General features: G+C 55.7%; 99 protein-coding genes and 2 pseudogenes (1 of these 101 running past the window's edge). 37 read left to right on the top strand and 64 right to left on the bottom strand.

Features of this window, described 5'->3' with window-relative positions:
• The 7 genes from AC2FFB_RS08015 to AC2FFB_RS07985 form a co-directional block, all read right to left on the bottom strand.
• A protein-coding gene (locus tag AC2FFB_RS08015) for a class I SAM-dependent methyltransferase (RefSeq protein ID WP_271948813.1) crosses the window boundary here: on the bottom strand, nt 1–144 show its 5' end (the start). Its footprint begins 1,101 nt before the window's first position; the window shows 144 of its 1,245 coding nt (coding positions 1–144); the start codon lies at nt 142–144; the stop codon falls past the left edge of the window.
• The gene (locus AC2FFB_RS08010) at nt 144–1,346 is read right to left on the bottom strand and encodes a DegT/DnrJ/EryC1/StrS family aminotransferase (RefSeq protein WP_142636227.1); all 1,203 of its coding nucleotides are present in this window, start codon (nt 1,344–1,346) and stop codon (nt 144–146) included. Before AC2FFB_RS08010 ends, AC2FFB_RS08015 begins: the two co-directional genes overlap by 1 nt.
• Before the next feature lie 24 nt (nt 1,347–1,370).
• Nucleotides 1,371–2,504: a CDP-glucose 4,6-dehydratase gene (gene rfbG, locus AC2FFB_RS08005; protein ID WP_281995076.1), complete on the bottom strand. Its 1,134-nt coding sequence runs from the start codon at nt 2,502–2,504 to the stop codon at nt 1,371–1,373.
• Nucleotides 2,505–2,512: 8 nt separating this feature from the next.
• A complete protein-coding gene (gene rfbF, locus AC2FFB_RS08000) occupies nt 2,513–3,322 on the bottom strand; it encodes a glucose-1-phosphate cytidylyltransferase (RefSeq protein ID WP_142636222.1) in 810 nt (269 codons plus the stop codon).
• Nucleotides 3,323–3,418: 96 nt separating this feature from the next.
• Nucleotides 3,419–5,053 (bottom strand): hypothetical protein, encoded by a 1,635-nt coding sequence (locus AC2FFB_RS07995; RefSeq protein ID WP_496713812.1) that lies wholly within the window; start codon nt 5,051–5,053, stop codon nt 3,419–3,421.
• Nucleotide 5,054: 1 nt separating this feature from the next.
• Nucleotides 5,055–5,477 carry a GtrA family protein gene (locus AC2FFB_RS07990; RefSeq protein WP_142636218.1) on the bottom strand — a complete coding sequence of 141 codons (423 nt, stop codon included), beginning with the start codon at nt 5,475–5,477 and terminating at the stop codon, nt 5,055–5,057.
• Nucleotides 5,478–5,559: 82 nt separating this feature from the next.
• Nucleotides 5,560–7,494 (bottom strand): polysaccharide biosynthesis protein, encoded by a 1,935-nt coding sequence (locus AC2FFB_RS07985; protein ID WP_185956665.1) that lies wholly within the window; start codon nt 7,492–7,494, stop codon nt 5,560–5,562.
• Nucleotides 7,495–8,514: 1,020 nt separating this feature from the next.
• Between AC2FFB_RS07985 and AC2FFB_RS07980 the strand changes: the two genes are divergently transcribed.
• From AC2FFB_RS07980 to AC2FFB_RS07970, 3 genes are read left to right on the top strand one after another with little or no spacing between them, the layout of a single operon-like run.
• Nucleotides 8,515–9,120 (top strand): sugar transferase, encoded by a 606-nt coding sequence (locus AC2FFB_RS07980; protein WP_142636214.1) that lies wholly within the window; start codon nt 8,515–8,517, stop codon nt 9,118–9,120.
• Complete coding sequence (locus AC2FFB_RS07975) at nt 9,117–10,031, top strand: methionyl-tRNA formyltransferase (protein ID WP_281995073.1); 915 nt, start codon at nt 9,117–9,119, stop codon at nt 10,029–10,031. The genes AC2FFB_RS07980 and AC2FFB_RS07975 overlap by 4 nt, the downstream gene beginning before the upstream one ends.
• Complete coding sequence (locus AC2FFB_RS07970; protein WP_142636210.1) at nt 10,028–10,723, top strand: PIG-L deacetylase family protein; 696 nt, start codon at nt 10,028–10,030, stop codon at nt 10,721–10,723. Before AC2FFB_RS07975 ends, AC2FFB_RS07970 begins: the two co-directional genes overlap by 4 nt.
• A 31-nt stretch (nt 10,724–10,754) precedes the next feature.
• Here the strand turns inward: AC2FFB_RS07970 and asnB are convergent, their stop codons facing one another.
• The 3 genes from asnB to AC2FFB_RS07955 form a co-directional block, all read right to left on the bottom strand.
• Nucleotides 10,755–12,704 (bottom strand): asparagine synthase (glutamine-hydrolyzing), encoded by a 1,950-nt coding sequence (gene asnB, locus AC2FFB_RS07965; protein WP_281995071.1) that lies wholly within the window; start codon nt 12,702–12,704, stop codon nt 10,755–10,757.
• 3 nt (nt 12,705–12,707) lie between these two features.
• Nucleotides 12,708–13,838 carry a glycosyltransferase gene (locus AC2FFB_RS07960; RefSeq protein WP_496874761.1) on the bottom strand — a complete coding sequence of 377 codons (1,131 nt, stop codon included), beginning with the start codon at nt 13,836–13,838 and terminating at the stop codon, nt 12,708–12,710.
• A gap of 94 nt (nt 13,839–13,932) precedes the next feature.
• On the bottom strand, nt 13,933–15,096 hold the full coding sequence (locus AC2FFB_RS07955) for a DegT/DnrJ/EryC1/StrS family aminotransferase (RefSeq protein WP_496874760.1): 1,164 nt from the start codon (nt 15,094–15,096) through the stop codon (nt 13,933–13,935).
• 424 nt (nt 15,097–15,520) lie between these two features.
• On the opposite strand from AC2FFB_RS07955, the gene AC2FFB_RS07950 reads away from it, so the two are divergent.
• Entirely contained in the window at nt 15,521–16,753 is a 1,233-nt protein-coding gene (locus AC2FFB_RS07950) for a glycosyltransferase family 4 protein (protein WP_496874759.1), read from the top strand.
• A 24-nt stretch (nt 16,754–16,777) separates the two neighbouring features.
• On the opposite strand, the gene AC2FFB_RS07945 is transcribed toward AC2FFB_RS07950, so the two are convergent.
• The 15 genes from AC2FFB_RS07945 to AC2FFB_RS07875 all read right to left on the bottom strand — a co-directional run bounded on the left by AC2FFB_RS07945 (nt 16,778) and on the right by AC2FFB_RS07875 (nt 37,195).
• Complete coding sequence (locus AC2FFB_RS07945; protein WP_496874758.1) at nt 16,778–17,614, bottom strand: sulfotransferase family protein; 837 nt, start codon at nt 17,612–17,614, stop codon at nt 16,778–16,780.
• A 33-nt stretch (nt 17,615–17,647) separates the two neighbouring features.
• Nucleotides 17,648–18,811 carry a glycosyltransferase family 4 protein gene (locus AC2FFB_RS07940; RefSeq protein ID WP_496693736.1) on the bottom strand — a complete coding sequence of 388 codons (1,164 nt, stop codon included), beginning with the start codon at nt 18,809–18,811 and terminating at the stop codon, nt 17,648–17,650.
• A gap of 75 nt (nt 18,812–18,886) precedes the next feature.
• A complete protein-coding gene (locus AC2FFB_RS07935; protein ID WP_496693735.1) occupies nt 18,887–20,098 on the bottom strand; it encodes a polysaccharide biosynthesis/export family protein in 1,212 nt (403 codons plus the stop codon).
• Nucleotides 20,095–21,297 carry an O-antigen ligase family protein gene (locus tag AC2FFB_RS07930; protein ID WP_496713809.1) on the bottom strand — a complete coding sequence of 401 codons (1,203 nt, stop codon included), beginning with the start codon at nt 21,295–21,297 and terminating at the stop codon, nt 20,095–20,097. The genes AC2FFB_RS07935 and AC2FFB_RS07930 overlap by 4 nt, the downstream gene beginning before the upstream one ends.
• Nucleotides 21,298–21,368: 71 nt before the next feature.
• A complete protein-coding gene (locus tag AC2FFB_RS07925) occupies nt 21,369–22,715 on the bottom strand; it encodes a lipopolysaccharide biosynthesis protein (RefSeq protein WP_496689392.1) in 1,347 nt (448 codons plus the stop codon).
• 173 nt (nt 22,716–22,888) lie between these two features.
• Nucleotides 22,889–24,745: a GumC family protein gene (locus AC2FFB_RS07920; RefSeq protein ID WP_496689394.1), complete on the bottom strand. Its 1,857-nt coding sequence runs from the start codon at nt 24,743–24,745 to the stop codon at nt 22,889–22,891.
• Nucleotides 24,746–25,035: 290 nt separating this feature from the next.
• Nucleotides 25,036–26,601 carry a carbamoyltransferase C-terminal domain-containing protein gene (locus AC2FFB_RS07915; protein ID WP_496874757.1) on the bottom strand — a complete coding sequence of 522 codons (1,566 nt, stop codon included), beginning with the start codon at nt 26,599–26,601 and terminating at the stop codon, nt 25,036–25,038.
• A gap of 54 nt (nt 26,602–26,655) precedes the next feature.
• Nucleotides 26,656–27,978 (bottom strand): alginate O-acetyltransferase AlgX-related protein, encoded by a 1,323-nt coding sequence (locus AC2FFB_RS07910; RefSeq protein ID WP_271948774.1) that lies wholly within the window; start codon nt 27,976–27,978, stop codon nt 26,656–26,658.
• 604 nt (nt 27,979–28,582) lie between these two features.
• Nucleotides 28,583–30,799, bottom strand: coding sequence for an NADP-dependent isocitrate dehydrogenase (locus AC2FFB_RS07905; protein ID WP_496874756.1), 2,217 nt, complete (start codon nt 30,797–30,799; stop codon nt 28,583–28,585).
• Nucleotides 30,800–31,019: 220 nt separating this feature from the next.
• Complete coding sequence (locus AC2FFB_RS07900) at nt 31,020–32,045, bottom strand: trans-3-hydroxy-L-proline dehydratase (protein ID WP_496689402.1); 1,026 nt, start codon at nt 32,043–32,045, stop codon at nt 31,020–31,022.
• An 11-nt stretch (nt 32,046–32,056) separates the two neighbouring features.
• A complete protein-coding gene (locus tag AC2FFB_RS07895; RefSeq protein ID WP_496874755.1) occupies nt 32,057–33,295 on the bottom strand; it encodes an NAD(P)/FAD-dependent oxidoreductase in 1,239 nt (412 codons plus the stop codon).
• The gene (locus tag AC2FFB_RS07890) at nt 33,292–34,224 is read right to left on the bottom strand and encodes a 4-hydroxyproline epimerase (RefSeq protein WP_496874754.1); all 933 of its coding nucleotides are present in this window, start codon (nt 34,222–34,224) and stop codon (nt 33,292–33,294) included. Before AC2FFB_RS07890 ends, AC2FFB_RS07895 begins: the two co-directional genes overlap by 4 nt.
• Entirely contained in the window at nt 34,215–35,174 is a 960-nt protein-coding gene (locus tag AC2FFB_RS07885; protein WP_496874753.1) for a dihydrodipicolinate synthase family protein, read from the bottom strand. The genes AC2FFB_RS07890 and AC2FFB_RS07885 overlap by 10 nt, the downstream gene beginning before the upstream one ends.
• 159 nt (nt 35,175–35,333) lie before the next feature.
• Nucleotides 35,334–36,392: an ABC transporter ATP-binding protein gene (locus AC2FFB_RS07880; RefSeq protein ID WP_271948765.1), complete on the bottom strand. Its 1,059-nt coding sequence runs from the start codon at nt 36,390–36,392 to the stop codon at nt 35,334–35,336.
• Nucleotides 36,389–37,195 (bottom strand): IclR family transcriptional regulator, encoded by an 807-nt coding sequence (locus AC2FFB_RS07875; RefSeq protein WP_496693729.1) that lies wholly within the window; start codon nt 37,193–37,195, stop codon nt 36,389–36,391. The genes AC2FFB_RS07880 and AC2FFB_RS07875 overlap by 4 nt, the downstream gene beginning before the upstream one ends.
• Before the next feature lie 140 nt (nt 37,196–37,335).
• Between AC2FFB_RS07875 and AC2FFB_RS07870 the strand changes: the two genes are divergently transcribed.
• From AC2FFB_RS07870 to AC2FFB_RS07825, 10 genes are all read left to right on the top strand, one after another.
• The gene (locus AC2FFB_RS07870) at nt 37,336–38,595 is read left to right on the top strand and encodes an ABC transporter substrate-binding protein (protein ID WP_142636170.1); all 1,260 of its coding nucleotides are present in this window, start codon (nt 37,336–37,338) and stop codon (nt 38,593–38,595) included.
• A 94-nt stretch (nt 38,596–38,689) separates the two neighbouring features.
• Entirely contained in the window at nt 38,690–39,613 is a 924-nt protein-coding gene (locus tag AC2FFB_RS07865; RefSeq protein ID WP_142636168.1) for a carbohydrate ABC transporter permease, read from the top strand.
• A gap of 1 nt (nt 39,614) precedes the next feature.
• Nucleotides 39,615–40,463: a carbohydrate ABC transporter permease gene (locus AC2FFB_RS07860; RefSeq protein ID WP_142636166.1), complete on the top strand. Its 849-nt coding sequence runs from the start codon at nt 39,615–39,617 to the stop codon at nt 40,461–40,463.
• A gap of 22 nt (nt 40,464–40,485) precedes the next feature.
• Nucleotides 40,486–41,826: an alpha-glucosidase/alpha-galactosidase gene (locus AC2FFB_RS07855; protein ID WP_496874752.1), complete on the top strand. Its 1,341-nt coding sequence runs from the start codon at nt 40,486–40,488 to the stop codon at nt 41,824–41,826.
• A 24-nt stretch (nt 41,827–41,850) separates the two neighbouring features.
• Entirely contained in the window at nt 41,851–43,560 is a 1,710-nt protein-coding gene (locus AC2FFB_RS07850; RefSeq protein ID WP_496713803.1) for an IlvD/Edd family dehydratase, read from the top strand.
• Entirely contained in the window at nt 43,560–44,327 is a 768-nt protein-coding gene (locus tag AC2FFB_RS07845; RefSeq protein WP_142636160.1) for an SDR family NAD(P)-dependent oxidoreductase, read from the top strand. The genes AC2FFB_RS07850 and AC2FFB_RS07845 overlap by 1 nt, the downstream gene beginning before the upstream one ends.
• Nucleotides 44,328–44,331: 4 nt before the next feature.
• Nucleotides 44,332–45,225, top strand: coding sequence for a 2-dehydro-3-deoxygalactonokinase (locus tag AC2FFB_RS07840; protein ID WP_142636158.1), 894 nt, complete (start codon nt 44,332–44,334; stop codon nt 45,223–45,225).
• Nucleotides 45,222–45,827 carry a 2-dehydro-3-deoxy-6-phosphogalactonate aldolase gene (locus tag AC2FFB_RS07835; protein ID WP_142636156.1) on the top strand — a complete coding sequence of 202 codons (606 nt, stop codon included), beginning with the start codon at nt 45,222–45,224 and terminating at the stop codon, nt 45,825–45,827. The genes AC2FFB_RS07840 and AC2FFB_RS07835 overlap by 4 nt, the downstream gene beginning before the upstream one ends.
• A complete protein-coding gene (locus tag AC2FFB_RS07830; RefSeq protein ID WP_142636154.1) occupies nt 45,824–46,684 on the top strand; it encodes an SMP-30/gluconolactonase/LRE family protein in 861 nt (286 codons plus the stop codon). The genes AC2FFB_RS07835 and AC2FFB_RS07830 overlap by 4 nt, the downstream gene beginning before the upstream one ends.
• Entirely contained in the window at nt 46,681–48,600 is a 1,920-nt protein-coding gene (locus AC2FFB_RS07825; protein ID WP_496874751.1) for a beta-galactosidase, read from the top strand. The genes AC2FFB_RS07830 and AC2FFB_RS07825 overlap by 4 nt, the downstream gene beginning before the upstream one ends.
• A 27-nt stretch (nt 48,601–48,627) precedes the next feature.
• Here the strand turns inward: AC2FFB_RS07825 and AC2FFB_RS07820 are convergent, their stop codons facing one another.
• From AC2FFB_RS07820 to AC2FFB_RS07755, 14 genes are all read right to left on the bottom strand, one after another.
• The gene (locus AC2FFB_RS07820) at nt 48,628–49,878 is read right to left on the bottom strand and encodes an ABC transporter permease (protein WP_496677216.1); all 1,251 of its coding nucleotides are present in this window, start codon (nt 49,876–49,878) and stop codon (nt 48,628–48,630) included.
• Complete coding sequence (locus tag AC2FFB_RS07815; protein ID WP_142636148.1) at nt 49,875–50,795, bottom strand: ABC transporter permease; 921 nt, start codon at nt 50,793–50,795, stop codon at nt 49,875–49,877. Before AC2FFB_RS07815 ends, AC2FFB_RS07820 begins: the two co-directional genes overlap by 4 nt.
• A 12-nt stretch (nt 50,796–50,807) precedes the next feature.
• Nucleotides 50,808–51,920, bottom strand: a complete 1,113-nt coding sequence (locus AC2FFB_RS07810) for an ABC transporter ATP-binding protein (protein WP_142636146.1) — start codon at nt 51,918–51,920, stop codon at nt 50,808–50,810.
• Nucleotides 51,921–52,036: 116 nt separating this feature from the next.
• Entirely contained in the window at nt 52,037–53,161 is a 1,125-nt protein-coding gene (locus AC2FFB_RS07805; protein WP_142636144.1) for an extracellular solute-binding protein, read from the bottom strand.
• Nucleotides 53,162–53,302: 141 nt separating this feature from the next.
• Nucleotides 53,303–55,267 (bottom strand): beta-galactosidase, encoded by a 1,965-nt coding sequence (locus AC2FFB_RS07800; protein ID WP_496874750.1) that lies wholly within the window; start codon nt 55,265–55,267, stop codon nt 53,303–53,305.
• Nucleotides 55,264–56,910 carry an amino acid ABC transporter permease gene (locus tag AC2FFB_RS07795; RefSeq protein ID WP_281995053.1) on the bottom strand — a complete coding sequence of 549 codons (1,647 nt, stop codon included), beginning with the start codon at nt 56,908–56,910 and terminating at the stop codon, nt 55,264–55,266. The genes AC2FFB_RS07800 and AC2FFB_RS07795 overlap by 4 nt, the downstream gene beginning before the upstream one ends.
• Before the next feature lie 65 nt (nt 56,911–56,975).
• Nucleotides 56,976–57,725: a basic amino acid ABC transporter substrate-binding protein gene (locus AC2FFB_RS07790; protein WP_142636138.1), complete on the bottom strand. Its 750-nt coding sequence runs from the start codon at nt 57,723–57,725 to the stop codon at nt 56,976–56,978.
• A gap of 22 nt (nt 57,726–57,747) precedes the next feature.
• Nucleotides 57,748–58,794 (bottom strand): LacI family DNA-binding transcriptional regulator, encoded by a 1,047-nt coding sequence (locus tag AC2FFB_RS07785; protein WP_281972971.1) that lies wholly within the window; start codon nt 58,792–58,794, stop codon nt 57,748–57,750.
• Nucleotides 58,794–59,546, bottom strand: coding sequence for a sugar phosphate isomerase/epimerase family protein (locus AC2FFB_RS07780; protein ID WP_271948738.1), 753 nt, complete (start codon nt 59,544–59,546; stop codon nt 58,794–58,796). The genes AC2FFB_RS07785 and AC2FFB_RS07780 overlap by 1 nt, the downstream gene beginning before the upstream one ends.
• An 84-nt stretch (nt 59,547–59,630) precedes the next feature.
• Nucleotides 59,631–60,713, bottom strand: coding sequence for an ABC transporter ATP-binding protein (locus AC2FFB_RS07775; RefSeq protein ID WP_496874749.1), 1,083 nt, complete (start codon nt 60,711–60,713; stop codon nt 59,631–59,633).
• Nucleotides 60,714–60,716: 3 nt separating this feature from the next.
• On the bottom strand, nt 60,717–62,372 hold the full coding sequence (locus tag AC2FFB_RS07770) for an alpha-amylase family glycosyl hydrolase (protein ID WP_496874748.1): 1,656 nt from the start codon (nt 62,370–62,372) through the stop codon (nt 60,717–60,719).
• Between the two features lie 9 nt (nt 62,373–62,381).
• Complete coding sequence (locus AC2FFB_RS07765) at nt 62,382–63,530, bottom strand: carbohydrate ABC transporter permease (RefSeq protein WP_496689429.1); 1,149 nt, start codon at nt 63,528–63,530, stop codon at nt 62,382–62,384.
• Nucleotides 63,531–63,533: 3 nt separating this feature from the next.
• Nucleotides 63,534–64,541, bottom strand: a complete 1,008-nt coding sequence (locus tag AC2FFB_RS07760) for a carbohydrate ABC transporter permease (RefSeq protein WP_496874747.1) — start codon at nt 64,539–64,541, stop codon at nt 63,534–63,536.
• 66 nt (nt 64,542–64,607) lie between these two features.
• Nucleotides 64,608–65,876, bottom strand: coding sequence for an ABC transporter substrate-binding protein (locus AC2FFB_RS07755; protein ID WP_142636126.1), 1,269 nt, complete (start codon nt 65,874–65,876; stop codon nt 64,608–64,610).
• Between the two features lie 223 nt (nt 65,877–66,099).
• On the opposite strand from AC2FFB_RS07755, the gene AC2FFB_RS07750 reads away from it, so the two are divergent.
• The 7 genes and pseudogenes from AC2FFB_RS07750 (at nt 66,100) to AC2FFB_RS07720 (ending at nt 71,983) form a co-directional block, all read left to right on the top strand.
• Entirely contained in the window at nt 66,100–67,131 is a 1,032-nt protein-coding gene (locus tag AC2FFB_RS07750; RefSeq protein WP_271948730.1) for a LacI family DNA-binding transcriptional regulator, read from the top strand.
• Between the two features lie 2 nt (nt 67,132–67,133).
• A pseudogene (locus tag AC2FFB_RS07745) lies at nt 67,134–68,438 on the top strand (GH1 family beta-glucosidase); the annotation flags it as partial.
• A 39-nt stretch (nt 68,439–68,477) separates the two neighbouring features.
• On the top strand, nt 68,478–69,458 hold the full coding sequence (locus AC2FFB_RS07740; RefSeq protein WP_496689483.1) for a glucokinase: 981 nt from the start codon (nt 68,478–68,480) through the stop codon (nt 69,456–69,458).
• A gap of 36 nt (nt 69,459–69,494) precedes the next feature.
• A complete protein-coding gene (locus AC2FFB_RS07735) occupies nt 69,495–70,421 on the top strand; it encodes a carbohydrate kinase family protein (RefSeq protein WP_142636120.1) in 927 nt (308 codons plus the stop codon).
• Nucleotides 70,422–70,437: 16 nt separating this feature from the next.
• Nucleotides 70,438–71,103, top strand: coding sequence for a D-lyxose/D-mannose family sugar isomerase (locus AC2FFB_RS07730; protein ID WP_496874746.1), 666 nt, complete (start codon nt 70,438–70,440; stop codon nt 71,101–71,103).
• Nucleotides 71,104–71,230: 127 nt separating this feature from the next.
• The gene (locus tag AC2FFB_RS07725; protein WP_496868563.1) at nt 71,231–71,500 is read left to right on the top strand and encodes a hypothetical protein; all 270 of its coding nucleotides are present in this window, start codon (nt 71,231–71,233) and stop codon (nt 71,498–71,500) included.
• Between the two features lie 9 nt (nt 71,501–71,509).
• Nucleotides 71,510–71,983, top strand: coding sequence for a hypothetical protein (locus tag AC2FFB_RS07720; RefSeq protein ID WP_496874745.1), 474 nt, complete (start codon nt 71,510–71,512; stop codon nt 71,981–71,983).
• A 3-nt stretch (nt 71,984–71,986) separates the two neighbouring features.
• Here the strand turns inward: AC2FFB_RS07720 and AC2FFB_RS07715 are convergent, their stop codons facing one another.
• From AC2FFB_RS07715 to AC2FFB_RS07695, 5 genes are all read right to left on the bottom strand, one after another.
• Nucleotides 71,987–73,159 (bottom strand): acetate/propionate family kinase, encoded by a 1,173-nt coding sequence (locus tag AC2FFB_RS07715; RefSeq protein WP_496874744.1) that lies wholly within the window; start codon nt 73,157–73,159, stop codon nt 71,987–71,989.
• Nucleotides 73,152–74,546 carry a bifunctional enoyl-CoA hydratase/phosphate acetyltransferase gene (locus AC2FFB_RS07710; protein ID WP_281972984.1) on the bottom strand — a complete coding sequence of 465 codons (1,395 nt, stop codon included), beginning with the start codon at nt 74,544–74,546 and terminating at the stop codon, nt 73,152–73,154. The genes AC2FFB_RS07715 and AC2FFB_RS07710 overlap by 8 nt, the downstream gene beginning before the upstream one ends.
• 522 nt (nt 74,547–75,068) lie before the next feature.
• Nucleotides 75,069–76,145: a helix-turn-helix domain-containing protein gene (locus tag AC2FFB_RS07705; protein WP_142636109.1), complete on the bottom strand. Its 1,077-nt coding sequence runs from the start codon at nt 76,143–76,145 to the stop codon at nt 75,069–75,071.
• Between the two features lie 54 nt (nt 76,146–76,199).
• Nucleotides 76,200–76,940 (bottom strand): hypothetical protein, encoded by a 741-nt coding sequence (locus tag AC2FFB_RS07700; RefSeq protein WP_282027170.1) that lies wholly within the window; start codon nt 76,938–76,940, stop codon nt 76,200–76,202.
• Nucleotides 76,937–77,485 carry an RNA polymerase sigma factor gene (locus AC2FFB_RS07695; protein ID WP_282021723.1) on the bottom strand — a complete coding sequence of 183 codons (549 nt, stop codon included), beginning with the start codon at nt 77,483–77,485 and terminating at the stop codon, nt 76,937–76,939. Before AC2FFB_RS07695 ends, AC2FFB_RS07700 begins: the two co-directional genes overlap by 4 nt.
• Before the next feature lie 285 nt (nt 77,486–77,770).
• Here AC2FFB_RS07695 and AC2FFB_RS07690 point away from each other — a divergent pair, with 285 nt between their 5' ends.
• Nucleotides 77,771–77,914 (top strand): hypothetical protein, encoded by a 144-nt coding sequence (locus AC2FFB_RS07690; protein WP_282027169.1) that lies wholly within the window; start codon nt 77,771–77,773, stop codon nt 77,912–77,914.
• A gap of 151 nt (nt 77,915–78,065) precedes the next feature.
• Here the strand turns inward: AC2FFB_RS07690 and AC2FFB_RS07685 are convergent, their stop codons facing one another.
• The 8 genes from AC2FFB_RS07685 to AC2FFB_RS07650 form a co-directional block, all read right to left on the bottom strand.
• The gene (locus tag AC2FFB_RS07685) at nt 78,066–79,580 is read right to left on the bottom strand and encodes a M81 family metallopeptidase (protein WP_496874743.1); all 1,515 of its coding nucleotides are present in this window, start codon (nt 79,578–79,580) and stop codon (nt 78,066–78,068) included.
• Nucleotides 79,577–81,223, bottom strand: a complete 1,647-nt coding sequence (locus AC2FFB_RS07680) for an amidohydrolase (protein ID WP_496874742.1) — start codon at nt 81,221–81,223, stop codon at nt 79,577–79,579. The genes AC2FFB_RS07685 and AC2FFB_RS07680 overlap by 4 nt, the downstream gene beginning before the upstream one ends.
• An 11-nt stretch (nt 81,224–81,234) precedes the next feature.
• The gene (locus tag AC2FFB_RS07675) at nt 81,235–82,158 is read right to left on the bottom strand and encodes an oligopeptide/dipeptide ABC transporter ATP-binding protein (RefSeq protein WP_142636099.1); all 924 of its coding nucleotides are present in this window, start codon (nt 82,156–82,158) and stop codon (nt 81,235–81,237) included.
• Nucleotides 82,155–83,135: an ABC transporter ATP-binding protein gene (locus AC2FFB_RS07670; protein ID WP_142636097.1), complete on the bottom strand. Its 981-nt coding sequence runs from the start codon at nt 83,133–83,135 to the stop codon at nt 82,155–82,157. Before AC2FFB_RS07670 ends, AC2FFB_RS07675 begins: the two co-directional genes overlap by 4 nt.
• Nucleotides 83,132–83,989, bottom strand: coding sequence for an ABC transporter permease (locus AC2FFB_RS07665; protein WP_271948708.1), 858 nt, complete (start codon nt 83,987–83,989; stop codon nt 83,132–83,134). Before AC2FFB_RS07665 ends, AC2FFB_RS07670 begins: the two co-directional genes overlap by 4 nt.
• Before the next feature lie 12 nt (nt 83,990–84,001).
• A complete protein-coding gene (locus tag AC2FFB_RS07660) occupies nt 84,002–84,940 on the bottom strand; it encodes an ABC transporter permease (protein WP_496693714.1) in 939 nt (312 codons plus the stop codon).
• A gap of 86 nt (nt 84,941–85,026) precedes the next feature.
• On the bottom strand, nt 85,027–86,592 hold the full coding sequence (locus tag AC2FFB_RS07655) for an ABC transporter substrate-binding protein (protein WP_496874741.1): 1,566 nt from the start codon (nt 86,590–86,592) through the stop codon (nt 85,027–85,029).
• Nucleotides 86,593–86,613: 21 nt separating this feature from the next.
• Nucleotides 86,614–88,590, bottom strand: coding sequence for a CocE/NonD family hydrolase (locus AC2FFB_RS07650; protein ID WP_496713786.1), 1,977 nt, complete (start codon nt 88,588–88,590; stop codon nt 86,614–86,616).
• A gap of 128 nt (nt 88,591–88,718) precedes the next feature.
• On the opposite strand from AC2FFB_RS07650, the gene AC2FFB_RS07645 reads away from it, so the two are divergent.
• Nucleotides 88,719–89,480, top strand: a complete 762-nt coding sequence (locus tag AC2FFB_RS07645; RefSeq protein ID WP_496689447.1) for a helix-turn-helix transcriptional regulator — start codon at nt 88,719–88,721, stop codon at nt 89,478–89,480.
• Nucleotides 89,481–89,850: 370 nt separating this feature from the next.
• Here AC2FFB_RS07645 and AC2FFB_RS07640 read toward each other — a convergent pair whose 3' ends face one another.
• Nucleotides 89,851–91,677 carry a BCCT family transporter gene (locus tag AC2FFB_RS07640; RefSeq protein WP_496874740.1) on the bottom strand — a complete coding sequence of 609 codons (1,827 nt, stop codon included), beginning with the start codon at nt 91,675–91,677 and terminating at the stop codon, nt 89,851–89,853.
• A gap of 485 nt (nt 91,678–92,162) precedes the next feature.
• Nucleotides 92,163–92,303: a hypothetical protein gene (locus AC2FFB_RS07635; protein WP_496792305.1), complete on the bottom strand. Its 141-nt coding sequence runs from the start codon at nt 92,301–92,303 to the stop codon at nt 92,163–92,165.
• A 102-nt stretch (nt 92,304–92,405) separates the two neighbouring features.
• Between AC2FFB_RS07635 and AC2FFB_RS07630 the strand changes: the two genes are divergently transcribed.
• The 4 genes from AC2FFB_RS07630 to AC2FFB_RS07615 all read left to right on the top strand — a co-directional run bounded on the left by AC2FFB_RS07630 (nt 92,406) and on the right by AC2FFB_RS07615 (nt 95,914).
• A complete protein-coding gene (locus tag AC2FFB_RS07630) occupies nt 92,406–93,164 on the top strand; it encodes an IclR family transcriptional regulator (RefSeq protein ID WP_142636084.1) in 759 nt (252 codons plus the stop codon).
• A gap of 81 nt (nt 93,165–93,245) precedes the next feature.
• Nucleotides 93,246–94,646, top strand: a complete 1,401-nt coding sequence (locus AC2FFB_RS07625) for a selenium-binding protein SBP56-related protein (protein ID WP_142636082.1) — start codon at nt 93,246–93,248, stop codon at nt 94,644–94,646.
• A 21-nt stretch (nt 94,647–94,667) separates the two neighbouring features.
• On the top strand, nt 94,668–95,318 hold the full coding sequence (locus tag AC2FFB_RS07620) for a hypothetical protein (RefSeq protein WP_496874739.1): 651 nt from the start codon (nt 94,668–94,670) through the stop codon (nt 95,316–95,318).
• A 287-nt stretch (nt 95,319–95,605) separates the two neighbouring features.
• Nucleotides 95,606–95,914 (top strand): DDE-type integrase/transposase/recombinase, encoded by a 309-nt coding sequence (locus AC2FFB_RS07615; RefSeq protein WP_496787426.1) that lies wholly within the window; start codon nt 95,606–95,608, stop codon nt 95,912–95,914.
• On the opposite strand, the gene AC2FFB_RS07610 is transcribed toward AC2FFB_RS07615, so the two are convergent.
• Entirely contained in the window at nt 95,825–96,712 is an 888-nt protein-coding gene (locus AC2FFB_RS07610; protein WP_496874738.1) for a LysR family transcriptional regulator, read from the bottom strand. The two genes, AC2FFB_RS07615 and AC2FFB_RS07610, sit on opposite strands and share 90 nt — an antisense overlap.
• Nucleotides 96,713–96,929: 217 nt before the next feature.
• On the opposite strand from AC2FFB_RS07610, the gene AC2FFB_RS07605 reads away from it, so the two are divergent.
• The 3 genes from AC2FFB_RS07605 (at nt 96,930) to AC2FFB_RS07595 (ending at nt 98,869) form a co-directional block, all read left to right on the top strand.
• Nucleotides 96,930–97,613, top strand: coding sequence for an IS6 family transposase (locus AC2FFB_RS07605; RefSeq protein WP_281995032.1), 684 nt, complete (start codon nt 96,930–96,932; stop codon nt 97,611–97,613).
• Between the two features lie 218 nt (nt 97,614–97,831).
• Nucleotides 97,832–98,629 carry a GNAT family N-acetyltransferase gene (locus AC2FFB_RS07600; protein WP_496689456.1) on the top strand — a complete coding sequence of 266 codons (798 nt, stop codon included), beginning with the start codon at nt 97,832–97,834 and terminating at the stop codon, nt 98,627–98,629.
• Nucleotides 98,630–98,719: 90 nt separating this feature from the next.
• Nucleotides 98,720–98,869 (top strand): DUF1214 domain-containing protein, encoded by a 150-nt coding sequence (locus AC2FFB_RS07595; protein ID WP_281972998.1) that lies wholly within the window; start codon nt 98,720–98,722, stop codon nt 98,867–98,869.
• Between the two features lie 157 nt (nt 98,870–99,026).
• On the opposite strand, the gene AC2FFB_RS07590 is transcribed toward AC2FFB_RS07595, so the two are convergent.
• Nucleotides 99,027–101,675, bottom strand: coding sequence for an AsmA family protein (locus tag AC2FFB_RS07590; RefSeq protein ID WP_496874737.1), 2,649 nt, complete (start codon nt 101,673–101,675; stop codon nt 99,027–99,029).
• A gap of 422 nt (nt 101,676–102,097) precedes the next feature.
• Between AC2FFB_RS07590 and AC2FFB_RS07585 the strand changes: the two genes are divergently transcribed.
• From AC2FFB_RS07585 to AC2FFB_RS07570, 4 genes are all read left to right on the top strand, one after another.
• Nucleotides 102,098–102,364, top strand: a complete 267-nt coding sequence (locus tag AC2FFB_RS07585) for a potassium channel family protein (protein ID WP_246097203.1) — start codon at nt 102,098–102,100, stop codon at nt 102,362–102,364.
• Nucleotides 102,365–102,543: 179 nt separating this feature from the next.
• Nucleotides 102,544–103,623 carry an AI-2E family transporter gene (locus tag AC2FFB_RS07580; RefSeq protein ID WP_142636066.1) on the top strand — a complete coding sequence of 360 codons (1,080 nt, stop codon included), beginning with the start codon at nt 102,544–102,546 and terminating at the stop codon, nt 103,621–103,623.
• Complete coding sequence (locus AC2FFB_RS07575) at nt 103,620–104,684, top strand: HlyD family secretion protein (protein WP_281973001.1); 1,065 nt, start codon at nt 103,620–103,622, stop codon at nt 104,682–104,684. The genes AC2FFB_RS07580 and AC2FFB_RS07575 overlap by 4 nt, the downstream gene beginning before the upstream one ends.
• The gene (locus AC2FFB_RS07570; protein WP_496689462.1) at nt 104,674–105,684 is read left to right on the top strand and encodes a DUF2955 domain-containing protein; all 1,011 of its coding nucleotides are present in this window, start codon (nt 104,674–104,676) and stop codon (nt 105,682–105,684) included. Before AC2FFB_RS07575 ends, AC2FFB_RS07570 begins: the two co-directional genes overlap by 11 nt.
• A gap of 74 nt (nt 105,685–105,758) precedes the next feature.
• Here AC2FFB_RS07570 and AC2FFB_RS07565 read toward each other — a convergent pair.
• Together AC2FFB_RS07565 and AC2FFB_RS07560 are read right to left on the bottom strand one after the other, a co-directional pair.
• Nucleotides 105,759–106,514 (bottom strand): annotated as a pseudogene (locus tag AC2FFB_RS07565) (IS5 family transposase).
• Nucleotides 106,515–106,980: 466 nt separating this feature from the next.
• The gene (locus AC2FFB_RS07560) at nt 106,981–107,562 is read right to left on the bottom strand and encodes a TetR/AcrR family transcriptional regulator (protein ID WP_496689464.1); all 582 of its coding nucleotides are present in this window, start codon (nt 107,560–107,562) and stop codon (nt 106,981–106,983) included.
• A 111-nt stretch (nt 107,563–107,673) separates the two neighbouring features.
• Between AC2FFB_RS07560 and AC2FFB_RS07555 the strand changes: the two genes are divergently transcribed.
• Nucleotides 107,674–108,264 (top strand): YceI family protein, encoded by a 591-nt coding sequence (locus AC2FFB_RS07555; RefSeq protein WP_496713776.1) that lies wholly within the window; start codon nt 107,674–107,676, stop codon nt 108,262–108,264.
• Nucleotides 108,265–108,317: 53 nt separating this feature from the next.
• On the top strand, nt 108,318–108,869 hold the full coding sequence (locus AC2FFB_RS07550; RefSeq protein ID WP_496874736.1) for a luciferase domain-containing protein: 552 nt from the start codon (nt 108,318–108,320) through the stop codon (nt 108,867–108,869).
• A gap of 306 nt (nt 108,870–109,175) precedes the next feature.
• Here AC2FFB_RS07550 and AC2FFB_RS07545 read toward each other — a convergent pair whose 3' ends face one another.
• The 4 genes from AC2FFB_RS07545 to AC2FFB_RS07530 all read right to left on the bottom strand — a co-directional run bounded on the left by AC2FFB_RS07545 (nt 109,176) and on the right by AC2FFB_RS07530 (nt 112,993).
• A complete protein-coding gene (locus AC2FFB_RS07545; protein WP_496874735.1) occupies nt 109,176–110,123 on the bottom strand; it encodes an ornithine cyclodeaminase family protein in 948 nt (315 codons plus the stop codon).
• 316 nt (nt 110,124–110,439) lie between these two features.
• Nucleotides 110,440–111,717, bottom strand: coding sequence for a sensor histidine kinase (locus AC2FFB_RS07540; protein WP_496874734.1), 1,278 nt, complete (start codon nt 111,715–111,717; stop codon nt 110,440–110,442).
• 50 nt (nt 111,718–111,767) lie between these two features.
• Entirely contained in the window at nt 111,768–112,427 is a 660-nt protein-coding gene (locus AC2FFB_RS07535) for a response regulator transcription factor (RefSeq protein ID WP_142636050.1), read from the bottom strand.
• A gap of 38 nt (nt 112,428–112,465) precedes the next feature.
• Complete coding sequence (locus AC2FFB_RS07530; RefSeq protein ID WP_142636048.1) at nt 112,466–112,993, bottom strand: PepSY domain-containing protein; 528 nt, start codon at nt 112,991–112,993, stop codon at nt 112,466–112,468.
• A 205-nt stretch (nt 112,994–113,198) separates the two neighbouring features.
• On the opposite strand from AC2FFB_RS07530, the gene AC2FFB_RS07525 reads away from it, so the two are divergent.
• Nucleotides 113,199–114,197 carry a hypothetical protein gene (locus tag AC2FFB_RS07525; protein WP_496874733.1) on the top strand — a complete coding sequence of 333 codons (999 nt, stop codon included), beginning with the start codon at nt 113,199–113,201 and terminating at the stop codon, nt 114,195–114,197.
• 158 nt (nt 114,198–114,355) lie between these two features.
• Here the strand turns inward: AC2FFB_RS07525 and AC2FFB_RS07520 are convergent, their stop codons facing one another.
• Together AC2FFB_RS07520 and AC2FFB_RS07515 are read right to left on the bottom strand one after the other, a co-directional pair.
• Complete coding sequence (locus AC2FFB_RS07520) at nt 114,356–114,541, bottom strand: hypothetical protein (RefSeq protein WP_142636042.1); 186 nt, start codon at nt 114,539–114,541, stop codon at nt 114,356–114,358.
• A gap of 508 nt (nt 114,542–115,049) precedes the next feature.
• The coding region (locus AC2FFB_RS07515) for an integrase core domain-containing protein (protein ID WP_496874732.1) at nt 115,050–115,343 on the bottom strand (294 nt) is incomplete at its 5' end.

The raw sequence follows: 115,343 nt of genomic DNA, 5'->3' as shown, positions 1-115,343 counted from the left end.
CGGTTGCGGAACATCCTTTTGCTCGGGCCGTGCGAACATATTGGCGGGCGGGTGATCGCCCATCGGCAGCACAAGCATAAGGTTGGTAGACCGGCAGGTACGGCAGGTCGTGCGAACAGACGTATTGATGCTTTGATCGTTCATCAGACCAGGGCTCCTTGGAATTTCAATGCAAATTCTTCAAATTTTGCATGCATATAATCGATTTGCGCTTGTATCAGGCCATGGTGACAAGCCAGCAGAATACCCCCGCGCATAACCGCATCGGAATTGGGATAGCCCGCTGGATCTGCTCGGTATTCTACTTGCTTCATGGCAGGCTGACGCAGAATGTTTCCGGTAAAGACGGGCCGAGTTTGGATGTCTGAAGTCTCAAGGAATATCTGCATCTCGCGCCGCGTGAATGGGGCACCTTCGCGCAATGTCAGCGGGAAGGCCAGCCACCCGGTGCGCGAGTTCGGCAGTTGTTCAGGCAGGATGAACCAGTCTTCATAGCGGGCAAAAAAGGCGCGATGAGCAGCGAAGGCCTCTTCGCGCACGCGGATGTTGTTGTCCAGTTTGCTCAGCTGCACCAACCCGAATGCCGCGCTGATTTCCGAAGGTTCAACGTTATAGCCAAGATCCTCGAACAGAAATTTGGCATCATACTCGATCCCGTCCAGTTTGACGTTGAACCGGTTCTCGATGGCCTCGGATTCCACAAACAGCGAGGACGACCGCCCCCAGGACCTCAGCAAAAGCGCCTTGCGGCCAAGCTCTTCGTCATTCACGCACAACATGCCGCCATTCCCGGCGCCATTGATGACGTGGCTGCCGTAAAAGCTGGTGGTAGAGACGTCGGAATAGACGCCCGTGCTTGTACCGTCGATGGTCGCGCCCAGCGTGTCAGCGCTGTCTTCAATCACCTTCAGGCCATGCGCATCGGCCAGCTCGCGGATACGGCGCCAATCTGGCAGGTTTCCGATAAGTGACGGAATCATGACGGCAGATGTATTTGGCGTGATCATGCGTTCGATCGCGTCTACGTCGATATTATAGGTCCCGACCGCGGCATCCACAAATGTCGGGATCAGGCCCTGACGGACAAGCGGAGCAACCGTCGTGGCAAAAGTCAGGGCCGGAGTGATAACTTCGCTGCCCTTTGGCAAGTCCAGAATCTCGACCGCGAGATAGTTCGCCGATGACCCCGAGTTCACCATGATGCCGTGGCGTTTGGAAAACAAAGCAGCCACTTTTTCCTGCATCTCGCGCACTTTGGGGCCCATCTGGGTGGACGTTTTCAGAACTTCGACAACCGCGTCGATCTCTTCCTGGCCATGCACGGTTTGACCGTAATTCACTCGCATTATTCTTTTCTCCTCAATAACCCGCTATTGCGCGGCGACCGGAGCCCGGTCGAAATCCCGTGAAGACATCAGGTCACTGTAGAACCCGATCTGATTGTTTGTGATCCCACCCATCTCCGCACCGGCGGCATGGGCCTTGTACCAGTCTACTGTCAGGCGAACGGCTTCGGGCAATGTCAGTTGCGGACGCCAACCCAATCCCGTTTGCGCCTTAGTGCTGTCCAGTCGAAGAATACCTGCCTCATGCGGCGCAGCAGAGGTCTGTTCCGCCGACGCCATCGAAAACTGCGGGGCCTCTTCGCCCCAGGCATCCTGCATCAAGGTTGCCAACTGCCGGACATCCACCGTCCCCGACACATCAGGGCCAAAATTCCAGGCGCCAGCAAAGCTTTGCCCATCCCGATACATTCGCGCGGCCAAGGCCAGATAGCCCGACAGCGGTTCAAGAACATGCTGCCAGGGGCGCACGCTGAGCGGGTTGCGGATCACCACCGGTTCGCCCGCCTCGGATGCGCGGATCACGTCGGGGATAAGCCGATCTTCGCCCCAGTCGCCCCCTCCGAACACATTCCCGGCCCGGACTGTTGCCAGTTGCGGCCCATCCGCTGATGAAAAGAAGGAATGACCATAAGATTGCGCCACAAGTTCGGTACAGCCTTTCGAGGCGCTATACGGGTCCCTGCCGCCCATCGGATCGTTTTCGCGATAACCCCAGGTCCATTCCTTGTTGTCGTAACACTTGTCACTGGTGACAACGACCACCGCCTTCAGTGAGCGCATCCCCAAAGCGGCATCCAGAACATGGGCCGTTCCAGATACATTGGTCGCAAAGGTTTCGGCAGGATCCCTGTAAGACCGGCGCACCAAGGGTTGGGCGGCCATGTGGAACACGATTTCAGCGTCCACCCCTGACAGTGTATCCAGCACCGCCTGACGATTGCGGATATCCGCAATCCGGCTGTCGGTCAGCCCGTCAACAGAACAGGCATCAAAGAATGAATGCCCCTGTTCGGGAGGCAATGACAAGCCTGTCACCTCTGCCCCCAGACGCCTCAGCCATGCACAAATCCACCCGCCCTTGAATCCGGTATGCCCGGTCACAAGAACACGGCGGCCGGCAAAAACGCCATCAAACTGAGAATTGACCTGCCCGCTCACAGTTCACCTCATATCGCCAGAGCAGGGTAGCTCTTGCCCGAACCTTCGTTGAAATTAAGCCAGGGCGGCGTTTCACCTTCGCACAGACCGTCCAGCGTATTCCTGTCGCGCAGAGTGTCCATCGGATGCCAAAACCCATCGTGGCGATAGGCCATCAGCTCTCCGTCGCGGGCCATCTGGGTCAGCGGGGTCTGTTCCAGCGGCTCATTGTCATCAACCATATAGTCCAAGACGCCCGGCTCGAAGACGAAGAAGCCGCCATTGATCCAGGTTTCGCGATTGCGGACCTTTTCGGTGAAGGCGTCAACCCTGTCGCCCTTGAGCTCGATGTTACCAAACCGCGCCGGGGGCTGAACCGCAGTTACGGTCGCCAGCTTGCCGTGTGATTTGTGGAAATCAATCAGTGCATTGATGTCGATATTTCCTACGCCGTCCGAATAGGTGCACATGAACGGCTCATCAGGAGTCAGCCAATCCTTGAGCCGACGGATACGACCACTGGTCATGGTATGCGCACCGGTGTCTACCACTGACACATTCCACCCGCCCGGAGCAGAAGGGACCAGTTGCAATTCCCCAGTGTCCAGCGATACCGATATATTGTTGGCGATCAGGTGATAATTGGCAAAGAACTGCTTCAGCAGCAATGCTTTGTACCCGGCAGCCACAACAAAATCACGATGCCCGAAATGGCTGTAGATATCCATCACGCGTGCGATGATCGGACGCCCGCCCACTTCAACCATGGGCTTGGGAATGGAAACCGTTTCTTCGGCCAGACGCGAGCCTAGTCCACCAGCCAGAAGTACCGTTTTCATTGTCTATCCTTCCTTTATTCGATCAATAGAATTGATGGTCATGTGAATGGGCCCGCCCAGGAAAAATATAGGCAGGTTGAGTCGCGCAGGCACTGGTCATTGTTCAGCCCCTGCAGCTTTCAAGTATACCACACCTTGGCCGTAGCGGTTGTTCAGACCTGATAATTCGACCGGGCGGTAGTTGTTTGCCCGCGCATAGCTCAACAATGGGGCTTCCAGAACGGAATCGTATCCAAGCAGGAAAGCCGAAGGCGGGTTATCTGCAAACAGAGCCGGTAAGTCTTCGGCGCCTGCCATCACGTATTTGCCGGCAAGTTCCGGGTCCGTGAAGGGTGCAATTCGGTAAGCGAATGGCCCCGTTGCAAATTCTGGATAAACGCTCAGGCCCGCCTCAAGCGGATAGATCGGCAGCAAAGTCGCGACCGGACCATCAGGCAGTGCACTGCCTGCCACCGCATCCCGAAGGACAGCACCGGAACCGGCAAAACGGGCCGAGGTGAACTTCGAAGGTTCTGTCAGCGAGACCAGGCCCATCCCGATACGCGGGAGTCCCAGGATGACCATCAAGACAATACCTGCCGCAAGCACAGGCACTGCCTCGTGCCGCCGTGGCGGGTCAAGCCGACGAAACAGAACCGCGAGCAGCAGAGGCAGACAGACCAGAGGCTGGATATAATATTGCGGAAAACCGGGCGTTGGAACAAAAGCCATTGAGGCAGTCAGGATAATGATCGCCAGAACAACACCACCATGCCGCAGTTGCGAGGGCTGCATTTCGTCGACACGCGCACCACCACGCAGGATAATCCAAAGCACGGACAGAATGGCCATAACCATCACCAGGCCCACTCCGGCCACCCATGCCGAATGGGCCAGCATCAACTTGCCCGACAATCTCAGGGCCAGCCCCGGTTCTGTTGCGGCGTTGGCCTCCCAATAGGCGACATGTGGTCCGGTGTGAAACCCCAAGACATGCGCCAGAAAGACGCCCGGATCAGCGAGCAGGAAGGCAAACAGGGGCAAGGCCCCGCTCAGCCCTCCGATCAGCAGCGGCAGAACCACGGCTTTCAGTCGTCGTGCCATCGAAACATCCGCAGGCAACAAGAATGCGGCAAGAGCAATCGGCGGAATAAACAGTACCGCACTGACCTTCATCCCCGCCGCAATAGACAATGCGACACCGGATAGGACCAGCGTCAAAAATCGCGGCGCGGGCTTTGACGTCTCGATCAAAAACAGGCCAAGCCCGATGACCGCAAATGGCAGTGGCAACAGATTGTTGGTTGCGGCCATACCGGCACCGGTCAGAAACAGCTCGCATGTCACAATGCCGATAATTGAAAAGACAGCGAGAACCGGTGATCCCGACAAGCGCAGCGTTACCCAGCCAGTCGCCGCGATCAATCCAAGCCAGGCCAGAAACAGGCCGATCCGAGCGGACCCCAACAGGCCGAACTCATCGAACAGAATGCCGGACCCAAGGTAATACCACGCCGAATAAGGGACGTGATTGTAGAAGAAGTCCGAATAAAGCTCCCACTCTCCGAGCAAACGCGCCGGAGGGACGAACATCAGCTCATCCCGGCGCAGATCATAGGTCATCAGGCGGCCGAACAAACCGGCAATCAGCAACACAAGCCCCAGACCAGCGGTCACGACCCCAAGCATAGCACCCATGCGCGTACTTGACGGGGTGGCGCCCTTAAAGCTTGATATTCTCGCATCGCTCATCTCAGCCCCTCCGATCCATCGCCTGACCCCGGCCAAGCGCACGCGAAATCATGAGGTAAGACAATATGACAACGGGCCCCAATGCGACCGCCTGTGCCAGATAGGGATCAAGCCCAACCTGCATCAAACCGCGCAAAAGCAGCGCATTCACAAAATACAGCACGACATAAGACATCGCATAAAGCGGGAAACGGCGGTATCCCTGCACGCCAAAGACAAACCGGGCGTGGATACAAAAATTCCAGATCACACCCAAGATAAACTGAAGCAGAAGCGCAAGCTGTGGATGCATGCCCGCAAAAATCAAAAGGGCAAACACGCTATAGCCAAACGCCGTGTTGATCAGGCCGGCCCAGAGAAACCGTACCACCTGCGCACGTTCTTCTGACGGCGCGAAAGCCGAGCGTATATTAAGCCTCGCCATCAAATGTTGGCCCTTTCGGCGGAAATATTAAACACAGAAACCAAATTCGGCAAAATAACCGACACTAGAAAACAATTCTTAATCAGCTGCCAGCGGGCAACAGTTCCGGGTTTTCTCCTTCAGACTGACTGACTGCATTTGCTGCGTTTGTGCCAGCGCTTTTGAAAATGGGCTTGGACGAGAATTCCGAGATCGGAACTGGACGCAGGCCATTTGCACCATACCCTGGCACGAGCTCTTTCAGAAGGCGTTTGGCAGCCAGTTCGTCACCTTCTGCCGCAGCCTGTTCCAGTTTCCGGATCATGGCGCGCAGGCGGGCAACAGGAATGCCCTCGGGCCGTGCGGACCCGACGCCCGGAATGCCACATTCGTGGCGCTTCTCAGACGCATCAAACAATTCCTCGAACAGCTTTTCGCCTGGACGAATTCCAATGAATTCGATGTCGATATCCTCATAAGGCTTTAGCCCGGCAAGGCGGATCATCCGTTCGGCCAAATCCACGATCTTGACCGGCCGACCCATATCCAGAACGAATATCTCTCCGTGGCTGCTTTCCATTTTCAACCCGCTTGCGGCCGCAACCAGAGTCAGTTGCACGGCCTCACGGATGGTCATGAAGTACCGTTCCATCCGGGGATCGGTCACGGTCAGCGGACCACCGTTCGAGATTTGACGTTGAAACAGCGGGATCAGTGAGCCCGACGACCCCAAAACATTGCCAAACCGCACTGAGAAGAAACGGGTTTCTTCCTCGGTTCCGTTGGTTACACGGTCCTGCGCCTGAACGTAGAACTCAGCAACGCGCTTGGTTGCACCCATCACATTGGTGGTGTTTACAGCCTTGTCCGTGGAAACCTGTACCATCGCGATGGCACCATAGTTCCGGGCCGCATCCGCGACGTTACGGGTTCCGATCACATTGGTCAAAACGCCCTCGCAGGGATTCATCTCAACCATCGGAACATGCTTCAGGGCGGCGGCATTGAACACCAGCTCGGGGCGATGACGTTCAAAGATGTCATTCACACGCGACGCATTGCGAATGCTTGCGATATACATCCGCCGGGGAACATCTGGAAAGTTCTGCGACAAATCCATGTCGATGGAATAGGCGTTGAACTCGCAATGGTCGATCATCACCAGTTCCGCCGGATCGAAAGAGGCTATCTGACGTGCCAGTTCGCTACCGATCGAACCACCGGCACCGGTCACCAATACGCGGCGCCCACGGAACATCTCGCGCAACATCGAGCGTTCGACAGCTTTTTGTGGCCGCTCGAGAATTTCTTCCGGGTTGATAATACAACCGTTGGCCGCATCCTGGCCTTCTTCCCCAAGACCCGGCACGCGTGAGACAGCGATACCGTTGGATTCACACCAGCTGGTCAGCTTGCGGATGCCGTCACTTTCAAAATGCGTGATCGGTTCGGTCAGGAACAAGCGTCTGGGCAAATGATCCCAGGCTTTAAGCCGCTCGACCACGCGATCGGCATCCAGAAGAGATCCGATAATCTGAACATCGTGGAAATACAGCCCCATGGTATTGCGCGCATCGTCAATAATGCCCACCGGCTGATACTTGGAATGCGTATTCCTCAAAGACCTGACAAACAGATCACAACTTGCACCCGTGCCAACCAAAAGCACCGGAACCTTGTCCTGATGTTCGGCCATCAACCGCGCATTCTGGCGATTCAGCTCACGGCTACGGGCAACTACACGCAGGGCACTGAGCAGAAGGATCATCAAGCCAAGCTGAATAATGAAGGCCGCGAAGGGTACAGCCTTGGTCACTTCGAAAACTGCACTGGCAGCCATGAGGCACAGGACCAACATCGTCGATCCCCGCAGGATCAGACGAATGTCTCGCAATGACGTCGAGCGTGTGTGGCGCCGGTACATGCCCGCAAGCGGGAAAACCGCAAGTCCAATTAGGCTGGACAAGAGCATCAGCGGGAACATGGCTGGCGCCATCTGTTGCGCTACCGTTCCACCATTCGCAAGATTGATTGCCACTACGGCTGAGAAAGACGAAGCGACAATGTCTCCAAAGACTAATCGATGATTGGCACGCAACTCACTAACAATCTGCGTTTGCCAGCAATGAAAACCCGAAACCATTTACCTCACCCCTTTATCTCATCACCGGCTCAATTCCGGTCGAGAATTACTCGTACATCGTTACCCAACAGGATCCTGCAGCATCAAAACATTGCCACAGCTCCCAACTGATCACACACAGACCGCTTGCAGCTGTCCTATATAAACCAAAGGCTCGCGATCAAATGATCAACCGAAAGCCTTGTACCCGTATCTTTGTTTTGCCCCCTTCACTTGAGCTTGTCTCAATCGCCCAAGTTGAACACACTCACTTCACTCGTTAATAATAATAATTCGCGCAAGTAACAAAATTGTTCCTCTGGTTCGCCGGTTAGCGCAATTTCTTCAATCTCCTTCAACGCTAACATACGTTTCCGCGCCCTCAAAAGTAATTTCTTCACACTTCATTAACGAATTGCAGCGTTTCCTGAAGTACTCTTTGACAGATATTTTGCTGAGGGTTGCAGAATTTCCTCCCTGTTTCGGCTGACTTGAGCGCCGATTGACCTAGCGTAAACAAGAGAAATGCTAATCTCACGGGGAAAATTACAGTCATTTTCTCAATCCGATGAAATCTTCGGGGGCCGCTGTCCGGGTCTCAATATTGTCCAATCGATCCACAATAAGCCCCTATCGGGGCATTGTGAACCAAGACGCAACAAAGATGACAACTCCTTTCGGCCAATCCTCTAATGAGTCGCAGGCCGGTTTTCCTGACAAAGGCTTTGTGAACTTGGCGCATGCTTGGAAAAATTTCCGCATAGTCAGGGTGCCGGTCAGCTCTGCCGCTTGAATCGAGAATCAATTTGGGATCAACTCAGCCCAGACTTCGGATCAGTGCGCCGGAACTTGGATCCGGCCAGCAGGATGATCCGGAGAGATGTTGGTTCTTGGTTTGATATTCGTAGTTTTCAGCTACAGTTCTTGGGTTTGAATATGAACAGATTTCTCGAAATACTGTGTTGCCTGATCGCGGGCACGATCGCGCTGCCCTTTTTTCTGGCGGGTTGTGTGATTGTGCTGTTTTCGGTCGGGCGACCTTTGTTTTTTGGCCAACGGCGGGCAGGCTGCAACGGGCGCGTCTTTCGCATCTGGAAGCTGAGAACAATGTCCGACACACGCGATCAAAGCGGGGCTTTGCTGCCAGATTCGGAACGTCAGACAAAAACCACCAAGCTTCTGCGCCGCGTGAGGCTGGATGAGATGCCCCAGCTTGTGATCATCTTGCGCGGAGATATGGCCCTTGTTGGCCCCCGTCCCCTGCTTCCCGAAACCATCGAAGAGTTTGGAGACAATGGGCGGGTGCGCTGCACGGTTCGGCCCGGCCTGACAGGGTGGGCTCAGGTCAGCGGCAATACCGCGCTTTCAAATGACGAGAAGCTAAAGCTGGATCTATGGTATGTCGCGCACCGGTCACTGTCGCTTGATCTGAAGATATTGTTCGAAACCATTATGGTAGCCTTGGCCGGAGAGCATAAACGCCCTGACCGAATTCAGGCCGCAGACAACTGGCTGGACAGCCGAAAGGAGACACCTGCATGAAGACGGTATTTGTGGGGGCGGTCGAAGGATCGCATGTCGCCTTATCCGCCATATGTGCCCGAGGGTTTGTACCGGATTTGGTGGTGACACTACCGCCGGACTTGTCCCACCGGCACTCTGATTTTGCAGATCTCAAACCCACTGCAGATCGGTATGATATTCCTGTCCACTATACCGCCAAAAGTGACTCGGCCGGAACAATCAAAACCATTCAAGCCGTAAAACCTGATCTGATACTGGTCATCGGGTGGTCTCAGATTTGCGGGCCGGAATTTCGGGCCCAGGCAAAGATCGGATGCGTCGGGTTTCACCCATCCGCCCTGCCCCGTCTGCGCGGGCGCGGTGTGATCCCCTGGACTGTCATATTGGGCGAAACCGATGTAGGCGCGTCATTGTTCTGGCTGGGTGAAGGGGCCGATGACGGCCCGATTGCGGCGCAAGCTCGATATGCGGTCGATCCCAACACGGTAACAGCACGCGAGCTGTATGACCGGGCGCTTCAGGCCCTGACGCAGCTGCTGCCTCAGCTTCTGACGCAAATCTCTGAAGGCGATATCCCGGCGGCTCCGCAGCCAGAAACCGGGATCAGCCTTTGTGCGCGGCGGCGGCCCGAGGACGGGCTGATCGACTGGACCAGACCCGCGGCAGAGATTAACCGGTTGATACGCGCAGCCGGACCGCCCTATCCCGGCGCTTTCACCTACACTGCCTCCGGTGAGAAGCTGGTCCTGCTGGGTGTACAGAACACCGCCCTGCAGGGCTACTATATCGGCCTGCCTGGTCAGATACAGGCCATCGAAGGAAACCGGTTTACGGTCGCCTGTGGGGATGGGAAATGTCTGGACATCATAAACTGGACCGGCGCCGATGCGCCGCCCGAACTGCACTCAAAGCTCAGGAATTCCGAATGACAGCGCTGACACCTTTTGACGGACAGGACGGACCGGTACTTGTGGTTGCTCCGCACCCGGATGATGAAGTCCTTGGGGCTGGCGGCACCATCGCACGACTGGCAGATGCAGGTCGCGCAGTCCATATTGCGATTGTCACAACGGGTCGGTCGCCCCGGTTCAGCACGGAACAGATCGCCAATGTACAGGCCGAAGCCAGGGCCGCACATGAGCATCTTGGTGTGACGCATACGCATTGGTTGGATTTCCCTGCCGCTGAACTGGCTGAGCACCCCCATGGTGACCTGAACGCAGGTCTGGGAACACTGATCCGCGATCTCGACCCAAGTGTCATCCTGGCGCCGCATCCCGGCGACATCCATCTGGACCACCAGTTGAGTTTCCTTTCGACTTTGGTAGCAAGCCGACCTTATCAGGACAAATACCCGACGACGATCGCGGCCTATGAGACGCTGTCCGAGACAAATTGGAACGCGCCATATCTGACGCCGCCATTCGTACCGAACATGTTTGTGGACATTTCGGATACATTGGAGCGTAAACTGGAAGCATTCCAGTTATTTGCAAGCCAGGTCAAACAGCCGCCGCACGAGCGTTCGGTTCAGAGCTTGAAAGCGTTGGCAACTTTGCGTGGCGCGACGGTTCACCGGGCCGCGGCTGAGGGCTTTGTCTTGGTCAGGTCAGTTATCTGACTGACCTGGTCGCAAAATCGCCAAGCTGTGATCAGCGCATCCACGCTTCGGACCATAGTTGGAACATAAAGACCGTCCACAGCTGAGCACCCCAGTTGCGTTTGCCTGATTGGTGCTCGGCCCAGCATTTTTCCAGCGCTGCCTTGTCCACGAAACCCTCAAGCCCGTTCCCATCCAGAAGAATGCTGGAAACACGGGACTTTAGGGGCCCGCGCAACCAAGCGTTGAGTGGGATACCGAACCCGCGCTTTGGCCGGTCGTACAGCGATTGCGGAACCCGCTTTTTCAAAAGCTCCTGCAACGCCACCTTGCCAACCTTCCCGTCGCACCGAAGCGATGCCGAAGAGCGCCAGGCGGCGGTGACAACGCGGTAGTCCAACAACGGCGCGCGCATCTCAAGGCCCACCGACATCGAAGTGCGGTCGGCCTTCACCAGAATATCATCCGGCAAATAATAGAGCGAATCCAACAACATCATGCTGTCCAACTGGCTCAACCCTGCGGGCAAATCATGCGTTCCGATCTCATTGCCCAGCGGGATGCCGGACTTTCCAAGCATACCGGAGGACCAGATCGAAAACTGGGCCTGATAGCGGCACTGGAACTCTCGTCCCTGCAGAACCGGCGCAAGCTTGGCCAGACGGTCGGCGCTCAGATCATCGCGCATGCTGCGCGGGGCAAATGGCCTTAGGACTGGCAACAGAGCGGCAAGAACCGATTGCGGCGCCTGCGACAGGGCTTGAATTGCCAGGTCGGGCATCTTGCCCTTCAGGCGCTCAAAGGCCTGCATCCGAACATATCGGGCATAGCCACCAAACGACTCGTCACCGCCGTCGCCGGACATGACGACCTTAAGCTGCTGGCGCGCCAGTTGCGAAACCAGCAGGGTTGGTAGTTGCGACGGGTCGGCGAAAGGTTCGTCAAACACCTGCGGCAAGCCTTCGATGGCTTGAAACGCCATTTCCGGCGTCGCCGTCACCTCGTGGTAATCCGTCCCAAGATACTCGGCGATGGCTTTTGCATGGTCGGCTTCGTTGGTGTCTTCGTCCTCAAAGCGTACGGTAAAGCTGGGAACCTTCCTGCTGGATTGCTCTTGCATCATTGCAGTTATCAGCGACGAGTCGACGCCTCCGGACAGAAATGTCCCAACCGGCACATCCGCAACCATCCGTTCGCCCACCGCGCGCAGCAGTTCGGATTCGATTTCAGCTATGGCCGTTTCATCGTCAGGATAGGGGTTTGCGCGCGCCTCGGTGACTACGGCCTCGATATCCCAAAACCGCTCGATCCCTTGCAGAAGCGCATCCAACGAGGCCGGTGGGGTGTCAAGTTTGATCTCGACCATAGAGCCCGCAGGTAGTTTCAGGACATTTGGGTAAATCGTGCGCGGCGCAGGAATATATCCCAACCGAAGAAACGATCCCAAGGCTGCGCGGTCCACCTCTGCCGGTCCAAATTCCGGATGCGCGCGCAGTGACTTCAATTCGGACCCAAACAGAACGGTTTTCCCGGCCAGGCCCAGATAGAGAGGTTTTTTGCCAATCCGGTCGCGCGCCAATGTCACGCTCTGGGTTTTCCGGTCAAACACGGCAATGGCAAACATCCCGTGGACGCGGTCCAGTGTCTTGCGGATACCCCAAAGCTGCATCGCCGCCAGCAAAACTTCGGTATCGGACGTGCCCCTGAAGCTTATGCCCAGATCCTGCAATTCCTGACGCAGTTCCAGATAGCCATAGATCTCACCATTGAACACAATGGTGAACCGACCGTCTGCGGAATCCATCGGCTGGACCCCGGTTTCCGACAGATCAATAATGGCCAGACGCAGATGCCCCAGGGCCACACCCTGATCCGGGTCCACAAACAACCCGGTTCCATCCGGGCCACGGTGTTCAATCGATTGACACATCCTGCCAAGGACGGATGAGGCCTGAGACCGATCAACGGTGCCAAAGTTGATAAATCCGGTAATGCCACACATCGCTCAGATCCCCTTCTGTTCTGGCTGAGAGGCAATCTTATCGGGATCAAGACTGCCGCTCTCCAAAATGTTCCGATACTGCGCGGCAATGCGGTCAAGCTGGTAGGTACTGGCCACAATCGCCCGGGCTTTTTCTCTTTTTTCCAGATACTCTGGGGCCGACCAATTTGCGGCATGGACCAAAGCGTCTGCCAGCAATTCCGCGTTGCGGGGCGGTACGATCAATCCGCAGTTGCGAATGATCACCACTGCATCACCCACATCCGTCGACACAACGGGGTGGCCATAGCTCATCGCTTCGACAATGACATTCGGAAACCCTTCGGTTCGGGATGAAAGCACCAGCGCATCAATCCGTTTGTAGAATGCAGCCATATCATGCAGGTCGCCGCACAGCTCTACATTGTCGGCAGTCAGGTTATAGCGCGCCAGCAATGATTGTACTTCGGAGTTTTCAGGCGACATATTCTCTCCGGCCGCGATGATGAGCAGATCGGGGACTGACCGCAGCGCCAGGGACAGAGCCTGGAAAAGGGTTTCGTGATCCTTCTGTGGATGAAACCGCGCCGCAATCCCGAAAACCCTGGGCGGATCGTTCCGCACCAATTTCACTTGCGGCATGACCAGACCGTTCGGAATGACGCAAGACCGCGCAGCAGCAAACCCGTTCTTCGCGTGCTGATCCAATGCGCGTTGCGAGTTATAAATGATCCCTGCACACCTGCCCGACAAACGCCGACACAGGTTCACCGCAATCCGTGTGCTGCGCGTGAATGAGCTGGTATCGTCCAAAGCCTGCCGCACCGTCCAGTAAATTGGCACCTTACGACCTGATATCCAGCTGGCAATCAGCCCGATGACCATCGCATGATACATCCAGCACAGAACCGCCTGCGGTTTATACTGACGGATAAGACGCGATATCTGCAATATCGCGCGGGGCATGGACGACAGTGATCTGGCATTCAATCCGATCAGAACGGCGTTTGGATTTGCACATTGGCTTTTGATCCTGTCCGAAACCTCCGTCAGCGACACCACCAATACCCGATCCCCGGATTTGGCAACCAGCCGCGCCAGCATCGCCTGGGCCCCGCCCTGACCGGAAAAATCGGTGATGACATGCATGATCATCCGTTCAACACCCGAAACTCACTAACCTGATCCGGCGGCACATGCCGGGTCGGAACCTTCAGACACGCGCCCTAGATGCGGCGGTGTGAACTGCCTATGCACGCGCCTGATCTCCGATTTCGCGTACAAATTCGGCCAGACCGACAATGTCTTGATGCGACCAGGTCGGATCAACCAGAAAAGCAAGGCTGGTTTCACCAAGCTCTTTCGCCACCGGTAAGGGATCAACCGGGCCAACACCAAGGCGTGCGAACATCTCTTCTCTATATATTTCAGAACAACTGCCCGAGAACACGGGGAAACCCGCCGCAGAAATCTCAGCTATGATGCGATCCCTGCTCCAACCCGAGGCCAGATTCTCAGGTCTTATGAACGCATAAAACCGGTAATAGGCGTGTGTCAGCCCGGCAGGTGGAACAGGTACCCGAAACGCAGCGCATCCGGATAGAGCTTCCGCCAAAATCTCGGCATTTCTGGTTCTATGGGCGCGCCACCCGTCCAGTTTCGCCAGCTGAATGCGCCCGATGGCGGCCGAAAGCCCGGTCATCCGCAGATTGGTACCCGGCTGGCCACTATGTAGCCAGCGAAACCCCGGAGGGTGGCTCTTGTTAAACACGTGTTCATAGCTTTTACCGTGATCCTTATAGCTCCAGACCTTGGACCACAGCTCATCATCATTGGTGATCAGCATTCCGCCTTCGCCGCCGGTTGTGATGATTTTATCCTGACAGAAAGAATACGAGCCGCAGGTGCCAAAGGTTCCCACGTGCTGGTCACCGATCATGGCACCATGCGCCTGCGCACAGTCCTCGATCACCCAGAGGTCGCGGCTGCGCGCCAGATCCATGAGACCCGCCATATCCGATGGCCACCCGGCCAGATGGACCGCGATAATCCCCACGGTTCTGTCGGTCAGAACCGGTGCAATCGTTTCTGCGGTGATGTTCTGGCTGTCACGATCCACATCTGCAAATACCGGCTTGCCACCGGCCAGAAGGATCGAACTGGCAGACGCGATAAAGCTACGCGGTGTGACGATAACCTCGTCTCCGGGTCGGATGTTCAACGCCAGCAGCGCGGCGTCCAGAGTGACCGTGCCATTTGCCATGGCGATCGCATGCTGCGCGCCGGTATAGGCGCTGTATTCACGTTCGAACTCTTTGACATCGGGGCCGGTCCAGGCATTCACGCAACCGGATCTTAGCACTGCGCTGACAGCATCAATTTCATCTTCTTCGAAGAATGGCCATTTGGGCATCAGCTGTTTCCCTTCAGATAAGCGGCCAGAGGATAGCCGATGGAAGATGGGCCAAGCCTATAATTGCTCAAATTTAGACAGCAGGATTTCCGGATCATTTCTTTACCTCGCGCCAAACCATCCGAGGAGGTCAGACAAGCTCAACAATTAACAAATTTTTGGCGCTCAGCGCCTGAATTGGAAACAAACTCCGCAGGTTCGGAAATATCTTTTTGTGCCGCGGCAGGCGAAACCTGACCTGAATCGATTGCTTATGCAAGGTTCCAGGTCACTTAACAGCGTGATTTTTCAACAATCAGGCCGCAGACAGTCAGAGGTGAAAAATAGGCAACAATCGGCTTTGGTGACAGCGCCGTTGACAGCTTCGGCGACATGGATCAGCATCGCCTCAACCTTGGTTTTTAAAGTTTGAAATGTTTCTTTGATGAGTGATTTTCCCGACACCGCTTCCGGTGCCCAAGCCGTACCTGCCGAACGAGGTTCGACAACTGGCGGACGTCCAAAAGTTCTGTTTGTCGGCAATCTTACGACCTCTTTGACCAATTTTCGTTATGACCTGCTGAAAGAGCTTGCTGAACGCGCAGACGTACTTGCTTGCGCACCAGAAAACGATGCGGCTACCGAAGCAGCCCTTGCCGAGATCGGCGTGACATTTCGGCAAATCCCCATGGCGCGCGCGGGGTTAAATCCATTTCAGGATATGTCCACCCTGTTCACGCTGATCGGGATCTGCCGGGAAATACGGCCCGATATCGTCTTTGCCTATACGATGAAGCCGATCATCTTCAGCGGCCTTGCGGCGCGGTTGACCGGCGTTCGACGGCGGTTCGCGATGTGTACCGGGTTAGGTTATGTATTTGCGGATGCCGAACTGACCCTGCGCCGAAAAGTGCTGAGAGCGGTGGCGACAGGCCTTTACCGCATCGGATTGAAAGGTGCCGACGAAGTTCTGGTTTACAACTCGGTCGACGCCGAGGAGTTTCGCAGCAGACGTTTGCTGGCACCTCAGGCCGCGCTGTCGATTGTGCCCGGTTCCGGTGTCAATCTCGCCAGATACGCAAAATCCCATCAGCCTACGGATCCACCCGTGTTCCTGATGATCGCACGTTTGCTGCGTGACAAGGGCGTGTTCGAATATGCCGAGGCCGCCCGGCAGCTTAGGGAACAATTCCCTGATGTGCGCTGTCAGCTTTTGGGCCCGCTGGACGACAACCCGGACTCGGTAAACGCACAGCAGCTCGAAGAATGGGGCCAGCAGGGGCATATCGAGTATCTAGGCGAAACCAAGGATGTTCGGCCATTTCTCAAGGAATGTTCGGTCTTCGTATTGCCCACCGTCTATCGTGAGGGCATCCCCCGCGCCATTCTTGAGGCGATGTCGACAGGGCGCGCCGTCATTACGACCGATGCCCCGGGATGCGCCGATGCGGTCAGCGACGGGGAAAACGGGTTTATCGTCCCCAAACGCAATCCAGAGGGGCTGGCGGATGCGATGAGAAGATTCGTTGAAGACCGGAGCCTGATCGAATCCATGGGTCAGGCCGCGCGGGCGCGTGCCGAGCAAGAGTTTGACGTCGCGCGGATCAACACGATCCTGCTACGGAAAATGGGGCTGATCCACAGCGATACCACGCTGCCCTCGACTGCCACCGACTGATCCACACCCATTCTAAGCTGACGTCTAATCCGAGAAACTGCGCCACCCGCGGCTGAGACCCGGATCAATCGCATCAAGCTCGGCAACGTCTGGCCTGTAGAAATCGGCCATTTTCTGCGCCAAAGCATCGGGCAATTCAGGGTATTCCACCTGCCGCGCCACCGCTCTGCGAATGGCCTTTAACGGCCCCGTATGCCGGATCGGGTCAAGCAACGGTCGAAGCGGCGCCAGAACCCGCCTCAGAGGCAAGGGCACGATTGGCGTATTTTTGTTTTTGACCCGCTCTTCTAGTGGCGGCTCCACGACGCCGGAATAACCGATGTGATCGGCAACACGGCGCAAGGTTTCCACCGGTTGCGAGACGGTATTTTCATAGGCCAGTAACAAAATCTGATCGGTCGGAAACAGATCGTAAAAGCGGCGCAGGTGATAGCCATATCTGCCGTTGTGCAAGAACCTTTCATCACCGGCTTTGTCGGGGTCCAGATACCGATGAATGTCGTCCCCGACAGTGCCCCGGCGATACAGCATACAGTAATCGGAATAAGCCCTGCGAACCGGATCGCGCATCTGCAGGATCAACCTGACATCAGGATGATCCTGGGCGATCCTTTTGGCGGCCTCTGGATGTGTCAGGTAGGTATTGCACTTTTCACCCACGATACTCTGGCCCGAATATCCTTCGTATTGATCGCGATACCAGACCGCCCCCCGGTCATAATGATCCGAGAAATAGTGCAGCTCGGGATCCGGCATGAAAATTTGCGGTGTTGCCGTCAATGAATTCTGCAACCAAGTGGTCGCACATTTCGCAGCACCAAAAATCAGGAAATCTATTTTTCGCTCGTTCGCCAAACCCATTTTACCCTCTAAACCCTACAATTCGCATCGGGATCACGATACCAATTCCCGGTACACGTCGGACACTTCGGCCACGTGTTTATCCAACCCAAAATTATCCTGCACATATTGGTAAGCCGCCTGTGTTACCTGCTGTCTCAGGCTCGGGTCCTCAATCAGAGAGACGACCGGCTCAACAAAGGCCTCGGGGTCCTGCGGATCTACCAGAAAACCGGTTTTGCCATGATCGATTGCCTCGACATTGCCGCCGTGCCGTGTGGCCACAACGGGCAGCCCAAGGTGCATGGCCTCGATCAAGGTGCGTCCAAATGGCTCGTTCAAGGCCGGCACAAGGGTGGCATCCATGGCGACCATGCACTTTTCAACATCCTGCCGAAAACCCATCATATGAATCTGCGCGCCCATCCCCTGTTCTCGGGCCACGTCCATGGAGCCTGAGTCCAACCCGTCATCGGGATTGAGTACTTTGCCAAACAGCAGGCCATGTACCGGCCTGTCCCCAAACTGTTTCTGAATGGCCACAAGGCTTTGGACAAAATGAACCGGCCGTTTTCGCGGTTCCAGATGGCCAAAATATCCCAGAAGAACTGCATTTTCCGGCGCACCGATTTCGTTCAGGATCATCCGACGCGCCGCGTCTGGATCCGGGCGCTGAATGCTCAGGTCGAAGGGGCTGCGGATGACTTGAAACTTTTTGTCAACCGAGCGTATCGGACGCGAGGGTTTCGAAAAATACGACACGCTTAGGATACGGTTCGAAAACACCGGCGCGACATAGTTAACGCCTACCGCGCGCGGATCCTGCCTGTGGTGCCAGATATGCTTGATCCCCAACCGTCTGGCCGGAAACACCCAATTCACATGCAATCGGCCCTCATTTGTGTGGACGATATCTGGCTTTTTGTCCCGCAAAAACCGGACGAGCTGGCCGTAGGTCCGGGTCCAGTATTCCGGAAAGCCAACATCTGCATCCGTTTTGTTGTTTGGAGGGCCCATAAGCCTGGGGCCCTGCAAAACTTCGACATTCAGACCCAGCGATTGTGCATACTGCCCGACTGACCCCGCTTCGTTGTGGCAAAGGACCAATGGTTCAAACTGATCCCGGTCCAGACAGGACGCAAGTTTGAGCGCGGAAACATGACTGCCGCCCAGATCTGCCCAACCTGCAAAGGGAAATAAAACGCGTATCTTTTTCATTCTGGCCTGCCGCCTTTTTGGCTCAGCGCCGGACATCAGGACCGCGCGCTGAACCATAAATCATTGAACTGAAATCTATTGTGTTTGCGTGACGAAGGTTCGAGAAACCGAAAGCGTATCCCCGGGGGACAAGACAGTGTCACCCGAAATCGCCGTTGCGGCTCCTCCGGCCGCGCGGGTGACTGAGTATTCGATCACGATCTCTTCGACCGCATCAACCTCTTCAACAACGCCAAGCGCTGCCAGCTCGGCCTGCAGGATTTTCGCGGTGCCCAGCCGGGTCTGCAAATCCTCGAGTTCGATCTGCACCAGATTCAGCCGCACCAGCGCATTCGAGCGCGCGGTATCAAGCAACTCCAGCTCATCGCGTTGCGCGCGGTTCAGCTGTTGCCGGGCCAAGCCCAGAGCGATCTCGATATCCACACTTTTGCTTTCCAGATCGTTCAACGAGTTGGACAGAGATGACACGCGCGAACTGACCGTAAGGCCCTTTTTCTGTAGTGCCAGAGCATCATCCAGATCATTGCGCGTGATCGCGATCTGATTTGCCCGCAATTCCAGCTGCCGTTCGAGGCTATCGATCTGATCTTTGAGGGTTTCCTGTAATTGGATGATGCGTTCACCCTGCCCTTCCCGGGCCTGTTGATCCGCTTGCAGAATCTCCCCCTGCAGACCTTGTGGGGGTTCAATTTTGGCATCACCGCCGTCCGGAGACAGTGTTGACAGATCAGCCAGCAGTCGGCGTTGTTCGGCTTGCAAAGCTTCAATCTGTTCATTGTACAACTGAACTTCACCCTGAACCCGCAATCCGGTAAAGTTCGTTCCTACGTCATTTTGCAAAGGCAACCGGTATTCCCCGCCCGCAAGCGCCATCGCCTGCTGCGCGGTCAGTTGTGGCCGATAAGGGTACGAGCCTGGAATCTGGACATCCCCCAATATGTATACAGGCAGATGGCCGATGACTTCGATCGCCAGATGAGGCGGTTCTGCCATCCCCACGCGAGTGCGCATCTGAGTTTCCAGCAGCAGTACCAGTTCTTCGGTCGTTCGCCCTTCAGCATGAACCTGACCGGCCAGAGGCACCATCAGCATCCCTCCCGAAGAAAGCGCATATTCACCGGAAACGCCTTGCCAGTTCACAAAAGACGCAACCACCGGATCCCAACGCATCGCACGCAAATTGATCTTGTCCTGCGGGGCCAGAACATATTCCTCGGCCTGAAGCGCACCGATAAAACAAGCCGAAGCCGCGATCACAGAAAGCATCAGTTTTTGCAATAATTTCACGACAATCTCCTAAGTGTATTCGTTGGTCCTAACACCGGCAGGCGCGACACGCTAAGCGCAATGGCAAGGACAAAGGGTACGTTCCAGAACCGGGCATAAAAGGTCGTCGCCCCGGCAAGCAGCACGACATACATCAGCATGGCAACGATGGTCAGTGCCCCGACCGATGGCGAGCGGCCGACAGAAATGGCCATCCAGGCCAAGTATATGCTGGCCAAAATAAAGCCGACCATACCGAGCAGAGAAATCAAGCCACCTTCGGACAGAGTCAGCAAATAGGCCGAATGAACCACGATTCCCTGTTCGCTGGCCAGGCTGTACTGGTTTGCACCCAGCCCGATCAACAAAGTGCCACGGGATACCTCGAAGGCCTCTTGCAGCAGGAATAGCCGGTCAGAGAACGTGCCCGCCTGGCTAATGTCACCTGCAAGAACGGCATTCAGAACTCGTTCGCGAAAGACCTCTGGCAAGAAAAGCTCACCAAAGTTCAGGACCACCAAAACCGCAATCAACGTGCTGGCGATCAGGATCACAACATGACGCGGGGACCCGCTGCTGAGGATAATGGCGACAGTCCCCACTATGGTCACGATCAGACCAGAATTCGAACCGGTCAGAATGACGCCGTAAAACAGGATTGGCAGCACGATCAGCCCCCAGATGCGGCTGCTTTGCTTCTGCAGGATCAGGCTAAGCAGGAAAACGATGGCCATCGCCAGCATGAGCGCGCATTCATTTGCCCGCTCGACCAGCGAAAGCATGCGACCATTGGCGGATACAAACCGGTGTGTCGGGTCTTCCATGAAGTTGATTGCATAGATGCCAAACAGCACAACAATGCCCATTCCAATAATAAATGCCTTCATCAGCAGGACGATCTGATCAAAGCTTCGATTGCCGATCAGGATTGGCAGCACGATCAACGAAAAGAAGTACTGAACAAACACAGTCAGCAGCTCGGTCGGATCTCCGTTGATCAACGAACCTACGGTCAGGCCCCCTGTGAAAAACAGGAACGAACTGTACCAGAACCCGCTTGCGGGACCGAATATCTTAACCGGCAGCTGGCCAGTTGCCAGCATGACAAACCCAGCCAGCACAAAGAAGAAATCCGAGAGGGTGAAATAGACGAAATCCACTCTGAGATAGTTCATCGGCGCCAGGGCTACAGCCGCCATCAGGAAATAGAGAGCTGCCATGTCTACGCTTGGCAAATAGCCGATTCCATTGGTCGGCTTGCCAAAGGAAACTGATTGGACCGATGCAGGTCTCATGGGCGCACCTGCTCCTTTCCGTGTAATGCAGGGTTCAGCAATGTACGCCGCAAGTGTAACACACACAGCCCTAACCAAACGGAATTACACAGCATATGCGCCACTGCGGCACCGACCACGCCCAAAACAGAAACCATCGGTGCAATGAGGATCAGAAACAAAATAGTGTTCAACAAACCGATCCGAACCAAGGCCCGGTCTTGCCCCAGACTCAGCAGTGCAGGGTTCAGCAGTATCCCACCAAGATAAATACCTACCGCGATTGCCTGCACGCGCACGACCGGTACTGCAGGGGCATAATCCACACCAAAAATCGCAGTAACGATCGGTTCCAGCATCAAGATCACTGGAATCAAGACAAGGGCAATTACCCCCCAGAACCCGGCGCTGAGACCCGTTAGCATTTTTTGCAAACGGTCAAATTCATTTCGGGCGGCAAACCGGGTGAACTCGGGATAGATCGCCTGGCTTAGCGGTCGTCCAAGACGCAGTGCAGCTTCGCCGCACCGTTTCGCGATATGGTAATATCCCACCATCGTCGGTGAAATCAGAACACCCAATATGATCACGTCCAGGCGCTGCGTGGTCTGACGCAAGATGACAGAGAGATTGCTGTTCCAAACAAAGCGCAGAAACCCGGAATTTTCACCCAGAGTTTGTTTTATTCCAAGCATCGGACGGCCATAGCCATTCCGCGACATTTCTCGCAGCCCCGCGGCAAAGGCCAGAACGCCGTCTAAAAGGCTGACAGCAACAAATATCGCGACAAAGCCAGGCAGCCCAAACCCCAGTTGCCAGGCAATCACCCCCAGCACCATCCGCACAGACGCTGCGAAAATATCCAGTTTGGCCAACAGATCGAACCGGTCGAAGGACCGCAACAAAGCCAACCCGGTTGGCCTCAGCGAAACCAGAATTCCCAGCGATGCGACCGGCAGCACCCATGCAAGATCCTGATCCAGCCCCAGCCATCCGGCGATGATCGGTGCGAATGCGATCGCAGCGCCGGCGGCCAATACGCCCCCAACCACGTCAATCAGGACCGACAGCCCGACAAGTCGGCGAAATCGTTCGCGGTCTTCTTCCTCCAGCGCAGTGCTTCCATATCTAATCACCGCCTGCCAGGGCTCAAGATGAAGGAATCGGGAAACGATCCGCGCATAGGCCTCGCCTATTGCCATTACCCCCAAGCCTGCGGCCCCAAGTGCGCGGGCGGCCACCGGCAGAAACACAAGGCCCAGCAAAGCGACTGCTATCTGAGAGGAAAAGATCCATTTCAGATTGCGCAGTAAACGCCGAAGCACAGCAGTCGGGATTGAGGTTGCGCCGGGCTGAGAGGTCATGTCTGACCCACCCGCCCGCCGCACAAACGACCGGCCAATTCCACCCCTTGGCGGCTGCCGGTCATTGGACCACGCCGCAAAAGCGTCGCGGGCGCTGTGCCCTCATATTCGCAAATAAAAACCAATACCCAATCACCAATCTAACAAATCCTACAAGGGTCTGCGAACCGTAATCAGCTGCTTTTCCCAGGCTCATCCGAGTAATGATATGTATAGGCACCATACCCATATTGCCTTTGCTTCCGCATGTTCACACCATTCATGATCGTACCGGAAATCTTGATATTGCTCATCCGCAGCTTTTCGATTGCATCCTTGAGAATTTTTTCGGTGGTCTGCCCCCAGCGCACCACCAAGAACGTACCGTCGACAAGCGGCCCAAGTCGGATCGTGTCATCAATGACCAATGTCGGCGGCGTATCGACCAACACAAGATCGTACTGATTGCGCAACATGCGCCCGTATTCGCCAAGTTGCTGCATCAACTGTTTGCGGGATATTTTTGGACGCAGGTTCAGACTGATCGACGAAACCCCCGGTACCCGTTCGCCATCGACATAAATCTGGCTGGGTTGCACGGCACCGCTCAGCGCGTCCTCGATTTCGACCGGGGCCGCCCCGTTAAGACCCAGTGTTTTTGAGGCACGGCAACGGTGGTTATCCATATCCAACAATAGAACGCGCATACCATCTGTACCCGCCACTAGGGCCAGCGAAACCGCAACCACGGTCTTGCCTTCTCCAGGAACACCAGAGGTAACCATGACGATGCTGCCGTCATCATTTGTGTTAAACCACATCGTCAAAACACTACGCAGCGCCTCTACATACGGCGAGCGGCCCTGATCACGGATAAAGCGCAACAACTCCTGCTGACCATCCGTGTCCGAATCCATCACCGTATCCGGCAGGAAACCCAGATTGGTCAGATCGGTTTGCTGTTCGATCTGGTTTTCGTTGACGATCCGCGTGTTGCTGCCCTCCATCAACAGGGCGATCACAAATGCCAGAGAGAACCCGACAATCGCGCTGACTGCGACGGCGACTTTGGTATTCGGCCAGAATGCCGAAGTCGGCGCATGAGCAACCGAAACCTGCTGAACCGCCTGGCCAAGAAACTGTTGCTGGGTTTCGAAATCATTCAGCTTTTCAATCGTCGTCTGATACCGGATCCGAAGAAGCTCCAGCGCGCGTTCCATCCGCAGCAATGCAATTTCCGAACCGGTCCGGCTGCGCAATGCCTGTTCAACAACGGCAATCTGGTCAGCAATTTTGTCGACCTCTTCGCTGCTGGCTCCGTTGATCTCATGCACATCTTTTTGCGAGTTCAGCCGCGCAAGTTCCGACCGAAGCCTACCCGGCACGGATTCATCCGCCAGATTTTCTTCAAGAATAAAGGCCGCCATCTGAAGTTCGTCACGGGTCAGTTCGTCACCCAGCTCATTTACGCGGTCCTTAAGAAAAGAAATGGAAGATGAAAGTCCCTGCTGCCGCCGCTGCTGCAGGCGAAGGATAAAGGTCTCTGCAACTGTATTGGCAATATCGGCTGCCAGCTGCGGGTCTTCGGCTGTTGAGATGATCTCAATCGCAAGGCTCTCTCCTTGCCGAAGTACGTTATATGTCGACAGTGTATTGTCGATTACACGATTGCGGATAACGGATGTGGATTGCGGGTTTGCGGGATTTTGTGCCCCGGCAAAAGCCTCATTCTCGAACAGGTCCAGCGCTAGGGCGACCTCTGCCGCAAACTCCCGTGACCGCAGGATGTCGATCTCGGTTTCAATTAGGGTGCGGGTCAGTTCATAGGATTCAAGTTCGACACTGTCGGCGCGGACGCGCATATCCAGAGATGTGAGAACGATTTCGGCGCGGGATTTGTATCTTGGGTCCAGTTGATTGACGACCATAAACGTGCCGACGATCACAGCTGCGGTCACTCCGAGGATCAACTTCAGATGACGGTAAATCATCCGCCATATGCCATCCAGACGCTGCTGGCCAAATTGGTTTGCGATATGGTTTTGATCCATTCTCTATCGTCCCTTGTAGCGACCAAGATCACCGTCGCCTGAAATACAAATCTTTGATGCTGCGCCCATGTTCGAACGAATTCTTATCCTATTGATTGGACAGCTTGGCCATTTTTCCGAGTTTTCTTGTCGTTATTTGCTCAATGTTTCCACACAAGAGACAATAGGCCGGAATCCTTGCTGTTGCAGAAGCTAAGAGGCGGCGTCTTTCAAAGTTTTGCAGACCTGATTCATACGACAAAGTACTTAACCTCCAAAAGTGCGGCGACACCGCAAGCGCGCCAATATTACTAGTTAAACCTGTAAAACGTGTTTCCTGCGACAAAGCCGTCCAGCTTTGCCGATCTTGCATAGTGATGCAGATCACTGGTTTTGTTTATGAACCCCGCTCCGCGAAAGTTCAGTGACGTATTGCACAATACACCCGTGCCCGAAGCCGACTTGAATGCGTTCAGCAGGTCGTAAAAGAAAGCATTCTGATCCCGGCGGACTGTTTGGACCCTTGCTGTCCCGTCTACATGCGTGATCGCGGCCAGGTTCTGATTGGTCACCTTCTGCAGATGCAACATATAAGGCGCGGAGTTTTCCCACTCAAAATGTTGGCTGACATCTTCCTCAAGGCAGGATGGGGCCACGGGGCTTGTATCCGGCCGGTTTTTAGCCCTGTTCAGGCGCACGCGGGTTTCGGCCCGGAACGGGGCCGCCAGAATCGAGCGGTTGCCCAATGCGCGCGGACCGATTTCACAGTTCCCTCTGGCCCAACCGATGATCTCACCGGACATCAACGCATCCGCGACATCGTTCAGACGTAGCTCGCTGACCCGCATGCCGCTACTGTCGATTTTATCATCCACAAAGGACTGTCCCGAATAAACCGTCCAATCCAGCTTTGCCTGGCCCGTATAGTGGCGCATGGCATCAACCGCAGTTCCTATGGCGCAGCCGGAATCACTGCTGCAAGGTGGTACAAATACATCTCGGAACAAGCCGCAATTCTGCCACTTGGTGTTCCAATCGCAGTTCAATCCACATCCGCCGGCAATCACCAGCGGATAACCCTCTGTCAGGTTCTGTTCGGCAAAGGCAAGGAACCGTGAAAAAATCGCATCCGAGAGTTTCTGTGCAAGATTACTGAACTGCTGGCTGTGCATTCCGACATTGAAAAACGGGGAATCGGTCAACCGATCCTTGCGCAGAATTTCGGCCAATGGTTGATCTGACAAAAGATAATCTATCAGCGCATGTTCATCCGCGTCATGTGAACCGGGCTCTGCATAGGCACATGCCGCCATCATCCTCCCGGGATCCTCACGCCGTTGTTCACGCGAAAGCACGGGATAATCGGGATCAACCAGTGCGCTCAGGAATGAATATCGGGCACCTGGCCCGGTCATCACCCGACCAACATGAGACAGCTTTAGATCTTCATCAATCTTGTAGAAATCGCCAAGCGTGTCTTCCCAAACCAACACATAACAAGGTTCACCCTGACGAAACGGAGACATCCCATAAGCGCCCCAGATATGTGCCCTTTCATGGGTCGATGAGAAATAGTCGATCTCTTTGCCAAAAAACGTTCGTTTCCCCACGGTCTGAGCACCTTCGCCAATGCCGAAATATCCTGCCCCCGAGGTCGTCACATGTTGTGTTCCGGTCGTTGACCAGCCGCTAAGGGCCAGGATATCAGGCAAGTCCCGGAACCACAGGCCAGAGTCGATAAATGTATCCGGTGTGACTGACGTGTTGCGGGGAAAACTGTCTTTCTCGGATTCATAGGAAAACAGCAGGTTACCGTTTTGGGCATCAATACCCGCAACCGTACCGTCGTGACCCGACTTGAATGACAAAATCTTCATTTCACACCTCAATACCGCGCCTGTTGCGCGGCCCTGGCAAAACACACCAATTCGTTACTGTTCTATCAAATTGCGTTGGCGCAGCCCCTCTGTAATTGCCCGAGCGGCCAGTTCTGCACCTGCTTCGTTGAAATGAGAATCCGGCGCATAATACGATGCCGGATCCTCTTGCATTTCGATAACATCCGTTAAGTCTATCACGTCCAGCCCGGCCTGCGCAGCCGCATCTTTCACCAATACTCGCAGCGGGTCGTGGATAAAGGGCTGGGCGACCAGACCCATATAGCGACTGACCGTCGGCACATACACGATGACGATCTCACCATCCCATTGTGATGTTATCTGCTTTGCCCGGATCAGAACATCCGCAAATACCGGGTTCTCATCGGTCGCTTTGGGATAGTGAATCCCAAGAATCTCGGCCGTTTTCTGCAATGCCAGAAAGTTCCTGAACACCCGTTGCGCCCGCAGGTAGTCGCCCCAGGATAAAGTGGTCTCTGCCCACCATCCGGATATCACCGGAGCGGTTAATTCCGACTGGTCCGGATGCTCGATTGGGCCAAAATCTACAGCCGGGTCTAGTGCTGCGCTCAACCATGGCTTCTCAAGCTCTCGTTCCAGATTGCGCCAGTCATTGCCCGCAAAGAAAGAGAACAGCGTGAGGTCGGGCTGGAACTCTGGCCCGTACCGGCCCAAAATCGCCAGTTGATACAGCGGGCCAATGCCCCTGTGGCCGGTGTTAAGCAGGTCCGGCATGCCCTGACGCAGCTTAGCCGCCAGATGCTCACCCTCTCTCAGGCAGAACCCCTCGGAAAACGAGTCACCCAGCAGCATCACACTCACATCGTTTTCATAGACTGAAGGTGGATTGCGAAACCCCAGACGATCCGGCGTGTAGGTCACCGGCTCGCCCAACACCGAGCACAATAGCATCTTGTCACCCGGCATGGGGGCCAGATACGCAGATTCGAGCAGTTGTGTATCCAGCGCATCGTTTACATGTTTCATTGTCCTGCCCGGAGGCAAGTTTTCCTTGTATTCTTCGACGCTTACCTCATCGCCGACAAACCCGACTAGCCCTAGGCGTCCGGGGATTATTTTGATGGTCAGATAGGCCTCGAATGCGAACAGAGCCGCCAAAAGCGATACCGCGCTCAAACCAACAGTCAGCCTGGCTTCGTTCGACAAGAAGGCCGCGCACAAGGCCAGGGCCAGCCCAATCGCGCCCGGAGCCAGTATGTATCGGATCAACCGCGCTGTTCCATTGGCAAATTCCGCTGAATTTACCAGTGCATATGCGACGACCCCAAAGAAATAGAGAGCGGCGACCAGACATAGGATTGACCCGAAACGCGAACTGCGGGTTTTTTCAGTCATTCCATCTGGTCCCTTTCGACCGATATCGACATTTGCCGTCATTAACGGCGAAACCGGGCGAATTCAGTTGAACCGATTTGCGTATCATCGGCAAGCTTTTCTGCGGCGGCCTGAAAAGCGCAGGAAGCAGACGCATCGCCTGACCCTCTGGAATATGAAAAACGCTCAAAAACAACAGGATAAATACACACAGCACACAACACTCGAATACAAAACAAAAACCAGATTTTTTTACCACCGTTATGCCGAAAAGCAAATCACCCGCTCTTTCAACGCCTAGTGGGCGCACGGCGCTATCACATTGCGCGCATAATCCGTCCTTGTACGGCCTATTGTTCTCGAATTCAGTACGGCGACATAGTCCTTTCCGTCGCCGGAGGACAATGATTTTGGCAGGTGTATCGTCAGCGGCACAGCAGACGGATGAATATACGGGAAACCCCTAATATCCAGCCAGCAGGGTTTTGTTACAGTTAACGCAACTACACCGGAGAGGTTTCGGCCTCCCCACTCGCTCAAAAAGGGACTGACTTTGGGGGTCGGTCCCTTTTTAATTTTCACGCCAGGTTCAGAACCCTGCCCAAATCAGGACAGGGCACCTGGATTACCCGTCAATGATACCATTGAGTGTCGCGCTCGGGCGCATGACTGCTGCAGTCTTGGTCGGGTTGGTGTGATAGTAACCACCCAGATCTGCCGCTGCCCCTTGTGCATTGGCCAGTTCGGATAGGATCTGCTGTTCTTTCGCGGCCAACTCTGCAGCAATCGGCGCGAACTCGGCGGCCAGATCAGCATCATCGGATTGCGCGGCCAGCGCCTCGGCCCAATAGCGCGCGAACCAGTAGTGGCTGTCTCGGTTATCCGGCTGCCCGACTTTGCGGCTGGGCGACTTGTTGTTGTCCAGAATACCCTGCGTTGCGGCCTCGGCAGCGGCGCCAAGAACTCCGGCTTTGGCGTTGCCTTTGCTGTCGGCCAGGAAATTCAAAGACTCGCCAAGCGCGCAGAACTCACCCATCGAGTCCCAGCGCAGGTGGTTTTCCTCGACCAGTTGCTGCACGTGTTTCGGGGCAGACCCACCCGCACCGGTTTCGAACAATCCACCGCCCTGCATCAGCTTGACGATCGACAGCATCTTGGCCGAGGTACCCAACTCAAGGATCGGGAACAGGTCGGTCAGATAGTCACGCAGCACGTTGCCGGTGATGGCGATGCTGTCGTTACCGGCCGTGATGGTCTCCAACGACTGGCGGGTCGCCTCACGCGGTGCCAGGATTTGGAATTTGTCCGCCACGCCAGCAGCTTCCAGTGCGGGTTGGACGGATTTGATCAGTTCGGCATCATGGGCACGGTTTGCGTCCAGCCAGAAGATCGCCTCGGATCTGGTCAGACGCTGACGGTCCATCGCCAGTTGAATCCAATTCTCGATCGGAGCCTTCTTCACGGTGCAGGCACGCCAGATGTCACCTTTTTCAACCGCGTGTTCGTGCAGTGTCTCGCCATTTGCCAGAACGATACGAATGGTTCCATTCGCAGGCGCCTGGAATGTTGTCGGGTGGCTGCCGTATTCTTCGGCTTTCTGTGCCATCAGACCCACATTGGCCACAGCTCCGACGGTGGCTGGGTTCAGCGCGCCATTGGCTTTGAAGAATTTGACGGATTCATCATAAATAGACGCATAACAACGGTCCGGGATCACGCAGTTAGTGTCACCTTTCGACCCTGTTTCGTCCCAACCCTTGCCACCAGCACGGATCACGGCAGGCATCGAGGCGTCGATGATCACATCGGACGGCACGTGCAGGTTGGTGATACCCTTGTCGCTGTCAACCATATACATGGACGGGCGGTCGCCCTTGATCGCGTCAATGGCTGCCATGATGTCGGCGTTGCCTGCAACCCGCTCCAGCAGATCGCCCAGACCCGAGTTCGGGTTCACACCCAGCGCATCCAATTCAGCGCCATAGGCCTCGAATACCGGGGCAAGCCACGCCTTGACCGCATAGCCGAAGATGATCGGGTCGCTGACCTTCATCATTGTGGCCTTCAGGTGAAGCGAGAACATGGTGCCGTCTTTTTTGGTGTCTTCGATGGCCTCGGCCAGGAAAGACGACAGCGCATTGACGGACATGAAGGTCGCATCGGCAACGGTGCCCTCGGCCAGCGGCCAGCCGTCTTTCAGAACCGTAGTACTGCCGTCTTGTCCGACAAATTCGATTTTGGCGTCACCGGCTTGCGCCGCAGTAATGGTGGCCGATTTCTCGTTCGCGTAGAAATCATTGCCGGACATGGACGAGACTTTAGTCTTGCTGTCAGCGGCCCATGTACCCATCGAATGCGGGTTCTTCTGGGCATAATTCTTGACGGCGCGCGCGGCGCGACGGTCGCTGTTACCTTCGCGCAGAACCGGGTTCACAGCCGAACCCTTGATGGCATCATACCGCGCGCGGATCGCTTTTTCTTCGTCAGTCGCAGGTTCTTCGGGATAGCTCGGGATGTCATAACCCTGTGCTTGCAGCTCTTCGACGGCGGCCACCAGCTGCGGCACCGAGGCCGAGATGTTGGGCAGCTTGATCACATTGGCATCGGGTGTCTTCACCAACTCACCCAATGCGGCCAGATCATCGGTGATGCGCTGCGCATCTGTCAGCTTTTCGGGGAAGGTCGAAATAATCCGCCCAGCAAGTGAAATATCCTTGGTTCCGACGCTGACACCGGCGGCGGATGCAAACTTTCGAATGATGGGCAGGAATGAGGCGCTGGCCAGCTCGGGCGCTTCGTCTACAATGGTATACAATATGTCGAAGTTCGATTTATCTGCCATATTCTTTTACCTTTTTTAAGCCTTTCGGGGCGTGCGATCCAAGAGTTGGGGCCACATCGGCGTGGCGCGTAAGGGACGTAACAAGACTGCCGTCCCGGGATGACTCTGTATTGACAGGGCCTCCCTTAAATGACGTTTGGCTTGGGATCAATCGCCAGAGACCGCGCATTTTGACACGGTTTGCGGAAAATCATCAAAACTGCTTGCCAATGGGCAAAATTCAGACGCCCCAGGTATCGCTGAGCTTATATCCGCCCGGCCAGGGATCGTCCGGGTCAAGCATGTGTTGATGTGTACCGGTAATCCATCCGCGGCCACTGATCTCGGGAATGATCGCGGCACGCCCCCCGATCGTTGTGGCCTCGACGATCTGTCCGGTGAAAGACGAGCCGATGATCGAAACCGCCTGGAAAGATTGCCCGACTGCCATTTCTCCCTTGGCGGCCATCAAGGCCATGCGGGCAGAAACTGCGGTACCGGTAGGGGACCGATCAACTTTGCCCGGCTGGATCGCCACGGCGGATTTTCCGCGCAGGCCATTTGCTACCCGCTCGGTCGGGCCACAAAAAGCGCAGAATGAAATGTGATTCCAGTCCGGGTTTTCGGGATGCGTAAACCCAATTTGTTCGTTGGCCGCATTGGTGATCGCTACACCCAGCCGCGCAATGTCACGCGCCTCGTCCTGCACGATGTCAAACCCAAGCGCCGCCGCATCGACCACCACGAAACTGTCGCCCCCATAGGCCGTATCCACGGTCAGTGTGCCAAGGCCCGGCACTTCAAGCGGAACGGCGAGCCGGTCTACAAAACTGGGCAGGTTCTGCACAAATATGCGCTCGGCCTTGCCATTCCGGCATTCGGCGCGCACCGGGACCAGCCCGCCCGGTGCCTCAAGCGTCAGATGTGTAACCGGTTCCTGCATCGGAATGATCCCGCTATCCAGCAGCACGGTGGCCACGCAGATCGAGTTTGAACCAGACATTGGCGGTGTGTCTTCGGGCTCCATGATAATGAAGCCTGCATCTGCTTGCGGATGTTTGGGCGGCACCAACAGGTTTACATGACGAAATACACCCCCGCGCGGTTCATTCAGGACAAAGTTGCGCAAGGACTGGTCGCGCGCGATGAACGACCGCTGCTCCCATAAGGTATCACCGGGTGGCGGAAGAACACCGCCAACGATGACATCTCCGACCTCGCCTTCGGCATGGGCGGAGATCACGTGGAGAGTTTTGATACTGCGCACGACCCCCTCCCTCAGAACCGGCCAGCAGCAAAGGGGGCTGGCGAAATCGGGGGGGCCTGACGGTCAACCATGGCCCCAACAAGCTCGGCCGTGCCTGCGGATTGGGTCAGCCCAAGATGCCCATGGCCGAACGCATAGAACACGCAAGACGCATTTGGAGAAACACCGATGACCGGGATGCTGTCAGGCATCGACGGCCGGAACCCCATCCATTGCGTGCCTCCTTCGGTCTTGAGGCCGGGTAGAAACTCTTCGGCTTTGTGCAATAACGTGTCGGCTCGTTTGAAATTGGGGGCGAGGTTCAGACCGCCCAACTCGACCGCGCCGCCGATCCTGACGCCATTGTTGATCCGGCTGGCAACGAACCCATGCCGCGAGAAGGACAGGTGCATCCGCAGATCAAATGCACCTTCGGGCAGGGTCGTGTTGTATCCACGCTCGGTTTCAAGCGGGAATCGGTCACCAAGAGTTCGGGCGATATGATGCGACCATGCGCCGGCAGCCACGACCACTTTCGTCGCGTCCACGGGCCCTTCCGCCGTTTCAAGGCGCATGCCACTTTGCTGTGGCACCAACGCCTGAATATCGCGCCGCTCGATCCGGCCTTGCCGGTTTTGAAAGGTCTGGGCAAGGCGCTCGACCCATTTCTTGGGATCAACAGTATTCAACCAGTTGGGCGTAAATCCCGCATGAGTGAACCGAGGACTGAGACCCGGCTGTTTTTCGGCAATCGCCTCGGGGCTTTCCAGCAGTTCAAAGTCGATACCATGCTGGCGGCGCACCTCCCAGGCGGGCAGGCTTGCACGGTATTCGGCCTCGGATTCGTACAGCTGCATCTGACCGTCGCGCTGCATCATCGCCTCGCCGTCAACCGCTGGGATCAACCGTTCAAGCGCGGCACTGGACAGTTGCATGAGGCTGGCCTGAGCGGCCAACAGCTCGGCATAGCGACCGGGCTGGCTGGCCTGCCAGAAACGGCACATCCAGGGTGCAATCTGGACTGCATAGGCAGGCGGGATAGACAGGGGACCCAACGGGTCCAGCAGCCACTTTGGTGCCTTTTTCATGATGCCGGGCGTTGCCAGAGGCTCAACCTCGGAAAAAGCAAAGGCCCCGGCATTTCCGGCTGATGTCTGCGCCGCAACGCCTTCCTTGTCCAGAACCAGCACGGCATGACCCCGGCGCTGTAATTCCAGCGCAATGGTCATGCCAATCACGCCAGCTCCGATGACGACGATCTGCTGGGTCATACCTCAATCCCCGAACGGAATGGATCAGCCTCGGCAAACATCAACCGCGATTCCGCCATGACATAGGCCTGCCCGGTGATCGAGGGGATGACACCGCCGTTGGGCCCAGCCTGATAGGACAGGCGATAGGTGCTGCCAATGACACTTTGCTGGACGATTTCCTGCCCCGGGGCCAATAGACCCTCAGCGGCCAGACAGGCCAGCCGAGCAGAGCTGCCGGTGCCACAGGGCGACCGGTCGTAATTGTCATCCGGGCACAGAACAAAGTTGCGGCTGTGAATCGCTTGCTCGGGCGATGCGTCCTGAAAGATTACATGATCAATCGGTTCACCCTGCTCGCCGCCAACCCCCTGCGCGATCGAGGCTTTGCGGATAGCAACGGCCCTATCGGTCAGCTCCCGAATATTGGCCGGAATGACGGGAAGCGGGCTTGGATCGACGATAAAGAACCAGTTTCCACCATAGGCCACATCCCCTGCAACCTCTCCGAAACCGGGCACATGAAGTGAAATGTCGCTGTGAACGCGGCGGCTTTCGATATTCGTGACCGTGACAGTATTGGCATCGTGCAGCTCGACCGTGACAACTCCGGATGGCGTTTCGATCCGATGTATTCCAACATCGATCCGACCAAGATGCGCCAGTGTCACGGTCAGGCCAATGGTTCCGTGGCCGCACATTCCCAAAACAGCATCGACATCAAAATAGATCACGCCGGTGACACAGGTTGGATCAACCGGTTCCACCAACAAGGCCGCGACCATGGCCGGTTGTCCGCGCGGTTCAAGCATGACCGAACGATAGAAATCCCTGTATTCGGTGTCCAGCCGCCGGGCGCGTTCAGCCAGAGGGCCAGAGCCCAGATCTGGAGCGCCATCGAGGATGACCCGGGTCGGTTCTCCTCCGGTGTGGCTGTCGATCACATGCATTCTGCGATCACCCCACCTTGTTTCAACCAATCGGCGAACCAAGCCCCAAACAACGCGTATTGCTGTTCGCAATAATTCCGCTGTGCATCTGTCAGGGCATCAGTTTCATTGAAATGCAGGCGGTATTCCTCTTCCCCGTTCAACACCAGAAGATGCTTGTAATACAGCACAAGATCCGGACCCTCATCAAAACTGGACAGCACCTGAATGGCCTCGGTCAGTTCTTGCGCCCGTAACCGGGCTTCGGCATCGCCCCGCGCGGCCTTTTGAGAAAGCGCAGCCAACAGCAACGCCTCACGTGGGAGGGCCGTTCCGATCCCGGTGATCGACCCGGTTGCCCCACAGTTGACGAAACCGTGGTAAACCTCGGTGTCCACACCCACCATCAACGTCACATCATCATCCTGACTGGTGATGTTTTCCGCAGCATAGCGCAGATCGTCCTTGCCCCCGAATTCCTTGAACCCAATGAGGTTAGGGTGTTCGGCGCGCAGGGCAAAGAACAGATCAGCCTTTGTTGCGAAACCATAATATGGGCTGTTGTAGATAATTGCCGGCACGTCCGGCGCAGCGGACAGGATTGCCTTGAAATGGTTCTTTTGCGCAGTTGATGAGCTCCCGCGGGACAGAACCCGGGGAATGACCATCAACCCGACAGCGCCGACCTTTTGCGCATGTGCAGCGTGGGCCTCGGCGGATTTGGTGTTGATTGCCCCGGTTCCGACCACAACCGGCAGCCCGGCATCCACCAGACGTTCCACCCCTTCCATGCGCTGCGCATCCGTCAAAAGCGGCCAGTCGCCCATGGATCCGCAATAGACAACCGCAGACATGCCTGCGTCGATCATTTGCTTGCCCTTCCGAACAAGTGCGTTGAAATCCGGCTGGCTATCCGCCGAGCAAGGGGTCATGAGCGCGGGCATCGTACCGCTAAATACATTGGTCGACATACGGTGCTATCCTCTAGTTACAGGGGTCCAGATAGGCGTCAGGCGCCCGTTTTCACGCGATAACGGATATTGGATACAAAATCCATATATAATTCGACGCAAAAAGCCCGCGTTGGACCTTTCGTCTGACGCGGGTGTTTTTGACTGTCTAAACGGCGATTATCTCAACCGCAGGCCGGTTTCAGGATCAAACAGCATGGTGCGTTCCGGGCGGATCGAAATACCAATGCGTGTACCCTGCTTACTGCGCTCGTCTTCGCGCTCTTCAACGATCAGCTTGTCGCCATTCGATGTCAGCAAATAGGAATAGCTGACGCCGCCAAGCGCCTCGGTCAGATCAACAGTGCAGGTATCGCCCGATCGGTCGACCTGAATATGTTCGGGGCGGATACCCAGCGTGACCCGAGACAGACCCAAAGGAACCGATGCTGGGACGGGCAGAGGCTGAGTGATCGCCGGATGAGTCACCTGACCATCAACGATGTCACAATCCAGGAAGTTCATGGCAGGCGAGCCAATGAACCCTGCTACAAACTTGTTATCTGGATCCCGATACAGATCCATCGGCGCACCGACCTGTTCGATCCGACCATCGCGCAGCACCACGATCTTATCGGCCATGGTCATCGCCTCGACCTGATCGTGAGTCACATAGATCATGGTCGCGCCAATTTCATTGTGAAGCCGGGCAATTTCCACACGCATCTCAACGCGCAATTCGGCGTCCAGGTTGGACAGAGGTTCATCGAACAGGAACACCTCGGGGCCGCGCACAATCGCACGCCCGATGGCAACGCGTTGGCGCTGACCACCCGACAGGGCCTTGGGTTTGCGCTTCAGGTACTGGTCCAGCTTCAGGATACCCGAGGCTTCCTGAACCTTCCTGTCGATTTCGGCTTTTGCCACGCCGTTCATCCGCAGGCCAAACCCCATATTCTCGGCCACCGTCATATGCGGGTACAGGGCATAGGTCTGGAACACCATCGCCACGCCCCGTTTCGCAGGGTCCTGATGTGTCACCTCGCGCGCGCCGATGTGAATTTGGCCCTCGGTCGTTTCCTCAAGCCCTGCGATCATCCGCAACAAAGTAGATTTTCCACATCCCGATGGGCCGACAAAGACACAGAATTCACCATCCTCGATTTCGAGGTCGATCCCGTGAATCACCTGTGTCTGGCCATACCGCTTAATCGTTTGGTTCAGAGTTACTCCGGTCATGTCGCTTGTATCCTGTCCTTCTGGCCATCGGGGCGTGTTTCAGGGAACCGCCAGGCCTGAGCTTCGGCCGCGATTTGTTCGGCCACCCGGCGCACGCGGGGAATCCAAGCCTCGAGCTGGTCGAAATTCATCCGCTCGGTCGAGCCGGTCACCGATATTGCACCCAGCATCCGCCCGCCCGGCGTTCGGATCGGGCAGGCAACACAAATGATCCCCGTCTCGTGTTCTTCATCGTCCAGGGCGTAGCCCCGGCTGTGGATCAGCTCTAGATCGGACCGCAGCGCAGCTTCCGAGGCCAAGGTCTTATCCGTAAACCGGTGAAAGCTTTGCTGTGAGATCACCTTGTTCAGCTCAGCCTCGTCCAGAAAGGCCATCATCGCCTTGCCCACACCCGTACAATAGGCCGGTCCGACCTTGCCCGCCTGTGAATACATCTCAACCGGCTGGGCGGCATTGCGCTTATCGACATACAGAACCTGACCAGAATCGAGCTGCGCCAGATGCACAGTCTCGCCCGTTTCACCGCTGAGCGTATCGAGAAAAGGCCTGGCAATCGGCGCCAGTGAGCTTTGCGTCCACGCTGCATGGGCCAACCGAACCAGCCTCAAACCCGGTGCATAGGTCTGCCTATCCGGGTCATAGGACAACATCCCCTGATTGGTCAGGGATTGCAGAAACCGATAGAGCGTTGCCTTGGGAAAGCGGCTGCTTTCCAGCAGTTCCGCAAAGCGAACCGGCCGCTGAAACGCGGCCACCTGATCAAGCACGTCACATGCTTTCCCTATCGTTCCATCACCTGCCACGGGCGCTCTGTCTCCTCCAGTTAACCTTCGGCCTCAGCCAAGAGGGTCTTGACAAGACTAACCGAGTCGATGTGTAGTTTTCAACATATAAAACTAAGTTCCAATATATGGAACTAAAATGGAAGCTAAGGGAGGAAACCATGCATTCCATCTACAAGCGCACCACGGCCGCTCTGGCCATGAGCGTTGCACTTGCTGTTCCCGCCTCTGCCGAGCTTACCGGCGAATTGCGGATATTCCTGGACACATCGAACCCGGCACCCCGGGCCACGATGGAAGCAATGATCGACAGATTTCAGCAACAGCATCCGGATTTGGCCATCGAGACAACGGTGATCGACCGCGAGGCCTACAAAACCCAGATCCGCAACTTCTTGACTGCGGATACTCCGGATGTCGCCACGTGGTACGCGGCGAATCGGATGAAACCCTATGTCGAGGCTGGCCTGTTCGAAGACGTCTCGGACCTGTGGGCGGAACCTGCGATTGCGGACAATCTGGCTTCAACCAAAGGTGCGATGACGATCGACGGCAAACAGTGGGGCGTGCCCTACACCTACTATCAGTGGGGCGTTTATTATCGCAAAGACATCTTTGACGAGCTGGGCCTGACCGAGCCCGCAACTTGGGAAGAAGAGCTGGCGAATTGCCAAAAGATCGTCGATTCCGGTCGCGCCTGCTATACGATCGGCACCAAGTTCCTGTGGACTGCCGGTGGCTGGTTCGACTACCTGAACATGCGCACCAACGGCTATGACTTCCACAACCAGCTGGCCAATGGTGAAATCAGCTGGGAGGATGACCGGGTCAAGCAGACCTTCGCCAACTGGAAACAGCTGATCGATATGGGTGCCTTCATCGACAACCACCAGACCTATAGCTGGCAAGAAGCTCTGCCCTTCATGGTCAACGGTGATGCGGCGGCTTATCTGATGGGCAACTTCGCCGTGGCGCCACTGCGTGAGGCGGGCCTGAGTGACGACCAGCTGGACTTCTACCAGTTTGTTGCCATCAACCCCGATGTCGAACTGGCCGAAGATGCACCGACCGACACGTTCCACATCCCGTCAAACGCGGCGAACAAAGAAGCCGCCCGTGAATTCCTGCGCTTCGTTGTGTCTGCGGATGAACAGACCGAGATCAACAATGGCTCGAATCTCGGCCAGTTGCCGGTCAATGCTCAGTCCTCGGTAGATGCCGACAAGTTCCTGCAGCAGGGCTTTACCATGCTGTCGTCAAACAGCCCGGGCGGAGTCGCCCAGTTCTGGGACCGCGACGCACCGGCAGAAATGGCCAAGGCGTCGATGGAAGGCTTCCAGGAATTCATGGTCAAGCCAGACAATGCGGACAAAATCCTGGCCAAACTCGAACGGGCGCGTCAGCGCATCTACGACAACTGAACCGGTCAGGATTGGCAAAGCCAATCCTGAGCCATGACCTGCGTAAGGCGGGTATCAACCCGCCTTACTCCGCCTACCAGAACCGGGGACGCCCATGACCGCCGTCGATACCCACGAACAAGAAAGCTGGTTCCACCGAAACCAACAGCGCATCGCGCCCTGGTTATTTTTGGCCCCAGGCCTGTTGTTCTTTATGGTCTATGTGATCATTCCGGTCTTTCAGTCCTTCAACCTGTCGCTTTACGAATGGGACGGCCTGGGGGCTGCCGAATATGTCGGCTTTCGCAATTATGAAGACCTGTACTGGGAATGGTCGGACCGGGATGCCTTTTACATCTCGCTCAAAAACAACCTGATCTGGCTGCTGCTCTATCTGGCGGCGATTCCGGCGGGTCTGTTCATCGCGCTGTTCCTGAACCAGACGGTCTGGGGCATTCGCCTGTATAAATCCTTGTTTTTCTTCCCCTTCGTGATTTCTCAGGTGGTCGTTGGCCTTGTGTTCACATGGTTCTACGATCCCACATTCGGCCTGCTGAACGAATTCCTCGGATTCTTTGGCATGGGCCCGGTGAACGTGCTGGGTGACGAGCGTTTCGTCACCTATGGCATCATCTTTGCCGGTCTCTGGCCGCAGACAGCTTATTGCATGATCCTTTACCTGACCGGCCTCAACGCCGTGGACCCCGAACAAATCGAAGCCGGGCGGCTGGACGGTGCCAAGAGCTGGCGGATGTTGTGGCATATCATCCTGCCGCAACTGCGCCCTGCCACCTTCATTGCCTTTGTCGTCACCATCATTGGCGCGCTTCGCAGCTTTGACCTGATCTCAATCATGACACAGGGCGGTCCGTTCGGATCATCGCGCGTGCTGGCCTATTACATGTTCGAGGTCGCCTTGTCCGAGTATGGCTTCCGCATGGGGTATGGCGCGGCTATCGCGGTGATCCTGTTCCTTATCATGCTGTGTTTCATCGGTTATTTCCTGTGGTCAATGTACCGCGAAGAAAGGGGGCACTGAGATGTTTCCCAAGCCAATCGAAAAACAACCTCGTGCAGCGCAGATCACCTATCAGGCGTTGCTGCCGCTGGCCTTGCTTTTGTGGCTCGGGCCGTTGCTGGCCGTCGCCCTATTCTCGGTCAAACCCGCCGCGGATTTCACCAATGCCAACTACTGGGGGATGCCGTCCAGCTTTGAGGGCGCATTCAACTATGGGCAGGTGTTTTTCAATTCGGATATGCCGCGCTATCTGATGAATTCTTTCCTGATCACCGTTCCCACGGTCATCGGGTGCGTCGCGCTAAGTAGCATGACGGGGTTTGCACTCGGCATCTACAAATTCAAATCGAACCTTTGGATCTTCTTCCTGTTCGTAGCGGGCAATTTCGTGCCTTTCCAAATCCTCATGGTGCCCGTGCGCGACCTGACGCTGGACCTGGGCCTGTACAACACCAAGACCGGGCTGGTCTTGTTCCACATCGCGTTCCAGACCGGGTTTTGCACCCTGTTCATGCGGAATTTCATCCGCGCCCTGCCCTTTGAACTGATCGAGGCGGCGCGGGTCGAAGGGATCAGTGAATGGCGTATCTTCTGGTACGTGGTGCTGCCGCTGATGAAGCCCGCCATTGCGGCGCTCAGTGTCCTGATCTTTACCTTCATCTGGAACGACTATTTCTGGGCTGTAGTGCTGACGCAAGGTGCTGAGAGCCAGCCTGTAACCGCAGGGATCACCAGCTTTAACGCGCAGTTCCGCGCCGCCTATCAGCTGATGAGTGCCGGTTCCATTGTCGCGGCGCTGCCGCCGGTTGCCATGTTCTTCCTGATGCAGAAACATTTTATCGCGGGCCTGACACTCGGTGCCGTGAAATAACATCAAGCTAAAGGTTTGCCTGATGACCAAAATCACTTTTATCGGGGCCGGTTCCACGATCTTCATGCGCAATATCGTGGGCGATGCCCTTTTGACCCCCGCCCTGGCCGACAGCCATTTTGCCTTGATGGATATCGACACACAGCGCCTGGCTGAGAGCGAATCCGTGGCCCGCGCCATGGTGCGCTCGGTCGGCACGGGGGCCACCATAACCACCCACACCGATCGACGCGCCGCATTGGAGGGGGCGGATTTCGTGATTACCGCCTTTCAGATCGGAGGGTATGACCCCTGCACAGTGACTGACTTCGAGATCCCCAAGCAATATGGCCTGCGTCAGACCATCGCCGATACGCTGGGCGTAGGAGGGATCATGCGCGGGTTACGCACCGTTCCGGTCCTGTGGGACGTGGCCCAGGACATGATGCAGCTCTGCCCCAACGCGACGCTGTTGCAATATGTGAACCCGATGGCGATCAACACCTGGGCTTTGGCCGAACGGTTTCCGACATTGAAACATGTCGGCCTGTGCCATTCGGTGCAAAATACGGTCGAGGAACTGGCCCATGATCTAGACCTGCCCAAGCACGAGTTTCGCTATAAGGTCGCAGGCGTCAACCATGTGGCTTTCTTCCTCAAGCTCGAGCATCAGGGACGCGATCTGTACCCTGCGCTCCGACAGGGATATGCCGGTGGACAGCTGCCGAAACCGCCCCTTTTGATGCCACGCTGCCCCAACAAGGTCCGATACGAAGTGATGGATCATCTGGGCTATTTCTGCACCGAAAGCTCGGAACATCTGGCCGAATATGTGCCCTGGTTCATCAAGGACGGGCGCGACGATCTGATCGAGCAGTTCTCGATCCCGCTGGATGAATATCCCACCCGCTGCGTCGAGCAGGTCGAGGACTGGAAAGAACAGGCCAAGACCCTGACCGACGGGCGTGCGGTTGAGGTGTGCCGCAGCCACGAATTCGCGGCGGACCTGATGAACGCCATCGTGACGAATACGCCCTACACCGCCTATGGCAACCTGCCCAATACCGGCCAGATCCCGCAACTGCCCTTGGGGGCTGCTGTGGAAACGCCATGCCTGGTGGACAGCAACGGGGTGCAACCCTCGGTCGTGACCGACATCCCACCGCAGCTGATTGCGCTGATGCGCACCCAGATCAACGTGCAGGAACTGACCGTGCGGGCGCTGACCGACCAGAACCCCGAATACATTTACCACGCCGCCATGATGGACCCACACACAGCCGCCGAGCTCGACCTGCGCCAGATCCGTAATCTGGTCAGCGATCTTTTGATCGCGCATGCGGATTGGTTGCCAGACTGGTGCAAACCGGCCAAAGCGGCATGACCAAATATTAAAGGGCTGACAATAATGACAAAAAAACGCCGCTCGCAGCATTGGTATGGCAAGCTGGACAAGGATGGTTTCATCCACCGGTCCTGGATGAAGAACCAGGGCTTTCCCGACCATGCCTTTGACGGGCGTCCCATTATCGGCATCTGCAATACATGGTCCGAACTGACGCCGTGCAATTCCGGCCTGCGCGATCTGGCCGAAGGCGTCAAACGCGGCGTGTGGGAGGCTGGCGGCTTCCCGGTCGAATTCCCGGTCATGTCGCTGGGTGAAACCCAGATGAAGCCCACCGCCATGCTGTTTCGCAACCTACTGGCCATGGATGTCGAAGAATCCATCCGCGCCTATGGGATTGACGGCGTGGTTCTGCTGGGTGGCTGTGACAAAACTACGCCGGGGCAACTTATGGGAGCCGCCTCGGTCGATCTGCCCGCCATCGTTGTCAGTTCCGGCCCGATGCTGAACGGTAAGTATCGCGGGCAGGATATCGGCTCGGGCACGGATGTATGGAAGTTTTCCGAAGCCGTGCGCGCCGGGGAAATGACCCTGCAGGATTTCATGAATGCTGAATCCGGCATGTCGCGCAGCGCCGGTGTCTGCATGACCATGGGCACCGCGTCGACCATGGCATCCCTGGTCGAAGCAATGGGCATGAGCCTGCCCACCAACGCCGCGCTGCCCGCCGTAGATGCTCGCCGAATGGCGCTGGCGCATCTGACTGGCAAACGGATCGTCGAGATGGTGGATGAAGACCTCAAACCCTCGGACATTCTGACCAAAGAAGCCTTTGAAAACGCCATTCTGGCCAATGCTGCCGTGGGCGGCTCTACCAACGCCGTGGTGCATCTGCTGGCTTTGGCCGGTCGTGTAGGCATCGACCTGACACTTAAGGATTTTGAGATCGGGTCGGATATCCCGCTGCTTGTGAACTGTATGCCTTCGGGCCAATACCTGATGGAGGATTTCTGCTATGCAGGTGGCGTGCCTGTGGTTTTAAACGAACTCAAACCCTTCCTACGACCTGCCAAAACGGTTCTGAACAAGGATATTTCGGCCCATTACGAAGGTGCAGAATGTTTCAACCGCGATGTGATCCGTCCCTTCAACGACCCAATAAAACCTGCCGCAGGCCTGCGTGTGCTGCGCGGCAATCTGGCGCCGAACGGGGCCATTGTGAAACCTTCGGCGGCCACGGACGCACTGTTGGAGACCGAGGCTGTGGCCCATGTCTTCGAAAGCATCGAAGATATGAAGGCCAATATCGACAGGGATGACCTGCCGGTGACGCCCGAGACTATATTGGTGCTGAAAGGCTGTGGACCCAAGGGTTATCCCGGCATGCCCGAGGTTGGCAATATGCCGATCCCGGCCAAGCTGGTGAAGGACGGTGTGCGCGACATGATCCGTATCTCGGACGCACGGATGTCCGGCACGGCATTTGGCACTGTCATCCTGCATGTCAGCCCCGAAGCCCAGGCGGGCGGCACGCTGGCGCTGGTCAAAACCGGTGACCGTATCCGTGTATCCGCTAGCAAGGGCGCGCTCGAGTTGCTGGTTGACCAAGTTGAACTGGACGCCCGACGCGCCGCATGGCAACCGGATGCTCCGCATTACACCCGCGGCTATGCCAAGCTTTACATAGACCACGTCCTGCAGGCCGATCAGGGTGCGGACCTGGATTTTCTTGTCGGCAAAGACACCCGCCTTGTGACCAGAGAGAGCCACTGATGGACCAACCCGCCACTTTCCACGACCTGAACGGTGCATCCGTCTTTATCACCGGAGGTGGTTCTGGTGTCGGGGCCGCTTTAACGGACGGATTTCTGGCGCAGGGTGCGCAGGTCGCCTTTATCGGGCGCTCCGACGCCAGTGCCTTTGTTGATGAGATGCGCGCCAAGCACGGGCGCGGGCCGCTGTTTCTGCAAGGCGACATGACAGATACCGACCTGCTGCGCGCCTCAATGGCCAAAGCCGCCGAGGCCCATGGCCCCCTTGGTGTGCTGATCAACAATGCCGCCAACGACAAGCGCCATTCGCTTGACGAAACCACGCCCAAATTCTGGGACTGGATGATCGAGGTGAATCTGAAGGCGTATTTCTTTGCCTGCCAAGAAGCCGCACGTCAAATGCAGGACAAGGGCGGATCAATCATCAATTTCAGCTCGATCAGCTATATGATGGGTAATTCCGGTTATCCGATCTATACGACATCAAATGCCGGGATCACCGGGATGACCCGGTCGTTGGCGCGCGAGCTTGGCCCGCAGAAAATCCGCGTTAATGCGCTGGCCCCCGGATGGGTTCTGACACAGAAACAGCTGGACATGTGGGCCACGCCAGAAGATCTGTCCGCACATCTGGAACGCCAATGCCTAAAGGACCACCTGACGCCCGAGGATATGATCGCACCGACCCTGTTTCTTGCGTCGGAAGCCAGTCGCGCCATGACCGGGCAATGCATGGCCGTTGATGGCGGTGTTGTAGTAACAGGATGAGAACATGACAATCGAATGGATCGCTGTTGATTGGGGAACAACTCATCTGCGGGCATGGGCAATGCAGGGTGACACCATTCTGGACCAGGCTCAGTCCGCAAGCGGCATGGATCAAATTCCCCGGGATGGGTTTCAAAAAGCACTGCTGGACCTGATCGAGGGCTGGCTTGGCGATACGGTCATGGATGTGGTCGCCTGCGGTATGGTGGGTGCGCGCCAAGGCTGGGTCGAGGCACCATATTCCGCTGTACCTTCGGTTCCTGTTCCCGATGCACCTGTCCGCGTTCCGGCAACAGATCCCCGTATCCGCGCCTTTGTCGTACCCGGGCTAAAGCAAACAAGCCCCCCCGATGTCATGCGCGGAGAAGAGACACAGATCGCCGGTTTTCTGGCCCACCGGCCAAACTGGGACGGCATCATTTGCCTGCCCGGAACGCATACCAAATGGGTACAGGTCAGCGCGGATGAAGTCGTCAGCTTCCGCACATTCATGACAGGCGAAATCTTCGGATTGCTCAGCAATCAATCCGTCCTGAAACATACGGTCAGCGAAGGCTGGGACGACGCAGCTTTTGCCGAGGCTGTGGCGGATGCCCTGTCCCGACCGGAACAACTTGCCGCGCGCCTTTTCGGCCTGCGGGCCACTGATCTGCTGCAGGGTCAGGACTCCGGTGTCGCACGCGCGCGTCTGTCGGGATACCTGATCGGAGCGGAACTGGCCGCGTCCCGTCCCTATTGGTTGGGCCAGCAGATTGCCATTATCGGGGACCAAAGCCTCTCGGAAATCTATGCCATCGCGCTGAAACAGCAGGGTGCATTTGTTGAAATAGCCGACAGCACGCAATCTACATTGGCAGGTCTTTTGCAGGCCCGAAATCTGACGAGGCAAACCGCATGAGCCGTCCTATCATTGCAATTCTGCGCGGTCTGCAACCCACCGAGGCCGCCGAGGTCGGGCAGGCCCTGATCGACGCGGGCATAGACCGGATCGAGGTGCCCCTGAACTCACCCGATCCGTTGACCAGCATCGGCATTCTGGCGGAACGTTTCGGCGATCGCGCATTGATCGGCGCCGGAACCGTCCTGACCATCGAACAGGTCGATGCGGTGGCCGGGGTCGGCGGCAAGCTGATTGTCTCGCCAAATTTCGACGCTGAGGTGATACAGCAGACGATCAAACTGGGCATACAAAGCTGGCCAGGCGTCTATACCCCGACCGAGGCCTTTGGCGCGCTCAGGGCAGGGGCAACCGGGCTCAAACTGTTTCCGGGCGTGATGGCGGGGCCCTCGGGCCTGGCCGCAATACGCCCGATCCTGCCCAAGGACGCGCTGGTCTTTGCCGTCGGTGGGGCAGGCCCCGAAAACTTTGCCGAATGGCTCAAGGCCGGGACGGACGGGTTCGGGATCGGGTCGGCCCTGTATAAACCGGGAATGGCCGTTGCCGACATTGCAGAGCGCGCGCGAAAGATCGTCTTGGCCTATGACAAGGCCGCCCAATGAGTGTCGTGTTTGACGACCGTCCCTGCGATCTGGGCGAAGGGCCTTTGTGGCACCCGGAACGGGCGCAGCTATTCTGGTTCGACATCACCGGCAACCGCCTGATGACCCAGAAGGACGGGCATCAGCAAAGCTGGCAGTTCCCGGAAAATGTTTCAGCAGCGGGCTGGGTGGACAGGGACACGCTGTTGATGGCTTCCGAGACCGGGCTGTGGCGCTTTGACCAGAAAACCGGCGCGCGTAGCTTGGTCACCCATCTAGAGGCGGACGATACGGTCACCCGTTCCAACGATGGCCGCGCTGATCCCTGGGGCGGTTTCTGGATCGGCACCATGGGCAAGAACGCCGAACCCGGCGCTGGGTCCATCTATCGGTTCTGGCGCGGAGAACTGCGGCGGCTGGTGCCGGATGTCACGATCTCGAACGCCATCTGTTTTGCGCCGGATCGCTCTTGCGCCTATTTCACCGACACGGTCACCAGACAGGTCATGCGCTGGAGTTTGGACCCGGAAACCGGGTGGCCAGAAGGCCAAAGCACCGTGTTCCTCGACCTTACCAAAGACCAGCTGAACCCTGATGGAGCAGTGGTCGATACGAGCGGAAATATCTGGATCGCCCAATGGGGCGCCAACCGCGTGGCTGCTTACTCGCCTGAGGGTCGGTTCCTGAAGGCGGTCGGTTTTGACGCGGCCCATGCCTCGTGCCCGGCTTTTGGCGGGCCAGACCTGACAACGCTGTTCTGCACCACCGCTCGCCAAGGGCTGGATGCGACACAGATTGAAACCCAACCTACCAACGGAATGACCTTTGCCGCGCCCGACGCAGGCAAAGGTCAGGCAGAGCACAGAGTCATCCTATGAACCCGGAACTTGGCGTTTGCTATTACCCCGAACATTGGCCAGAGGCGATGTGGGCGGACGATGCAGCACGTATGGTCGAAACCGGCCTGACATGGGTGCGGATAGGCGAGTTCGGCTGGAGCCGGATGGAGCCCACGTCGGACGATCTGCACTTCGACTGGCTGGATCGCGCGATCGAAACCTTAGGTTCTGCCGGGTTGAAAGTGGTGCTGGGCACGCCAACAGCGACGCCGCCACGCTGGATGCTGGCCAAATACCCGGACATGCTTGCCGTGGATGCGCATGGTCAGCCGCGCAAGTTCGGCTCTCGCAGACATTATTGCTTTAGCCACACCGGGTATATCGAAGAATGCGTTCGGATCGCACGTGTCATGGGCGAACGCTATGGGCGCAACCCGCATGTCGCAGCATGGCAGATCGACAATGAATATGGCTGCCACGAAACCACTGTCAGCTATAGCCAACCCGCCCTACACGCCTTTCAAAACTGGCTGGAAGGTCAATACAGCACGATTGAAACCCTGAATGCAGCGTGGGGAAATGTGTTCTGGTCAATGGAATATGACAGGTTTGATCAGATCGACCTGCCGAACCTGACAGTAACAGAACCCAACCCGGCCCATGTTCTGGCCTTCCGGCGGTTCAGTTCAGATCAGGTGGTGGCCTTCAACAGGGCACAGGTCGAAGTGCTGCGGCCCCTGACCGATGCGCCTTTGCTGCACAATTACATGGGGCGTGTGCTCGATTTCGACCACTTCGCAGTGGGTACCGATCTGGATATCGCCACATGGGACAGCTATCCGATCGGGTTTCTATCTGACCGGCTTGAGGCGGATAAGGCACATAAGTCGGCCTTTCTGCAGCAAGGCGATCCCGACATGCAGGCCTTTCATCACGATCTGTATCGCGCTGTGGGGCGCGGGCGTTGGTGGGTGATGGAACAGCAACCCGGCCCGGTCAATTGGGCCCCTTACAACCCTGCGCCCCTGCCGGGCATGGTGCGCCTGTGGTCGCTTGAGGCCGTGGCGCATGGGGCAGAAGTGGTCAGCTATTTCCGCTGGCGGCAGGCGCCCTTTGCGCAAGAACAGATGCATGCAGGGCTTCTGACGCCGGACAACCGCTCTGCCCCGGCTTTGGCCGAGGCGCGCCAAACCGCCGATGATCTGGCCGGGCTGGGAGCAATCACACAGGCCCGAACGGATGTCGCGATCCTGTTCGACTATGCCTCGGATTGGGCCTGGGCGACGCAACCTCAAGGGGCTGGGTTCGACTATTTCAAACTGGTCTTTTCCACCTACCAAGCGCTGCGCCGGGCTGGATTGTCAGTGGACTTCCTGCCTGCGGATAACATCCCAAAGGCGGGGTATAAGGTAATCCTTGCACCGGGTCTGGCAACCATCAGTCCAGATCTGGAACAGCGCCTGACCGATGGTTGTGATCTGACTGTTCTGGGCCCGCGCTCTGGCGCCATCACGCTGGACTTTCAGATACCCGCAACTGGTCGCCCCGGGCTGACTGCACTGGATTGCACTGTCGATCTTGTGGAAACTCTGCCCCCTCAGGTGACCCGGGAAGTTGATGGTGGCGGCGCAGCCCGTCACTGGGTTGACCGCCTGTCAGGAAAGGCCCCGGACCTTTTGACATTTCAAGACGGAACACCTGCCCTGAAAGGGACCGACCACATGTGGTATCTGGCCGGGTTCCCGAATGACACGTTATGGGATCGCGTAATCAGCAAGGCCGCTGCTCGGACAGGCATTGCCTTGCATCCGATGCCTCAGGGTCTGCGGCGGCGCCAGACGTCCGGGCATACATTCCTGATCAACTACAATTCGGCGCCCGTTGAATGGAACGGCCGGATGATCGAAGCCTGTGATGTGTTCATTCAGGAAAATGACACGCCCGCCGAGGGGTAACCTCGGCGGGCGCAAACTGCGAGGCGCTTAGTTCGCCTGCAAACTGTTGGGATCAAAGGCACCGCCATTGCCCGAAGGCGTTTCAGTACCAGAATCCTCTTCTTCGTCACCCAGAGTATTCGGCGCAAACACATTGCCGAAACCGCTGTTATTCGAGGGTTTCGGGGCCGATTCCTGCGCACCCTCTCCCTCTTGCTCAGCCGCTTCCGCCTCGCGCTTTTTGCGCTGTTCTTCGCGCTGATTGCGCAGCTCTTGAATACGCAGGTCAGCTTCAAGGCGCTTTTGCTCTTTGACATCTGCGACACACTGAGCCGGATTATAGGCGGTTGCGGTTCCGACCACAGTGATCGTGGCAACCGCAAAGACAACCAGCAGAACCGCAGCAAGGTTCCCGGCAAAGAAGCTGGGAAGCTTGATTTTACCCGCCAGTTCCTCGACCGTGGCGTTCTTGCGTGCAGCAGCCACCAGTTCCTGTCGCTTCAGCTTGGCCTCGTTCAGCAGGGCAAAGAACACCGTCAGCGCCACGATGATGAAGGCCAGCGCCGAGATCGAGGGCGTGATGCCATAGCGCACCTTCTGTGCCAGTTCGATGGTCAGCGTGGGGTATTCACCAAAGGTGAAGGTGGTGGTGTTGTAGTTCTCGAACGAGGCCAAGAACGCCAGCACTGCCGCGCTGGCAATCGCCGGACGCATGAACGGGAGCATGATCTTGCGGAACGCCTGAGCATGGGTTGCACCCAGATCCAGCGCGGCCTCGGTCAGCGCCATATCATAGCGCTGCAACCGTGCCACCAGCACCAGCATGCAATAGCTGGCGATAAAGGTGGATTGGCCGATCACCGTCAGGAATATCCCGTTTGACAGGAAACTGTCGGCACCCAAGCCCAACATCCGGTTGATCCGGTCCCAGAACACCAGTGTCGAGATACCCAGAACAACGCCCGGGATCAGGATCGGCGCGATGATGACCGTATAGTAGGTCGCGCGCAGTTTCGGCCAGATCTGCGTCAGCATCAGCGCGCCCGCAAGACCCATCGCCACCGATAGAACCACCGTTCCGGCGCCGATGATCAGTGAGTTCTTGATGCCGTTCAGGATACGTTGGTCCTGAAACAATTCGCCAAACCACTGGAAGGTCAGACACTCCCACGGTGTCATCCTTGGGAATTCGGACGAGTTGAAGGCCGTGACCGACATGATCACCAGCGGACCCAGAAGGTAAAGGAAGAACAGCACCAGATAGACCCAGATGCTTACACGGAGGAAGGACAAATTCATTTCCCGATATCCCCCATATTCACCTTGAACAGGCGCATGACGGCCAGCACGAACAAGATACAGGTCACCAGCAGAACGATGGCGTAGGCGGCACCCTGCGGCCAGTCATTGTTGTCGTTGAACTGCTGATAGATCAGCTGCGTGAACCACAGGGAGGACGGCCCGCCCAGAATTTGCGGCGCGGCCAGCGCACCCGCGGACAGCATGAACACCATAGTACAGCCCGAACTGATCCCTGGCTTGGCATAGGGAATGACCACGCGCCAATGGATACGCCACCAGGGGGCTCCCAAATCTCGCGCCGCCTCGATCTGGTTTTTATCCAGACTTTCTATGACGTTATACATCGGGAAGATCATCAGCAAGATATAGGCATAGCCCAGCCCCGCATAGAGCGCGATGTCATTGCGGATGAAATCAAACGGCATATCCCAGACCCCCAGCCCAGTGAACAGCGTGTTCAGTACACCGGTTTCGCCAAAGATGATTCGCAGGGCAAAGGCGCGCAGGATCTCATTGATCCAGTAGGGGATGATCAGCATGATCGCAAAGATGCGGATGTGACTGCCCTTGGACTGACCCAGATAATAGGCGATCGGATAGCACAGGATCAGGTTGAAGATCGTAACGCATACCGCGGCCAGAAGGGTGCGGAAAAACACCCTCAGATCGACGGCGTTATAGTCCTGGCTGCCGCCTTCCGGGCCATAGATCAGGTATTTGTAGTTCTCCAGCGTATAGACATCTTTTGGCCCCCCGATCTCGGGCGGGGGCAGGTTTGGCCGGAATGAGAAATCCAGCATCGACAGCTGCGGCAGGATGATCAGGCCGATGGTCCAGAACAGGACCAAACCGAGTATCATCAATCCCATGCCGGTGCCGTTGCGGTTGAAGAATTCTTTCAGAAAATGGGGCATATTTTTATCCCCTTATTCCGCGGCCAGCTCACCCGCTGGAACCAGAACCGCATTATGGGTCTGATATTCCAACGTGATGGTCTGCCCGGTATGGTCATCGAAAGATTGGCCTAGATTGGGCAGCGATACCTTAATTTCCTTGCCGCCATCGCCTTCGGTGAAAATATTGAAGGCGTTACCTTCGAATTCTTCATGGTTCACACGGGCGGTTACAAAATGGTCGCCCACTGCACCGTCCGGGGCAATCGCCAGCGCCTCGGGGCGAATGAACATCATCGCGTCATCGCCTTCTTTCAGCTTGCCCTGATTTACAGTGGAAATCCGTGCAACCAGATCGCCGGATCGGTTGGTTGCAATCAGCGCCTCATCTCCCATGACTTGCTTGATCTTGCCGCGGAAAACGTTGTTTTCGCCCACGAACGAGGCCGCAAAAGCCGTGTTGGGGTCATTGTAAATTGTCTTGCCATCGGCAATCTGGTCGATCACTCCTGCACGCATTACGGCGATATTGTCCGACATGGTCAGCGCTTCGCCCTGGTCGTGGGTGATATAGATGAAGGTGATACCGACACGCTTCTGAATCTCGCGCAGCTCGGTGCGCATATGCTGGCGCAGCTTGAGGTCCAGCGCCGAAAGCGGTTCGTCCAGCAGCAGTACATCGGGTTCGGCACATAGGGCGCGGGCAATCGCCACGCGCTGACGCTGACCACCCGAAAGCTCGCTGGGCAGCTTGTCACCCTGTCCCGGCAGCGCGATCATGTCCAACAGCTCATCGGCCCGCTTGCGGCGCTCGGCCGCGCTGGCGCCTTTGATCTCCATCGAGAAAGTGATGTTTTCCCAGACTTTCATCAGGGGGAACAGCGCGAGGTTCTGAAAGATCAGGGCAGTCGGGCGCTTGTTGGGCCCGATGCCGCGCATGTCATTACCACCGATCAGAACCTTACCCTCGCTGGGGTCCAGAAACCCCGAAACAGCGCGCAAAATCGTTGTCTTGCCGCAACCGGATGGTCCCAGGAACGAAAAGAAATCGCCCCCGTTTATGTTCACATTTGCGTCCCGCACCGCGACAAAATCGCCGAAACGGATCCACAGGTTTTCAAGATCTACACCGACCCCTGCACTCATTTTTGGTATCTCCGATTGATGCGCTGGTGGTGCGCACCCAAATGGGTTCCGTCACGCAGTGGCGTGCGGGTTGGGAGCCCCCCGCGTTTAGCGGAGGGCACTTCTTTGAAAAGCTATCAGGCGCTTTTGAACTTGTTGACGAACTCGGTCCGGGTTTCCGCATACCAAGGCGCTTCGGCCGGCCACGGGTTGAGGTTGGCCAGCGAGTCGCCCGGATAGGCTTCGGCGAAGTTCTTCTTGTAGGTGTCGCCCGAATATTGGTCGGCACCCAGAACGGGCGAGTTGTACCCGTGGCTGTCGATCGCAACACCGGCCGGTTTGGCCTGGTAGGCAAAGTCGATGAAGGCATAGATCTGGTCGATATTGGCAGCACCTGTTGGAATTGCCATACCATCAACCCAGGCCATCGCCCCTTCAACCGGAGCCTGATAATGCACGGGCTCACCTGCAGATTTAAGTGCAAGCGGCGGGCCATCCCATGTCTGGCCAACAATCACGCCTTCGTTCAACAGACCGTTTTTCTGTGTGTCGGCGTCGTTCCAGATCAACTTGATGCGGTTCTTACGTTCGATGCACCAATCTGCGATCTGACCCCAAACCTTGCGCATGGTATCTTCGTCGCCATAAGCGGCCCAGACGGAACCGGGCTCCATCTCGCCTGCGCGCTCCATGTACAGGCCTGCGCCCAGCATCATCGAGTGCGCGCGGCCCATGGTCTTACCTGCGTTTGCTTCGGACCAGACATCGCCATAGGACGGTGCATCACCTTCAGGCAGCCACAGGTCAGTCCGATATGCGATGCCTTCGGTGCCCCAGATATGCGGCAACCAGTGCACGCCCGAGTCGGCAAAGTTCCAGGCATCTGTACCAATCGCGGCCATCGCCGGGTTCACCAGATCAATCGGAACCTTATTCATGTCAAAAGGCTGCAACAGCTCAAGCGGTTCCCACTGCAAAGACCGGTTATTGGTCGGCGACACGATGTCGAAACCCTGACCCTTGGTGGCCTTCATCTTGTTGATGATTTCTTCGTTCGACCCGATACCTGTATAGTTCACCTTAATTCCGGTCAGTGTCTCGAATTCCTGCAAGAATGCTGGCGGCAGGTAATCGGACCACATCAAGATGTTGATCTCACCCGAGGACGCCAGCGCGCTTTTGCTGTACAGCGGTGCAGCAAGTGCTGCCGCCCCTGCGCTCTTCAAGATAGTACGTCTGGAAAGGTTTTTCCGTTCGGCCATATTCGATTCTCCCATAGTTGGACTTTCAGTCCTATTGTTATGCAATCACAGGCTAGAGGGTTGCTGCAAAGCTGTCAGTCCAAAAGGGACAGTTTGCAGAATTCATAGGTCCAGTTTGCAATCATGTCCGCAAGCTCTGGTTTACTTCCACTTCCAGACTGAGACACCATAGGATGGGATTTCTGAAGTACCAACAATATATTGCCGATTTTCGTCATCCGGCAGAACCTGTGCGGCAGCCCCGAAGTTGAACCCAAAGCCGAGGTCACCCCGCTGTGTAACACGAAGGTCCGGGCCACATTCCCGTATCGGAAGGCCCGCCCATGTCAGCGCTTTAATCAGGATCGCCCGTAGCAACGGCCCGTTTGGGATCATCGCCAGATACATAGCCCGGTCCGATTGCACAATCGCCGGGCTGCCAGCCCTGTAAGCACTTACGAAATGCGCGATTACCTGATTTTCGGTCTCGATGACTTCCCGCCAGCCTTTAAAATCAAAGGTTCCGGTGCTCTCGAGGCTTACGGATTCACCGGCCAGATCCGGCAGGGATTCGACGCGTATGACTTTTATCCCTGCAAGATCGGCCAACTCTCCGGGAGCGAGATTTTCAGGGGTCCACATGTCCACAGTCTTGCTGCCCGCACGGGCACCGATCAGCAATTTGGCCTGGCTGTGGTGCAATCTCTTTGCCAGATCTGGCGAGATGATCATGTTTTGCGGCAATACGATCAATGAATACCCCGTCAGATCATCATCGGGACCAACGAAATCCAGATCGACCCCCAATGCACGCAGGCCAGCATACCAAACCCGGAAAATCCCGGCATTCGGGAATGCGTCGTCATGCGGCAGGATATCTGCAGCCCAGATGGATTCGTAATCCAACAGAATTGCCACGGCTGCCTTCTGCCGGGTGACTTCCGGCAGGGCAGCACGCTCTTTTGCAACCTGCGCCAGTTCAAGCGCGGCCTGATCCGGGCTGCCATCCGATCGCAGAAGCGCCGTGTGGAATTGTTCCTGCGCGAACTTCGCCTGACGCCATCGGAAGAACATCACTGCCTGTGCACCGTGGGCAAAAGCGGCCCACGTCCAAAGCCTGACCATCCCATCCGCTGGTGAGGGGTTCTTTTCGGCCCAGTCCACCGGGCCGGGCTGTTGTTCCAGAACCCACATTCGGCCCCTGCCCTGGCTGCGATACAAATCGCAGTGAAACCCCTGATAGTCCGGCGCGCCTGTTCGCAGGTATCGACGTTTGTCTTCATCAGACAGCGACGATCCCAACAGGTTGCCAAGCGGATAGCTGTCAAAACCGACTACATCCAGATCCGCCGCAACAGCGTGATGGTCGAACTCAAAGCTGCCTGCCATGAAATTATGGGTAATATCGCGGCCCGGCGCAAACTTGCGCAGAATATCCGCCTGAGCACGATTGAAATCCCGCACCCGATCCGAAGAATAGCGGGCAAAATCCAGAGCATGGGTCGGGTTCGGGCTGGCCACCAAACTTATAGGCAGTTCGATCTGATCAAAATCGGAATAGAGCGACCCCCAAAACACTGTCCCCCATGTTCGGTTAAGCGCCTCAATCGTGCCATAGCGGTCTTGCAACCATCTGCGAAAACCGGTGCGAGCGGCATTGGAATAGCTCAGAACCGTATCGTGATCGTTATATTCATTGTCGATCTGCCAGGCACGAACAAATGGATTTTCGCCATATCGACGGGCATATTCCGTGGTGATCCGACGGGCCTCGGACAGGTAGATATCGCTGGAAAAACAATAATGTCGGCGCGACCCGAACCCACGCACCCGGCCATCCGGCCCCACTGGCAGGATCTCAGGGCAGTCATCCACTAGCCATTTCGGAGGTGCAGCCGTAGGCGTCGACATCATCACGCGCAAACCGGCATCGCCCAGAATTCCAATCACCTCGTCCAGCCAGCCCCATTCGAACCGGCCTCTTTCCGGCTCGATCAGGCCCCAGGTAAACTCAGCAATCCGAACCCAATCCAATCCCATATCGACCATGCGCTTAGCATCGTCGCGCCACTGCGATTTGTCCCATTGCTCGGGGTAATAGCAAACGCCCAGCTCAAGCCTGCTCATCGGTTTTCCCGTGCGCTGCGGCGTTCGATCCATTTGAGGAAACTAGCGCAACCAAGCGTCACCACGACATAGAGGATCGCCGCTGTGTTGAATGGTGCGAAGGGCAGAAAACTTGAGGCCTGAAACTCGCGCATGCGCTGAGTCATGTCGCGGACTGACAGGATGGACAGCAATGAGGTATCCTTGATCATCGCGATAAATTCATTGCCCAAAGGTGGCGTCACTATGCGCAATGCCTGGGGCAGGATAATAAGCCGGGCAGTCTGCCAGCGGGACAGCCCAAGCGAGCCGCCTGCTTCGATCTGACCTCGTGGGATGGCCTCGATCCCTGATCGGAAAATCTCGGCCATATAGGCCGAATACCCTATGGAAATGGCGATGATGCCGCGGGTCATGTTGGTCATGTCGATGCCGCCACCTGTCGCATCCTTGACCGCACCGGCAAGCGGCAAGCCGATATAGAGGATGATGACCAGCATTGGAATGCCGCGAATGGTATCGACAAAAAACTCGGCCCCTACAGCCAGCGGATGTAGCTTATGCTGTGCGCCTCCGACCGTCAGTGTCAGAAGCAAAAACCCGAAAACCGCAAAAGTCAGCGCCGGGTTACGAAACTTGTCCGGCAGAAAACTGGATTGCCAGATCACCGGATAGCCCTGCGTATGAACGCCGGCCGGAACAAAAGCACCAGATACGCTGTCGACGGTTGTGATCTGATCCAGCGCAGAGGCGGCATCGGGGGCGCTGCGAATGCGATACTGTTGGCCTTCACCTCCGTCGAACTCTCCGAACCGGATCAAATCCGCCTGGGCCTGCGGCGTACCCCGAACAATGGCAATTCTTGCTTCTGTACTGCCAACCAGAACAAAGCTCACCTTTGGTTGCATAAAAAAGAACGCCGACACGGCCAATAGTGTCAGGCTGATGGACCCATAGACAACGGTTGTCCGAGCTTTGGGCTTGAAGGACTGCAAACCGACCCAGACCAGACCCATAATGGCCGCAAAGATATAGGCAAAGATCGCTGCACGGAACGTTATCGCGACCCCGGTCGCAAATTGCCAATGCGCAAGAAACAACAGGTAAAACAAAACCAGCCCGGTCAGCAGTTCGAGTCCAATCTGAACATAGGCTTTCATGGATCGTGGGAAACGGGCCGTCAGAGGGATCACCGCGACCACCATCGCAAACCCTACCAGCAGGGCCTGTAGTCTCATTTGCACCTTTGCGACGATCTCGGGAAACAAGACCCAAGGTTGCGAAGATCGGTCAATGAACTCAGACGTATTTTCGCTGAGCGCATTAAAGAAGACGGATTCCGCAAAGGGCATCAGCACCTGAGGCTGGAAAAGTCCAAGGATCGCCAACCCGGCCGAGGCCGGGATTGCCAAAACCGCCGCAATCCTCAACCAGTTCGGCGCGATGGTTTGAAACCGGATGCGGCGCGCCGAGAGATAGGCCAATATGGCCACGGCCAGTATCAGAAGAAACCCAACAAAAATGGGCCCCGCATTTTCACCAATCCCCAAAATGGCAACCAATGACCTCAGATATTTCGAGGATGAGGCAAACAGGTAGATGATGAACGGGGCAGCGGCGAGCAAAACAAGATTACTCGGCCGGATCGAGCTTAGGCGGATCATGGCGTCCCTCGGGTTATGCGTGACCCGGCAGGTTTTCCCGCCGGGTCAGAAAGGGTTTCAACGGCTCAATCAGTGCCCCAGTATTTGGCAACCAATGCGTCCATCGTACCGTCAGCCTGAATGGCGGCCAGCCCTTCGTTTATGGCGTCAACGGTTGCGTCACCTTCCTGAAACACAATACCCAGCGGATCAGACTGAAGGCCTGTGATGCCTACAGCCAATTCCCCGGCAAATTCCTGTTCATATGCCGATGCCGAGGTTCCATCAATGATTACCCCCTGTACGTCAGCATTCTGCAACGCCAGGATCGCAGCAGAGAAATTGTCATACAGGCTGACATTCTCGCGTCCCACCAGTTCTTCGGCCAGCTGGGCATTGGTGGTGCCAGTCTGCGCGGCTAGCTTCTGACCACCTGCTTTGAAGTCATCCAACGTCATGTCAGCATTGTCGACCTGCAGCAGGATCGCCTGACTTACAATGATATAAGGCTCGGAAAAATCCATGTTTTCTTCGCGTTCAGGCGTGATCGAGACGCCCGAGATCACGAGGTCGAACTCCCCTTGCTGAAGCGCGGCAAAGATACCATCCCAGGCTGTATTTACGAAATTCGGGACGCAGTTCACCTTTTCACAGATCGCATTCATGACATCGACATCAAATCCCACAATCTGACCCGTGGACTCATCGACCGTCTCCATGGGCGGATAGGTGGCATCTGTTCCGATCTTAAGTACGCGCCCTTCAAGATCCGCTGCAAACACAGCAGGCGCGGCAAGCGCGGTCAGGGCGGCGGCGGCAAATAGGTTTCTTAACATCTCCGGTTACTCCTTTGTTGGTTCAGGTGTTTAGCGCCGCTTCCGGCGCGACTGTGTCAGGTTGCCGCTCGATCAAAATGGCCCTGATCTTTTTTTGTGTTTCGGACGGGTCAACCCCGTCCAAAGCCTTGAGCATATACTCACCCAGCAATCGACTGGTTTCCTCAATAGGGACGTAATAGGTGCTGGGCGGAGGGACAAAATAACGGCTAAGTTGCAGATCATCGGTCGAGATCACGGTCAGTTCGCGACCGACCTCAACACCCGCCGCATGGGCAGCAGAAAGCACACCCAGGGTCATGGCTTCGTTCGCGCAGATGATCGCGGTTGGCCTGTCGGGTAGCCGCATCAAAGCCTCAAAGGCATTATACCCCGTTCGTGCGGTCGTAGGCCCGCTGAAGATCAGGGCCGGGTCAAAGGCCAGACCGGACGCTCTGAACGCCTGGGCATAGCCCGTTCGGCGTTGCGTCGCATAAACCAGGTCATCCGGAGGGTTCACCAGGGCAATCCGGCGATGCCCCAAGGCTAGCAGTCGTTGCGTTGCATCGTGACCTGCTGCCTGACTGTCGATATCGACATAGGCATGTGATCTGCCGCTGTCGCTCATACCCATGGTGACAAAGGGGAAACCATTCTGTTGCAGATAGGCAATGCGCGGATCGGCGTGGCGCGTACCCGAGAATATCACCCCGTCTGCCAATCCGTTCTGAACGATTTCCTTCAGCGTCGCCATCGTTCCCTGCAGGCCCGCCACGCTGTGAACGCCAAGTTCATAACGCGACCCTTTCAAAGCCCGCGAAATACCCGCGACAATGCGTGTGAATTCGACACCTTCCCATTCTTCATCTGAATCAGGTGACACGCTGACCAGAACGCCGATGCGATAGGACTTTTTTGTCCGCAGCTTCAGCCCGTCCAGATTGACCCGGTATCCAAGCTGTTCGGCGGCGGACTGAATCTGCTGCCGCGTTTCTTTCTTGACGGTTTCCGCACCACGCAGCGCGTTCGAGACGGTTCCGACAGAAAACCCCGTCTGCTTTGCAATCGACTTGATCGTCGCGCGCGCCACTATGTCACCTCAACGCTGCGCATTCGCATCAACAGGTCATGTCCCGTCTGCAATGTTTGCGCGTGATCGGCAGTTTCGTCATGTTCCACAAAAAGGTCAGCGCAGGGACTGTCAGCCAGAACACGCAGGACCAGAGGCCAGTCCACAACCCCCTGCCCCAGATTTCGCCAGCGCTCGTCGCCTTGTCCGGCCAATGGATCAACGTCTTTAGCATGGACGGAAACGATCCGGTCGGAATAACGGCTCAGCAGTGCAGCGGGGTCAGAAAGCGCCGAATACAGCCAACCGATATCCGGCTGCCATCCAATGGCCTCATGCGACAGGACCATATCCAATGGCGAGCCCTGCCCAAGATCGACAAGGTCAAAATCGTGGTTATGATAGGCAAGGCGCACACCGTCGGCAGACAGGGCATCAGCCCATTTCGCCAACCGGCCCGACACTGCCTTCCACCCCTCGGCGGTGCCGGGCCGAGCCTTGGGCGACAGCCAAGGCATGACCGCCACAGGGCATTCCAAAGCTTCAAGCATTCTAAGAATGTCATCAAGCCGTGTTTCAAATTCTTCCCAGTCAAAATGGGCCGATCGAACGGTGAAACCAGCCTGTCTAACCACATTGGTAACCTGCTTGGGGGTAAGATCGTGGAACCCGACCGTTTCAATATCGGTGAACCCGCAGGCACGCACCAAGTCAAGCTGGGCCGCCAAATCCCCAACCTGCCGGACTGTGTATAACTGCGCTGAAACTCGCATTTCCACGGTTCTACCACAAAATGAAACGTTTCAATCAAGTTGAAACAGCATCAGGGGTCTTGTCAAGAACCGTGTTGGAAAGGGTTATTTCCGCATGGAAACCCCCTGATGGAACAAATGAACCTTGTCAGGGTTCGCAGAGACCATCACAGTTTTGCCCCGCATATTCTTCTGAACGCCCGGAAGCTTGGCAATAAGGGCATCCGTCCCATCCTCGACCGCGAAGTATAACAGCGTCACCTCGCCCAAAGCCTCGGTAAAGTCTACGACCCCTTCAAGGATTGGGTCGCTGTCCACGGACACAAAATCCTCGGGGCGGACGCCGATATTCACCTGCTTGCCTTCGTCTCCAGCCTCGGTTGGTACCGCTGATATCGCCGTGCCGCCACCGTCCAGCTTGACGACTGTCTGTGCGCCGGTCGCGGTAATGACCCCCGACATCAGGTTCATTGCCGGGGAGCCGATGAATTGCGCGACAAACTCGTTGTCTGGCGTCTCATACAGCTCCAGCGGCGTGCCAACTTGGGCGATCCCTTTGTTGGCTAGCACAACGATACGGCTGGCCAGGGTCATCGCTTCGACCTGATCATGGGTGACATAGATCATCGTGCTGTCCGGCATCGCCTCTTTCAGACGGGCGATTTCGATCCGGGTGGCGACACGCAGCGCCGCGTCCAGGTTCGAAAGCGGTTCGTCGAACAGGTAAACCTTGGGGTCACGCACAATGGCGCGCCCGATTGCGACACGCTGACGCTGACCGCCGGATAGCGCTTTGGGCAACCGGTCCAGATAAGGTTCAAGCTGTAGGATGCGGGCCGCCCGATCGACCGCGGCGCCAACTTCAGCCGCCGGCATTTTGGCTATCTTCAGCGCAAAGGCCATGTTTTCGCGAACGGTCATATGTGGGTACAGCGCATAGCTTTGGAACACCATCGCGATGCCTCGCTGTGCTGGCGGCACATCGTTCATCACCTGCCCTTCAATCTCGAGCGTTCCGCCCGAGATCTTTTCCAACCCGGCGACCATGCGCAGCAAGGTGGATTTGCCACAGCCCGAAGGCCCGACAAAAACGATCAACTCGCCCCGCTCAATCTCAAGATTGATGTTCTTCAGAACATCCACATTGCCATAGGTTTTGGCGACATCTGTGAGGTTTAGCTCTGACATGGTTTATTCCTTCTCCCTCAACAGCAGGCAGAATTGTGCAGCACCCAGAGACACTGTCCCCGTTCCCGCGACGCCACCCAACTCTTCTCCGATCACGCGCCAGTTCCCGCCTGGCAAGATTACTTCAGAACGTTCGGTACCGAGGTTAAATGCGCAGAACACCTCTTCTGCATGATCTTCACGCGTGAAGGCCAGAACGGTCCCGATCTGCGTCATGTTCTTTTGCGCCCCCAACATCAAAGCCGAATGGGCATGGCGGAATGCAATCGCACGACGATAATGGTGAAGCATAGATTCGGGCTCGGCCTCTGATCGATCCACGGCACGCTCGGCCTGAGGGTCACTGACAGGCAACCAAGGCTTGCCGGTGCTAAAGCCCGATTGTTCATCCTGCGCAGCCCAAACCATCGGCGTCCGGCATCCGTCGCGGCCCTTGAACTCGGGCCAGAATTCGACGCCATACGGGTCTTGCAGATCGTCAAAGGCCACGTCGGCCTCGGGCAGGCCCAACTCTTCGCCTTGATACAAGCAGGCCGAGCCGCGCAGGCACATCATCAGAACCGCACGCTGCCGGATAGCTGCCTCGTCCAGCCCCCAGCGCGACGCGTGACGTTCCACGTCATGGTTCGAAAATGCCCAGCAAGGCCAGGCATCACCTGCTTTGTCCTCGAGCTGATCAAATACCTGCTGTGCATAGCTGGCAGTCAAAGCGCGCTTTTCAAGGAACTCGAACGCATAGCACATGTGCATGCGCTTATTACCGCTGGTGTATTCGCCCATTATCTCAAGCCCACGCTGTGCGTCGCCCACCTCGCCCAGACAGGCGCGACCTTCATATTGATCGGTCAGGGCCCGCAGGCGTTCCAGAAAGGCAATGTTCTCGGGCTGGCTTTTGGAGAACAGGTGGTCCTGATGGTTATACGGATTCACCATCGGCGCGATTGAGGCATTGCGCTGATCCACGGGCAAGGCGGGATTGTCGCGCAACTGTTTGTCGTGGAAGTAGAAGTTGATTGTATCCAGACGAAACCCATCGACACCCAGATCAAGCCAGAACCTTGCGACGTCCAGCAATGCGTCCTGCACATCCGGACAGTGAAAGTTCAGATCCGGCTGCGAGGTGAGGAAGTTGTGCAAATAATACTGCAAACGTCGCGAGTCCCACTGCCAGGCCGAGCCCCCGAAAATCGACAACCAGTTGTTCGGCGGCGTACCGTCCGGTTTTGGATCGGCCCAGACATACCAGTCGGACTTGGCGTTTTCACGGCTGGCGCGGCTTTCGCTGAACCAGGGGTGCTGATCTGACGTATGCGACAGAACCAGATCAATCATCACCTTCAACCCTTTGGCATGGGCCTGGTCCAGAAGCTCCCGAAAATCCTCCATCGTGCCGAACATCGGATCAACATCGCGATAGTCGCTTACGTCATAGCCGAAATCCTTCATCGGAGATTTGAAGAAGGGCGAAATCCAGATCGCATCAACGCCCAGAGAGGCAATGTACCCCAATCGCTGGGTGATGCCTTTCAGGTCTCCGATCCCGTCACCATTGCTGTCCTGAAAGCTGCGCGGATAGATCTGATAGATGACGCCACCACGCCACCAGTCAGCGGCCACCTTGGTTGCATTGGAAAGTTCTGCTGTGTTCTGCACGTTCATCAGACGCCTCTATTTGACCGACCCGGCCAGCAGACCACGGACCAGGTATTTTTGCATTGCGAAGAAAACAGCCAACGGCACAGCGATCGAGACGAACGCCGCCGTGGCAAGGATTTCCCAGTTTCCACCCCGCGTTCCAAGCAGCTCGACAATCCGGTTTGTCATCACTGTGGTCTGGCCGGACGCATCGATTAGGAACACTTTGGCAACCAACAGATCATTCCAAGTCCAGAGAAATTGGAAGATGGCAAAAGACGCCAATGCCGGAAAGCTGAGTGGCAGGATCAGTTTGGTAAAGATCTGGAACTCGGTCGCGCCGTCTACACGTGCGTTTTCGATCAGATCGCGCGGCAGCCCGGCCATGTAGTTGCGCAACAGGTAGATGGCCAATGGCATCCCGAACCCGGTATGGGCCATCCAGACGCCCAGATAGCCTTTCTCAATTCCGATGCTCAGGTGAAATTTCAGCAGTGGGATCAGTGCCAGTTGCAGCGGCACCACCAACAGGCCAACAACCGCGGCGATTAACAGTGCCCGACCTGGGAAATCCATCCAAGCCAGCGCATAAGCGGCAAAGGCGGCTACTAGGATCGGAATGATCGTCGCCGGTATCGTGACCGTCAGCGTGTTAAAAAACGCCCGCCCCATACTGTCAGTGCTGTCTTCAGCAAGCAGGACCTTGTGGTAATTGGCCAGGGTGAACTCGGGAGGCAGTTCCGCAGTCACAAAGACGCGCGTGCCGCGACTGCCGGTGAACTCTTCGGTGTTTTCCATCCGGTATTTGCCGTCGGCATCCACCGTGATCGTGCCACCCTTGCGCAGCTCTGCCGTGTCACCGGGTACAAAATCATCAATCGCCCGGGAACTGGTGCCCCATTTTGAGATCGCCGCCTGTGTGCCCGCCTCGAACAGGTTGCCTTCGATCACGTAAACGCCATTCTCCAGCACCTGAGTTTCAGGTGCTGCAGCGCGCAGGGTCAGGTTCTGCTCGGATGGGAACAACGACCGCCACCAGCCGCTTGTGGCAATCTGGTCGGCAGTACGAAAGGATGAGATCAACAGCCCCAGCGTCGGCACCACCCAGAGCACGACCAGTAAAAGAACCGAGGCATGGACAGCCCAGCGAAGGGCGGGTTTGGTTCCTGCTATTTCGCTCATGGCCTACTCCATCTCTTTGCGCGCATTGCGCACATTCCAGACAAGGATCGGTGCCACCAGCAGCATGATCACCATGGCCGAAGCCGAGCCCACGCCCCAGTCATTGGTGCGGAACAGCTTGTCATACATGTAATTGGCCAGAACCTGCGTTTCCCACTGGCCGTTTGTCATGGCAAACACGATGTCAAAGACCTTGAGCACGGTGATGGTGATCGTGGTCCAGACCACCAGGATGGTGGTCTTGATCTGCGGCACCTTGATACGGAAGAAAATCTGGAACGGATTGGCCCCATCCAGAATGGCAGCTTCGATGGTTTCCTCGGGAATGCCGCGCAGGGCGGCTGACAGGATGACCATGGCAAAACCAGTCTGAATCCAGACCAGCACAACCATAAGAAAAAAGCTGTTCCAGAAGGGGATGGTCAACCATGTCTGCGGCTCGACCCCTCCGAAAAAGATGTAAAGCGCGTTCAGCATCCCGATCTGGTCCTGCTCAACCGGACGGGTGTCATAGACCAGCTTCCAGATCACCGAGGCCCCCACGAACGAGATGGCCATCGGCATGAAAATCAGAGACTTGGCGATGTTGCCCCAGCGGATGCGGTCGGTCAGCTGAGCCACCAATAGGCCGAACGCTGTCGACATTGCAGGCACCACGATCAGCCATAACATGTTGTTGCGCATGGCTTCCCAAAACTTGGGCTCCTTGGCCATCTGGATATAGTTGTCCAGCCCGACCCATTTGTAGCCGCCGCCTGGGACACGATCAGTCAGTGACAGGCGTAGGGTTTCGACAACCGGATAGGCCAGATACAAGCCCAAAGCAGCCAGCGCTGGGAACAGAAACAACCAAGGCCGGATCATGTTCGCGCGGTTGATATTCCGGCCAGCATCCGGCCCCCGAGGCGGGAACAGAACTTTGTCCAGAAACTGATTGGATAGATAGAAGTAGCCCACGCAACCTGACACGCCGATGGCGATGGTCAGCAGGCCCTGAAATGCCGGGTGCATGCCGCTCTCCCTTGCGACGATAGGTTCGGGCAACCCGGCAGAGCGGGTTGCCCAATCTCAGACGCTTTAGTCCAGCGCGTCCCACGAGGATTGGATTTCGTCGGCGACGTCCTGGGCAGGTGTTCCGCCCGTATAGTCGACCATACCAGTCCAGAAGGTGCCTGCACCCACGCCGCCCGGCATCAGGTCAGAACCGTCAAACCGGAACGTCGTTGCACCAAGAAGAATGTCGTTCATCTTCTTCAGCGTTGGGTCTGAGAAGACCGAGGTATCGACGCCTTTGTGCGGCGTCAGGAACCCGGTCAGAGCCATCCAGGCTTCATGCGCCTCGGGTGTCTCCAGGTATTTCATCAGCGCATGCGCGCCCGGGCTGTCATTGGTGATTGCCCAAACTGTTCCGGCCCCAAGGACCGGGCTGCCGAGATCCTTACCTTCATAGGCCGGGAAATAGAAGAAATCGGCATCCTCGCCCACAACCGTGCCTTCAGGGAAGAAGGCCGGAATGAACGAAGCCTGACGGTGCATGTAGCATTGCGGAGGCGAGCTGAACATGCCCTTCGGGCTGTCACGAAAGTCAGTCGTTGCGACCGCGCCGGCTCCGCCGGCCACGTAATCATCGTTGCGCGCAAACGCTCCGAATTCTTCAATCGCGGCGACAACCTTAGGATCGTTAAATTTCAATTTGTTGGCGACCCAGGCGTCATAATCTTCGGGCGGCAACGTGCGCAGCATCATGTCTTCAACCCAGTCAGTCGCTGGCCAACCTGTCGCTCCGCCGGAACCCAGCCCGATGCACCATGGCGTTTCGCCATCTGCAACGATCTGATCGGACAGCGCCTTGAGCTCTTCCATCGTAGTCGGAATCTCATAACCGGCATCTTCGAAGTTTTCCGGCACGAACCAAACCAGCGACTTCACGTCGACCTTGTAGAAGAAGCCATATAGGTGATCCTGCCCGTCCGGACCTTGGTAGGTTCCCAGATCCACCCAGGACTGACCAGCCGCATAGTTGTCGCGAATCCAATCCGCGGTTCCTTCACTCAGGGGAGTCAGGAAACCCGCCTTGGCCATATCTGACGCCAGACCGGGCTGAGGGAACACTGCTACGTTGGGCGCCGATCCGGCTTCGGCATCAATTCTGATTTGCTGCTCAAAGCTGTCCGAGCCGACATAGCTGTACTCATGCCCGGTCGCCGCCGCGAACCCATCCAGAACCTTTTCGACATTCTCTTGGTCCGGCCCCAGCCACGGGCCGAATACGGTAACCTTGTCGGCCTGTGCGACGCCCCCGATCAGGGTAAATGCGGCGACGCCAGCATAAAGCGAGTGTTTCATGAATTTCTCCTCCCAACGATATCTCGCGCCTTTGGTCTCAAATATCCAAAGCGCTTTGGCTGGAGTGAGTTTATGCGCTAACAGCCTTCACCTGTCAACGATTGCTTTGCGAAGGCCTATAAATATAAATATCAAACAAGATGTTCGTGAAATCTGTTGACCACCAGCGAAAATGCCCGCAAAAACAGGAATACGCAGTAATTTGTAGGCGCTTTGAACAAATATGAACCTAAAGCAGCTCTCTGAAATCCTTGGTTTGTCTCAAACAACCGTCAGCCGCGCGCTGAACGGATACCCCGAGGTCAGCGAAGCCACGCGCACAAGGGTTCAGGCCGCCGCAACAAAACACGGGTACCGCCCGAACAGCAGAGCCAAGGGTCTTGCGACAGGTCGATCACACGTGATCGGGCACGTGATTCCCAGCTCATCCCAGCATGAAATGGTTAACCCAATCTTTGGCGATTTTGTCGCCGGGGCTGCTCGTAGATATGCTGAACACGGCTATGACATGATGTTCACTAGCGCCGACGACACATCTATTGAACGCGCCTATCGCGACCTGTTTCAGCGTGGTGCCGTGGACGGTGTCGTTCTGCAGGGCCCCAAGGTGAACGAGCAGCGGATTGAAGTCCTCAATCGCATGGGCGCGCCCTTCATTGTGCACGGACGATCCACTGGAATAGACGCACCCTATGACTGGGTTGATGTGAACAACAAAAGCTCGTTCAAGCGCGCCACCCAGTTTCTGATCGACCTGGGGCATCGACGGATCGCCCTTATCAACGGACTTGAAGATATGGATTTCGCCCAACGCCGCCGGGCCGGTTACCTGCAGGCCCTGAATCAAGCCGGTCTGTCACCGGACCCTGAATTGATGCGCAGCGCCGAGATGACAGAGGTATATGGCCACCACGAAGCGCGCGATATGGCTCAACTTAAGAACCCTCCGACCGCCATCCTGGTTTCGTCAATGATTTCGGCCATCGGAGTTCGGCGGGCATTGAACGAAGCAGGGCTGCAGATGGGCCGCGATGTTTCGGTGATCGCCCATGATGACGACCTGTCCTATCTGAAAAACGGGCAGGATGTACCGATCTTCACCGCCACGCGATCCTCGGTTCGGTTGGCCGGTGAAATAGCTGCCGAAATGCTGATCGAACGAATAAATGCGCCCGAAGACCCGGCCAAAACTAGATTGCTGGAGGCTGAGCTGGTAGTTGGCGGCTCGACCGGTCCCGCCCCCAACAGGTTCTGAATATGAAATACAACCGCACTGATTTCCCCAAAGATTTCCTCTTTGGCGTCGCAACCTCGGCCTATCAGATCGAAGGCCACGCACAGGGAGGGGCCGGGCAAACCCATTGGGATACCTTTGCCAGGACCCCCGGCAATGTTGTGCGAAATGAAAACGGGGATCTGGCCTGTGACCACCTGAACCGGTTCCCGCAGGATCTGGATCTGGTGCGCGATGGCGGCTTTGATTGCTACCGGTTTTCAACCAGCTGGGCGCGGGTTCTGCCCGAAGGCCGTGGTCAGGTGAATGAGGCCGGGCTGGATTACTATGATCGGCTGGCCGATGCGCTGCTGGAACGCGGTATCCGCCCCTGCGCCACGCTTTACCATTGGGAACTACCTTCGTTTCTGGCCGATCTGGGCGGCTGGCGCAATCGAGATATCGCCGGGTGGTTCGCCGATTTCACCGAGGTCATCATGGGCCGCATCGGCGATCGGATGTACAGCGTCGCCCCCATAAATGAGCCGTGGTGCGTCAGCTGGCTGAGCCATTTCGAAGGCCATCACGCCCCGGGTCTTCGCGACATCCGTGCAACCGCCCGCGCGATGCACCACGTCCTTCTGGCCCATGGCAGCGCCATCGACGCGATGCGGGGCCTTGGCATGTCCAACCTGGGCGCGGTTTTCAACCTGGAATGGGCCGAACCCGCAGATGACAGCCCCGAAGCGCGCCGCGCGGCTGATCTGTATGACGGCATCTACAACCGGTTCTTTCTGGGCGGCGTTTTCAACAAGGCCTATCCAGACAACGTTCTGGAGGGGTTAGAGCCCTACCTGCCCGCTGGCTGGCAGGATGATTTCGACATCATCGGTACGCCGGTCGATTGGTGTGGTCTGAACTACTATACCCGCAAGTTGATTGCGCCTTCGGAGACCACCTGGCCCAGTCTGCAGGAAATCGCCGGACCGCTGCCCAAAACTCAGATGGGGTGGGAGATCGAACCCGCCGCCCTGACCCGGTTTCTGACCCGCACCAAGCAGGATTACACCGGGGACCTGCCGATTCTGGTGACGGAAAATGGCATGGCCAGCCCCGAACGGCAGCAGGATAGCGACCGGATCGACTATCTGAACCAACATCTTTCGGCGGTACAGGACGCCTTGGCACAGGGCGTGCCGATCAAGGGCTACTTCATCTGGTCCCTGCTGGACAATTACGAATGGGCGCTGGGATATGAGAAGAGGTTTGGCCTTGTGGATGTGGACTTTCAGACGATGGAGCGCACACCCAAGGCGTCCTATACCGCAGTACAAAACGCCCTGACGGGAAGCACAGTGTCCTTACCGCTGGCGCAACCGGCTGGGGCCATGCACGACCATTGGAACCTCGTGGCCGATATCGGCGGCACCAATACGCGGCTTGGCGTTATCACCAATGGTGAACTGACGGACCTGCGCAAATACCCCACCGGCAAACTGCCCGAATTGCTTGAGGCCTTTCATAGCCTGCGCGACGAGATCGGAACCGACCCACGGGCCGTGGTTGCCGCCGGGGCAGGACCTGTCCGCAACGGTACAATCAGGCTGACCAACGCCCAACTTGATCTGTCAGAGGATGATATCGCCCGGGCAACGGGCGCCCGACATACCTTTGTGATCAACGACTTCACTGCCGCTGCGTGGTCTGTTGCCGAAATTTCCCATGACAATGTTGAAGTCTTGCAAGGGGCCAAGCATCCGCCGACCGGCACTCGTCTGGTCGTCGGGCCTGGAACCGGGCTAGGTGTCGGATCGCTGCTATATTCGAATGGCCGCTATCACACGGTGTCCGGCGAAGGCGGCCATATCGGCCTCTCGCCCCGAAGTCAGGACGAGGTCGAAATATTCAACGCCGCGCGGCAGGTGGCCCCCGAGTGTTTTTTTGACGACACCCTGACACTTGAGGCGGAAATGTTCCTCAGCGGTACGGGTTTGCCGATCCTTTATCAGGCCATCGAACTGGCAGGGGGTCGGGCAAAGGCCGAGCCCCGAACCGCGCGCGATATCCTTCAGGATGCACGCGACGGAACCGATGCCCATGCCGTCAAGGCCGCGCATATGTTCACCACACATCTAGGCGCGGTCATGGGCGATCTGGCGGTCGTCATGATGCCTGCCGGTGGCGTGTTCCTTGTGGGTGGCGTGGCCGAAAAGAACCGCTGGCTGTTCAAGGACGCCTTCCGAGACGCCTTTAATGCCGGAGGCCGGTTCAGCGAGTTGCGCCGATCCATGAACCTGTATGTCTCGGAACAGGATGAATTTGGCATTGTTGGCGCTAACAATTTCTGTAAAAATGCGCTAAGGCGGTAGTCTGACCGCACGTTTCAGAAACAGAAAGGTCCCGGCATGATCCTATGCTGTGGTGAAGCCCTGATCGATATGATCGAGACGCCCACGATCTCGGGCGAACTGGGGTTTGTGCCCCATTCTGGCGGTGCGATTTTCAACACGGCTATTGCCCTGGGTCGATTGGATACGCCGGTGGGTCTGCTGACCGGGCTTTCCTCTGACATGTTCGGGCAACAGCTTATGGCCGCCCTCAAGGCCAGCCATGTTGACTCCGACCGGGTAATCCATTCGGACCGCCCGACTACATTGGCATTTGTACAGCTCAAGGATGGGCAGGCAGCCTACAGTTTCGTCGATGAAAACTCGGCCGGACGGATGTTGACGCCAGAGGATATGCCAACCCATCTGCCCTCGGTCTCGGCGCTGTATCTGGGCGGGATCAGTCTGGCATGCGAGCCTTGCGCAGATGCCTATGCGGCGGTGCTTGACCGCTTTGGATCAGAGCGCGCCGTCATGTTGGACCCAAACATTCGCCCGGATTTCATCCGGGATCAGACCCGGTATCGCACCCGGCTGAACCGCATGATTGCGCAAGCGGATATCGTCAAGGTCTCGGACGAAGATCTGAACTGGATCATTCCGGGCCCAGAAAGCCTTGCTGAAAAAGTTCCGCTGTTGCTGCAGGCAGGACCTTCGGTGGTGATCGTCACCCGGGGCAGCGAAGGCGCGATCGGGTATCTTGCAGACGGGTCCGACGTTTCTGTTCCCGTAAAAAAGGTCGAGGTCGTCGACACCGTTGGCGCCGGTGACACTTTCAACGCAGGCGTCTTGTCCGCCCTAGATCAATCAGGCCACTTAACAAAATCCGAATTGCGCACATTGCCAGCAAACGCCCTGCGCGTAGCCCTTTCGAAAGGGGCGGAAGTCGCCGCTGTAACTGTCGCGCGCGCCGGGGCAAACCCGCCCTGGGCACATGAACTCTGACCCAACGAAGAAGCCGATGAAACGATCAGACATCAACGAAATCAAATCCGAGGCCGAGGCCTTTATCCGTTCCTTTGGCGCGGTGCTCCCGCCCTTTGCGGATTGGTCGCCCGAGAAAATGCGCAGCGAACAGGCCGCCGGTATCCGTGAACGCGGGCTTGGGTGGGACATAACCGACTATGGCCAGGGTCAGTTTGACGAACTTGGCCTGTTCCTGTTCACCCTACGCAATGGCGATGTCAGCGATCTGAACAAGGGGCAAGGCATGCTCTATGCCGAGAAACTGCTGGTGTCGCGGGACAAGCAGCTTTCGCCGATGCACCGGCACATCGTCAAAGCCGAGGATATCATCAACCGGGGCGGTGGCGATCTGGTGATGGAAATCTACGCCTCAGACCCTCAGGGCGGCATTGACCGCGATACCCCTGTGACCGTGCCCAGCGACAGCTGCCCTGTGACGCTTCAACCTGGCGAACTGCTGCGGCTAAAGCCCGGTCAAAGCGTGACCTTGATGCCGGGTATCTGGCACGCGTTCTGGGCGGAAAAAGGCGATTGTTTGATTGGCGAAGTGTCTACCGTCAATGACGACCGAACCGACAACGTCTTCGAACAGCCGATCCCTCGCTTTGCGACAATCGAGGAAGACGCCATCCCGGATTTCCTGCTGGTTGCGGATTATTGACATTGGCGCATAGGCGCGCTGGCACCGGCTTTGAACCCGATAAGCCCCTTTTACTAAATCGGAAAATCAGTCTACCATGGGCGATACTGGCACGCAGATAGTGGTCCGCCGGGAAGGAGCCTGAGCAATGGTGACAAAAGCCGAGCTTGAAGTAGAGATCGCAGAGTTGCGACGGCAGCTTGCCGAGCAGCCACCGGCAAAAAACGCTTCGCCAGATAAAGGGGCTGACGCCCCGCCGCGCGAAACCATCGCCGACCGGCTTACAGATAACCTCGAATCCTGGTCCACACAGCTTGACGATATACTTGAGGAATTCGAAGATCTGCCGCACAGAAAATCAATTCTGTTTGCCGCTGGTATTTTTGCCCTAGGCTACATGCTTGGCCGGTCACGCTAGGAGACGCCCATGAGCCGCATATCCCGCAATGTCTCAGTCATTTTGCGCGCTGAACGCTTGATCGCACGCGCACAGCTTGCGATCTCCGTGAAACGGGCCGGGTTTTACATAGCCGCCGGAGTGGCGGTGGGCCTGGCGATCATCATGCTGAATCTCGCCGGATTTTTTTGGCTTTCCGCGATCCTGTCGAAACCCGTTGCTGCGATACTTGTGGCGGGGACCAATCTGGTACTTGCTTTGATTCTGGTTCTGCTCGCCAATTCGATAAACCAACACGGCGATGCCTCGGCCGCAGTCGAACTTCGGGATATGGCGCTGCAAGACATTGAATCCGAAATCAGGGATTCCCTGGCCGAGGTCCAAAACACCGTAGCCGGAATTCGCCGCGACCCGGTTGGCGTACTGGCGCCCGAAGCCATCACGGCCTTGCTGAGCATGCTGCTGAAATACGCCCGGCGCCGGAAAGAAACGCCAAACGAATAAGACCTATTCCAGAAAATTTACCGCAGCCCGCGCGATCACCATCTCCTCATTTGTGGGGATCGTCAGAATCCGGACACGGCTGAAATCCGTGGACAGAACTGTTCCACCATCGGCATTCCTGGCGTGATCCATTTCGATCCCGATCCATCGCATTCCATCACACACCATCTGCCGGATCTGGGCCGCGTTCTCACCAACGCCACCGGTGAAGACAAGCGCATCAATCCCCTCAAGTGCGGCGGACAGGGCGCCAAGCTCTCGCCGGATTCGGAAGACGTAATAGTCGATTGCCTTTCGGGCTTCGGGCGTATCAGCGGCCAACAACGTGCGCATATCCGATGATATCCCCGACAGGCCCAGCAGGCCGGATTTTCTGTACAACATTTCGGCAATCTCTTCTGCGGTCATTCCGTCCTGCTGCAGCATATACAGCACGACACCTGGATCCAGCTGACCGCAGCGCGTGCCCATCGGCAACCCGTCAAGCGCCGAGAACCCCATGGTCGAAGCCACAGCGCGCCCACCTGAAACCGCACACATGGATGCCCCGTTTCCAAGATGGGCGATAACCACACGGCCATCATACAGACCCGGTGCCGTTTCTTTCAGCTTGTTCGAAATGTAGTCATAGCTCAGCCCATGGAACCCATAGCGGCGAACGCCTTTGTCATAGTAGCTTTTCGGCAAGGCAAAGGTGTCGTTTACCCACGGATGGGTGCGATGAAACGCCGTGTCAAAACAGGCAACCTGAGTTGTTCCGGGGAAGGCAGCGCTGGCTGCGCGAATACCCGCAAGACTGTAGGGCTGATGCAAAGGAGCAAAGGGAATAAACCCTTCTAAAGTGTTGATGACGGTGTCATCCACGCGCACAGGCTCGGAATAGACCGTGCCCCCATGCACTACGCGATGACCTATCGCGCACACATGAATGTCAGGAAGATATTCCCGCGCCATTTCAAGAAATGCGTGGATTGCTTCATCATGGCTTTTGGTGCTCGACAGGGGACGATCTACTGATCTGCCGCCTGCCGACTGGGCCAATAGGCGTGGTGCATCACCTAAACGTTCTATTTGTCCGCGCCACCGCATGCTGGGACGGTTGTCATCAACCAGTTCGTACAGCGCGAATTTCAGTGATGAGGACCCGGCGTTCAGTGCCAGAACATGGTCAGCCATGGAGTTTGCCTTTACTTGCATATGCATGAAGCGCCGCCACCGCGCAGGACGCCAAACGCGAGTCGTCATCATCCGAACGCGAGGTCAGGATAATCGGTGCAGCAGCCCCGACCACGATCCCTGCCGCCTCGGCATGAGAGATGAATGTCAGCTGTTTCGCCACCATATTGCCTGCTTCTATGTTTGGGGCGACAAGAATGTCCGCAGCACCAGCCACCTCGGACGTAATCCCTTTGGTGCGTGCCGCATTCAGATCGACCGCGTTGTCCATAGCCAAGGGGCCGTCAACCAACCCTCCTGTGATCTGACCCCGTTCGGCCATCTTCGACAGCAAGGCGGCATCAACTGACGACGCCATGCGCGGGTTGATCGTCTCAATGGCTGAAAGCACGCCTACCTTTGGGGTCTCAATCCCGATGGAATGTGCCAGATGGATCGCATTCTGAACAATATCAGCCTTGGTTTCGAGGTCAGGGGCAATATTCACGGCCGCGTCAGTGACCATGATCGGACGCGACATCCCTGGAACATCCATAACGAATATATGTGACAGCCTTCGCCCGGTTCTCAACCCGTTTTCGCGGCGCAGAACCGCGCGCAACAGGTCATCGGTGTGCAAATGCCCCTTCATCAGTGTTTGCGCCCTGCCCTCAACCACCAGGTCAACCGCGCGATGGGCGGCGGCTTGGTGGCCATAGGCCTCGATAATTTCAAATCCGGACAGATCGGCACCCAGTGCCTCGGCTGCGGCAGCGATTTTGCCGGGATCACCCACAAGGATCGGCGTGATAATGCTGTTGCTATACCCCAGCAAAGCACCCCCCAATGAGTTTGGCTCTTCAGGTGCAACAACAGCAGTTGGCATCGGGTCAAGGGGTCTGGCTTTCGCCAGTAACGCTTCGAAATGGCGGTGGCGTTGAACGATAAGTCCCGGCACCTCGATCGAATCGAATTCCATATGCTTTGCGGGCGGCGTGACTCGGACATCTCCGCTCAGGACCAGGGTGCTGTCGCCAACACGCCGAACCTCGGCGGTGCAGATAACATCACCATCGTCGGATTTTTCTGTAACCCGAACAACTGCGGTCAACTCATCTCCGGCCAGAACGATCGCGTGAAACCGTAGATTGGCCGCTCGGGTCTGGGTTCCCGCACCCGGCAAAATATTCCCCAAGACGGCAGCCACCAGACCGGCGGGCCAAAGCGCAGGGGCCACCGCCTCGGGGTGGCCGTCGCCGTCACCATCATAGGCCGCCAGATGCAGAGGATTGTGATCCCCCGATGCCGAGGCGAAGGCGTAAAGATCGTCAACCGTGCACAATCGTGTCAGCTGGGCTTCGTCTCCGACCTCGAGCTGTGAAAAGGTTCGGTTTTCCTGGATCTTCATTTGGTCAGGCCTTTTTTCAGACGGTGCATCGGCATGCCTCGGAATTGGCGGCGGGTCGCGGAGCGGGGCATTCTCGGTCACTATTCGACCTGTGCCAAATCCTCCAGATCGGATGGCGGATCCATACCTTCGCCAATAACACGTTCACCTACCTCTAGCCGATCCTCTGCTGACGGCAATAGGCCGGACAATGTTTCAGCAGCCCAATTTAAAATGATGGTTTGTTCGACAACAGCACTGCCCGGACCCTTCGAAGGAGTACTGCTCCTGAGGTGGCTTGCCATCCACACCGTCAACCAAGAATAGTTTTCACAAATTGCGAGTTAAACTTTTGATTTAAGAACCACTTTTGACATATATACGACCCGGCCAAACACTTTGCCGCCCTCAGACCTGTTCCCACTAGCCAGTAATGCGGGGGCAAAAATGGGACGGGCATTCACATCTGCACAGGCAAAAACCTGCGGAAGCTGGTATTCAATGCGGCAGACCGGGCATTTTGGTCTGATGGCCCTGTTTGGACTACAGCGCCGCTGTCCAAACTCTGTAACGTCCCTGCCCTGTCACCTCGCGGATCAAGCCCCTCCGGCTGAAACGGTCAATGTTGCGCTGAACCGCAGCGCGTGAGGCTTTAGTCAGCTCTTCCGCCAATGGGGCCGAAACCATTGGCCAGGCCGTAAACACGTCGATCAGTCTTGGTGGTGTGCGCCCGCTCAACTCTGCAGTGGTCTCTCTGGCGCGCTGCTCCCAGGCGCTGACCCGGTCCAGGTGCAGCAAGGCGGACAATACCGCCTGCCCTGTTCCCCTGATCCAGGCAGCAAGCTTTTCTGATGGTTCACCAACACCTCTCAACGCACCCGGACCCGACAGAACCAAGGGCATGAACACAGCCCCGCCCCGCCCCATCTTGGCCGCATGACGGGCGGCAATGATTGCAGCCTCGGTATCCTGTCCGATGCCTTGAGACAGGGCCCGCCAGGCATGAAAACCGATGGCGGCCTGCGTCACCGGGTGCAGCCCCTCGGAATTGCGCATGACTTCGGCAAGATCGGCGATGGCTTCGGGGACTTCGTCAATCCCCTGCGCAATACGATCTAAAAAGGCTGTCAGGCCGGTCTCCCACCCGCCATCCGATGGCGCGGCGCCGGATGTTAGCCGCCGTACGGCCCAACCCGCGCGGTACAGGGCCTGCACATCATCCCCGGTTGCACCAATCCGAAGCCCGGTCCAAAGCGCCAGCCGATCAACGCTGATCCGGTCTCCGGTCCACCATCCCAAATCGGATACATCCATCAGCGCCAGCCGGTGTGTCCACCCATCCGGGCCGGCGCGCAAACGTTCGTCCAAGGCGCCGAAACTAACTGCCAGGTCGGCCAGTTCCAACGACAGATCTGCCTGCGCCGCACGCCAGTCCCTGGGATCAAACAAAAGACTGCGGTCGACCCTTGGACCGGGCGGCAGGAAATCCTCGACAGCCTCTTCGTCAGGTGGCAGGAACCACAGATCATCCTCATCAGCGTCGTCATCATCATAGATGCTGCGCGGGCCGAGGGGGTCCTCGTCCTCATCCGGATCGGGAATGACGGGTGTGGTGGTCATGTCCGCTATATTTCTGGTATTTCCGCAGGTTCACAAGGCGTTTTTGACGCGACCTCAGCTTGCAAAGGTCGCGGTTAGAATATCCAGCTTACTTTCCAGGTCAGTCTGATCGCTGTCACCAATCAACATATAGCCATAACCGTCTTTGGACCAGGTCGCCGTCGCCAACCCGCTGAGCACTGCCTCTTTCAAATCCTTGCTTGGCGCGCCTTCACCCTGACGAATGACACAGAAGGCAAAAGGCTGGCCCTGTTCATTCGCAAAGACCACTTGAACCAACGGTTTGCCCCTGAAGGACAACACCTGCGCACGCTTCAATTCCATCCCCGGCAACGCCTCAAGAGTGTCACGTCTCAAGGACAGACCCAGCTGTGCCTCGGCCTGATCAAACTGAGTTGTCAACGCCTGTTCCGAGCTGTCCATCCCCGCGATCGTGTCCGCCGCATATAGTGATTGATAGATCGCCGCCTGCTCAGCCCACCCCATGGGCTGAGGCCTGGTTACCCAATATGTGGCCGACACAGAAATCACCGCGACAGATGCAGCTACTGCCAACAGGCGCAGAGGACCGCCACTGGTTTTTATCTCGGCATTTGGGTCAGGCAAAACCACCTGGGGCATCTCGGCCGGGACATGTTCAAACACCGCTTGTACCACCGGTGCGAATGGATCAAGCTCCATCAGGCGCGCCTCAAGCTCGGGTTCGGCCGCAACCGCAGCTTCTATCGCCTGAGCCTCGGCTTCATTCGCTTTGCCTTCCAGGTACGCTTTGAGAACTTCATCGGAAAACTTCATTTGCGACTCCGTCGAACGGCATCTGCCGCCTCATGCTGCATCACGACTTTCAGTTTTTGTCGCGCATTGGACAGCCTGCTCATGATCGTTCCTATTGGCACCTCCAGCAATGCTGCGGCCTCGCGGTAGCTATAGCCTTCGACATAGACCAGCATCACCGTTTCTCGCTGTGCTTCTGGCAACTGCATCACTTGGGTAAACACTTCGGCGGCGAATATATTCGTTTCCGAGTCCGGTCCGGATGCAATCAGCTCTGACTCTGGGGTCAACGACAGTGCCTGCGCTTTTCGGACCGAGCGGGCACGCAGCTCATTCAACCAGATTGAACGGCAGATCGTCATCAACCAACTGTCCAACCGCTCAAATGACGTGACCTGGTGGTGGCGTTCAAGCGCACGCAGGCAAGTAGCCTGCAACAGATCATCGGCCACTTCGGAAGCACCCGACAGGGCAAGCCCAAACCGCCAGACGCGCCTCGAATGCGTCTGGATCGCGCCGCGCACGGCCTGCTCGGAACTCAATTCACCGACCATAGTTTGCTTCACGACCTCTATCATTTTCACGAACCAGGTTCGCTGGGTCAGGCCTGACATACCCTGCGCGGGAAAGAAATGGAACTTATGTTGAAAAGGAAAGTACCATGCGGTCTTTGAAATTGCCTGTGATCTGATCGGAAATCCGCAGGCTCTGATCGAAACATCCTCACTAGGAACGGAGTCTACATCCAGACAGCCGGATCAAGGAGATGGGTTTAGGTCGCGAAGATACACGTACATAACAAGTTCGACATGCAGGCTTCGGTCGATTTGATGCTTGCGATCAAGGACACGATGAAACCCCTCGTCGATCAGGGCATGTTCATGGATGAAGTCCTGGCGCAAAATCCGTTATCCGTCTTTGAGAAGTTCGCCTGGTTTCACATTCCAACCGAGCGGATGACGATGATTATCTATTGTCTGCTGGCAGAGAGCTGAAATTCTCTTGGCCGAAATCACCTCCTAGAATTTGGCCGTCGAGAATAAGGGCACAATGCGAGGCAGTTAACTGCCTCGCTCAAAACCCCACACAGCCCGCAAAAGGCGCGCTTCACAGATGATAATGGACCCGCAAGATCAGCGGAATTCGCTAGCCTGTGCCAGTTGAGGCAACGGTAGCGCAGCGAGTGTTAACCAGCCTTCTGGAGATACAAGTGTAGGGGATTTCTTCCAGGTTGCAGAGAAAGGCACCTGGCGAAGAAACGGAACAGATATTTCCTGCAATAGGTTCGAAGTCCGCTCGGAAATGTACGGTGCTTTTTACACAGATAACCGCGTAGTTCTTTGGGTCTAGTCCGATATGAGTAAAATGTGCGCGATCAAGACATTGGTTCCGTATACTTGTGACAACAAGGTCAATACTTGCCTCGTGCCCAACCAAACGTAGGGCAGCTGTCTCGCCCAGCGTAGCTATCCCACCGCCATACATTTTTCCGGTATAGCGACAAAGGCCATCACCCAAAGCCAGAACTTCAAACTCTGCTTTGACTGGAACGTGCCCAGCCAAGTTGGACTTTGCACCGACCGCAAGTTTTACCCGTGCACCTTCTCCTGCCTCATGGGCTTGTTTTGCACTTTCAGGGTCATGGAACAGACCCATTAAGACACTCTTTGTCCCGCCCTCAATCAGTGCTGCCAGCAGGCCAGTAGTATCTGATGTCCCGCCCGCACCAGCGTTGTCCTGGACATCTGCGACAACAATGGGTTTTCCCCGCCTCTCGCGACATATCGAAACCGTTTCCTCTAGAGACAACATTGAACAATCAAGATCGGCTTCGCGAGATACGAACAAATGCACGACTTCTTCCGCGGCAGCAGCAGCTTTCTGGGCTGTGGCCGCGTAGGCAAGACATGATGGGCCTGTGTCTGAGAAGTCCGCAGCGGTGAAGCCAAGGGCGATTTCTGCCAGAATTTCCTGCTTCTCAAATCTTTTCGGCAATTGATAGATCTCGCTGAATGGCTTGGAGCCCGTATGTTGCGCATGCAGAGGGATGAGGTAAGGCACCGGTTGGAAAGCCTTGTAGAGCGTTTCGCCCGCTAGCAACCGCTGCAGGACAAGAACGCATCGTGCGCCCGTTTCCGCCATATCCAAGTGGGGATAGGTTCTAAAAACAGACAAATAGTCTGCATTGTCGACCATCTCAGCCGAGATGTTGGCGTGAAGGTCCAAACTTGCGACCACTGGCACTTCGAAGCCCACAACTTCACGTACACGACGCAGAAGCTCTCCCTCACCGTCAGCGAGGCTTTCGGTGACCATTGCCCCATGGAGATCGAGATAAACGCCATCAATGTCACCCACATCCCGGATGCGATCCAACAACATCTCGCAAATTGTTTCGAATGCGTGATCGGTTACATGTGCAGACGGCTCGGCAGAACACCACAGGGTTGGTGCGACTTCAAATCCTGCTGCCGCTGCAGCCTTCGCAAAACCGGCGATAGGTAGGTTCATGCCAAACGTTTCCGATATCACCTGCTCACCGTGCAACATGCCGGGCCAGGAATCGGCCATCTCAAACTCGTGCAGACCGGCCTGCGTCACACCAAAGCAATTAGTTTCATGCTGAAAACCCGCGATCGCAATACGCTTGGTCGCCATCATGTGTGCTCGATTTCTTGTTCGGCATGGGGTGCAGCAAAAACACTTTGGCCATTGCGGATCGTTTCAAGCACCCGCGTATCTGTCAGGCGGTCCGGATCGTGCAGTGGATTACGCGAAAGGACAACAAAGTCAGCAACTTTACCCGGTTCGACAGAACCGCGCTGCTCGTCCTTGAAGACTTGCCAAGCAGCGTCGATGGTCTGAGCGCGTAAGGCTGACAGAACGCTGATCTTCTGATCTTCACCGAGCACGCGGCCAGAAACGGATTTTCGATTTACCGCACAGTGGGCCAGATGGATCGGACGCGTCGGCGTGACCGAAGCATCATTGTGGATTGTATATCGTAAGCCAAACCGCTCAGCAGACGCCGCAGGGGATATCCGCTCGGAGCGCTGCGGCCCCAAGAATGTATCGTAGTGGCGATCACCCCAAAAATGTATATGAGCCGGAAAGAAACTGACGGTAAGTCCAAGCTGGACCATACGCTCCAACTGATCATCCCGCAGAGCCTGACCGTGGATAATGGTGTGGCGATGATCTTGGCGAGGATGCACAACAAGCGCCTTTTCCACCGCATCTATGAACATCTCGGCACCGGCATCACCATTGCAGTGGCAATGCATTTGCAAGCCCTTGCTATGGAGTTTTCTGACGTCGGCATCTAACTGTTCTTGTGAGGTGTAAACCATCCCACAAGGGTGACAGGGATCGGACGGCTTGAAATACGGGGTAGACAAAAACGCGGTCTGCAACTGAAAAGCCCCGTCCGTGAACAATTTGCGCGGACCCAGTGTGAAATGCGGGTTGCCGGGCCAGTTCGTACCTATCCAATGCTCGGACAATTCGGGTTCCAGACTTCCGACGGGTAAGAGCTCAATGTCTATTCCCGGATCCAGATCCGCGGGCTGGCTGGCAAAGTGTTCCAACATGGTTTGCGACGCCCAGGCGTTTTGGGCATAGGTCACACCATAGGATAGGTATTCGTCACGACAGGCCTCAAAGCCTTGCCAGAACCTTTCGCGGTCGATCAGGAAATCAGTATCGCCCATCTCGCCCATGGCCGATAATCCTTCGATCAATCCCGTCAGGGCTCCGGTCTCAGGATCACGGCCAAAGCGGCCGCCTTCTGGATCAGGTGTTTGACAGGTTAACCCGCGCCTCTGAAGGGCAACAGAATTGGCTACGCCACAGTGCCCCGACGCATGAATAACCCAGATTGGATGACGCTGTGATACATCGTCCAGCTCAGCCCGCGTAGGCATGCGGCCTTCGCGAATGGCAGTATTATCAAACAACACCCCCATGACCCATTCACCCTCGGGCGTCTCGCCAGCCTTTTCCCGAATCCTGTTCAACGCCTGCGCCATGTGCTTGCAGTCCCCTAAAGGGGGCGACGATAAGTCGACACGGAACAGCCGTATGAACCCTGGATCCGGGAAATGCCCGTGCGGGTCGATAAACGCCGGCATCAGTGTACGACCTTGAAGGTTATACTCATGTGAGTCAGCCGGCATGCGTGCGCGCAGATCTGCTTCAGCACCGACGGCCTGAATTCTTTTGCCCTCGGTCAGAACAGCCTCGGGAGAGGAGTTCTGTGCATCCATAGTCAGGATTGTGCCGTTAAAATATAGTGTGCTTGGCATTGGGTTTCCTACTACGACAGCGGGGCCAGACAACGCAGCCCGTGGCCGCCATTTACTTCCCATTCCGGAGTCTGGGTGCAGATATCCTTGGCAAAGGGACAACGCTCGCGGAACTCACAACCGGACGGGCGTTTGAGCAAACTGGGGGGCTCACCTTTAAGAGCGATCCGTTCCAACCGCGCATCCGGGTCCGGCTCTGGGTTGGCACTCAGCAGGCAGCGGGTATAGGGATGGCGCGGCTCGTTAAAGATGGCCTCGGTTGTACCTTCTTCAACCAATCGGCCCAAATACATGATGCCCATTCTGTCAGCCACATGGCGTACGACGCTAAGGTTATGCGTGATAATCACCATCGCAAGCCCCAGCCTTTCGCGCAGGTCGTTGAGCAGGTTCAGCAGCTCGCCCTGAACCGACACATCGAGACCTGCAGTGGGCTCATCCGCAAGGATCAATTTGGGTTCCAGTGCCAGTGCACGTGCCACACCCACACGCCGAGCTTGGCCACCAGATAGCTGATAAGGATAGCGGTCCGCGAAATGCGTGGGCAAGTTGACCATTTCCAACAGGCGCTTGGCTTCGGCGTCCATGTCACGGTCCTTCATGCCCTGAATGCGGTAAGGCTCGGTAATCAGACTGCGGATGGTCAGACGCGGCGACAGGCTTCCAACCGGGTCTTGAAACATCATCGCCATGTCTTTGCGCAACGGGCGCATAACACTTTCGGGTGCACCCCGAATTTCCTGACCTTCGAAGGTGACCGAGCCATCTTGCGCAGGTGCTAGCCCGGCAATGGCGCGAATGACCGTGGTTTTACCAGACCCACTTTCACCAACCAGCGCGTAAGTCTCTCCGGGTTCTACGGTAAAGCTGACACCCGCCAGTACATTGACCGGGCCATAGCTGGTATTGAGGTCCACAACGTTCAGCAAGCTCATGATGCGACCTCCTGATGGTTCAGCCAGCACGCAGCGTGATGGCCTTCTTTCAACTGATCCAGTGGCGGCACTTCGGTGGCGCAGCGCGCCATGGCCTGATCACAACGATCCCTGAAAATGCAGCCCCCCGGCAGGTTGGCCAAGTCGGGCACTTCACCGGGAATGGTTGGCAATACACGGGCTCGCTCTTTGATGTGACCGGGGTCGCATTCGATCAGTCGGCGTGTGTAAGGGTGTTTAGGATTGTGAAAAATCTCCCGCACGTCCCCGCTTTCAACAACTGCGCCAGCATACATCACAACAACCCGGTCGCAGAGTTCTGCGATCACGCCCAAATGGTGCGAGATGAACAGGATGGCACAGTGAAACTCGCGCTGCAGCTCTTGCAGGCGCTCAATGATCTGCACCTCCAGTGTCGCATCCAGTGCAGTTGTCGGCTCATCCGCAATCAAAAGATCAGGTTCGGACATCAACGCCATCGCGATGGCGATCCGTTGACGCATCCCGCCAGAGAATTCATGCGGATATTGCGCCAGACGCGCCTCAGGGTCAGGAATGCCAACAGCGCCCAACATTTTGGCCGCGTGCGCCAACTTGTCAGCCTTGGACTGTCTGGATCGGTGCTGAATATCCAGCATCTGCTGACCGATAGTCAGAACCGGGTTGTGCGTTTGCATCGGATCCTGAAAGACGATGGATATATCCGCCCCGCGCAGGTCCCGCATGTGCCGATCAGAAGCTTGCAGCAAATCCTTCCCCTTGAACCTAATTTCTCCTTCACGGAACCGGGTATTGGGCGCGGTCAAACGCAGAATGGATGAGATCAATGTGGATTTACCACAACCGGACTCTCCCACGATGCCAACGATTTCGCCTTTGTTGACGTTGAATGTGATGTCCCTCAATGCCCTGAGGTCGCCACGGCCTGTTTCGTAATCGACGCAAAGCTGGTCGATTTCCAGAAGTGTCTCGGTCATCGCTGTTTCCTCAGTTTCGGGTCAACTACATCGCGCAGGCTTTCACCCAGAAACGTGAAGCCAAGCGTTGCCAGAATGATCGGCAGACCTCCGCCAACAACCAACCAAGGAGTTTGGCGGATCAGGGAATAGCCATCCTTAAGCAAAGCACCCCAGCTCGGGGTCGGAGGCTTAACGCCCAGACCCAGGAAGGACAGGCCGGCCTCAAGCGCGATGACTGTAGGGATATCCATTGCCGCCAACACAGCCAGAACGCCAATGATGTTGGGCAGCATATGCACACCCAGAATGCGCGCCATGCTGGCCCCCATCGACCGTTCGGCCAAGATGAATTCGGAATTGCGCAATGTCAGCGTTTGGGTCCGCGCGACACGCCCATAGGTTGGGATCGAGGTCGCCATGACGACAAACACGACCGTCTGCAGACTGGGCCCGATCAGGGCCACAACAGCCAGCGCGAACATCACTGTCGGAAAGGAACGGATGGTATCGAAGAAAAGCATTAGAAGATTATCGAGCCATTTCGGCCCATACCCTGCAATCATGCCCAGTGTCAGGCCAATCGCCATTGCTCCGAACACGGCGGGCAATGCCACCTTGAGCGCAACTTGGCCCCCCGCGATGACCCGCGAAAACGTATCGCGCCCTAACTGATCTGTGCCCAGCAGGTGTGCCATAGACGGTCCCTGCAAGCGGGATTTGATATCCATCGCAATCGGATCATAGGGTACGATCCAATACGCAAAGATTGCGCAGAAAACGATGACACCGACGATGATTAAGCCCATGAGACCAAGCGGGTCGCGCGCAACGCCGACTATGATCTGGCCCATTTCGGAACGAGATTTTTCCATGTGCCTGCCTCCTCAATGAGCCGTGCGCGCGCGTGGATCAAGCAGCGCATTGATCAGATCGGCCAATGCGGTCGACACCACGAACAAAGCTGTTGATACTAGGACAGAGCCCATCACAATCGGGTAGTTTCGGGTCGTAATGCTGTCGATGACCAGTTTGCCCAAACCAGGTCGGGCAAAGACGATTTCAGCGAAAACCGCCGAGCTGAGAAGAAAACCCATCCCAACACCGATCACGGTAACCACGGGCAAAATGGCGATCCGCAGCGCGTACACCATGACCACGCGACGTTCGGCGATACCAAAGGCTCGGGCCGTGCGGACATGGCTTTCACCCATAACCTCCAGCATCGACGCGCGTACCAACCGGGCAATATAGCCAACCCAACTGAGCCCGATGGCAAAGGCGGGCAGGACCAGATGGTCAAGACGGTCAAAGAAGCCTTCCCCGGCACCGATCGCGGGAAACCACTGTAGATGCACTGCAAAAACCAAAAGAGCCAAGAGCGCGACAACAAAGGCCGGAGCGGCCACAAAACTAACAGATATCGCGGCGGCAACCCGGTCGATCAACGTATTGGGATGCGCAGCCGCATAGGCGCCGAGTGCGATGCCCAGCGTAGCTGACCACAGGATCGACGCGAAAATCAGTTCCAATGTGAATGGTAGTTGCTGGAACACGATGTCAGTCACGGAACGACCCGAAAAGACATCGGTTCCCAAGTCTCCCTGCAAGAGGTTTCCGTAAAAAATCAAAAGCTGTTTCCAGATTGGCTGGTCCAACCCCAACGCTACTGTGAGTTGGGCCTGAAGCTCGGGCGTGGCGCGTGGGCCGAGCATGATTTGGACCGGGTCGCCTGGCACGGCGCGGATCATCAGGAACATGACGGTGACCGCCACGAACAGGATAAGCAGCGACAGCCCGAACCGACGGGTTGCGAATTTCAGCATGGCCAACTGGCTCCTTTTGGCTTGATGGCGTTGGTGTTGGTACGGCGAGCGTTATGCACCCGCCGCACCTAGTCGACCTGGGGAGATCAGGTCGCCTTGCCAAAATAGCGAAGCAGGGACAGGCCATCTGGCCGCAGCGCTGGAATGACGCGTGCGCTGTGAATAACCGGTGTCGCCTCGTGAGTGATAAAGCGATAAGCACCGCTTTCTTCCATCAGATCCTGCGCACGCTGATACATTTCAGCTCGCTTTGCGATGTCCGTTTCAGCAGCCGCAGATTCATGGATTTCGTTAAATTCCGGGCTGTTAAACCGTTCCCAGTTCCATTTCCCGATCTGTTCTGGTGTGAACCACGACGTCGCATAATACGGATCAGGCGTCATCGAGAAACGGTTCAGAACAAGCTGTAGGTTCTCATTGTCACCAGACGCCCAGAATGCCCCTGATTCCAGAACGTTAACCTCAACCGTGATTCCGATCTGTGCCAGCGTCGCCTGAATAATCTGTGCAGTTGTTGTAAAGGTCGTCTTGTTCAACGTATCGAGGGTTAGCGTGACATTGGTTTCACCGGATTCCGCGAGCAACTGCGCGGCTTTCTCGAAGTTCGCCTCAGGTGGTACAAGCGAAGATGGCCGATGGCCAGCAAGGCCCGGTGCGATGATGCCGGTAGCCGGTTCAGCAGCACCAAAATATGCGGCCTCCAGAATGCTGGGTACGTCCACCGCGTGCTGAATCGCCTGCCGCAGTTTTTGATTTTGCAGCTTTGGATGCTCAACGTTCATGCCCATCCAGACATAGTAGAGCGAGGGCTTCTCAACCAACGATCCACCATTGGGAACACCAGCGCGATAACGCTCGACCGAGCCCAGCGACACGCGGGTTACATCCAGTTCACCTGCCTCAAAAGCGATCTCGGCGGTGTTTTCATCATCGATCGGATAGATCTCGACGGTGTCCCAAGTGGGCGCGTCCCCTTTCCAGTCGGGGTTGCGCTTAAGAACAGTCTTTTCCTTGGGCGACCAGCTGTCGCGTAGGTAAGGACCGGATTCGGCAACCGGATCAGCACCGATCCGGCCACCGGCGGCTTCGACCGCTGCCTTCGAGACGATGTTGCCAGTAATATAAGGCAAGGCAATCGACCAGATCGGGGCAAACGGGCTGTTCAGAACGATTGTCCCTTCTCGGTCTCCTGTCACTTCAACATGGCTGAATGGCCCTAGGTCGGGCTTATTCGGACTGTCGGTCGTGTCGTCCACGATCCGTTCCATGCTGAATTTGACGTCTTCAGCAGTCATCGCGCCAAATCCGTTGGTGAATCCAATATCGTCACGCAATGCGAACTTGATATGGGTCGGGTCAACCTGCTCGATCATAGTTGCCGCATCCATCTGCCAGCCCCATTCCTCGCCCGGCTTGTACTGGATCAGCTTGTTGTAGATGGAGGCATGCACTTCTTCTTCAACGACACCAACGGAATGTGCTGGATCCATGTTCTGTGCATCACCATAAGCCCGCACCCGCAGAACACCGTCATCTGCTGCAAACGCGCGGTTCGCCCACCCCATCGGAAGCGCTGTAGCGGCCCCAAGCGCTGTTGCGCCTTTCAGAAACCTCCGGCGACCAACATTGGCCTTTGTCCATTCGATCTTCATAGTATCCTCCCTTAGATTAAGTCAGAGAAGTCCGCGTGGAACGGTTTCGGACCATTCCCTTGTTAGGACTTCGATTTCATTTGCGCCTTCAGTGGCGCGTAGTTTGCTGTAGAGATAGAAATTCTCGGTGTCACAGGTCATGCGGCACTCGGTCGTGATGGCGACCTGCCATTCTTCGCGCTCGAACGAAAAACTCCAAGCGGTCTCGAAATACGCGGTTGTCGGATCATCGGGGTGAATGCGGTAAAGCATGCGTACGTCGCTACCAACAATCAGATCGTGGTAGGGATCGCGCGTTTTACCATAGTCATCAAACGTCTCCAGAACCACGCAACCGCTTTCCGTCACCGTGCGTTCTGATTGCGCTGAAGGTAAACGCAACTGCTCAGCTGCCAGAACCGGATACGCCTGCGCCGGGCCGGGTTCAGAGGCTTGAATTTCATGCGCAACTTCGCGCACCGGCAGATGAAGAGCACAATCCAGCAAGTGTAAAGTTACCGTGGCCGATTGAGGTGCTGGCCAGACAATCGGCCAATAAGACGTCGACAACGCCAGTCGCAAAACGTGGCCCTCGCGCAAATGGTGCGCACATTCGTTCAGCGTGATTTCAGCCTCGTAGAGCTCACCTGGTTGCAGGACCTGCGGCGTCTCATGACTGTGGTAGTGACACAGGTTCAACGGACGATAGCTGATCCGCTGTGACACACCTTCGGGTGAAACATCACACAGCCGCGCGACAAGCTGGGCAACAGGCTGATCCACTGAAAACTGAAACTTTAGCTTTGCCCGACCCAGCAGCTCGAGCGGTGCTTGCAGCTGCGAGCTGTCAAAACAGACCGATAAGGCATCATCACCGGCCTGATCCCCTGCAAGTTCATTGTCGATACGCATGCCCGCGCAAAAATACCCGCTGTCTTCACCAACATAGCAAGGCGATGCGACAGCGACCGCACCAACCACCGGGTCCCGCGAAAACCCTCCAGGAACCAGATGCCAGACCCGTTCTGAGACATGAGGTGACGGCCATGCCGTCTCTGCAATCCAACGACCTTTCCGAGGACCGTTTTGCGCAGTCGGATTGAAGTGTTCCTGCATGTAAGTCCGATAGGCAGGCAAATCCTCGGCGCCGTTTTGTTGTCCCTTCAGCCAGCGGTCAAACCATCCAACGACTTCGGAATGAAAATCTGCGGGATCAAGCTTTGAGATGTGCGGATAGCGGTGTTCCCACGGCCCAATGATAGCTTTGGTTGGCGCCGTCAGGTTGGCTGCCAAAGCCGGAGGCGAATTGACGTAAGCATCTGCCCAGCCTGTAATCGCCAAGACAGGGGTTTGGATCGCGGTCCAATCCTCGCAAACTGAGCCGTGCTTCCAATATGGGTCGCGCGTCTGATGTCGCAGCCAATCTGCAGAAGAGAATGGGACGTTTTGCAGTCGGGCAAGCCAGTCCTGTCGCCAATCTGCTCGAAGCTCTGGATCTGCTGGGCGCGTCAGATAGGCAAACATCTGACTGCCCCAATTCATGTTGTCACTCAGCAGGCACCCACCCATGAAATGGATGTCATCGGCATATCGATCCACAGTCGAAGCGACACTGACGATGGCTTTCAGTGCAGGTGGTTGCCTGAAGGCCAGCTGCAGACCATTAAACCCGCCCCAAGATATCCCAATCATCCCGACATTGCCGTCACACCAATCCTGCGCGGCAATCCAGGCTATGACTTGCTCACCATCATGCAGTTCCTGTTCCGAGTATTCGTCGTCGAATTGCCCTTCGCTGTCCCCGGTGCCAGCTATGTCGACCCGAATACAGGCATAGCCCGCCTTTGCAAAAACCGTGTGTGTTGTTTCGTCTCTGGGCGCGGTGCCGTCACGTTTGCGATATGGCAGATATTCCAGAATGGCCGGTGTGGGGCCTGTCTCGGGCAACCAGAGGCGCGCCGCAAGCCGTCGCCCATCGGCGAGTGTGATCCATGTGTTTTCGATTGTTTCGATTGGCATCTGAAGCTTGTCTGTTACGATCTGATGCTGAAGAAGAAACCGATTTGCAGATAAATCAAATTGTGCAATCTTATGCGAGTTGACGCAGCTTGCAGTGATATAGCGTCTAAACGCGAAAGGTTTTTCTTGTGCCCGAGTATTTTTCTGCCAACTTACGATCGTTGTGCGCAGAGCATGGAAACATTTCGCAGATTTGCCGCGAAATCGGCGTCAATAGACAGCAATTCAATCGCTATTTGAATGGCTCCAGCCTGCCCTCTGCCCATAACATGCGCCGCATTGCACGTCATTTCGACCTGACCGAAGCACAGCTTTTCGAGGAAACTGCAAGCTTCGAACGAATGCTAAGAGGCGTCCTGCCACAAGTTGGGAAAACGCCCACAGATGCGTTTTTGGAACCCTTCCGGGGGCAACAGAAGAACCTGAGGCGCTACATAGGTTTTTATCATTCCTATTTCTGCACGCCATCTTGGGAAGGAAAAATCTTCTGTTCATTGATCCGCATTCAGGAAGTTGAAGGGCTAATCACGATCCGGTCCCGTGAAATTGCCACGTCTCCAGACAAGAGCATGCATCAGATTTCGCGCTACGCTGGCTTTGTAACTATGCGCGGGAACAGGATATTCGTGACCGAACACGAGCTCGCGCGCGAAGGCAGCGTTTCCAATACAATCTTGTACTCGGCGCATCGCCAGCAACTGAAGTATTTGCGAGGGATGACCATGGGCGTTGCTTGGCGCCCATACCCCCATCCATACGCAGCCAAAACAATCTGGAAACGTCTGCACGAACGCGTAACTGCGCGCGAGGCGATCGCAGCTTGTGGCATTTACCCAATTCAAAGTAATAGGATTGATCCAACTGTCAGAAAGCACCTGACCGAGGTCTGAATCGCCGGATTCACATAAGCGGCAGCACCGTTCTTTAGGTGCCGACTCCAATTCCGATAGCAATTTTTCGTCCAAACTGTACGAGATCAATTCGTACCAGTTCTTCGAGACAGCACTGACAATGCCGCAAGTCTAGCTCGTGCAACGGGTAATGTTCGTCTCTGATTGCAGCGAAGAGGCGGATTATGGCCCAGGCATCACCACCGATCTGGCATACCGTGTGCGCGCAGTAGCATTTGTGCTGCTTCTGCAAATATGCTGCCTGTCTGACGTCTGGCACGAAACACTGGTCAGAACTTAACCCACCGCTGCACGAAAACGCCGCCCCCGATCAAAGGGGCGGCGCAAGGTTCGTAACGCTATAGGTTGATTACTCGGCAGCCTGTGTGCTTGCGTCAGCATGCTTGTCACGCTGTCCGTCGCGGTAAAGCGCTTTGGTCAGCGAGACCATCATCAGGGCCATCACCATGGTAAATGGCAATGCACCGATGATCATCGCGTTGCGCAACGCATCCATCGGGTTGTTTTCCCCTGCAGCAAGGATCAGCGCGCCGATCACAGCCGTCAGGATCACCCCCCAGATGATGCGGTGCTTGATGCCGGTCTCCTGGCTGCCGCCGGACATGATGGTGTTCATCACCAGAATGCCCGAGTCAGCTGAGGTCACCAGGAAGGTCATGATCAGGATCACGCACATGACGTTCAGCATGGACAGCAGCCCTCCGTCGATCATGTAGGACAGAGTCACGAACAGCTTGTTGGTGTTCGAGGCACCAATGATCGCGCCTTCTGCGGCACCGGCCAGTTCCAGATCAATCGCGGTGCCACCCAGTACTGTCATCCAGGCGAAGCACACCAGTGCCGGTGCGAAGACACAGCCCAGAATGAACTCACGCACGGAGCGACCTTTGGAGATACGCGCCAGGAACAGGCCCACAAACGGCGAGAACGCAATCCACCAGGCCCAGTAGAACGTGGTCCAGCCAGACTGCCAGCCGAATTGACGGCCCTGCTCGCCCGCTGCATAAGCTGCGGCCAAAGTTGCTTCGTCCAACTCCGCAGCTGCGCCTTCCAGACCGCTCTTGAAGCCGTCAAAGCTGCCCCAGGCATTGGTAGCGCCACCCATCAGGGCGTCCGCATGCGCCTGCGCTTCGGCCGGAAGAGCCGCCGCAAAGGCTTCGGTCGACAACGGACCATATGCACCAAAGCTCAGCGAAAGGAAGTGCAGAAGGTAGTCAACCAGGGCCGTACCATATGTGGTCATGGCAAAGACGAAGGACCCGAAGATCACGAACGTGCCCAACAGGATGATCGACAGGACAAGGTTCAGGTTCGAGAGGTATTTAACACCGCGTCCCACACCCGAAACCGCCGAAATAATCGACAGACCCATGATGACGACCAGACCTGCAATCAGTCCAACCTTGCTTGGCGTGGGAACATCTCCGCCCAGATCCATGATCCACTCCATGCCGGTGATGGCATAAAGACCGTCAATGAACTGGCTGACACCAAACCCGATCGTCACAGAAACGCCCAGGATCGTTGCCACAACACCCAGAACGTCAACAACGTGTCCGAGAAAACCGTTCATCAGACGTCCGAACAGCGGTGTAAGAGCCGCACGAATGGTCAGAGGCATATTACGGGTATAGGCGTAATAGGCCAGTGACAGGCCGGTCACCACGTAGATCGCCCAGGCGTGGAAGCCATAGTGCAGGAAGGTATACCGATAGGCCGACTGAACGGATTCGGGATCGTTGCCAGCAACTGCACCGGACACGACATCGGGGTTTGATCCCCACAGGCCCAGCGGTTCAGCGGTCGCAAAGACCATCAGGCCGACACCCAGACCGGCACCAAACATCATCGAGAACCACGAGAAGTTCGAGAACTCGGGCTTTTCGCCAGGTGTTCCCATCACCCGCTTCCCTGTCGACGGCAGGATCGCCACAATCACCAGGAAGATGGCAAACAGGCCGACGATGACAATGTAGAAGCTGTTGAAGATTTCCAGCAGCTTGCCATTCCAGCTACCGAGGGTGCTGTTGGCATTGGCCGGGAAGACAAGCGCCCACAGTACAAGGGCAACCATGATGCCCTTGCTGATCAGCGCAATCGGTACGCTGTAATTCTCATAGAAACCGGCATCCGCCGTTTCTATCTCTAGATCCGTAAATGGTTCAGGTAATGACATAAGGTTCCTCCCAGTTGTCACTTTTTCATTATTTTTCCGCACAGGTTAGTTGGCTTTTTACCATGAACCCGACGGGCCTTTGGTTCGAACACACATGCCGATTTTCTCATGCAGCGTGGCGGTTAGCGCTACGTCTCCGGTAGCGGCACATTCAAGGATTACCGACGGTTCACATCTGGCAGCCGAGCATTGCTCGCCGACTGAAACGACGCGATCAGGTTCAGAAGTGGTCACGTCTGGCTCCAAATTCGGCAATTCCGATTCAGAGCAGAATGCAGCTAGAGGGCGATATCAGTCAAACTCAATTAGCTTTAATTAACTTCAGTAAAGATGAAGTCGGTAACTTTCCTTGCCAGAATTCAACAACCGCACGGATCTACTTAGGTGCATGCATAGGGTCGACACTAATGATCTGAACCGCGCCAACAGGTCGTAACCTTTGTATAGCGTTGGGCCTATCCCGCCCTATCCGACGCGAAACCGGTTCAGTCAATTTCGGCCTCGGCCGGGTTGGTAATAGCTACAGTCCCCGTCGCATAGATCTCTATCAGGGCTTCGCCAGCCTGTGATCCATCTAGCTCCACCTCAATGATCTCAAGGAATTTTTCGGTCTCAATCGCAGCCACCGCCATTGTCCGCAAATAGATTTCCCAAAGATTATACTTGCGTTTGGACGAAAGATTCCCATCATTCGATACACAGTCTCGTTTTGTGAGAATTTCATTAACATGCACCTAGAACGTCTGATCCAGATACTTGAAATCATCGCAGTCGCCGGACGCCCTGTTTCGGTGGCAGAGGTTCAACGTGCAACCGATCTGCCCAAGCCCACATGTTACCGGCTCATTCAGTCACTTGTTGAACAAAATCTCCTCGACGAACCCTCTGATGACGGAAAATACATCATTGGCGAGCGGATGATCAGGATTGCCTTGCTTGGAAAGTCCGATGCCGATGTCCGACGCTGTGCAGCCCCCCTCATGCGCCTCGCAGCGACAAATTTTAATGAAACGGTTTTTCTTGCGCGCTTTCGCGACAACAAAGTTGAAATCATCCACGTAGAAACACCCGATGATCCCGCTCGTGCCTTCATTCATCCGGGCTTGGGCGTACGTCCCATGCATGCCTGCTCGTGCTCGAAAGCCATTGCCGCCTTTGCGGAACCGGAATTTCGCGAAAGCATCATGTCAGGGAGCCTGAAGGCGTATACTGAACACACCAAGACGTCCGAAGATGAGCTACGCCGCGAATTCGAGATAATTAGCGAACGCGGCTTTGCCGATTGTGATCAGGAAATCGACATCGGAATTGCCAGCGTTGCGGCACCGGTATCGATCGGCAACATCGGAGCTACGTTCAGTATTGGTGCGGTTGGCCCCATTCGCCGGTTCCGCACCGAATACCGCATCGAGATCGGCGAGAAACTGAAAGGCTTGTCCAAGAAGGTCAGTGGCGCAATCCAGCTGTGCAACGTAACGGATACATAAGGAAACGAATAACTAAGGGCCCTTTTGGCCAAAAGGATGACACTGAGAATAGGAAAAATTCAACAAACCGGAGGAAACCAAATGAACCTGAGACCAGATCCAACGTTTCACGCCTCGCCTAAGCTTGCAATGCAGGCACCGGTGGAAAACTACGCCTTCACTGTAATGCTCAGCCCGGACGGATCGCAATCTGATGGCATCGCGGTCATTGACCTCAAACCGGACTCCGACACCTATGGCCAGATCGTACATCAGGTCATTGTTCCCAACAAAGGCGACGAATTTCACCATTTCGGCTGGAACGCCTGTTCGTCATCTCTGTCTCCTCTGACCGGGCACGCCTTTCTGGAACGACGTTATCTGATCGTACCTGGAATCCGATCCTCACGTATTTACGTCATCGACGTGAAAGACCCGTTGAAGGCCAAGATCCACAAGACGATCGAACCCGAAGAACTATTTGCAAAAACCGGTTATTCGCGCCCGCACACCATCCATTGCGGTCCCGAAGGGATCTATGTTTCCTGCCTTGGAGGTGGCGGCGAAGACGGTACAGACGGACCTCCGGGCATCTTCATCATGGATTGCGAGACGTTCGAAATAATCGGGCAATACGAGATGGATCGCGGCAAGCAGGACAAGCACTATGATTTCTGGTGGAATCTGCCGCAGGACTACATGGTTAGTTCCGAATGGGGTTTGCCGCCGCAGTTTGAAAACGGTGTGGTGCCCGAGGACCTGTTGTCGAACAAGTATGGCCATTCGATCCACTTCTGGGACTTGCGCGCGCGCAAGAATATCCAGACGATGGATTTCGGCGACAATTACCAGATGGCACTGGAAATTCGCCCTGCGCATGACCCGACAAAATCTTATGGTTTCTGTGGTGTCGTGGTGGACACCACCAACCTGCAAGGCGCAATTTTCACATGGTGGCGCGGTGACGACGGCAAATGGCAGTCCAAGAAAACGATCACCATCGACCCGCGCCCCGAAAAGCCCGAGAACCTGCCGCCACTGTTGCAAGGGTTCGAGGCCGTGCCGCCGCTGGTCACCGATATCGACCTGAGCCTAGACGACAAATACCTCTATGTTGCGTGCTGGGGGCTGGGCGAGATGCATCAATACGATGTCAGCGACCCGATGAACCCGAAGCTGACCGGAAAAGTCGAGCTGGGCGGCATCGCCCGCGGCACCAAGCACTCCAACGGCAAGGATTTTGCCTATGGCCCGCAAATGGTAGAAATCAGCCGCGACGGCAAGCGCGTCTACTGGACCAACTCGCTTTATTCCACCTGGGACAACCAATTCTATCCCGACGACGAAGGCGGACAAATGGTGATGGCCGATGTGGGCGAAAACGGGGGGCTGACTCTGAACAATGACTTTTATGTCGACTTCCCCAAAGGTCTGCGCAGCCACCAAATTCGCCTAGAAGGCGGTGACTGTTCGACCGACAGCTTCTGCTATCCGTCCGTCTAAGAAATGGGCGACATAACAACAATGACAGCCCTTTGGTGGGCTGTCATTTTTTCTGGACTCTACCACGGTATCAACCCCGGCATGGGTTGGCCGTTGGCCGTTACGGCGGCGTTGATGGAGCGAAAGCACAGCGCCCTGCCAAAAGCGCTGGCAATGTTGGCCACGGGGCATTTCCTCGCGATGATTGGCATCTTGTTGCCATTCTCACTGATGATGTTCCTTGTTCAGTGGGAAGTTCAAATCCGCGTGGTCGCCGGGCTTTTGGTTATCGCCATGGGCCTCTATCTGCTGATCAACCGAAGACATCCGAGAATTCTGGCGCGCGTGCACCCTGCCCGGTTGGCGCTCTGGTCATTCCTCGCTGCGATGGCGCATGGGGCTGGTTTGATGCTGGTGCCGATTTTTCTGGGCATCTGTGCGATTGGAGCGAACGAAACCGGTCATGCCGCAGCACAAACACTTATGAGCAGCAACGTGACGACTGCGTTTCTTGTTGCAGCAGTACACACGTTGTCGATGACAATTGCTGGCGGCACCATCGCAGTTGTGATCTACCTTTGGCTGGGGCTCAGGTTCCTCTCAAAGACATGGTTCAATCTTGATGTCGTTTGGGCACTCAGCCTCATCGCCGTCGGAGCATTCGGACTCTATGCAGCACTTTTTGGCCATTGAAATCGGTCACCCGACCAAATGGCACCTGTTCACGAGCTGGCAGAAACCCGCAATCCCGGCAGTTAATCTTTCAACGCATCTTAGTGGCACCTGAAGCACCGCGTTGCCGATTTAGTCAAGTGGAATTTCTCCTGCAGGCTCTGCCGCAAACTTTTCAACTTGATTGCCTGGAATAACCCCGACCGGCATGATGCGTGAGTCAATCAGCAGATTGGGTGGTGAAATTCTCGCCCCAGGTCAAGATTGAGACGCATAAACGTAAGCGCCCTGGTGCAGTTTCATGGCGCATGGACGAAACCTATCTCAAAGTGCGCGGCCATTGGATGTATAGGTATCGGGCGGTTGATCGCGACGGCGAAACCCTTGATTTTATGCCGTCTGAAAGTCGCGATACCGCGGCGGCCAAGCAATTCTTCGCGGAGGCATTGGCCAACAAAGGCATTCCGTTGCAGATCGTGGTCGACAAAACCGTCCCTCTCGCTGCAAAATCTGTTTTCATCCCAAGATCAAGCATCTTCTTTAAACTGCTTACGCAACCAGTCCACAAAGATCTCGACCTCTGGTCGTACAGCTTTTTTGGAAACAGGTTGCATTAGGAAATGTGCATCCGGATGTGGCAGCGGTTTGCCGGCAAATCGAACGCCCGAGGCGAGCCCATTTTCGGTATTGACCAGTCGCGAGAACACTAGGGCATAGCCACCGCCACTCGCGACAAGTTGCAGCGCCGAAATGGTTGTGTCTACCAGGTATTGCGGGGCGTCTTGCGGCTTGGTGCAGTCATATGCGCTCAAGTATCGTTCCCAATGGCCTTCATGGCCCAATATGTGAACAAATGGACCAGACAGCAGATCCTGCACTTGCTTTGCACTGTTCTTCCGGCCTTTGGCGCATATCGGGACGATCGTTTCATCAGAGAGCTTATCGGAGAGTGCGTCGGTCCAGTTGCCACGACCCAAGCGTAGCTCTACGTCGATCTCTTCTAAATTGGTGGTCTCTGTCCAGATATTTGTCACAAGGCGAAGATTTATCGTCGGGTGGTCTTTCTTGAACGACGGAAGACGGGGCGCAAGCCAAAGTGAAGCGGTCGATATCGGCGCCTTGATCGTAACTGTCTTCGTCGCCATCGACCCGAAAAGGTTTGCCGAGGCCATATCGATATCAGCAAGCGCCTGCCGGACAGTTGAGCAATAAGCCTGACCAATCTCTGTGAGAGACAGATGTCTTGCGCGCCTCACAAATAACTTGTGCTGCAACTGCTGTTCCAATGATCGGATGTGCAGGCTGACGGCAGCCTGCGTCAGCCCCAATTCGACGCTTGCACTGGTAAAATTCAAATGTCGGGCCGCGGCTTCAAAGCTACGCAGCCAGGTTAGACTTATCTGGTTGGACGGCATTTACCACCAAGAAAAATTTGCGTTAGCTCGGTTTATTTATCATTTTTCTTTTATCAGCAAGTTCTCAAATAGGGTCTGGTTTTGTTCTTTCACTCGACCAGGAGATAAGGGCATGACTGAAAAACAGGATGTGTCGCAAACTCTGGGGTCTAGTTGACGAGCATGCATGATCTGAGGTTTTTACTGGTCGAATAATTTTCGAACAGGTTATTTGAGCATGATCTCGTTAAAGGGCTGTCATTTCCCCAAGGATGCAGTTTTGTACGCTGTTTTCTTCTATCTGCGGTACACGGTGTCCTATCGTGACTTGGAAGAGATCATGGCTGAGCGCGGTGTCCGAGTTGACCATGCCACTTTGAATAGGTGGGTGGTGAAATACTCGCCTATCGTCGCAGCTCGTGCGCTGTCAAAGAAGCGTCCAACGCCGAGTTCATGGCGCATGGACGAAACCTATATTCGTGTTCGCGGCAACTGGATGTACCTCTATCGGGCCATCGACAAAGCTGGGAATACTCTTGATTTCATGTTGTCTGAGCGCAGGAACCGTCCAGCAGCAGCAAGGTTCTTTGCCAAAGCGCTGTCTTCAAATGGAATCCCGAGCAAGATCGTCATCGACAAAAGCGGCGCCAACGCGGCTGGCATTCGAGTGGTGAACAAAATCCTTAATCGGTTTGGCTGCCCAGCCAAAATCCAAACGGTCAGGTCCAAGTATTTGAATAACCTAATCGAACAGGATCATCGGTTTATCAAGTGTCGTGTACGGCATATGTGTGGGTTCAAATCGTTCAGATCCGCATCAGCTACTTTGGACGGCATCGAGGTCGCCAAAATGATCCGGAAGCGGCAATTCCCCAGCACTACCACGTCGGGCTTTCGGCTGTTTGCCGAGATCGCAGAATAGGTGTGTCCGGTAGTTGACTGCCTATGGTCGTTGCAAAAGTTTGCGACACATCCAGTTCACAATGAGGAACGAACGGCGGCCCTGCGGACATAGCTGCAATTCGCCCTTTCCCAAAATCCTCTTTGTGTCGCAGTCTTGCGCGTGACGTCCGCTTGACGACACGACCCCTATCAAACGATCATCTCAGAACTGTCATGTGGTACTTCAAGGGAGATCTCATGGAAGTATTCGGAAGTGAAGCACAGCGACGCATGTCAACCATGGGCGAGCATCTTATGCAGCTGTTGGGTGATGACCCTCGGTTTTGTAGCCATGGGCGTGGTATACAGATTGCCAACGAGTATAGCGGGGCGTTGGATGATGCCGTCGCAATGGCCCGAATTCTTGGCATCACGGCGATAGAAAGCATACCGCGTGAGGAGGTGGCGACGGCGCGAGAACGAATTGAAAGCGAGGGTTTAAAAACCGACACGATTGCTTGCTATCTTGGCGGTCTGAACTGTGTCGAAGCCGCTCGCCAAGTGGTCGCAACTCATGCTTTGCCCGAGGATTTAACCATACGAGTGATTGATCGCAGCTCTCCACCAGAATGGCTTGAAGCTTTCGCGGAAGTCGCGTTGAGCCATGGTGTTCTACCGCCAATAGGGCCGGTGATGCGCGGATTGTCTCGTCCCGGGTTTGCTATGGTCGTCGTTGATCGATCAGGTGCTCCAGTCGCAACTGCGGGTTCAGTTCTGTGTCATCCCTCCAGCAGTCGGCTGCATAGTCGCGCACAATGGGGGCAACTCTCGACCAAACCTGAACGCATGGGCGAGGGCATTGCAAAAGTCTTGGGGGCGATAGCACTAATACACTCGCATGAAAAGCTTGGCGCCACAGGGTTCAAGACAGGCATCGCTCCGGGTAACATTCCCTCTGCACGGCTTTGCGAAAGACTTGGCTTGGAGGACAGTGGAAACGACATAGTCGCGATCATTGACCCTCACGTATACTCAGAAGATCGGTTAACCAAGTGACCCATCCGGCTGTCTGTGGTCGCATTGTGTAAGCAATATTACCAAGAGCCTGAGTTGGTCTCTTGAAAAAGCTGTCTGAAGTGAGCACATATGGGACCAAAAGCCCCAGAAGGTTGGGAGAACAACTGGGCGCAAACCATGCCAGGGCAAAGCTTCAACGTGATGATGCGCCTCTACGGACCGCTCGAGCCTTGGTTCGACAAAACCTGGCGTCCTGGTGATCTGAAATTGGTAGAATAAAGCGACGGCCACGACTATCGGGCGACGCTACTTGTTGGCGTCGCCTGGCATTTTCTTTGGTGTCCACTTTGGTCTCAAAGCGGAAATCCATTTTCGGGAGCACTGCCATCTTTCTTTAATTCTAGATTTATTCCTGAACCAACTGCCTCCACTACTACTACTGCAGTTGCAAAATATCCGGGACGCAGAGTTTTCTTTTGGCAGGCATTTTGTCTGCACCATCTGATCGTTTCAGTCGCTTCGGGCCGTCCTTGACCTTGATTTTCGGCTTAGCTAGCGGGCCTTTTAGAGTCACTGGCCAGGGGCTTTTCGAAAGAGGTTCGCCAATCTTGCGGGGCTGTAGATCTAAATCCAAGACCTTGCCAGCCACATCGACCCCGCCAAAAACGACAACTTGGACATGATCCGTTTCCAAGGTGGTTTGTTTCGTCGAAATACTTCCATTGGAGATACTAATCGGCGCGCGCAAGCACACGATCGGAGCAACCTTTTGTTTTTCTTTGGTAAACACCCAAGGTAGCACACCCAGCCCCGCCAAATCCAAAAGCTGGGTCTCGATCGAGCCATCACGTAATGAAACTGTGGCGTTGCCGTTCATGCTGTTGACAAAGTGCTTGGGTGAATCGGTTCCTCCTGACACCGAAAAATCTGCATAAATCGTACCGCTTGCACCTTTTTTGAAGTTCAGTCCGTGAAGAATGTCATCCAGCTGCCAGCCGCCTGCCTTGCCGGTCAACGTGAGCAGGTGCGCGTCGTTCGATAGATCCATTTGCCCGCTGACGTCGAAATGAGCGCCTCCGTATTCAAATTTCAAAGGCCCAGCTTTAAGCTCATTTTTGTTAAGCGTCAGTTCGCTCTGCAATCTGCTAATGCCTTTGGCACCCTCTATGTGCCGAAGGTCAATGTCGACATCCATATCCATACCGGACAAGAGAACTGAACGCCCAATTGGTTTAAGCGTCACATCTCTCAAAGGGCCAGCGTCATCTGCTTCTTGATTGGCGTCTTCCTCGTCGGGCTCCGAACCGCCTAGCTTCCGCAACTGTGCAGCGGCCTGAATGATCGTTCGAATATGATCTATCTTTATCAGGTCACTCTCTATGGAACCCTTCAGCACAGGATCACTTGTTGCATCATCAAGATCGGCGACAATTTCCAGGACAGATTCAGAAATCTCGACATTGGCACTCGCGTTCCAATCGGAGCCTTCGCTAGCGAGGTCAATCTCAAGGCGAGCCTGTCCGGTTTCCACGCGTTCAAGCGATAGTGCCTCCAAAAGGTCTGCACCTGATGGGACTTCAACATCGATTGCCAAATCCAGGTCCTCAAATTTGAGTACATTCTTGACAGTGCCATGTACTTCGAGGTTCCAGACTTCTGTTTCACTTGTCTTTCCATCTAAATTCGTCAGCGATAGCTGATTGATGTCGCCATTCAAATGAAAGTCGCCGGAAAATCTGCCGAGTTGGTCGTCCGGTCCTAACAGTTCTGGTGAGATCAAACTGCTTGCCGGAATATCCATTAGACCTTCTGCAGATATTCCTTGTAACTGCAGCGCGTCATCGACCGAACCGTCCAAAATGATAAACGGATCAGCCGGGTCCCCAATTCTCAAGTTGATGCTTCCGACCCTTAAGCTGCCTTCTGGTGTTCTGGAAAGTTCGGAGAACTTGATCGGAGGCGGGCCCTCGCCAGACGTGTCCAATGTGAATCCGTTGGTCTTAATGACCATTTGCCGCTGCGGAATCTGCCCGGGGACGCTGTCGATAACCATGTCGACCGCGATAAGTTTAAGATCATACCGCGATGCGGCGGGGGCTGGTTCAGCATCTTCAGGATACAACCGAATGCGGGTTGTCAACGATACGTCTTCCGGATTTCCCAATTCTCCGATTTGTCCTGTCAGCGAGAGGCTTTGCCCGCCATCCAACTCCGTCAAAACACTTAGATCATCAATCCGAGCAACGCCGTCGACCGATTTGAATGTTGCACCAATACTTCCTGAACCTTCCAGGACACGGTCAAGCTTCAGGATATCGAGAAGCTGGCCAAGTTCTACAACCTCTAGGGTCGTCTTCACTTGCAGCCCGTCTTCTATGGGGGATTCCTCTGCGGTAATCGAAATCTGTTCGAAGTTCACCGCTACCTGAAACGGGTCTTCCGCAGGGAATGTCGCGTACAGATCAAACCTCTCTCCGTTTAGCGAACCGGCCCCAACTGCGGTCGCAACGTCGGTTTCCGTATCGCGTTTTAGAAGCAGCTCAGAAAGCTGCAGATCCAGCTCAAGCCCGTTTAGATCGTTTTGGTAAAAAACGGTGATATCGGTCAGGTCAATTTTATGGTCCGTTAGAACTCCAGCCAACGGCATTTTCGGAGACTTAGCAGCTTGCCCGGCTTCTACATCTGATTGGGAAAGGGACTGCCAGTTTCCGACGCCGTCTTTGCCTGTGATCAGGTTCAGGTGAACGCCCGAGAGAAAAAGGTTGCTCAGCGATAGATTACTGTTCCAGAGGTCGCGCGTGGAAATTTCGAACTCAAGTTCGTCGATTGCTGCCAGATTCTCGTTCGCTCTCCGCGAACCGGGTAGTACCAGCCCCGCCGCTGACACCTGCAAGTGCCGGCCAAGGCCCAGACGCACTTCATCCTCTATGATGACGTCCTGACCAAGTTTCTTGGAGATCAGGTTTTCAACGAAGGTGGTCCTTACAGAAGAAAACAACGTAGAAGACAGGAAAAGCCAAGCTGCTAACACAGCCACAAACGCGACAGCGCAACAAACCAATACACCTTTTGCAACGTATCGCACGCTTTTCTCCTAATGTTCCGATTCATACGTTGGGCAACCTAAACCATTTATTTGTTAGGTTAATGGATTATATGGTCGGTAAATTTCCCGACCTCTGAATGATCTTGACCGTACAGCTGATAACTCTCGCTGATTTGGTCGGACAGCTAAATCACGGGTAGATGACAAAATAACTTTTGTACCGCTGACCCAGCTTCCAATCAGCTGGCTTGAAGTGAGTTTGACCGACCAGAACTGGACACGTTGCAGGGGTTGCGACTTCAGCGGCTCGACGCATCCCCAAGCTATTGGCAGCCAGATTTCCTCGATTTCCCACATTTATCTAATTACTGTTATATGTGAATTCTTCAAACGACGAGGACAGGATGAACTCACTAACTAGAATAACACGTGGGATAGGCGTCGCTTTCAAAGACGGTAGAGTGAAAGGCATTCTTGCCTTCACGGTTGGAATGATTTTATGGGCCTCGGTCTTTTACCACTTTGTCGAGGGTTGGAGTTGGCTCGACTCAATCTACTTTTCTGTCGTGACGATTTCGACTGTGGGGTTTGGTGACTTCTCACCTGAAACCGCGGCAGGGAAGATCTTCACAATGATTTACATCATCGTGGGCCTCGGTGTCTTCGTGACCGCGGCGACCACAGTGGCGGATACAATCTTGTCCCAAGACGACAAAAAAGCGGACTAATAGACTGCACTCAAATGAGCCAAACCGAGTTCCTGCACAGGCATTGGCCCGTCTGTGCATCTCAAGCTGCGGCCTGGATTCATTTGCGTCTTCAAGCTGATAGATGATCACTAAAACTAAAAAAATATACATATTATGTTTTTTGAGTATAACATTCAAGAAACAAATGGAGGGATGGAATGGAAAAGACACAGGACGCAAAGATTGTCGATCTGGCAATACGATTGCTCTTTCTCGGACTATTTCTCTACAGCGCTTTGGTCATGGTGGCCCCGCTTGCAAGCGTGGTTATCTGGGCAACTATCCTCTGTGTGGCGCTTTACCCGGCATTTGATTGGCTGCAGTCCAAGCTGGGAGGTCGGAAAAAGCTTGCCACAACGATCTTGGTTTTGCTGGGCCTTGTTTTGACCCTGGGGCCAGTCGCAACTGCGGTGTCTGGTGCTGCAGAACTAGGGGCTGAATTCGCGGAACAAGCAGACAAGGGTGAGCTGAAAGTCCCTCCTGCGCCCGAGGGCCTCAAGGAATTACCATTGGTTGGAGACAAAATTTCCGATGTCTGGGGGATGTTTGAGCGCAATCTTGACGGCGCGCTTACGAAATATGGCGCGCAAATCCTTGAGATCACCAAGTCGCTGTTTGGAAAGGTGTTGGGCATCGGCATCGGGCTTCTTGGCTTAGCTCTGTCCGTATTGATAATGGGGGCGTTGTTCAGCCCCGGGCCAAATATGGTCCAAGGTCTTCAGCGCTTTGCCAACCGTGTTTTCGCTCCGCGCGGTGGAGAATTCGTAACACTGGCAGGCGCAACAATTCGGAACGTTACAAAAGGCGTGATTGGCGTAGCTGCCATTCAAGCGGTCTGCGTTTGGATACTGTTGGCTTTGTTTGGGATTTCTTCGGCCGCCACGTTGGCATTCATCTGCCTGATACTCTCGATTATCCAAATCGGGCCCGGATTGGTTCTAATACCGGTAATTATCTACGCTTGGAGTTCCATGTCCGGCGGGACTGCTTTGATCTTCACCATATTGGCCGTTCCCGTCATGATAATGGACAGTTTTCTAAGACCCGTGTTCATTTCAAAAGGCCTTGAGACTCCCATGTTGGTCATCCTCATCGGTGTTCTCGGAGGTATGATGGCGTACGGTTTGATCGGCGTCTTTATGGGGCCGGTTCTCTTCGCTGTTTTCTATGAGCTATTCAAAGTTTGGATTGATACCTCGCCCGAAGCCGAGGGCACTGCTGAAGGCGCGGCGAAATGAGGAAGACAATTTGGACAACCCTGGCGGTCATTCTGATTTTTCTTGTCTGGTACCTGGTCGCTGATCGGAAAACGCCATTTACCGGGAACGCCAGAGTAAAAGCCGTGGCGACCCAGATCGTCCCGCAGGTGACTGGAACTGTGACTGAAGTCTTGGTCGAAAATGGTCAAATCGTCTCGGCCGGAGATGTCCTCGTCCGGATCGACGCGCGACCCTACGAAATTCAGCGCGACAAGGCGGAAGCTGATCTCGAAGCAGCCACTCAAGAAGTCGGTGCATCTTCGGCAGAAGTAAGAGCGGCACAGGCCAAACTAGCAAGGGCGCAGAGCGATCTGGATACGATGCGCATTCAAACAGAACGCGTATTTGCGCTCGAAAAGAAAGGGTTGATTGCCGTCTCAAAGGCCGATGATGCGCGAGGGCAACTGGCAGAGTCCGAGGCAAACTATGAGAACGCAAAAGCAGATCTGGAAAAAGCAAAACAGAGACTTGGTGACGACGGAATCGAAAACCCGAAAATCCAGCGCGCGTTGGCCGCCTTGGCGGATGCAGAGCTTAACCTTGAGTGGACTGAGTTGCGCGCTCCGGCGACAGGTGTCATCTCTAATTTGCTGATAGCCCCCGGAACATATGCGCGATCCGGCCAGGATCTGTTGACGTTTCTGGACGCAACTGACGTCTGGATTGAGGCGTATTTTTCCGAGAACAACCTAGGAAGAGCCTCGATAGGGTCTCCGGTTGATGTAGTGTTGGACATGCATCCAGGTCAGGTTATTCCGGGCGTCATTGAGAGCTTTAGTGCGGCTGTTTCCCTAAGTGGCGGTGATGTGCCCGGGCAATTGGCGAGCCCGCCAAGCACTAAAGGTTTTTTGCGCGAGCCTGAGAGATTCCCAGTCAGGATCGTTTTACCTGGCTATGAAGCCGGAAGCGCCGAAGATGACCTTCGCTTTCAACTGAATGGGCAAGCCGATGTGATCATGTACCTAAGCGACAACTCGTTGCTGAACCTCGTAGGTCGCACCTACATCCGCGTGGTTTCAATTCTGTCCTATGCGTACTGAGGACCAACGCTCTGTCACCCGGCTTGCGCTGGGTGTTACCGGCGTCTTTTCATTGGGCCTATTTCTTGGGTGGCCGCTTGCCGTCGTCGGGGCGGTGTTCGCCGCCCTTTTTCTGCAAGCACCTGCCGCATTGCCTTTGACAGCATTTGCGAAGCTCTTTGTCTTCTCTATTGGGTTGATGTTCATTTCGTTCCTGGTGTCGTCGATCTTCTCACCATATCCGCTTGTATTTCTGATGCTGGTGGCGATTGGAATAATCCTGTCTTTCATGTGGTCAGTTTCCGGCGCCGGAGTATTACCCGGTGTCATAGCTCTCATGGGCGCATTGATGATTCCGAACCTGGTTCTGCAATCACAGGACCTGGCTTTGGTGCTCGTGTATTGGATACCGTTGAACCTGCTGTTCGCAGGCTTCGTATCGACACTGATGTTCGTATTGATACCCGCTGAACCTCAAACGGCGGCTCAAAAAAAAGCTGCAGCGCCGCCAAGCTTCGACCCAAATCGTCGCATAGTCAGGATGTCGCTTGTCACAGTCCCGTTTGCTATGGCATTTTTTGTTTCCGGCGCGTCTGCATTGCTGGTTCTGTTCTTTGTCGCGCTGCTGAGCCAACAACTTGCAGCGATGCCTACCGCGGGTAAATCGGTTGCAAAAGCTATGCTGACGGCAAACCTGCTTGGGGCGGCAGTATCCATCATTTGCTATGAGACAAACGTAATAGCGCCGGTTATTCTCACCCCCATTTTACTGTGTTTTTTCTTTTGCCTGACACTCGGAGCACTCGGTAAATCTCAAGCCCCACTCGCCGCCGCCGCCGGCTCAGCCATTACAACGGCTCTCATAGTATATGGCGGGTCGGTTGCACCGTTTTCAGACGAGGCTGACGTCAAGAGCATCATTCGAGTTTTGCAAGTTGCCAGCGCCGCCTTCTTTGTAATCATCGCATATGTCGTGGTAGATGAATTCTGGCCGGAAAAAGAGCGCCAGGCGGCTCAATGACGTTTGTTGCAACAAGGCTTGGCGCTGAAACCGACAGAGTTCTCTACTTGACCAATTCTACTTAGGGTCAAGATTCATAACCAGTACATAACGGTTGCCTCGAGTGCGAAGGCTGAGAGGAAGACCTTGGGACTACGGTCATAACGTGTCGCCACGGGCCTTCAATCCTTGAGCCTGCCGAACATGATCTCGATCCGGTTGCGGCGTTTGTATCTGCGCTTGTCGTATTTGACCGGTGTCTTGCGTTGCATACGGCCTGGGATGCAGGCGCGTATCCTTTTGTCTTTTAGCGCTTCACGGAACCAGTCGGAGTCATAGCCGCGATCCCCGAGCAGCCAATCCACGTTTAATATGCTGCTGAGCAGAGCCCGAGCATCGATGTAATCGCTGACCTGCCGGCGGTAACGAACAGGTTGAGCGGGCGACCTTAGCTATCACAAATAGCATGCAGCTTGGCATTCATGCCGCCTTGGTTCTGCCAATCAGGCGGCCATGCCCCCCGTTTTGACGCCCAAGCTGGACGCCGTGCGATGGGCTTTTAGATATGTGGCGTCGATCATGAACATCTTCTTTTCACCGTGCTCGGCAGCCAGACCAGCCATCATCCGTGCGAAGATGCCTTTCTCTCTCCAACGCTTCCACCGGCTGTAGAGCGTCTTTTGAGGTCCGGATTCCCAGGGCACATCTCGCCAACGCAACCCATTGCGATTGATGAAGATAATCCCGCTTAGCACCCTTCTATCATCGACCCGTGGCCTACCGTGCGACTTCGGGAAGAAAGGGGAAAGCTTGGCCATATGCTCGTCTGTCAGCCAATAAAGGTCGCTCATGTCGTCGCTCCATATTTGGAGCTGTGAATCACGCAGCGCAGCGAAAATCAATGCATCCTGAGCCTAACATAGATCCAAGCGAAAGCTTCCTTCGCACCAAAAGTCAATTCATGGCAAGCGTTGTTGAATGGCCGCTAACCGAGACTGTGAATGCTTTTTATGCGGGAGTAGCGAACGGCGGGTAGGCTCGCATCAACGAAACTGCAAATTCCTGTCTTGAAGGTCCGCTTTGGGCTGCTAGCGGCCTATCATGCTTGCTGCGGAGAATGGCAACACTGAGCCCAAGGTGTTCATGTTGCAATAGGAATGAGCGGCAGCGACAAATCAGGGTACAGACATCAACGTTGTGAGTAGCGGTTCGTTTTGACCATGCGACGTGCTGATGTCACGCAGCGAACATAGCCTCACCGCGATCTTGGAGATCGTTAGGCTTCTTGGTCGCTTTGTCTGCAAATTCAGGCGATGTTCAATGTCCCGAATTGGTTTTCGCTATACTGCAAAGCAGATCAACATGTTGATCCAACCAATCTTCGTCCAGTGCCTCGTGACGTATGAGTTTGCGGAAATAAGGTGCAGCCACTGCTAGTTCTATAAGCTGGTCAACCGGAACGTCGGCGGTGATCTCACCGCGGCCTATTGCGGCTGCAAATACTGCTTCAACACTTGCGAACCTGTCTTTCATAAATTCAGTGATCACCAACCGCGCTTCTGCATCGGTGGACGCAGCAGCGACAACTTGAGGCGCGATTTGACCCCATGGTGTGTCATTCAAAGCTCCCATCAGTACTCCGAGTAACCAGCGCAGATCAGATCGCAGCGGGCCATCGGTTTTGGGTGGTATGTTCGGCGGTGTTGCGATGCGCCTGAATGCTGCATCACGCAGACTGCGCGCATCTGGCCAGTGCCTGTAAAGTGTGCTGCGCGAAATGCCCGTTGCCTTCGAAACTGCGCCATGAGTTACGTGCAGCACGCCCTCATCCATTAGTATCTTTTGCGCGGCATCAAGCGCGGTCTGTCGTGTGGCGATCAGCCTAGGATCTTCTTTCAATCGTCCCTCCTATAGAACATCTTGTTGCATAGTAGAACATTTTGTTCTAAAAGTATGGTCGGTCAAAACCTAAATCCCACAAACACGTCTTTTCAAAACGGGAGCGTATCAATGTTCAAAGTGGCAGCAACCCCGCTGGTGGTACTCTTATCGATGGGCGCGACAACCGCATTGTCCGAGAGTGGCACCTACGAGCTGGATCCTGGACACAGCCAGGTATTGTTCAGCTACAACCACATCGGGTTCTCAGAAACATATGGAATGTTCTCAGGTTTTAGCGGTGAGATAGAGTTCAACGAAGATGATCCGTCTGCGTCATCTGTCACAGTGTCTATGCCTGTAAAATCTATGATCACGGGCTGGGATGCCCGTTTGCAACACTTCATGTCCGATGACTTTTTTAGCGCGAGTGACGGTGACGTGGTCACATTCGCCTCAACCAGCATTGAAGTGACCGGGGACAATTCCGCGAATATTTCTGGCGACCTGACCATGAATGGCGTCACCAAACCTGTTGTTCTGGAAACAACGCTTAACAAGTCGGCGCCATACCCGTTTGGCCCAAAAGAGGGCACGCCGACCTTGGGGCTGGCTGCCACGGCGACTATCGTGCGGTCTGAATTCGGACTTGGGGCATTTGCGCCAGCGGTGAGCGACGAAATAGAGCTCTTGATCAATATCGAAGCGTTAAAGGCTGAATGATGTGTGCAAGGGCGCCGATACTGCGTTCAGCACTCAATCTTTTTGATTGGCAGATGGTCAACACGATGAATGTGCACCTGAGAACATTGGCGGTTGCTGTGACGGTAGTGGTATTGATGTGCTCAATGGCGTCCGCGCAAGAGCGCTCCTTGCCGGAGCGCACCTCGCCCCGTCCCGAAACGACAAGCGGCGTACCGCATACTCAGATTGGTGTCGAAATTAATGCCGATTTGGCCCAGTTATTGCTGGAGCGAGTTGCGCAATTCCCAGGGGTCACACTTGGCCCAACACGCATATCATTACCTGGCGCGCTTGGCTTTCAGCTTGATCCTGACATGTTGTTGTCTCAACCGAACTCTATCGTCGGTGGGTTTGAGTTTGCGCATATGCATCCTGATGGCAGCTTGCACGCTTCGCTGCACCCCGCAATGGCCCGACGGGCAATTGAGGCTGGCTGGGCCGTAGGACACCCTTGGGCCAATCAACGCCCCGGATGGAGTGGCTTTGTCATGATCTATACTCCGACCACACCAGAAGAGTTGGATGTAGTCATCGATCTGGTCGAAAGTTCGTACACCTTCATCACCGGAAACACCTTGGGTTAAACCTGTTTTGCCCGAAAGTTTGCGGTGGCGCCTGCTTCCTTAAAGAGTGCTGTTTCAGCCGCCGTGCTTTTCACGGTCAATTTCTTTCTTACATTCTTGCCGTGGCGAAGCGCTCGGAGCGTGCGTTCAAACCTTCAGCACCAATAGTAACTCCCGTCCCGCGCAGTTGAAATTGCAAAGCTCAGTGGCGAATGCCCGCTTTGGGCTGCGACCAACTAATTGAACTGATCGCAGAGAATGGCGTATCTGAGCCCAAAGCGACCATTCCGGTATCTAATTACAAAGTGGGTGTTCATGTCTTTGGCCTCACTTCACGGGTTTTTCGGTGAACCGGCGAACTGCGAGGACCGAAGCAGCATAATCCCCCAGTGAAATCCCTCTGAAAGCAAAAGCCGCCGGTTTATTGCGTGCTCGGACGTCGACTTTGCCAGCGACCAATTCCGTCAAGTCGCCAGCAATTTGCTCGTATGGCAACATCGGCTTGTCGCTTTCCAGCTCCTGCAAACGGTCGTCGACAATTACCGTTTTAATACCAGTCATGTGCGCCGGCACCCACGGGATGCACGCATCAGTTATGGTTGCGAAGGCAGTCGGCTTCAGCCATCGGGCATCCAAGAAGGGTTCAATGGAATAGTCCAACGTTATCGATGTCACTATCAGTTCAGCATCACTTAAAGCGTCCTTGGCATCGGCGCATGTTTCAGCTTCGAGGCCCATGCCCAGAGCATAACGACAAAGCTTGTCGGCATTCTCTTTACCACGCCCGAACACGCGGATTCGTTTCAAGGGAAACAGTTCTGAAAACGCAGCTAGATGGGAGTGAGCTTGCACGCCCGCACCCACAAAAGCCACCGTCTCGGCATGAGGATCAGCAAGCCGTCGCGCTGCCACCACTGACAGAGCCGCAGTTCTGATTGCCGTAATCCAATTCGCTCCCAAGACCGCGCGAAGTAGTCCGGTTTGCGCATCCATAACCATGATGGCACCGTTTATCGCGGGAAGACCCCTCGCCGGGTTTTCCGGACACACTGTAACCTGCTTGGTCACGATGAATCCATCATCTCCCATTGCCAAAGTAGACATTGCGTAGCGCCCATCGCCGGGCAAGATGACTGTCTTAGGAGAAGTGTGAAGCTTTCGGTCTGCCTTGGCTATTAAAGCAGCCTCGATGGCATCGGCAACTTCCGAAGGTTGGATGCCTAAACCCCCGAGGTCGTCGTCAGACAGGTAAATTAAGGTGTTCTCAGAAGTCACAGAGTCCCTCACTTAAGCAATTTGGCTTTTTGACTGAATACATTGTCTTCGGCAGTTCTTCCTATCGGTTTACCTTCACAGAAGTATTTTGGCTGTAACTTTTGATCGCCCGATCCAATGCGCAAAAAAAATGCGCCTTCATTTTTCTGAAAATGTGAACCTAGCCGAACGCCTGATTTGTCCATTAGGCCGACTTTGTGCGGTCTGAACCAACCCGATGACCTACTGAGATCGTCAGACGACAGGTTCGGGCCCATTGGTAGTTAAAGTTGCGAATTGTTCGAACGACACTTTGCAGATCAGATTCCGGGCGACTTCAGGTCGGGATCACAATCCGACACACCAACCCACCCAGCGATTCAGAGCGGTCCAGATCTAGTCTGGCATCGTAGGCTTTCAGTAAGTCGATCGCGATCGCCAGCCCAAGCCCGCTGCCAACGACCGAGGTGTCCAGTCGTCCGCCGGATCGCAAGGCTTCGCGGTGGGCGTCTTCTGGAATTCCGGGACCGTCATCCTCGATACTGATTTCGATACATTTCTGCTTACGTTTCGCGGTCAGCCGTACCGCGCTTCGACACCATTTGACTGCGTTGTCCAGAAGGTTGCCCAAAATCTCTTCTATGTCCTGCGTATCCATGCGCACCCAAAGACCCGGATCGCCATCGATCTGCAGTGATTTACCTTCGCGGTCCGCCATGGCCGAGAAAAGCCGCGCCAGGCGCTCGATGGAGTTAGACAGATCGGTCCGCGAATGGGTCAGGTCCGCAGCGTTCAAAGCCCGCAGCCTGGCCAGAGATCGACCAAGTTGAGCATCGATCCTGTCCAGCGCCTCTTGTGCGGTATCTGTCACCGCTCCGGTGTCGGACAATGTCACAAGTTCATTGCGCAATATGGCTGTAGGAGTTTTCAATGCGTGTGCCAGATCTGCGGCCTGGCGGCGCGAACCCGAGACGATCTCGCGGTTCCGACGCAACAGCTGGTTCAGGTCCTCGACCAATGGCGAGACCTCTTCGGGGTAATCTGTTGGCCTAAGGTCTTCGTCCTGATCCCAGCGATGGGCCACATCCGTACGCAGCTTTCGCAATGGTCCCAGAACAACTGAAATCAGAAACAACGAGCCGGCTAAACCGATCAGGCCAACTAGGCCAAACACCGGCAGCAGGCTTTTCTGCGCCGCGCGCCGCTCGGCCACGAGCTGAGCCTGACTTTCGGCGACGCTGACGCCCCATACCGTGCCATCTTCATAAGTGATCTTCTGAAAAGCGCTGCGCAGCACTTCATTCTCCGGACCGCTTGTGTCCCAGAGTGTGGGGATGTCAGGAATACCGGGGGGTTCCGCGATGACCTCATCAAACAGCGAGCGAGAGGTGAAGACCACACCGTCGGCGCTGCTGACCTGCCAGTACCGTCCGGAATAGGGGGTGCCATAAGCCGGGTCAAATATCAGATCCCGTAGGGCATCCGGGTTTTCGGTTGTGACATTCAGCCCGACAACCAGCTGTGTGTGGCGATCCAGCAGCGCAGAGTCGAACCGGTTGGACACCCGTGCATCAATGTATGAGAAAACCGCCAGTGTACCTACGCCAACAGACACTGCCCCAGATGCAATTCCCCCCAGCAATGCCCGTTGTCGCAGCGATAACATCAGGCCGAATCGATCATATATCCACGACCCCGAACGGTTGTGATCAGGTCAGTGCCAAGCTTCTTGCGCAGACGGGTAACAAATACGGCGATGGTGTTCGAATCCCGGTCTCCATCGTATTCATAGATATGCTCTGAAAGTTCTGATCGTGAAATCATCCGACCAGAATTATGCGCCAGATAAGTCAGCACCGCGATTTCTTGAGCAGTCAGGTCAACCGGCACGCCATCGGCTGTCACCCGGCCGTTACGGGTATCCAGAATGACGTTTCCCATTTCAATCACGGGATTCAGCTGTCCACTTTGCCGTCGCAGGATGGCGCGAACACGCGCGGCCAGTTCGGGCATGTGGAACGGTTTGGTCATATAGTCATCTGCGCCCGCATCCAGGCCGTCGACCCTTTCGCTCCAGCCATCGCGGGCAGTCAGAATCAGCACCGGTGTTTTGACACCCTCGTTGCGCCATTCGCGCAGAATCGAAATGCCGTCGCGCTCTGGAAGGCCGAGGTCAAGGATGATCATGTCATATGGTTCGGTCGCACCCAGATGCAGGGCGTCGAGCCCACTATTGGCGACATCCACAACGCGGCCTTCTGCGTTCAGGAGTTTTTTGATCTGTTCGCAGAGGTGCGGTTCGTCTTCTGCCAGCAATACTCTCATACTTAGGGACTATAGGCGAGCGAATGGAAGTATAACCATTACTTTTTGCCCCCGCCGTTACCTCCGCCATTACCACCGGAGTTACCACCGCCGTTACCGCCGCCGTTGCCACCGGAATTACCACCACCGTTACCACCGGAATTACCGCCACCATTGCCACCGGAGTTACCGCCGCTATTGCCTTTGTTTGCAGATTTCCCCTGCGAAGTGCCCTTGCCGGATTTACCCGGCGCAGCGCGGGCAGCTTCAGAAATCTGGCGGCCAACGACGGATCGGTTGGAGACAACAACACCCGTCTGAGCGTTGACGATGACACTGACGATTTTACCATCCGGTTTCTTGACGAGAATACGGTAATATAGCCTGTCAGCCTGAAAGGCGCGCGCGTCAACAGGCGTTCCACCAAAAGCCTTTTCAACGCCTTTGATTACTTTTTTCAAACGAATGGCACTGCCTGAGGTTGTCGCCTTGCGCAACTCGGATTGCGTCAACTCACGTGCAGAAGCCTGTCCCTCTCCGGGGTGGAGAAAGGCAAGTAGACAGGCAATGGCAATAAGCTTTTTCATCCTTGTCACTCATTACTGCGAAAACGCCGGCTCAATCTACCGATTTCTATGTGAACCTACGGTGAACAGCCAGTTACGCGTGGGTTCAACGATGATGGGTTTAGATCAGGGGTGTCGGACTCTGTTTTCGACACCCAGTTTTTGCGTCTGCTCGCCGCTGATTACCGTGACAGACAAGAATCGCACCTGACGAACGAGGACCAATATGAACACCAAACCGATCAACCTGCTAAAAGCCTCTGCTATTGCCATCGCCCTGCTGGGCTCGACCGCGATTGTCGGAGCTGTCGCGTTTCCTGATGCTGCTTATGCCAAAGGGGGAAACGGCGGCGGTAACGGAAACGGCGGCGGCAATGGCAACGGCGGTGGAAACGGCAATGGTGGTGGAAACGGTAATGGCGGATCTGGTGCGTCCATTAGCGATAGTGATAAAGCGGCCGGAAAATCTAACCAGAAATCTTCCAACGCGGGTAAGTCAAAGTCATCGGGAAAAAACAAGTTTTCCTTGAAAGACCTGTTTGGGGGCAAAAAGACCAAAGCCAAATCCACAGCCGTAAAGACCGTACGCAAAAGTCAACCAGTGGATCAGGTGACCAAAGCAATTCGCCCCGCCCCGAAACCGAAAGGGTACAAGATGGCGGATCTGCTGGGCGTGCACCCATCTGAACTAGGCGCACTGAACGCCGCCAACGCTAATGAGAATGCTCTCAAGAACGCCTCTCCTAATTCCCGTGTGGGCCGCATCGCCGCATTTCGTGACGCGGTTCTGGCCGGAGATGAATTGCGTGAGGAGCTTGCGGAAACACAGGCACAGCTGGATGGCATGACCCCGCCGGACCGCCCGGTCTCTGAGATCGAAGAGGACCTTGATGCGGCTCTGACAGATGTTCAGGAGAAGCAGGATCGCGTGAACGAGCTTGAGGACGCTCTTGCCGATGCCGGGGGCACAGATCCGGATATAGAAGCAGAGCTTAAGGACGCCAATAACGAACTTCAGGGAGCCCTCGATACGGCCGAAGACCTAGGCGCCGAACGGCAGGCTGCGGTCGACTACAACGATACGGTGGCAGAAGTCGATGCGCTGACTGAGGCTGTAGAAAATCAACCGCAGACCGAGCGTGAAGCGTTGGAGGCTGCCGCCAACAAGCCTGTGACGGATGAGGTCGAAGCTGCCGTAAAAACTCTGCTTGGTCTTGATAGCTGATTGCTGATTGTCCAATCAATCATCAGGTCAAATAGACCCGAGCCAGCAGGCATAACAACATCACAAATAAAAAAACCCGCTCCGATCCGGAGCGGGTTTCACTACATCCCAGACAACACCACGTGACTTGGGATATACGCAGACGTTCTGTTGAGAGATCAGACGCCCCGTTTTGCCTCTTCTAGTCGCTTATTGTTGATAATTTCAGACAGTGCATTTTCGATAGGAGGGAAGCGACCGTTGCTCGAATTCGTGATGTTTGACATTTCACCGCCTGAGACGGTGCGCGAGGATTGCATTGCTGTAGGAATGCTAGGCGCACCCTCATTGGCAGTATTGATCATGCTGTTCCCCTTCAGTGCATCCGGGCACGCATTGATCGGCCCTGAGTAAGGAAGTATGAACGATAACGGTTGAACACTCTGAGAATACATTGTTCACGTTCGGTTAATGTTGTTGCGTATGAGTGGACAAATTGGGAGGGGGCATTGACCGCCGTATAAGGAAATGCTTCCATTTTGATTTTATTTCCCGATGGCGGCTTTGTCCCGCATGGCCACTGTCCAAAGCTCCACACCACTGCATCTTGGATTAAAAGTCCGCTTCCGATGCTATTGCCGCCGTTTGTAGGGCTTGTTGATGCAAGCGCGGCGAAGGTCTGCCGTGTGGCCTTACTGCCAATTAGCCTGTGGCACGTCGATTGAAGGCCATCGTTCTGGATGAACGTTGTCAACAAGATTGGGCGGCAGCTTTATTGGGATTCACGCGGCAATTTACTGGGAATACGCAGAGCAGGCAGAAAAAGCCCTGAAAAGGGCTGAGCAGCCTCATCTGACTGGTTCAATTTGATTGTTAGTGCATCATTGGCCTGTGATCCATTGAGATGATGGTTTCGGGAGCTGACGGGCGGTAGCCCAGTGCACTGTGGGGACGTTTTGTGTTGTAGTGTTTCCTCCATTGTTCGATCAGGATTTGAGCTTCGCGCAAGCTGTAGAAGATCTCACCGTTGAGCAGCTCATCCCTGACCCGGCCGTTGAAGCTTTCACAATATCCGTTCTCCCACGGGCTGCCAGGTTCGATGTAAGCCGTCTTGGCGCCAACGGCGGCGATCCAGTCTCGGACCGCCTGGGCGACAAATTCCGGCCC

The sequence above is a fragment of the Ruegeria sp. YTSA219 genome, assembly GCF_059609985.1.
The sequence above is the reverse complement of the archived record's forward strand: the minus strand, read 5'-3'. Positions and strand labels throughout refer to the sequence as shown.

What these genes read in the sequence shown, in the direction of transcription:
- AC2FFB_RS07970 (WP_142636210.1), top strand. Translation starts at nt 10,028, where the DNA reads ATGACAGCGCTGACACCTTTTGACGGACAGGACGGACCGGTACTTGTG.
- AC2FFB_RS07665 (WP_271948708.1), bottom strand. Translation starts at nt 83,989, where the DNA reads ATGGAAAAATCTCGTTCCGAAATGGGCCAGATCATAGTCGGCGTTGCG.
- AC2FFB_RS07755 (WP_142636126.1), bottom strand. Translation starts at nt 65,876, where the DNA reads ATGAAACACTCGCTTTATGCTGGCGTCGCCGCATTTACCCTGATCGGG.
- AC2FFB_RS07980 (WP_142636214.1), top strand. Translation starts at nt 8,515, where the DNA reads ATGAACAGATTTCTCGAAATACTGTGTTGCCTGATCGCGGGCACGATC.
- AC2FFB_RS07650 (WP_496713786.1), bottom strand. Translation starts at nt 88,590, where the DNA reads ATGCCAATCGAAACAATCGAAAACACATGGATCACACTCGCCGATGGG.
- AC2FFB_RS07905 (WP_496874756.1), bottom strand. Translation starts at nt 30,799, where the DNA reads ATGGCAGATAAATCGAACTTCGACATATTGTATACCATTGTAGACGAA.
- AC2FFB_RS07800 (WP_496874750.1), bottom strand. Translation starts at nt 55,267, where the DNA reads ATGAGCAGGCTTGAGCTGGGCGTTTGCTATTACCCCGAGCAATGGGAC.
- AC2FFB_RS07685 (WP_496874743.1), bottom strand. Translation starts at nt 79,580, where the DNA reads ATGATGGCGACCAAGCGTATTGCGATCGCGGGTTTTCAGCATGAAACT.
- AC2FFB_RS07750 (WP_271948730.1), top strand. Translation starts at nt 66,100, where the DNA reads ATGAACCTAAAGCAGCTCTCTGAAATCCTTGGTTTGTCTCAAACAACC.
- AC2FFB_RS07715 (WP_496874744.1), bottom strand. Translation starts at nt 73,159, where the DNA reads ATGGCTGACCATGTTCTGGCACTGAACGCCGGGTCCTCATCACTGAAA.
- AC2FFB_RS07680 (WP_496874742.1), bottom strand. Translation starts at nt 81,223, where the DNA reads ATGCCAAGCACACTATATTTTAACGGCACAATCCTGACTATGGATGCA.
- AC2FFB_RS07730 (WP_496874746.1), top strand. Translation starts at nt 70,438, where the DNA reads ATGAAACGATCAGACATCAACGAAATCAAATCCGAGGCCGAGGCCTTT.
- AC2FFB_RS07915 (WP_496874757.1), bottom strand. Translation starts at nt 26,601, where the DNA reads ATGAAGATTTTGTCATTCAAGTCGGGTCACGACGGTACGGTTGCGGGT.
- AC2FFB_RS07825 (WP_496874751.1), top strand. Translation starts at nt 46,681, where the DNA reads ATGAACCCGGAACTTGGCGTTTGCTATTACCCCGAACATTGGCCAGAG.
- AC2FFB_RS07790 (WP_142636138.1), bottom strand. Translation starts at nt 57,725, where the DNA reads ATGTTAAGAAACCTATTTGCCGCCGCCGCCCTGACCGCGCTTGCCGCG.
- AC2FFB_RS07705 (WP_142636109.1), bottom strand. Translation starts at nt 76,145, where the DNA reads ATGACCACCACACCCGTCATTCCCGATCCGGATGAGGACGAGGACCCC.
- rfbF (WP_142636222.1), bottom strand. Translation starts at nt 3,322, where the DNA reads ATGAAAACGGTACTTCTGGCTGGTGGACTAGGCTCGCGTCTGGCCGAA.
- AC2FFB_RS07920 (WP_496689394.1), bottom strand. Translation starts at nt 24,745, where the DNA reads ATGGATCAAAACCATATCGCAAACCAATTTGGCCAGCAGCGTCTGGAT.
- AC2FFB_RS07770 (WP_496874748.1), bottom strand. Translation starts at nt 62,372, where the DNA reads ATGAACGTGCAGAACACAGCAGAACTTTCCAATGCAACCAAGGTGGCC.
- AC2FFB_RS07990 (WP_142636218.1), bottom strand. Translation starts at nt 5,477, where the DNA reads ATGGCGAGGCTTAATATACGCTCGGCTTTCGCGCCGTCAGAAGAACGT.
- AC2FFB_RS07570 (WP_496689462.1), top strand. Translation starts at nt 104,674, where the DNA reads ATGCGTACTGAGGACCAACGCTCTGTCACCCGGCTTGCGCTGGGTGTT.
- AC2FFB_RS07630 (WP_142636084.1), top strand. Translation starts at nt 92,406, where the DNA reads ATGCACCTAGAACGTCTGATCCAGATACTTGAAATCATCGCAGTCGCC.
- AC2FFB_RS07870 (WP_142636170.1), top strand. Translation starts at nt 37,336, where the DNA reads ATGCATTCCATCTACAAGCGCACCACGGCCGCTCTGGCCATGAGCGTT.
- AC2FFB_RS07950 (WP_496874759.1), top strand. Translation starts at nt 15,521, where the DNA reads ATGAGTGATTTTCCCGACACCGCTTCCGGTGCCCAAGCCGTACCTGCC.
- AC2FFB_RS07700 (WP_282027170.1), bottom strand. Translation starts at nt 76,940, where the DNA reads ATGAAGTTTTCCGATGAAGTTCTCAAAGCGTACCTGGAAGGCAAAGCG.
- AC2FFB_RS07975 (WP_281995073.1), top strand. Translation starts at nt 9,117, where the DNA reads ATGAAGACGGTATTTGTGGGGGCGGTCGAAGGATCGCATGTCGCCTTA.
- AC2FFB_RS07595 (WP_281972998.1), top strand. Translation starts at nt 98,720, where the DNA reads ATGGGACCAAAAGCCCCAGAAGGTTGGGAGAACAACTGGGCGCAAACC.
- AC2FFB_RS07555 (WP_496713776.1), top strand. Translation starts at nt 107,674, where the DNA reads ATGTTCAAAGTGGCAGCAACCCCGCTGGTGGTACTCTTATCGATGGGC.
- AC2FFB_RS07845 (WP_142636160.1), top strand. Translation starts at nt 43,560, where the DNA reads ATGGACCAACCCGCCACTTTCCACGACCTGAACGGTGCATCCGTCTTT.
- AC2FFB_RS07675 (WP_142636099.1), bottom strand. Translation starts at nt 82,158, where the DNA reads ATGAGCTTGCTGAACGTTGTGGACCTCAATACCAGCTATGGCCCGGTC.
- AC2FFB_RS07895 (WP_496874755.1), bottom strand. Translation starts at nt 33,295, where the DNA reads ATGACCCAGCAGATCGTCGTCATCGGAGCTGGCGTGATTGGCATGACC.
- AC2FFB_RS07625 (WP_142636082.1), top strand. Translation starts at nt 93,246, where the DNA reads ATGAACCTGAGACCAGATCCAACGTTTCACGCCTCGCCTAAGCTTGCA.
- AC2FFB_RS07690 (WP_282027169.1), top strand. Translation starts at nt 77,771, where the DNA reads ATGAAACCCCTCGTCGATCAGGGCATGTTCATGGATGAAGTCCTGGCG.
- AC2FFB_RS07865 (WP_142636168.1), top strand. Translation starts at nt 38,690, where the DNA reads ATGACCGCCGTCGATACCCACGAACAAGAAAGCTGGTTCCACCGAAAC.
- asnB (WP_281995071.1), bottom strand. Translation starts at nt 12,704, where the DNA reads ATGTGTGGCATTACCGGATTTATCAACTTTGGCACCGTTGATCGGTCT.
- AC2FFB_RS07530 (WP_142636048.1), bottom strand. Translation starts at nt 112,993, where the DNA reads ATGAAAAAGCTTATTGCCATTGCCTGTCTACTTGCCTTTCTCCACCCC.
- AC2FFB_RS07890 (WP_496874754.1), bottom strand. Translation starts at nt 34,224, where the DNA reads ATGCATGTGATCGACAGCCACACCGGAGGAGAACCGACCCGGGTCATC.
- AC2FFB_RS07765 (WP_496689429.1), bottom strand. Translation starts at nt 63,530, where the DNA reads ATGAGCGAAATAGCAGGAACCAAACCCGCCCTTCGCTGGGCTGTCCAT.
- AC2FFB_RS07815 (WP_142636148.1), bottom strand. Translation starts at nt 50,795, where the DNA reads ATGCCCCATTTTCTGAAAGAATTCTTCAACCGCAACGGCACCGGCATG.
- AC2FFB_RS07600 (WP_496689456.1), top strand. Translation starts at nt 97,832, where the DNA reads ATGGAAGTATTCGGAAGTGAAGCACAGCGACGCATGTCAACCATGGGC.
- AC2FFB_RS07940 (WP_496693736.1), bottom strand. Translation starts at nt 18,811, where the DNA reads ATGAAAAAGATACGCGTTTTATTTCCCTTTGCAGGTTGGGCAGATCTG.
- AC2FFB_RS07620 (WP_496874739.1), top strand. Translation starts at nt 94,668, where the DNA reads ATGACAGCCCTTTGGTGGGCTGTCATTTTTTCTGGACTCTACCACGGT.
- AC2FFB_RS07725 (WP_496868563.1), top strand. Translation starts at nt 71,231, where the DNA reads ATGGTGACAAAAGCCGAGCTTGAAGTAGAGATCGCAGAGTTGCGACGG.
- AC2FFB_RS07605 (WP_281995032.1), top strand. Translation starts at nt 96,930, where the DNA reads ATGATCTCGTTAAAGGGCTGTCATTTCCCCAAGGATGCAGTTTTGTAC.
- AC2FFB_RS07575 (WP_281973001.1), top strand. Translation starts at nt 103,620, where the DNA reads ATGAGGAAGACAATTTGGACAACCCTGGCGGTCATTCTGATTTTTCTT.
- AC2FFB_RS07720 (WP_496874745.1), top strand. Translation starts at nt 71,510, where the DNA reads ATGAGCCGCATATCCCGCAATGTCTCAGTCATTTTGCGCGCTGAACGC.
- AC2FFB_RS07930 (WP_496713809.1), bottom strand. Translation starts at nt 21,297, where the DNA reads ATGGCAGCTCTCTATTTCCTGATGGCGGCTGTAGCCCTGGCGCCGATG.
- AC2FFB_RS07830 (WP_142636154.1), top strand. Translation starts at nt 45,824, where the DNA reads ATGAGTGTCGTGTTTGACGACCGTCCCTGCGATCTGGGCGAAGGGCCT.
- AC2FFB_RS07795 (WP_281995053.1), bottom strand. Translation starts at nt 56,910, where the DNA reads ATGATCCGCCTAAGCTCGATCCGGCCGAGTAATCTTGTTTTGCTCGCC.
- AC2FFB_RS07910 (WP_271948774.1), bottom strand. Translation starts at nt 27,978, where the DNA reads ATGACTGAAAAAACCCGCAGTTCGCGTTTCGGGTCAATCCTATGTCTG.
- AC2FFB_RS07610 (WP_496874738.1), bottom strand. Translation starts at nt 96,712, where the DNA reads ATGCCGTCCAACCAGATAAGTCTAACCTGGCTGCGTAGCTTTGAAGCC.
- AC2FFB_RS07735 (WP_142636120.1), top strand. Translation starts at nt 69,495, where the DNA reads ATGATCCTATGCTGTGGTGAAGCCCTGATCGATATGATCGAGACGCCC.
- AC2FFB_RS07925 (WP_496689392.1), bottom strand. Translation starts at nt 22,715, where the DNA reads ATGACCTCTCAGCCCGGCGCAACCTCAATCCCGACTGCTGTGCTTCGG.
- AC2FFB_RS07535 (WP_142636050.1), bottom strand. Translation starts at nt 112,427, where the DNA reads ATGAGAGTATTGCTGGCAGAAGACGAACCGCACCTCTGCGAACAGATC.
- AC2FFB_RS07660 (WP_496693714.1), bottom strand. Translation starts at nt 84,940, where the DNA reads ATGCTGAAATTCGCAACCCGTCGGTTCGGGCTGTCGCTGCTTATCCTG.
- AC2FFB_RS07855 (WP_496874752.1), top strand. Translation starts at nt 40,486, where the DNA reads ATGACCAAAATCACTTTTATCGGGGCCGGTTCCACGATCTTCATGCGC.
- AC2FFB_RS07810 (WP_142636146.1), bottom strand. Translation starts at nt 51,920, where the DNA reads ATGAGTGCAGGGGTCGGTGTAGATCTTGAAAACCTGTGGATCCGTTTC.
- AC2FFB_RS07840 (WP_142636158.1), top strand. Translation starts at nt 44,332, where the DNA reads ATGACAATCGAATGGATCGCTGTTGATTGGGGAACAACTCATCTGCGG.
- AC2FFB_RS07670 (WP_142636097.1), bottom strand. Translation starts at nt 83,135, where the DNA reads ATGACCGAGACACTTCTGGAAATCGACCAGCTTTGCGTCGATTACGAA.
- AC2FFB_RS07615 (WP_496787426.1), top strand. Translation starts at nt 95,606, where the DNA reads ATGGACGAAACCTATCTCAAAGTGCGCGGCCATTGGATGTATAGGTAT.
- AC2FFB_RS07880 (WP_271948765.1), bottom strand. Translation starts at nt 36,392, where the DNA reads ATGACCGGAGTAACTCTGAACCAAACGATTAAGCGGTATGGCCAGACA.
- AC2FFB_RS08010 (WP_142636227.1), bottom strand. Translation starts at nt 1,346, where the DNA reads ATGCGAGTGAATTACGGTCAAACCGTGCATGGCCAGGAAGAGATCGAC.
- AC2FFB_RS07550 (WP_496874736.1), top strand. Translation starts at nt 108,318, where the DNA reads ATGGTCAACACGATGAATGTGCACCTGAGAACATTGGCGGTTGCTGTG.
- AC2FFB_RS07955 (WP_496874760.1), bottom strand. Translation starts at nt 15,096, where the DNA reads ATGCCCAAATGGCCATTCTTCGAAGAAGATGAAATTGATGCTGTCAGC.
- AC2FFB_RS07520 (WP_142636042.1), bottom strand. Translation starts at nt 114,541, where the DNA reads ATGATCAATACTGCCAATGAGGGTGCGCCTAGCATTCCTACAGCAATG.
- AC2FFB_RS07995 (WP_496713812.1), bottom strand. Translation starts at nt 5,053, where the DNA reads ATGAGCGATGCGAGAATATCAAGCTTTAAGGGCGCCACCCCGTCAAGT.
- AC2FFB_RS07740 (WP_496689483.1), top strand. Translation starts at nt 68,478, where the DNA reads ATGCACGACCATTGGAACCTCGTGGCCGATATCGGCGGCACCAATACG.
- AC2FFB_RS07960 (WP_496874761.1), bottom strand. Translation starts at nt 13,838, where the DNA reads ATGATCATGCATGTCATCACCGATTTTTCCGGTCAGGGCGGGGCCCAG.
- AC2FFB_RS07835 (WP_142636156.1), top strand. Translation starts at nt 45,222, where the DNA reads ATGAGCCGTCCTATCATTGCAATTCTGCGCGGTCTGCAACCCACCGAG.
- AC2FFB_RS07655 (WP_496874741.1), bottom strand. Translation starts at nt 86,592, where the DNA reads ATGAAGATCGAATGGACAAAGGCCAATGTTGGTCGCCGGAGGTTTCTG.
- AC2FFB_RS07780 (WP_271948738.1), bottom strand. Translation starts at nt 59,546, where the DNA reads ATGCGAGTTTCAGCGCAGTTATACACAGTCCGGCAGGTTGGGGATTTG.
- AC2FFB_RS07885 (WP_496874753.1), bottom strand. Translation starts at nt 35,174, where the DNA reads ATGTCGACCAATGTATTTAGCGGTACGATGCCCGCGCTCATGACCCCT.
- AC2FFB_RS07945 (WP_496874758.1), bottom strand. Translation starts at nt 17,614, where the DNA reads ATGGGTTTGGCGAACGAGCGAAAAATAGATTTCCTGATTTTTGGTGCT.
- AC2FFB_RS07775 (WP_496874749.1), bottom strand. Translation starts at nt 60,713, where the DNA reads ATGTCAGAGCTAAACCTCACAGATGTCGCCAAAACCTATGGCAATGTG.
- AC2FFB_RS07860 (WP_142636166.1), top strand. Translation starts at nt 39,615, where the DNA reads ATGTTTCCCAAGCCAATCGAAAAACAACCTCGTGCAGCGCAGATCACC.
- AC2FFB_RS07640 (WP_496874740.1), bottom strand. Translation starts at nt 91,677, where the DNA reads ATGTCATTACCTGAACCATTTACGGATCTAGAGATAGAAACGGCGGAT.
- AC2FFB_RS07850 (WP_496713803.1), top strand. Translation starts at nt 41,851, where the DNA reads ATGACAAAAAAACGCCGCTCGCAGCATTGGTATGGCAAGCTGGACAAG.
- AC2FFB_RS07710 (WP_281972984.1), bottom strand. Translation starts at nt 74,546, where the DNA reads ATGAAGATCCAGGAAAACCGAACCTTTTCACAGCTCGAGGTCGGAGAC.
- AC2FFB_RS07525 (WP_496874733.1), top strand. Translation starts at nt 113,199, where the DNA reads ATGAACACCAAACCGATCAACCTGCTAAAAGCCTCTGCTATTGCCATC.
- AC2FFB_RS07580 (WP_142636066.1), top strand. Translation starts at nt 102,544, where the DNA reads ATGGAAAAGACACAGGACGCAAAGATTGTCGATCTGGCAATACGATTG.
- AC2FFB_RS07820 (WP_496677216.1), bottom strand. Translation starts at nt 49,878, where the DNA reads ATGAATTTGTCCTTCCTCCGTGTAAGCATCTGGGTCTATCTGGTGCTG.
- AC2FFB_RS07805 (WP_142636144.1), bottom strand. Translation starts at nt 53,161, where the DNA reads ATGGCCGAACGGAAAAACCTTTCCAGACGTACTATCTTGAAGAGCGCA.
- AC2FFB_RS07760 (WP_496874747.1), bottom strand. Translation starts at nt 64,541, where the DNA reads ATGCACCCGGCATTTCAGGGCCTGCTGACCATCGCCATCGGCGTGTCA.